This is a genomic window from Pseudomonas sp. MT92, assembly GCF_058792515.1.
Map to the genome: position 1 here is coordinate 1 of NZ_JBXAFA010000001.1, position 113,786 is coordinate 113,786.

The following is a 113,786-nucleotide window of genomic DNA, read 5'->3' on the forward strand; positions in this document are numbered from 1 at the left end:
TAGTCATAAACATAACCGTTTGCCTATCCCTTATCGTAAGGGGGAAACGGTGTCCTGTCTTTCATGGGGCTCGTTCAGTACCTGTGTTCGCCCCGCTTGGTAAACCTGCTATCTAGGATCTTTTGATCCGTTGACAGGCAATTTCCATTCATAACTGAGACTGACGGTGCAGAGTCATCGTCGATGTTCACTTCGACTGCGTGTGCATCGTTTAGTTGAGGGTGTTATAGAGTGGGTCTGAGGGGAACAGCAGGAGAGGCGACCAACAGTAGCTCATTGTCTTGGCGTGTTGCTGAGCGCGGAATGGACAGTATGTGTCCCGCTGCACGGCTATGACGCTAACCATGCAGGGGAAGGATTGAGGGGCCAGATTAGTTTCCGGGGTATTCAGCAATGACCTGGTCTGTGCCTGCTTTGGACAAGCCGATTACCTGGTAAGCATCATGTTCTCCGTTGACTTCCATGCCTGGAGATCCAGCCGGCATGCCAGGAACGGCGATCCCGAGAAGGTCGTCACGTTTGCTCATCGCAATGATTTGCTCGGCGGGCACGTGACCTTCAACAAACTTTCCATTGATCATTGCTGTGTGGCAGGACGAGAGTCGTGGAGCAACACCGAGATTCTGCTTGACCGCGCTCATGTTGGTTTCTACATGATCAATGACGGTGAAGCCATTGGCTTCAAGGTGCTGAATCCATTTCTTGCAGCATCCGCAGTTTGCATCTCGATGAACATCGATTGTCAGTGCCTGTGCTGCTTGAGCGGTGGAACCGATGAATAGCGCTGCGAACGTTGCGATACGCAGAAAGTGACTTGAGAGTCGGAAGTTATCTGTCATAAATTTTTCCTCTTGCCTTGGCTGTGTCGGGATACCCTCGGAGAAGCCAATCCCTCACTCGAGCGTTCAATCCCGCTGCTTCGGTTCAATCGAAGCGCTTACCCTAGAGTGGAGAAAGCGACTTCTCGGTTATTCAAAATTCGGTGTGGCGTTACTCAAGTCTCTCAGAACCACATCCGAATACCGGCTACGAATTTCGCCTCGTTAGTTTTTCCCCCTTCATCGCTGGCCAGGTCTGCTGTTTTTCCGTAGGAACGATTCCAGGAAACACCGAGATAGGGGGCGAATTGACGGACTATTTCATAGCGCAACCGCAAACCCACCTCGGTGTTGGCCAGTCCGGAGCCAATGCCGCGCTGAGGATCATTTTTTCCGTAAAAATTGGCTTCGGCCGTCGGCTGCAAGATCAGGCGATTGGTCAGCAGAATGTCGTAGTCGCCTTCCAATCGAGCAGCGGTTTGACCGTTCTCACCGATGTAGGCAGTCGCTTCGGCTTCAAAGTTATAGAGGGCCATGCCCTGAATACCGAGCGCTCCCCAAGTTTGTGGTGACCCGGGCTTGAAGTCTTGTCGTACGCCGGTGACGACATCCCACCATGGACCGATGGAGTGCCCCCAAAGTGCTGAGAGTTCAGCGTTTTCCGTTACGCCATTGGTACGTTCGCCTTCCGAGCGCAACCACAGTCGGTCAACGTCACCGCCGATCCATCCTTTTGCATCCCAGGCCAATGCACTACCGTTGTCAGCATCCTGGTACTCAAACTTATCCAGCAGCATGAAGGAGTTGAGTTTTTTATCGTGGACACCATGACCAGCAACATCTGGAAAGGCGGCTGCACGGTCAGCATCGGTAAGTACGGGAACTGGGGTTCGACTGGTAGTCGCCCCTCCATCCATACTTTCCATTCCGTCCATTTGCCCGTCATCCATACTCATCTTGCTGTGATCCATAGCCCCCATCTTGCTATGGTCCATCTTGGAGTGATCCATCTCTTCAGCGGCGTGAGCCATGACAAAGAAAGCAGGACTGGTAGAGACTGCCAGTGCCATCAACGTTGGGCGTAAAAACTTACTGGTCATGATCTCAATCTGCCTTTTTGGTTTTTTGGTCATGATCCATCGATTCATGGCTCATCTTGCTGTGGTCCATTGACCCGTGATCGGGCTTTGACTCGTTTGTCGCAGTTGCAGGTTTGCTCGTTGCTTTCGCAGGAGTAGCAGGTGAATGCTCACTACTATCTTCGACTGCCAGCGCCACGGACGAGAGTCCACCCATCAAGCTGACGGCAAAGAGGCAACCGACCAGCGATTTACGATTTAGGTATGTGCTCACAGATCGTCTCCTTTACTCATCAACCCGTACTTCACGGAACATGCCCATTTCCATATGGAAAAGCAGGTGGCAGTGATATGCCCAGCGACCTAAGGCATCAGCGGTGACTCGATAGCTGCGCTTGGTACCTGGTGGCATGTCGATTGTGTGCTTGCGCACCATGAACTTGCCGTTCTCATCCTCAAGGTCGCTCCACATGCCGTGAAGGTGGATGGGATGAGTCATCATGGTGTCGTTCACCAGGGTGATGCGAAGACGCTCCCCATACTTCAGACGAAGCGGCTCGGCGTCAGAAAATTTGATTCCGTTGAAGGACCACGAAAATTTCTCCATGTGACCGGTCAGATGAAGCTCAATGGTGCGATTGGGTTCGCGACCGTCAGGGTCTTGGAAAGTGCTTTTCAGATCTGAGTAGGTTAGCACTCGACGACCATTGTTCCGCAAACCGATGCCCGGATCGTTTAGCTTTGGCGTTGGGTTCATAGCTTGCATGTCAACCAAGGGGTTGTTGGTTTCGGACGCTGGGTGAGTCTGCATTTCGCCACCCATACTGCCCATCCCTGCCATCTTGCTGTGGTCCATGCCGGCCATGTTGGACATGTCGCCTTTGTCCATCCCTGCCATCTTGCTGTGGTCCATGCCGGCCATATTGGACATGTCATCTTTGTCCATTCCCGCCATCTTGCTGTGGTCCATATCGGCCATGTTAGTCATGTCACCGCTGTCCATGCCGGTCATCCCGGTCATCCCGGTCATGTCACTTTGGTCCATTCCGGCCATCTTGCTGTGGTCCATGCCAGCCATGCTGCCATGGTCCATGCCCGCCATACCGCCCATACCCATGTCATCCATGGTCAAAAGCGGCCGTGGATCGATCGCAGGTACCTGTGCCTTTAATCCTTCTCGAACTGCCAAGGTCCCACGTGCATAACCGGTTCTATCCATGGACTGGGCGAAGATTGTGTAAGCCTCTTCGCTGGAAGGTTCTACGATCACGTCATACGTTTCTGCCACGGCGATGCGGAATTCATCGACGCTGACTGGTTTGACATGTTGGCCGTCAGCCGCCACAACGGTCATTTTCAAACCAGGGATGCGGACGTCGAAATAGCTCATAGCTGAGCCGTTGATAAAGCGCAGGCGCAGCTTCTCGCCCGGCTTGAAAATACCGGTCCAGTTACCGTTCGGCGCCTGGCCATTCATGAGATAGGTGTAAGTATCCCCACTGACGTCTGCGAGATCAGTGGGGTTCATTTTCATTTCAGCCCACATCTTCCGATCGGCCACGGCAGCAGACCAACCTTGCTTGCTGACGTCGTCGATAAAGTCGCCCACGGTACGTTTGTGGTGGTTGTAGTAGTCCGATTGCTTCTTGAGCTTGGCCATGACGCGACTAGGATCTTCATCGGTCCAGTCAGTCAACATCACTACATAGTCGCGGTTGTATTGAAAAGGTTCAGGCTCTTTCGAGTCGATGACGATTGGACCGTAAACGCCTGCCTGCTCCTGCAAACCAGAGTGGCTGTGGTACCAATACGTACCGTTCTGATGCACCTTGAATTTGTACTCGTACATGCCATCGGGCGCAATGCCATGGAAACTCAAACCCGGTACACCATCCATGTTGGCGGGCAGAATGATCCCGTGCCAATGAATGGAGGTGTCTTGGTCTAGGCGATTTTTCACACGCAGTGTGACCGTCTCGCCTTCGCGCCAGCGCAGCAAAGGTCCGGGCAACGAACCATTGATGGTCAAGGCTGTGCGCGGCGAGCCAGTTATGTTTACAGGGGTTTCACCAATAAACAGATCAAATTCGTTACCGGTGAGAACGCTCGGCAGGCCAGGGCTGGTCACTGCCCATACAGGAGTGCGCCACAGACCAAGGCCGCCGAGAATGCCACCAGCGGCCAGGCCTTTAACGAATGTCCGCCTAGAGGTTTTGGAATGCATGCCGTTTATGTCCGATCAGTCAAAAGGGAAGCCGTGCGAAACAACCAATGAGTTGCACAAATAGGTGAAGGCACTCTTTCGGGGGGATATGAGCCCGAATGAGCTCGCTCGCCGTCACTAAAAACGAGTTCTTACGGCAAGCGAGCTCAGAAATTGCCACATTTGAACCACCACAGTGATTACATTTCTGTCAGCTTGGGAGCGCAGCAAGCTATTCAGCAATTCTTGTGGTCCATCGCTTTGGCTTGGCTTTCTGCGATGGGAGGTTGGGTGCTTTGCTTTTGGGCTACTTGATACGATTCCATTGAATTACTCCTAGCCGCTTCCATACGTGCGAACGACCGGTCACCACCGCCTTCAGCCATTGCCAAAGAAGAGACGGTCAGGGCTGCGATGACGAACAAAGTTTTGATGGGGTTCATTTGAATTTCCTCTGATGAGTATTGGTAATCCCCCGAATCCACATCAAGTGATGATTCTTAGGGGAGAGCTTATGGCTCAATAGGACTATAAGACTCATCCCCTGTCAGGAACCTTAGGTGAATATTACAGTTGTGTCAGGTTGCGATATTTCTCTTGAGGAGTACGCTAGTTAATCCGTAAGGTCTCGATCTTCCAACGTCACACCGCTATTGACTGAGTCTCTGTTTGAGATGCATAACTTTGTAAGTTTCTGTTAACTCCAAAGGTGAAACGTTTTTTAGTTTCTGCACTGGTACTGCATATGTGTGTTCGATGTTCTTGAAAAATAGTAGCGCTACTGAGGGTGATTGATTGTGAGTATTAGTTTTGAGAAAGCGCTTGGCTCCGCAGAAAGAGCGTTAATTTATCGTAGCCAAAGAGCTGAGATTCTGAGTAACAATATCGCAAACGCTGATACACCGAACTTCAAGGCCCGAGACTTAGATTTTTCTACTGTGCTTGCAAGCCAGACAAAAGCAACACCTGCTACTCCGTTTTCTTTGAAAACAACAAATGTAAAACACATTACCGAAAAAGAATCAGCAGGTGATATTTACGAAGGTGCTTTGCTTTACAGCACACCGGCTCAACCTGCCATTGATCAAAATACTGTCGATCAGCAGGTCGAAGTCGCAAAGTACGCAGAAAATGGAATACGTTTCGACGCCGCTTTTACTCGGTTGAATGGAGCGTTCAAAGGTTTGCTCAAAGCTCTGCGAGGTGATTAGTAGCGCAAGGGCTTGCGAGCGGTAATTGTGGCCGACGCGGCTGCTTCGGTACTCCTGAGGGTTCACCAAGGGGAGCCCCCTGCATACGGGGCTCTGACCATGGGAAGTGTCAGCATTCAAGCGTTGATCTGAGAAGGAAAACCTAACGCCTCGACAGTTTTACGAATCTGCTCTGGGCTTTCGCTGCTTTCAACACTCACCTTACCGGCTGACCGATCCACGGAAACCGTAGCTTCGTTGTCCAGTGACTGAATCGCTTTGGTGATTTTGCTGACGCAACTGCCGCAACCAATGCCTGATACATCTAAGACGAACATGGTTATTCCTCTCGTGCTGAGCGGTCTCTTTTCACCGCACCGACAGCATCAACGTTGACACGATGGCAAGGTCAACAGTTATCTGTTTCGGGTTGTGAGCGTCATTGAAGCTCAGTCAATTCGGGTATTCCTAAGTCTCAATGCATTGAAAACTACAGATGCAGAACTGACGCTCATGGCTATGGCAGCGATCATGGGCGACAGGAGATGTCCTGTCAGTGGATAGAGCAAGCCTGCGGCAAGAGGAATACCCATCGAGTTGTAAAGAAAGGCGAAACCCAAGTTTTGCCGCATGTTTTTTACTGTTGCGACCGAAAGAGCCCGTGCTCGTAAAATCCCCATCAGGTCGCCTTTTACCAGCGTGAGTTGCGCGCTATTCATCGCAACGTCAGTCCCTGTCCCCATGGCAATGCCCACATCTGCTCGCGCCAGGGCCGGAGCATCGTTGATACCGTCACCAGCCATGGCGACCTTCCGGCCGTATTGCTGGAGGTCTGCGACCAGACGTTCCTTGTCCTGAGGTTTCACTTCACCGTGGACTTCTTCAATCCCCATCTCCCTGGCGACAGCCCGGGCGGTGGTGAGCCCGTCGCCAGTAGCCATGATGATTTTGATGTCATCAGCCTTGAGCTTGGTGACTGCTTCTTTGGAGGTCGGTTTTATCGGGTCTGAGACCGCCAGTAACCCTGCCAATGCCCCGTCAACTGCGAGATAGATGATGCTGATGCCTTCAAGGCGCAACAACTCTGCACGCTTTTGTAGGGGCTTGGTGTTCACGCCTGCGGCTTCCATCAACGCGGTGTTCCCCAGCTGGATCTTCTTGCCATCAACGATGCCACTGACCCCGATACCTGAACCAGACTCAAAGGATTCTGGCTTGGTGAGCTTAATGTTCTTGGTTCGGGCATGATCGACGATTGCATGAGCCAAGGGATGTTCGCTGCCCTGATCAAGGCTGGCAGCCAGCTGAAGAACATCGGGGGGATTGAAACTGGGTGTGGCCTCCACACTGTGAAACACTGGCCTTCCTTCTGTCAGGGTGCCTGTTTTATCGACAATCAGCGTGTCGATCCTGCAAAGGTTTTCGATGGCACTGGCATCCCTGAACAGCACACCCATGCTGGCTGCTTTACCCGTCGAAACCATGATCGACATGGGCGTAGCAAGACCCAACGCACAGGGGCAAGCGATGATCAGCACGGCGACAGCGTTGATCAGACCAAACACCCAACTGGGCTCAGGGCCAAAAAGCCCCCAACCGACAAATGTCAGTATTGCAATCGCGATAACACCCATCACAAAGTAGCCGGCAATCGAGTCGGCCATTCGTTGCATTGGTGCTTTGGAGCGCTGAGCCCGAGCGACCATCTGTACGATCTGTGACAGCATGGTCTCGGCGCCGACCTTTTGCGCCTCCATTACCAAGCTCCCATGTGTATTCAGAGTGGCGCCGATCAGGCTATCACCAGCGCTCTTCATTACCGGCACTGGCTCGCCAGTGAGCATGGACTCATCCACCGCACTTTCACCCTCCAGTACTGAGCCATCAACGGGCACCTTTTCACCTGGCCTGACCCGCAGATGGTCTCCAAGGTGAACATGGGTGAGAGGAATGTCTTCCTCCTGTCCATCGGCATTGATCCGGCGTGCGGTCTTGGGCGATAAACCGAGAAGGGACTTAATGGCGGCGGAGGTTTGCGATCGGGCTTTGAGCTCAAGAATCTGCCCAAGCAAGGTGAGCGAGATGATGACCGCGGCGGCTTCGAAGTAGACGCCGATACGTCCATCTTGCATGAAGGTAGCGGGAAAGCTTTGGGGAAAGAGCGTTGCCATGACGCTGTAAAGGTAGGCTGCGGCGGTACCCAAACCAATCAAAGTCCACATGTTTGGACTGCGATTTCTTATAGAGGCTATGCCCCTTACAAAAAAGGGCCAACCTGCCCATAAGGTCACCGGTGTCGCCAGAGCGAACTCGATCCAGTTTTGGATCGAGCCATGGAGGAGTTGTAACGAGTGTCCCGCCATGGCGAGTACGGTCACTATCACGGTTAATGGCAGCGACCACCAAAAGCGGCGGGCGAAATCCCGGAGTTCAGGATTTTCTTCTTCATCGAGCGCGGGCATGACCGGCTCTAATGTCATGCCACATTTAGGGCAGTTGCCGGGTCCGGGTTGACGTATTTCCGGGTGCATCGGACAGGTAAACTCAGTGCCTGTTTGTACCGCAGGCACTGGAGTGGTGACGCGGGATTCGGCGCTCGAAACATTACCGCTGTAGCGTTCAGGATCAGCTCGAAACTTCTCCTGGCATTTCAGGCTACAAAATTGATACGTCTGTCCCTGATAAGACTCACCAAATTTACTTGGTGAAGTGACTGCCATTCCGCACACCGGGTCACGTAGATCATCGTCATTGAGCGGAGCAGCAGGGGCGTGACTGTGGTCGTGGTGGCTCGATATGGTAGGCATGGCTATTTCCCTTTTTCGTCCTTATGGGTTGCTGCCTGATCGCCATGGTTATGTCCGCCATGTCCATGTCCATGTCCAAAAAAATGCATCAATGGACAGATCAACAGAATCAGATAAGGCCAAAATGGATAAACGTGGCTGAAATGCTCCCGCAACACGTAGAAGGCACCAATCGCAATGAGCATGATCAGTACAACGCCTGTTTTGCGCCTCCAAAATGGTGCGGTGGTGTTTCCATCCGGATGCTGATGGTTATTCATGATCTAGACCCCACTGTGTAAGCGTTGCTGTGATCTCTGCGACAGAGCGTAGCCAACTCGTGCGTCGAAGCGGTGTTAGCAGCCAGCTTCGGCTTACTTCAGGTCAAACGGACCAACCATCCCTGACTGATAATGCCCCGGCACGTTGCAGGCAAACTGAAGGTCTGTGCTGTTGTTGAAGGTCCAGATCAGCTCTTGGGTTGTGCCAGGCTCAATCAGGACGCTGTTCGGGTCGTTGTGCTCCATTCCGACCATCTTCATTCCACCCATGCTGTGGCTCATACCGCTCATCGTTTTCCCGGTACCGGTGGGGTTAAGTGTCCCGTTCTGGAACATGCTTGCCATTTCTTTTTGGTGTGCTGCATGAGCAGCGGCTTTGCCGATGTTGAACTCGTGCAGCAGCGAACCCTCATTGCGAAGGACAAATCGAATAGTTTCACCAGGCTTTACGTCGATGCTTTCAGGTTTGAAGAAAATATCGCCCATCTCGACCTCCACCGTACGGGTAACCTCAGAGGCGACTCCAGGCTGGCCGATGTCCTCTTTCCCATGCCCTGCGCTGGCCATAGCCGTAGCACCGAAGAGTAGAGTGATTGCTGCGATGACTGGGGTAACGAGCTTAGCTTTCATAGTGACCTCGAGAGTAAGAGTGGGAACACTGGCTATGCTAAAGACACGGAGCTGCCAGTTAACTGACCTGAACACTACATATCTGTCAGTTTTCAAAAAAAACACGGCGTCCAAAGACGCCGTAGTCAACGGTACTGTTCAAAAAGCCCTTTGGAAGCCGGTTCTCACTGATGATTCTCTGAAAGCATCAATTTGTGCTCACGTTGCATTTGGCTCAAAACGTCGTCGGCAATTTTGTCGTGCTTTTCCATCCAGGCCAGGTGCTGTTGGGGTGACATTGAGGCGTCTGGATGATCTTTATGGAGTTGGCTCATGATGTCGCCGAGCATCTTCATATGCTCGGTCATGTGGACATGTCGCTGTCCTTCAGGGGCTTTTTCAGCTTGAACCAGTACTGCTTCAGCCTTGTCGCGCAGGCCTTCCATACGCTCTATCACGCGGTCTCCGCCACTTTCAGCCCATACAGAAGCTGAGACGAGTATTGAGCTCACAAAAAACAGCATTTTCAGGCGATTCATGGGGCAACTCCTTATGGAATTGTTTTCCGGCTCCCAAACGTTTCGTGCTGAAGAGTCGGTCGAGCACCAGGAAGTACTCATGCTTGAACCCTAGACAGCGCTCGCTGACATTTACCTGAAGCCAATATTACTTTTCTGTCAGTTGCTGGTTGGCTGGCGTGTTTCGTTGCAGACTGCGCTTCATCATTATCCGAGAGCCACCCTCATGAGACTTCTGGTTGCTGAAGACGAACCCAAAATAGGTATCTATTTGGAGCAAGGACTCACGGAGGCGGGGTTCAATGTGGATCGCTTTACCAATGGCAAAGTGGCGCTTCAGCACGCTTTGAGCGAGGCCTATGACCTGCTGATTCTCGACGTCATGATGCCTGGGCTGGATGGCTGGGAAGTACTTCAGAAGGTTCGTGCATCTGGGAAAGATGTTCCCGTGCTCTTCCTCACGGCGCGAGACCGCGTTGAAGATCGAGTGAAAGGACTTGAACTCGGGGCAGACGATTACCTGATTAAACCCTTCGCATTTTCTGAACTGTTGGCTCGCGTCAGAACGTTGCTGCGTCGGGGTAACGGCGCTCCCTCGCAAACCTATATGAAATTGGCTGATCTGGAGGTGGACCTGCTCAAGCGCCGAGCCATTCGTGGAGGTAAGCGCATAGACCTTACGGCCAAAGAGTTTGCGCTGCTTGAGCTGTTACTACGTCGTCGAGGGGAGGTGCTGCCAAAATCACTTATCGCCTCCCAGGTTTGGGACATGAACTTCGACAGCGATACCAATGTTATTGAGGTCGCGGTAAGGAGACTGAGAGCAAAAATCGATGATGATTTTGAGGTCAAGCTGATTCACACCTCGCGGGGTATGGGTTACATGCTCGACGCACCTGATTCGGAGTCGGAATGAACCGAATGTCCCTGACGACTCGCATGAGTCTGATGTTCATGCTCGCGGTAACGGCGGTGCTCACGGTAGCCGGACTCAGTTTCAATAACCTCAGCCGGCATCATTTCAAGATGCTGGATCAGCAGGCATTGAACGAAAAGCTCCATTCGACTCAAAGAATTCTGACGGGGTTGAACAGCATTGATCAATTCAGTGATGTTAAGCCTGAGCTGGAGGCGCTGCTGGGTGCTCACCGTGATTTGACTGCCCTAATAATCGGTGGTGACGGCAAGCTGCTGTTTGCTGATCCCGGTCCGGTAGATATTCCGAAGGAGTTCCGCACAACCACAAACAACAACGTCTGGGAGTGGCGGGAGCAAGGGCAGATGTTCCGTGGAGTGACGGCACAAGCCGTTGTGACGGGGCAAGACAAGCCGTTGACCGTCATGTTGATCTTTGACGTTACTCAGCATATGTCCTTTTTCGAGACGCTTGAACGATGGTTTTGGATAGGGTTGGTGATCAGCGCATTGGTCAGTGCTGCACTCGGCTGGATGGTAGCAAGCAGTGGCATGCGGCCCATTCGCCAGGTCACGCGGGTCGCTGCCTCAATGTCAGCAAAATCACTCAAAGAGCGCATCCCCTTAGCACCCGTTCCGAAAGAACTTCAGCAAATGGTGCTGTCGTTTAACGCAATGTTGTCCAGGCTCGACGATGCATTTGTCAGGTTATCGAACTTTTCCGCAGACATTGCCCACGAACTTCGGACCCCGGTGAGCAACTTGATGACCCACACCGAAGTGGTGCTTTCAAGAAAAAGGAATATTGAGGACTACGAAGACAACCTGTACTCCAATCTTGATGACTTGAAGCGTATGAGTCGGATGATTGATGACATGCTTTTTCTAGCGAAATCTGACAACGGTCTGATCACACACGAGAACAAACCAATAGACCTGGTGGAAGTCGTGGAAAAACTGCTTGAGTACTACCGCCTTTTGGCTGATGAGCGAGGGATTGAACTCAAGGTTTCAGGAAGGGGCAGCGTCCGAGGCGATGTCCTTATGCTCCACAGAGCCATTTCTAACCTGCTCTCTAACGCGCTTCGCTACACCTCTGAAGGGAAGACGATCAGTGTCGAAATCCTCCAGAAGGAGATGTCGGTATTGGTCGTCGTGGAGAACCACGGAGAACCCATTGCCCCCGAACACCTTGAAAAGCTTTTTGATCGTTTTTATCGCGTGGACCCAGCGCGCAGAGAAGGAAGTCCAAGCAACGCAGGGCTAGGTCTGTCGATAACCCGATCAATTATTGAAGCGCATGATGGCAAGATCTGGTGTACGTCATGTGACGGGAAAACGGCCTTTCATCTAGAGTTTCCTAGTGTTGACTTGAAGGTCAGCTGAACAACGGCGCATTTGCGATCAACGGCGATCTCTCAGCCTGCGCCCAGCGTCCACTCTCGTTATTTTTGAATGAGTGAAAACCTTAGTGTCGCGGGCACGCGGTCTCGTCTTTAAGTCTCGCTACGCCCGCCAATTTGAGGCCAAACACCGCGTCAAGCTGACTGAAATGTAATCGAACAGTTTGCGTTCGTGTGGCATCGTGTTCTTGCGCTGTGACGTTGGAGCCTAGTGAGTTTCTCGTGTTCAACCTGCCCTAGAACACGGAGGCTACTAGCTAATCATCAGTGGTTTTAACAAGAATCGAAAAGTAAAAACTAGATATTCCCAAACAAACCTCGAATCAACAGCTCTTGCTGTGAGGAGTCTTGCATGTCATTCCTTAAAACTACGACCGTAGCTGTTGCACTTACCGCTGGTTTGCTTCTGAGTGCAGTTGCTCAAGCACATCCAAAGCTCCTTTCGTCCACTCCGGCAGAAGGCTCGAATGCAGCGGCCCCTTCGAAAATTGAACTGCACTTTTCTGAGAATCTCACCACTCAGTTTTCCGGTGCAAAACTGATCATGACCGATATGCCTGGCATGCCGAACTCCCCAATGGGTGTTAAGGCTGCCGTCGCTGGTGGCGGTGATCCGAAAACGATGGTGATTACACCGGCAGCACCTTTGACCACCGGTACCTACAAAGTCGAATGGCGTGCTGTCTCCTCGGACACTCATCCGATCACCGGCAACTTCTCATTCAAAGTGAAATGATTGATGAGCGACTCAATAAATATTGTGGTTCGCTTTGCTCTTTATTTCGACCTGATGCTGTTATTCGGATTGGCAATTTTCGGCTTGTACAGCCTCAGGGGAAAAGAAAGAGTATCGGGCACGGTCTTGAATTTTGAGTCGCTTCTTTACGGTACTTCCGTTGCAGGTGTAGCTCTGTCCCTTGCCGCGATGTTGTTGCTTGCGAAAGCAATGAGCGGTGTGTCCGAGCTTATGGAGCTACAGCAACATATTTTTGAAATGGTCCTTATGGGGACCGACGTCGGGTTGACCTGGATGGTCCGAATAGCGGCCTTGGTGATGGCAATTATTGGCGTCGCGTTGAATAAGCGATTTCCGACACCCAGTCTCTGGATCGTCACTGTATGCGGAGCGATTGCGTTGGCGACGTTGGCATGGACAGGGCACGGTGCCATGGATGAAGGCAGTCGACGCTACTGGCATTTCATCGCCGACATTTTCCACCTATTAGCCGCCGGTGGCTGGTTGGGTGCTCTATTGGCATTCGCTCTACTGCTGCGGTTGAAATCGCTAAAGGGCGAACAAGAAGCTCGAATTCTTGCACGGGTGCTGACTGGCTTTGAGTCGGCCGGCGGAGTGATTGTTGCGATCATAAGCGTCACGGGCGTAGTAAATTACCTGTTTATCGTTGGCCCAAACCTCGATGAAGTGATGCTCAGTACTTATGGCCAGCTGCTGTTTTTGAAGATCCTGCTCTTTGCCGGGATGATCGTGTTAGCCACGCTGAACCGCTTTCACCTAAGTCCGGTATTGGAGCGGTCAGTTCGAAATGGAGAGTACTCTGCCGCGGTAAATGCCTTGCGTCGCAGCATGACACTCGAGTTTTTAATGGCAGTCATCATAATTTGTCTTGTCGCATGGTTAGGCACTTTAAGTCCGGAAATGGAAATGAGCGCCGAATAGAGGTTGGCCCGGGCATCGTAACGTCCAATATCAGCAGGTCATAAGCTTCGCTAAAGGCGTGCTGAAGGGCGTTGGTACCGGTAAACACCAGTTCGGGTGGTTGAGGTAACTCATCAGACGCTTACAGAATTGTAATTTTCGCTTCAGCTTTTTATCAGGGAGGTCATCTAGGGTGAAATCATGAGCACCGTGTTAGGGCTCATGTCGACAGCCAGAAGCAAACCCTATTCTAGGTTGTCGTTGAACATTTAGCCGTTTGAGAAGACTGTCTCATGAAGCTCATAAAGACTGCGATTGTGATCGGTTCGGTCCTTCTGTCGTCCATGGTGTGGGCTGAAGGCGGTGGAGACCGCGTTCTTGCACGTTTTGCCGCTCATCAGAATCAGGGCAAAAGCATGGTGCAGCAAGCTGTGAAAACGCAGCTAGCGCCTAATCTAAAGGGGATGATGGTTCATAAAGGCTTAAATCAGGCATGAACCGCTGTGTGGTATTGGAGCGCTTCTGAGCTGGCCTCGGGTCAGGCGTACTCTTAAAAACTGAGGGAGCTATACACTGTGATGGCTCAAAATCTGGATAAAACCTTGATCAAGCTGCTCATGGTGCTGCTGTTTGTCGTAGCGGCAGCACATGGTCAAGCGTTGATGTTTAAACCCGAGTCGTCAACTGCTCCTCTTAACTGCCCGGCAGCGCAGACTATGCTTGCTGAATCCAGCAGAGTGAATATCTGCCCTGACATGTCGAACCAAGTCACTTGCTCGATAAGTTGTTCCATTCCCTCAACGGGAGCAGTGACGTTTCTTGTTTCAATCTGGCACGCCTTAAAGTCATCTCCATACGACTGCTATACAACTTTACTCGGTCGCATGCCCGTTGCTCCAGATCCTTTTCCTCCTAAACATTCCAGCCTGTCCTAATCACGCCGAGGGCTAGCTCGCTTGTTCTTCAGCAGCTCCGTCAAAAGAACATGAAGACCGTCGCTCGGGGCTACTAACTAATATTTTTGTCGTCAACGGAAAAGGATTAGGTGGTTACCGTGAATAAATCATCCACTTTTTTGGGTGGGATGTTACTCGCACTCACTGCCCTTGCGATGCCTATCGTTAACGCTGCTGAAGAAGCCATTCTCTATAAAAACCCAAGTTGTACGTGCTGCGATAAATATGCGGACTATTTGCGTGAAGGTGGGTTCAAGGTGTCGATTGTCGCGGATTCTGCACAGCTTCAGCAGATCAACAAGGCCGCTGGTCTTCCCTACTCTTTGGCAGGCTGCCATGCCGTTGCCATTGATGGTTACGTTGTTAGCGGCCACGTCCCGCTAACAGCCGTCAATAAATTACTGGCAGAGCACCCTGCAATTCGCGGTATCACCTTGGCCGGGATGCCACCTGGATCGCCAGGCATGGACGGCACCCAGCAGAAGCCGTTCGAAATTTACGCCTTTGACGGAGATAAAAGCTGGCTCTACATGACCCAGTAGAAACGTCAGAGCGTTAGTTTTGTGGCTGAGGTATGTAAATAAATACTGAAAATTTTGAGGATTAACCATGACCAAGAATATAGCGCCATACGCAAGAGGTATGTTGCAACGTCACCCACTGCTCGCAGGGCTCACCGCTGCAATTGCGTTCACCTTGCTTTTTAACCTGAACACTCTGTTTGCATCAGTCACGGTACCTATTCTGCTTTCTATTCTGCCCTGCGTGCTAATGATCGGGCTCTGCATGAAAAGCATGGGCGGTAAAACTGCATGCGAGCAGAAGGCTTCGGATCAGCCATTGCTTACCCAGAGCCTGTCGAAAACCCAGGTCGTTGATCAGGAGAATTATCATGCGTAACTCTATTGCCTACACAGCCGTACTCGCCGCGATCCTAACTCTTGGAGTTATTTCCACGAGCTTTGCTGAACAGCCTCAGAGTACTACTAAGGACAGCTCTGACATGATGAAAGGAAAGGATATGCCGATGATGGAGGGCGGTAAAATGCCGATGATGGACATGATGCAGGAGATGTCAGCCATGATGAAGAACTGCAATACGATGATGGAAAGCATGAATAAGCACATGGGCAGTGAGCCTGCCCAAGGCAGCACTAAAGTGCAATAACAGCTTCTTTAGTCGCAGGTCTTGAGCCCTCTTAGACAGAGAGAAACCAAGTCTGAGTAGTGGTATCGCACTCAAGCGGTATCGCTACTCAGATGCTCCGATGTTTCTTCCAAGTGTCGGCGCTGAGTTCCGATCCGCTGTTGATCGAGATGGAGCCTAATCATGAATGACTTTTCCATGCACTATGGGCACTGGGGGTGGGTGCTGGTCATGGTGCTCATCGCCTCCTGGGTCCTCTACCGTTTTGTCGCTCCACGTAGTTGGCGCGACTGGATGGGCGCAGGTTTAGTGCAAGCGTTCATCATCGCGTTATACGCCGAGATGTATGGTTTCCCACTGACTATTTATCTGCTGACTGGTTTTCTGGGAATCGATCTCCCGCTGACCGGATTCTCGGGCCATCTCTGGGCAACGATGCTGGACTACGGTGCTACCGGGGCCATGCTGGAAATGATGTTGGGCGGCGTGTTTATCGTGATCGGCCTAGTGCTATTGATCCGGGGCTGGGTTCAGGTTTACCGCACAAGTCTGGAGGGGAAGCTGGCGACACAGGGTGTCTACGGTGTGGTCCGCCACCCGCAGTACACCGGGATCATGCTAGCGGTCTTCGGTCAGGTCATTCACTGGCCGACGGTGATCACGTTATTGTTGTTTCCCCTGATCGTCTTGGCTTATGTCCGTCTAGCGAAGCGGGAGGAGTCGGCCTTGACCGAACGTTTTGGCGAGGAGTATCAGACCTATCGGCAGCGGGTGCCCATGTTGTTCCCACGCTTGCGAAATTGGCGGGAGTTCATCCATTCACTGCTCTTTACTTATCAGCAATAGCCTAGTGTCCTCTGAGCCTGCGTGACGAACACGTCACCGCAAACGGGTCACAAGAATACTTGTTGACCGAAAAAAGGCGCCTAACTCAGGTGCCTGAAACCATCCTCCAAACCAAAGGAGCCAAACAGGAGGATGGTGGAGCAATCAATTCTTCATTACCCCGTAGGGCTGCAAGCCGTTCGCTGATCTGTGCGCCTATCAATGGTGGATGGCTGGTCCGGTATCAGCTTGTGAAGGTCGAACCAGCCATCCATGCCGTTGTTACTTCAGGGGCTTGATCGACACGATGGTGGCCGACATGCCCTCGGCACGAAACTCAAACGCTACTTGATCCCCAGCCTTCAGGCCTGCCAGTTGTTTGCTTGTTGCGGTGAATGCCATGGTCATGGCGGGCCACTGCACAGCCGGAACGGCGCCATGGGCGATAGTCACTGTATGTTTCGTGGTGTCGACAGCCTTGATCGTGCCCTCGGCTTTGGCCACTGGAGCCTGCTGGGTCTCCTGCGCCATCTGCATGCCCTTCATGGGCATAGAGTCCATTTTCATACCCGGCATGTCTTCTGCCTGAGCAGAAAGAGACAGTGCGACAACGGTGCTTGCAACGGCGATCAGGGTCAGTTTCATACGACTTTTCCTTGAGTGGTGGTGGGTACAACGGGGAGGTGCCGGCGACGCATCAAGCGGTAGGCTGCCGGAATGACGAACAGAGACAGTAAGGGCGCGGTGACCATGCCGCCGACCATGGGTGCGGCGATGCGACTCATCACTTCGCTACCGGTGCCGCTGCCCAAAAGGATGGGTAACAGACCCGCAATGATGACGGCCACGGTCATGGCTTTGGGTCGGACCCGTTGCACCGCACCTTCGCGAATAGCGGCGATCAGCCCGCGCTCAGTGCTGTCACCGGCGTCTTCACGTTCGGCCCAGGCATTCTTCAGGTAGAGCAGCATGATTACGCCAAACTCGGCAGAAACCCCCGCCAACGCGATAAAGCCGACACCGGTGGCCACCGACAGGTTGAATCCCAACAGATACAGAAACCATGCTCCACCTGTCAGTGCGAACGGCAGAGTGGCCATGATCAACAAGGCCTCGTCGAAGCGGGCGAACGTCAGGTAGAGCAGGACGAAAATGATCAGCAGCGTGGCCGGCACCACCAGCTTGAGCCGTGCATTGGCTCGCTCGAGAAATTCGAACTGCCCCGAGTAGCTCAGGCTCATGCCTGGCTGCAACTTCACCTGCTCACTGACGACCCGGCGCAGGTCGGCGACCACCGAGGCAATATCCCGGCCACGCACGTCGATATACACCCAGCCAGAAGGCCGGGCGTTCTCGCTCTTGAGCATTGGCGGGCCGTCGCTGACCTTGACCTTCGCCACAGTGCCGAGGGTGATCTGGCTCCCCAAAGGGGTGTAGATCGGCAGCTGCTCCAGGGCGCCGAGCGAGTCACGCCACTCACGGGGATAACGCACGTTGATCGGGAAGCGAGCGAGCCCTTCAATGGTCTCTCCGACGTTTTCACCACCGATAGCGCCGGCCACGATCGACTGCACATCGGCGATATTCAGCCCGTAGCGGGCCGCGGCCTTGCGATCGATATCCACATCGATGTAACGGCCGCCAGTCAGGCGCTCGGCCAGGGCCGAACTGACACCGGGCACATCCTTGGCCACGCGCTCGACTGCCTGGGTGGCCGTATCGATCTCCGTCAGGTTGTTGCCGGCAATTTTTACCCCTATCGGGCTCTTGATCCCGGTGGCCAGCATGTCGATGCGGTTGCGGATCGGTGGTATCCAGATATTGGTCAGCCCAGGCACGCGGACCACTCGATCCAGTTCCTCCACCAGTTTTTCCTGAGTCATTCCGGGGCGCCACTGCTCACGCGGCTTGAATTGAATGGTAGTCTCGAACATCTCCAGCGGTGCCGGGTCGGTGGCGGTTTCGGCGCGGCCCGCCTTACCGAAGACGTGTTCGACTTCGGGCACCGTCTTGATCAGGCGATCGGTCTGTTGCAGCAACTGCGCCGCTTTCTGCGCTGACAACCCCGGCAGAGCCGAAGGCATATAGAGCAGATCGCCCTCGTCCAGCGCAGGGAGGAACTCGCCACCCAAGCGAGAGATCGGCCATACCGCGCTGAGAAAGACCAACAGTGCGACCAGCATGGTGACTTTGGGCCGGCGCAGCACCGCGTCCAGGGCCGGCTGATAGAGCCTGATCAACCAGCGGTTCAGCGGGTTTTGTTCCTCTTTGGGGATCCGTCCACGAATCCAGTAGCCCATCAGCACCGGCACCAGAGTTACCGACAGTCCGGCCGCCGCCGCCATGGCATAGGTCTTGGTGAAGGCGAGGGGGCCAAACAGGCGGCCCTCTTGCGCTTCCAGGGTGAACACTGGAATGAACGACAGGGTGATGATCAACAGGCAGAAGAACAGCGCCGGCCCCACCTCGGCCGCCGCTTCGGTCATCACATGCCAGTGATGTTCACCCTTCAGCTCTTCCCCCGGGTGGGCCGCGTGCCAGGCCTCGACCTTCTTATGAGCGTTCTCGATCATCACCACGGCGGCATCGACCATGGCGCCGATGGCGATGGCAATCCCACCCAAGGACATGATGTTGGCGTTGATTCCCTGGTAGCGCATGACGATGAAGGCAATCAACACTCCCACCGGCAGCGAGATAATGGCCACCAGGGATGAGCGCAGGTGCCAGAGAAAAATCCCGCACACTAAAGCGACGACGATGAACTCTTCGATCAGTTTGTGACTGAGGTTTTCCACGGCGCGGTCGATCAGCTTGCTGCGGTCGTAGGTGGTGACGATTTCTACCCCGGCCGGCAGACTGCTTTTCAGTTCGTCGAGTTTGGTTTTGACCGCCGCAATGGTTTCGCGAGCGTTCTTGCCGCTGCGCAAAATCACCACGCCACCGACAGTCTCGCCTTCGCCGTCGAGTTCAGTAATGCCACGCCGCATTTCCGGTCCCAACTGAATCGTGGCGACATCGCCAAGGGTCACCGGCACACCACCCGAACCCAGCTTGAGCGGGATCGCCCGAAAGTCATTGAGCGTCTTCAAGTATCCGGAAGCACGCACGATGAACTCGGTCTCCGCCAGCTCCAGCACAGCACCACCGGTTTCCTGATTGGCCTTGCCGATAGCTTCGGTGACCTGCGCCTGAGTGATACCCAGGCTGGCCAGTTTGAGCGGATCGAGCTGCACCTGGTATTGCTTGACCATGCCGCCGACGGTGGCCACTTCCGCAACGCTCGGCAAAGTCTTGAGTTCGAATTTGAGAAACCAGTCCTGAAGTGCGCGCAGCTGCGCCAGATCGTGTCCACCGGTGCGATCCACCAGGGCGTACTGATAGATCCAGCCCACTCCAGTTGCATCCGGTCCCAACGCCGGCTTGGCGCTGGCAGGCAACCGACTTTGTATCTGACTCAGGTATTCCAGCACCCGCGAGCGAGCCCAATACAAGTCGGTACCGTTTTCAAACAGCACGTAAACGAAGCTGTCGCCGAAAAAGGAATAACCGCGCACGGTTTTGGCTCCCGGCACCGAGAGCATGGTGGTGGCTAACGGATAGGTCACCTGGTTCTCAACGATCTGCGGCGCTTGTCCCGGATAAGGGGTGCGGATGATCACCTGAACATCGGAGAGGTCCGGCAGTGCATCGATGGGCGTGCTCTGAACCGACCACACTCCCCATGCCGTAACGAACAGCGTGGCCAGCAGCACCAGGAATCGGTTGGCCACTGACCAGCGAATCAGGGCAGCAATCATGGCTGACTCCCCGATTTTTCCAGGCGTTCAACGCGCAAACCATCGTCGGTTTGACTGACTGATGCACGAACCTTGTCGCCAGCCTTGAGTCCTTGCATCAGAGCAGGGTCAGTCAATGGGAAGGTCATGGTCATGCCCGGCATGCCCAGCGTCTTGAACGGACCATGGGCGAGGGTCACGTCTTTGCTATTGATCTCGACGATCTGCCCGTCCGCCTCATGCAGGGCGCGTGTCGCGGCAGCAGGTGGCGGCATTTCCATCGTTCTCGCGACGATGCCCTTGAGGCTGGCCTCGGAGTCGAGCAGGAACTGTCCAGAGGAGACCACTTGCTGGCCTTCCTCCAGACCTTTCAACACCACTGTTTTGCCTTCGTTTTCCTGCCCGGGTTGCACCTCTACCGGTCGGTAGCGGCCCGCGTCTTCGACGAGCATCACCAGGACGCGTCGGCCGGTGCGAATGAGCGCCTCGCTCGGTACCCACAACACGCTTTGCTCAGTCGAACGATTCAGGCGCACCTGCGCCGTCAAACCGGGTCTGAGGCGCCCGTCAGGGTTGGGCAGTTCGACCCGCACGCGAACGGTGCGGCTGTCCACATTCGTTTCCGGCAGAATGGCGCTGACCGTGCCATTGAGCACGGTCCCCGGGAAGGCTGGCAGACGTGCTTCTACCGTTTGACCGACGACGATCGATCCAGTCTCCGACTCTGGAACGGCCACGGCCAGCCAGACGCTACTCAAACCATTGACTCGGGCCAGAGTCTCACCGGCTGCCACGGTCATACCCGCACGCACATTCAGTTCCTGTAGCACGCCGCCAATGGGGCTGGTGAGGGTCAGGTTCGGCTGGACCTTAGCGCTGCGTTCTACTTGGGTAATCAGCGCCGCCGGCATCCCCGTGAGGCGCAGCCGTTGGCGTGCTGCAGCCAACAAGTCAGCATCACCGTTACGCTTCAGTGCAAGGAATTCTTCCTGAGCAGCAGCCCATTCCGGTACCAGGATATCGGCCAATGGCGCATTGGCTTTGAGCACATCGCCTGGAGCATGGGCATAGACCCGCTCCACAAAACCCGCGGTACGCGCCTGGATCACGGCGACATCCCGCTCGTTGAACGCCAGCACGCCGACCACGTCCAGGCTGGAGGCCAGGACTCCACGGGTGACGGTGGCCAGACGCAAACCGAGATTCTGGGTCAGGCTTGGGTCGATACTCATGGCCGCATTGTCCGCCGCGGAATCAGCGTATCGGGGCACCAACTCCATATCCATGAAGGGTGATTTGCCCGGCTTATCGAATTTCTGTTGCGGCTGCATCGGGTCGTACCAATACAGTACTTTGCGTTCGTCTTGCGTTTTGGGACTCTGTTCGGCGAGTGCACCAGGCATTGCGATCATTCGCTGCTGAGCGAACCAGTAACCACCGCCAAGGCCTACGGCCACCGAGAAGCCTGCCAGCAAAGCCCCTTTCCAGATTCGAGTGCTCATTGGCTGGTTTCTCCGTAAGTGAAATACAGGCGGGCACTGGTCAGTGCCCGCTGTTCTTCGAAGTCAATTTGTTTGAGGCGGGCCTCGATGAGTTCACGTCGGGCAGCGATGACAGGCGCCAGGTCGCCTTTACCGGCGCGGTAGCTGGCCATGCTCAGCCCGACCTTTTCCTTGGCCAGGGGCACCAGACTGTCCTGGCTGCGTTGTACGGCGCGGTTCAGGCGCTGATAGTCGGCCAGATCCGCCTCCAGTTGCTCGGTATGCTCGCGTGTCTGGGCTTCACGCTCAGCCTCCAATTGGTTCAGTTCGGCGTGCTTGGCGGCGATCTTCGGATTTTGTCGGGAGCCGGGGAACAGTGGCAGGTCGAAGGTGAATTGCACGCTGACCATGTCGCCAAATTCCCGTCCGCGGCGCTGGTAATCAAGCTCCCAGCTCCAGTCGGACTGTTTTTCCGCTTCCGCTTCACTTATCTTGGCCTGCGCTTCGCGAGTCATCGGGGCGAACGCCGCCAGCGCGGGATGATGTTGCAGCTTATGGGAGTAACCCGAAGTATCGATGGGCCATTGCGGCAAACTGCCGGTTGGTTGGTCGTTGGCCGCGGGACCAATCCAGCGTTTGAGAGCGGCTCGGGCTTGTGCCCGCAGACGGACCAGGTCGTCCTGTTGTTCCGCCAACTGAGCCGCCTCCTGTTTCGGTGTGACAGCATCGGCAGGCTGAGCACGGCCGCCAGCGATCTGCGCCCGGACGGTATCGGTCAACAGACGATTTTCTTTATAAAAGTCCTGGAACAGCGCCTCTTTACGCTCGACGGAATAGCTGCTGATCCAGGCCAATGCGGTGGCCTGACGGACATTCAGTCTCTCCACACGGCCTTCAGCCGCAGCTCGATCGACCGCTGCTTCGGCGACCTCAATGCGTGCTTTGCGTTTGTCTCGGCTGGGCACTTCTTGCATGACCCCAACCATCTGCATGGTCATGAAGTCCTGCTCGAGTCTCCAGCGGTCGGGGCCGCCGATGGGAAAGTTTTGTACGCCAAGCAGTAGCTTTGGATCGGGTAGTTCGCCGGCCGGAATGGCAGCACTACTGGCGGCTTGCAGTTTGGCGGCTTGGGCGGTTAGTGACGGGGCGTTGTTTTCGGCCAGCCGTAAGGCTTCATCGAGTGTCAGCGGGGCGGCGACGCTCGGCAATGCCAACACGCTTGCCGCCAAGGCGGCCACGACGGGCCAGCCTGTGCAATAGCGTAGGGAGTTCATGCTCACGATTCCTGTGATGTTCCACTGCGCGCCTCTTAGACATGCACGCAGAAATACCATCCCGCGAAGGCAGGATGAAACTCAGTGTGGTACAGGAATCAGGCGCGGGGCGGACGCCATACCCCGGATGGGGTTTGAATGGGCGGGAAGTCGCTGAAAAGGGATAGCACCAGCGGACTGGACAAGCGAGTGACAGGCTTGATGATCGATACTTGCAGCATACCGCCAGTCTTGCATTCCTGACCAGGTTTGCAGGGCTTCCCGTGATCGGTGGGGCTTTTCATGTCATGGCAGCAGTCCGGTCCCATGTCATCCATCATCGCCATACCCGCCATTTTCATCGGGCAAGGCTCTGTCGGTGCCTGAATGCCCGCCATCCCGCTGAGGGGAAGCGCCAGGCTAATCAGGAAAATGAGGCAACACCGCAGGTAGCGTTTCATGCGGGGGAGTCTAGTTGCTGGTAGCGGACTGTACAATTACGAATCTGTCAGGACGAGCCCGTCGGATAGAATCTGAAGGTCAATAAGAACCTCCTCGTATAGAGACAAGGACTCGCTGAACAGCCAAGCCAATTTGCTGGGTATGGGAATGGTTACAGCTCACGGCCTATCGTTCGGGTCACGGTTGATTGGTTTTACCTCCTGTGTGTCATTGGTACTGGGCGGATCCTTGTGCATGTTGCGCATACAAAACACCATCGACAGCGGGCACAGCAGCACCAGAAAGATCAGCGCATTCGCCGCGATCCAGGCTTGAAAAGCGGGAAACAAGACATAGGTAGCCGCCAGGATAATGGCCGCACCGATGCCCAGCTGAACCATTGAGGGTTTATTACGAGTCATGATGCTCTCCTCTCGGGCAAGTCATGGGGGCGTTCATCCAGAACCAGCCCAGGTGGTTGCTCAGCGTCATCGCAATGCTCGGCCAGATACGACAGAGCCTCGCGCATGATCTGAAGCGTGGTAATACGCGCATTCAGCGCATCGATGTTGCTCAGCGCAATAGCCTGAACCTCGTCGTCAGAGCGATTGCGCTCCCGCCATAACGCCAATAAGGCACGAACCCGCTCGATCGATAATCCCAGATCTCGTGCATGGTGGATGAAGCGTAAAACGTGTACATCGCACTCGCAGTAGACGCGATAGCCAGACCGCGTGCGCTGTGACGGCGGGATCAGATTGATGCGCTCGTAGTGGCGGATCATCCGGGCGGACAAACCGCTGACACTTGCCGCCTCACCAATGTTCATAAGATCCTCCTGTTCGCTGAACCACCGAATCAGCCCTATTCTCGTTGTGCCGGCTGCCAACAGTTCCGTAACAAGGTGTAAGTAACCACTGAGACACTGGGACAACGCCCTTACCGCACCAGGACTGCCGGACCCAACACGCCCATTGCTGCTCGCGGAATACCGATCAGGTTGTAGACGAAGGCCCAGAGCGGACTCTTCAGAATCTGGCACATAAGTGCAACGGGACAGCATCAAGGCATCCGCCACCAGAGCCGGGTCGCCGCGCATACCCGCTACGCTGAGCCTCCATTGCAGGATAGGATTGGACGTGTCGGTAGCGGTATGGGGGAATAAGCTGACCATCACCAACCTCCTGAAGAGCCTCTCTCCCGTAAGGTTGGACCTTACTATTGGGGCAAGGTCAAGCAGCAACGCGATTGCTGGACGAGTCCTCGAAAAAAGGATTGAGGGTAGTCTGTTGACTTGGTAACTATCTCAATGCTGATAACGCATAAAAGTTTTTAATTCAATGACTTACAGAGTAAATACGCTGGTGTCCGCCTTGTCCTGGTATGTCTCCTATACTGACTCGCGCCGACCGGTTCAACGCAGACACTCGTACACCGTCAGAACAGCCGTCAGCGGGTTCTAACGGCTTCCTTACGATTCAACAGTAAGGAGAACGAAAATGGCAGTCCGCATTGGCGACGAAGCACCGGACTTCACCGCCGAAAGCACCGAAGGCCCGCTCCACTTCCATGAGTACTACTGCGGTTTTGAGACGCCAGCAGTCGAGGTTCGGACTAGGTTGGATGATGATTCCAGCCAATGGAAAGTCACCAGCTCGCGTTATGACTGATTTCCTTCCCTTCGGCGAGTATCTTTCTGCCTAGACCGATGGCTGTCGCAGACCCGTTTCCGTCCGATGTAGCACTTGAAAGTGAAAACGGCGGGCGTGCAGTCGAGCTTTTCGCTGGCATCTTTGCCAATGCGCCGGAGGGCGCAGCCGCTCGTCGCAATACCCAGCAAGAATTGCCTCTATGCACGGTTATCCAATGACGAGATCAGCTCTGCGCGCGAGCATAATGACGTGTCTTCTCTAATGACGAAATGAGAGCCGGACGATCATGAGTGAAAGCGAGCGTTGGATAGTCAAATGCCAGAATACTGAGGACGGTAGCGGCGATGTCATTGTTGATTTACCTCCAGAATTGCTTGTCAAAATGGGGGTAGGTGTTGGGGACGATCTGATGATTACGGTAGCGAATGGCACAATAGTGCTGGAGCCTACGCATGGCACAACATCAGTGCAGTCCGTGTTTGCTGGAGTCCTGCGTGATGATGCTTATCATGCCTACCGCATCCGGCTGGAGGCATCTCTTAATATCCCCTCAAACGCCTCTGATCAGGACATTCACGACATGATCGTAGCTGGCTTCTCGGCCAGCATGATCATGTCGCTTTGCGACGCTGGAACCTTAAGTCCGGAAGAGCGCGACAGAATCATTCCACTCAAAACGCTCAAAACAAAATTGGTCAGCAATCAGCTCTTAACGGTGGATGAGAGCGATCGACTGTTCCGCTTTGCACACATTACCGCCATGGCCGAGGTGATCTTCGGGGACGCAGGGAAGGCCAAACAATGGCTTTCCAAACCCAAATCCCGTTTTTCGGGTAAAAGTCCAACTGCCATGCTCACTACAACCCACGGCACACATCGGGTCGAAGAAATGCTGATTCAGGTAGCAGAGGGCATGTCATTTTGATCCAACCGCCGCTAAGTAGAACCATCACAAGCGGGTACGCGACCGCAACGGGCATTGTTGTCAAAATACTCATTCAGCTGGCGAGCTCCGTTAAGCCGTTTACCCCTGAATTCGCTGAGCCGTTGTTGTCAAAATATTTTGTTCGGCACCACTCTCGACTTTAAAAAGGCTCCTCCGGGTAGTGTCAAACTATGTTGTTATAGACTCACCCCGTTATTCGAATATCGCCATGGGTTGTGTCAAGTTATGTTGTCATCTGGGGAGCGCTCAAGGCTCTGTAAATGACTGATTTTATTGATGTTCGTGTGTCAAACTATGTTGTTTGGCACCATCCTTGGCTTTAGAGAATAGAAACTGTCGCGGGAGCTGGAGGGGTTATCCTCCAGCTCCCGCTGTTGCTTCAGGCCCGGATCCACACCTATCTTCCCGACACATCTCCCTATCCAGCCGTTAGATGCTGCCGCGAAAACAAAGTAGTGAATCTCTGCGCGCCTATGTAGAGCGGAATCTCCTGAAAAAAGTGCTATTGCGTAAAACAACAATGAACTCACAGGAGGGAAGGTCTGATTTTCGATTAAGCAGCTGTTTTTGAATTTCAGACACGAGGTCGTTAAAACGGCTGCTGACTTCAGACCTCCTTGGCATTACCTAAAGTTTGAACTGACGCACAATCTGCAACAACCGCTCAGCGTCTCCACCGCTCGCCCGGCCACGGCTGAGGGTGCTCTGCGCAAGTACAACGGTGGTGTTCGCGACTACCGAAACACTACTGATCCGCCGATTGATTTCATCGGTAACCATGGCCTGCTCTTTGGCAGCCTCAGCAATGTGCAGGCTCATATCGGACACTGAAGACACCAGTGCACTTATTCGCTGTAATGCTTCGCCAGCGCTAAGCGCCTGCTGCACTCCACGTTCAGCAAAGTCACGACTGTCGTCCATCACTTTAACCGCATGCTGTGAAGCATTTTGCAGCCGTTCGATCATATCGTTGATTTCTTGCGTAGATTTTTGCGTACGACTAGCCAACGTGCGGACTTCATCTGCCACTACCGCAAAACCACGACCTTGCTCACCGGCGCGAGCAGCTTCGATGGCGGCGTTAAGCGCCAGCAAGTTGGTTTGTTCGGCGATGGTGCGAATCACCTCCAGCACCCCACCGATTTCACGTGAATGGCCTTCCAGATCAGCGATCACTTGGGCAGCTTGACCCACTTCTTCTGCCAGGGAGCGAATATCAACGATGGTTTTATCGACGACGGCAATCGCCTCTTTTGCCTGTGTAGAGGCGTCACGCGTTTGAACAGAGCTGGCTTCGGCGTTGCTGGCCACCCCCTGCACGTTGGTAGCCATTTGATTGGCCGCCGCCGCCACTTGTTCAACTTCAATTTGCAAATCCGTAGCACTTTGCTGAGAGGCACCGGCATCACTTAGCAATTGTTCGGCCGATTGCTCTAGCCCCTTCGAAACATCCGCAACGGTCGAGATTTTGCTGCGCAAGCTGCCTAAAAATGTATTGAATAGCCCAACAACCTGACCTATTTCATCATCTCGCTTTGACTGGATGCTGCGGGTAAGGTCGCCGCTCCCGTCATTTAATGCGCTCAGTGACCTGCTCAGTTGCTGCATCGGCGGTAGCACTCGACTAGCAATCAGCCACAACACCCCGAGCATAATTAAAAGTACGGTTCCCCATGCGACGAGGCTGGTGACCTGGATTTTTGTGCGCTCGGCTTCACTGTCATCCAACTGCTGACGATACAACTTGTCCAATGGCTGACTAAAAGCAGCAAACTCGGAAATAACTTTCGCCGAACGCTGGTCAAAATCTTCCATAACTTTATCGCCGGCAGCTTTGTTACTGGCATAGGCCTGTACCATCAGCTTGCCGGTGCTGTTGAGTTGGTCCAGTGGCATGCGCAGGGCCTGAAGTCGGCTGGAAAGACTTGGAACGATTTTCTCTATCTCCTCCAAAAGCTGTAGCGAAGCTGCGTAATGCTGCTGCGCTTCCTCCATCGGCTCATGGTCTTGAGTAAGGCTTGCATCGGTATAGAACTGTTGAATTTGCGCGCTCTCGTAGCGCAATTTTTGAGTCGACTCAAGAGCGTTTCCCAGCCGCTCGATTTCGGATCCAATGGCATCTAGCACGTTAAATTGGGTTTGCATCAATGTAGTTAAACCCATTGCTATAACGATCAAACCAGCAGCACAGAAAGCCATCAAACGAGAAATACTGAATATCATAAGGTAGTCCGGTAAAAGGGAACGTAGATCAAAAAAATCGTGTGTTTTTAACGATTAACTGTAGAAACCACCGATTTTTCAAAGTCCTGTCTTGTTTGGTTGAAAGTAACTGATTTTTTGAGCAACAGATTTCCATTTTACTCTCTACGCACCACTACTTTACGGATTCAATAGTCGTAGTGGGGGTGGGGAAGCTCCAGGCAACTTGCTGCAATCGCGCGGCAAGTGGAAAATGTGATGGCGTTCGGCGCTATATCTGGCGAAACATCCGGGGCGCTCCCCCAAGATATGAGTTGGCCAATGTTCTCGGGGCTCGTTGTGACAAACTATGTTGTAAGCCACCACCCTCTGAAAAATCGCAGCCAATGGTTGCGATTTTTTTATCCGAATCCAGGACATGCTCATGGACCGCTTCCAGGAAATGCAAGTCTTCGCCGCAGTCGCACAAGATCAAGGGTTTTCGGCGGCCGCGCGGCGTCTGGGCATGTCGGCAGCCAGTGTCACGCGCGCGGTGGCGGCGTTGGAGAAGCGTATTGGTACGCAGCTGCTGACGCGCACGACACGCAGCGTTCATCTGAGTGAGGCGGGCCAGCGTTATCTTGAAGATTGTCGGAGAATTCTCGCCGAGGTGCAGGAAGCCGAGGACTCGGCGGCGGGCAGTCACGCCCAACCCCGTGGGCAACTGACGATTACCGCACCGGTATTGTTTGGTGAGCTATTTGTCACGCCATTGATGGTGGATTTTCTGACGCAATTCCCCGATGTCACGATCAATGCGTTGTTGGTGGATCGTATGGTCAGCGTGGTGGAGGAGGGCATCGATGTGGCCGTGCGAATCGGTGAGCTGCCCGACAGCAATCAGCATGCAATTCGGGTGGGGGAGGTGCGACGGGTGATTTGTGCGTCGCCACGGTTTCTTGCCACTTTCGGACGGCCAAATCACCCGCAAGACCTGGCCCAGGCACCGGTTATTGCGACGTCCTCGATCGGACAGTTAAGAAACTGGCCATTCCTCGTGGACGGCGACCCCCTGAGTGTCCGGCCTGAACCGCGGCTGGTGGTCACGGCGAATCAGGCGGCCATCGCCGCTGCCAGCCTCGGTCTGGGGTTCACACGAGTCCTGTCTTATCAGGTTGCGGGCAAAATAGCGGCTGGGGAGCTGGAAATCATCCTGGCCGACTTCGAAATGCCGCCATTGCCCATCCATGTGGTCTACCAGGGCGGACGTAACGCCCCGGCGCGGGTTCGCAGTTTTGTCGATTTTACGGTTAAGGCACTCCGGGAACATCCGGCCTTGCGCCGCTGATGCATTATTGCTGCAGGTGAAATAATGGATTCCACTTGCTGGTTATTCTGTTGCTTTCGGGACTGGTAGAAGATGGCTGCCATCGGTGCTGATCTTCCGAAGCGCCACTTACCCTGCGGAGTCGACCATGCAAGCCATCAAACTCTACAACTTTCCCCGTTCCGGCCACGCTCACCGTGTGGAGCTGATGCTTTCGCTGCTGCAATTGCCCACCGAGTTGATCTTCGTTGACCTGGCCAAGGGCGAACACAAGCAGCCGCAATACCTGGCACTCAACGCTTTCGGACAGGTGCCTGTACTGGATGACCAAGGCGTGGTGCTGGCGGATTCCAACGCGATCCTGGTTTATCTGGCACAGAAATACGGCAAGGGTCGTTGGCTGCCAACCGATCCGGTCGGTGCCGCCAAGGTGCAGCGTTGGTTGTCGGTGGCTGCCGGGCCGATTGCCTTTGGTCCAGCCAGGGCCAGGTTGATCACAGTGTTTGGTGCACCTTACAACGCTGAAGAAACGATCGCTTATGCCCATACCGTGCTGAAGGTCATCGATCACGAACTGGCCAACACGCCTTGGCTGGTGGGCGGCGAGCCGACCATTGCTGACGTCGCGGCCTACAGCTACATCGCCCATGCACCTGAAGGCAATGTCTCGCTGGACGACTACGCCAACATCCGCGCCTGGCTGGCACGGGTCGAAGCCTTGCCAGGATTTGTCGGCATGCCGCGCACCGTCGCCGGCCTGCAAAAAACCGCCTGATGCTTGTGGCCCGACGCTGTCGGGCCGTTCACGCTGCGCCGAGGGTGCAGGGGAGTAGCCGTAATGGACCGTTCACCGTGGCATGCTGGCGAGAAACAGATGCAGGCTCATGTCGGCGTCGTCGAGCGGATGGAGGTATTAGGTCGCAGGGTAATTCGCAGCGAGATGCCGGACCAGCACCGCACGTTCTATCGGCAACTGCCGTTCATGCTTTACGGCGCGGTGGATGCCGAGGGCAACCCGTGGGCCAGCGTGCTTGAAGGTGAGCCAGGCTTCGCCCATTCACCTGAACCAGGGCTGTTGCAATTCAGCAGTCTGCCGACTGCCGATGATCCGGCGCAATTGACTGACGGCGCTGCGATTGGCCTGCTGGGGATCGAACTTCACACCCGGCGTCGCAACCGTATCAATGGTCGTGTCGGTGCCATGTCGGCGAGCGGCTTTAGCGTGACGGTGCAGCAGTCCTACGGTAATTGCCCGCAATACATCCAACTGCGCCAGTTTCGTTCGGTGCCGCTGGAAGATCCGGCAACGCGACGCGCGCAGCATGACAGCGAGTTGGATGATGCGGCCAGGGCGATGATTGCCGAGGCAGATACCTTCTTTGTCGCCAGCTATGTGGACGTCGAGGGTGAGCGTTCGGTGGATGTCTCCCATCGCGGCGGTCAGTCCGGTTTTGTACAGGTTGAAGGTAATCGCCTGACCATCCCGGATTTCGCCGGCAATCTTTTTTTCAACACGCTGGGTAATCTTCTGGCCAATCCCAAGGCCGGTTTGTTGTTCATCGATTTCAACTCAGGTGACCTGCTGCAACTCAGCGGGCGCACCGAAATCATTCTTGAGGGCCCACAGGTCGAAGCCTTTCAAGGCGCCGAACGTTTATGGACGTTCCACGTGGAACATGTGGTGCGTCGGCCGGGAGCTTTGGCGTTGCGCTGGCGTTTCGACGGCGTCTCTCCCACCAGTTTGCTGACCGGCACTTGGGCGCAGGCCAAGGCTCGTCTGCAAGCGCAGGCCCTGGGCGATAGCTGGCGGCCGCTGCGGGTGGTGCGGATTGAACCGGAAAGCCACAACATTCGCTCGATCTATCTGGAACCCGCCGACGGTGCCGGGTTGCCATTGTTCCACGCCGGGCAGCATCTGCCTTTGCGGTTCAACATTGATGGCGAGGTGCATATCCGTACGTACAGCCTGTCGAGCGCACCGTCGGACGACTTTTTCCGCATCAGCGTCAAACGTGATGGACGTGTGTCTTCACACCTGCACGAACAGATCCAGGTCGGCGATCTGCTGGAGGCGCGTGCGCCTCAAGGGCATTTCACCGTGGCCCCTCATGAGCGCCGTCCGCTGGTGTTGATGGCCGCTGGCGTCGGCATTACGCCGCTTTTGTCGATGCTTCGAGAGGTGGTTTATCAAGGTTTGCGCACCCGCCGCATTCGGCCGACCCTGTTCCTGCAGAGTTCGCGTACGTTGGGCGATCAAGTGTTTCGTCGTGAACTGGATCGCTTGCTTGATGACGCTGGGGATGCCGTCAGGGTGGTGCGGCTGCTGAGTCAGCCAGAGCCTTCGGCGCGGGAAGGTGAAGATTTCGACCTGACCGGACGGATTGACGTCGCACTACTCAAGGACCTGCTTGAGGCCGATGACTACGATCAGCTGGATTTCGTCCTGTGTGGCCCTGGAAGTTTTACCCAAGCGATGTACGACGGACTACGCGAGCTGGACATCCGCGACGTAAGGATGCACGCCGAAACCTTCGGGCCCTCCACATTGCGTAGACAGCCAGACCCCGACGCCGTGGTTATCGAACAGCCGCCAGCCGCTACCACCTCGGTGCCGGTGGTGTTCCAGCGCTCCGCCAAAGAGGCGCGCTGGCAACCCGATGGCGGCAGTCTTCTGGAGCTGGCAGAGAGTCGCGGGTTGCGACCGGAATTCAGTTGCCGAGGGGGTTCCTGCGGGACCTGCAAGACTCGCCTGATCAGTGGCCAGGTGCATTATCCACAGCCGCCCGCCGAAGTGCCGGAGGAGGGACAGGTGCTGATTTGTTGTGCGATTCCGGCTCAGGGCGAGCAGCCTTTGGTGCTGGATATCTGAAGGATCGTCATACGCCATCATTGCCCGTGGATCGATGGCTCAGTAGGGTAGAGCGCAGAACGAAAGGGCCGTCACTGGCCCTTTCTGCATTTTCAGGGATGGGCGCTTTCATGGTTTTTCTGACTCGCTGGATCCTCCTGCTGACGTCGCTCGCCCTGTTCAGTGGTTGCGAACGGCAGGACGCTCCGCCACTCGATCAGCAGCTCTACGTCTGGCAACGACAATGGACATCCGACCACGACGTCGCACTGAGGGACAGCCGCACAGACTTTTCCACTTTACGGGTGCTGGCGCTACAAGCCTTTCCCCAGGCTGGCTGGAGTCGTGCACGAGTTGATCCTGCATTGCTCAAGCGAGACGGGCGGCCACTGATTGCGGTGATTCGCCTTGATGGTCAGCTCAAGTCGTTGGATCAGGATGAGGTGACGACACAAATTCAACAGGTGATCAGCGATTGGCAGGCACTGGGACTGAGCCTCTGCGGTGTGGAAATCGACCACGACGCCGGTAACGCTCGGCTACCGGCCTACCGCGAATTTCTTCAGCGGCTGCGCGCCCATCTGCCGGCCTCATTACCCCTGAGCATTACCGCGTTACCGGCGTGGCTCGACAGTCGCGAATTGCCTGCGTTGTTATCCACAGTCGATAGCAGCGTGCTGCAAGTGCATGCCGTCAGCGACCCGCGTCGTGGGTTGTTCGATCCGGTCCAGGCCCGGCAGTGGGCGAACGCCTGGAGCCGTATCACTTCGAAACCCTTCTATTTGGCGTTGCCGGCCTACGGCGTCGCGTTGTTGCCTGGTGGCGGCGGTGTGCCGATCGTGGAAAGTGAGATACGCATCGAACGTGAGGGCAAGCGCCAGGAGTTGCTGGCCGATCCCCAGCAACTCAGACAACTCAGCGCCGAGTTGCGCGCCGATCCACCGGCGCATCTGGCCGGACTGATCTGGTTTCGCCTGCCACTGGCCAACGACCGTCGAGCCTGGAGCCTGACGACCTTGCGTGCGGTGGTGCGCGGTGATGCCTTGAGCAGTCGGTTGGCGCTGAAACTCTCCGCTCAGGAAGGCCTCTATGACATCGGCATCAGTAACGAGGGCAACCTCGACAGCGCCTGGCCCGAACGTGTGACATTGGCGGCGCGAGGGTGTGAGGGGGCGGATGCGCTGGCCGGTTATGCGTTGCAACAAGGCCCGGATCTGCTTACCTTCACCCGCCTGCATGAAGGTCGAATAGCGGCTGGCGGACAGCGGGCCATGGGTTGGGCACGCTGCGCACATATTGATCAAGGAGGTTCGAATGTTTACCCGTAATTGGCCCCGCCATCTGCTTTGCCTGAGTCTCAGCCTGCCGCTGGGTTCGGCGTTGGCGTGCGGGCCGGATTTCCCCATGCGCCTGCTGGACAACCGTGGCCAGTCGCTGGCGGAACTGCCTGAGGGTAACTTCAATTTCGAGGTCAATCGCCTCGGGCATGCCATTGCCGGGCTGAAACACGTCACCCAAGCCGTCAACAGCATGGAAGCAACCGACTATGCAGAACAGCGCAGTCAGGCCGAGCAGGCAGGTTTGACGGCCGAGCAGCAGGCGCTGGTGCAACAGTTGCGTGGTTTGACCGATGCCCGGCGGGTTGAGGTTGAGGGTGAAAGTCTGCCGGCCGAGCTCAAGTTCTATCTGGCCGGTGCCGTGGCATTTGCTGGCGGTGACCATGGTCTGGCGGCGGAATATTTTCAGAAAGTACTGGCGCTGCCGGCCGATCAACGGCCGTTACGCAGCACCTGGGCCGCTTACTCGTTGGGACGGGCGTTGTTTGCCATGAGCTCGGAAGCGGGCGCCGGTCCCGATGTGCTGGCGCAGTCGCGCCAGGCGTTCGAACAAACCCGGCAACTGAGCATCGATGGCTTCAGCGATCCGCTGGAGCTGGGTGTGGCCAGTCTGGGTGAACAGGCCCGCGTTGCCCGGACGGAGGGCGACTGGAACAGCGCCATCGAGCTGTATGCCACGCAAAACCTCCAGGGCTCGGCGGTCGGCTACACCTCGCTGAAGCTGTTGATGGCTGATCTGTCAGCGATGCCGGACGATCAACTGGCCGAACTGCTCAAGGGCAAACCGGTGCAGCAACTGATCACGGCGTCCTTGATCAGTCGACTGGGTTGGTCGTTCGGTGATCAGCCGGCCAATGAACAGAAATTGATCAAACTCTTGCAGAGCAGTACGCGGGGCACACTCGATAACGCGGATCGTCTGGCGGCGGTCAATTATCAACAGGGTGACTACGCCAGTGCCAAGGCCTTCCTCGAACACGCCGGCGATGGCGGCCTGGCTTGGTGGCTGCGGGCCAAACTGGCGGTGCGCGAGGGTGATAAAAGCGCCGCGGCTGCCGCTTATGCGAAGGCCGCCCAGGCTTTCCCGCAGAATGAATCCTGGGGTGAGCGCAGAACGCCGGACTACGACTACGAAACGCTCCAGCCCAAGTGTCGGGTCGATGGCGAAAGCGCGATTCTGGCCTTGCAGCGCGGGGATTATCTGCAGGCTTTTGATCAGCTTTATAGAAGCAACGACATTTACTGGTTCGATGCGGCAACAGTCGCCGAGCGTGTGCTGACCGTCGACGAGCTCAAACATTACGTCGACACTCAGGTGCCGGCGCCACCACCCCTGACTCAGCAGGATCGCGATAACTATGTGCCGCTGCCGGTGGCCGCCAAGCTGCGCAACTTGCTCGGGCGGCGCTTGTTGCGTGAAGCACGTTACGACGAGGCACCGGCCTACTTCGACAGCCTGGATTTGCAGAAAAAGGCAACGTGGTATGGGCAGTTGCGCCACGACGCTGAATCAAAATGGTGGCCGAGCAAGCGTGCGTTTGCCTACTTCCACGCTGCAACGCTGGCCCGATTCAACGGAATGGAACTCCTGGGTTACGAGATGGCTCCGGACTACGCCACATTGGCTGGCAATTACAGTCTCGAAAGCAACGAACTCAAAGTCGGTCCATGGGTGGCTGAAGAGGAAATCGTTCGCCAGCGAGCCAGCGCTGCCCAACCCGATCAGCGTTACCACTACCGTTATGTCGCGAATGCATTGGCCAGCCGTGCCGCTGATTATTTGCCTCATACCAGTCAGGCTTTTGCGGCTGTGCTGTGTGAGGCGACGGGGTGGAACACCGGTCCGGATGAAAAACGCGCTTTCTATCAGCGCTATGTCAAAGAGGGGCCTTATGTGGATTGGGCAGTATTTTTCGGCGAACGCTGCCCTTATCCGGATTTCCAGAATGCTGACAAGCGTTATGTGACCCAAGCGGTGGCGCCCATCCGTGCAGCCCTTCGGCCCTACAAAAAGTGGCTGGAGATGGGGGGGGTCATGGTGTTAACAGCGATAGCCCTGCTGCTGGTCAACCGTCATAAGCGCAAGAAACGAGCTTAATTACGCCTGCTGAACAAAGGTCAGCCGCACGGCGAAACCAATCAACAGGCTGCCGAACAACCACTGTTGCAGGCGTTGGGCCGATGGACTGCGCTGCAACCATCGGCCAAGCGCCGCACCGAGCAGCGCATAAGCACTGTCGAACAGCAAACCGACGGCCACCAACACCACACCCAAGGTCGCGAATTGTGCGAGCACCGGGCCGGCGTGTGGATTGATGAACTGTGGCAACAGCACAGAGCAGAACAACAACGCCTTGGGGTTGAGCAGGTTCGTCAGCAAACCGCGCTGGATCGCCTGCGCCCAGTGCGGTTTCCCGGTGGTTTGATGGGCGCCATTGAGGTTCGGCAACAGGGTCGTGCGCAGGCACTGAACACCGATCCACAACAGGTACGCGGCGCCGGCCAGACGCACCACGTCGAAGGTCCAGGGCGCCGCCTTGAACAGCGCCGCCAAACCCAATGCCGCCAGCGCCACATGGCAGGCTCGGGCGATGGCCAGGCCCACCGCCGTGGCCAGCGCCGCGCCTTTGCCCTGGCGAGCACCGGTCTGCAACAGCAGGATCATGTCGGGGCCGGGCAATAAATACACCACCGCCAATGCCATTAAAAACAGCCAGAGACCCGCCATGTCGCACCCCATTCGTTGTCGATTCGGTAGGGTCAGTCTAGGGCGCAAGGGCGGGGCAGGTGGTTGCGTAGTTCGCTTCTAAAACGGCCAGCCTTGGCATAATCTGCCAGGCTATGACCTCTGTGCTATCGGGATCTGCCAAACCATGAAACTGGATGCCTACGACCGCAAGATTCTTGCCGCGCTGCAACGGGACGGACGCTTGAGTAATGTGCAGTTGGCTGACGAAATCGGACTGTCTGCGTCACCCTGTCTACGGCGGGTGCGGATGCTTGAAGAGGCCGGGGTGATTCGTGGCTACCAGGCCAATCTGGGCCGTGATGAAGTCGGGCTTGGCTTGACCGTGTTTGTCGGGGTCAAGGTCGAGCGCCACAACGACGAGCAGGCAGAAGCCTTCCGCCTGTCAGTGACGGCGTTGCCCGAAGTGATTTCGGCGTTTCTGGTGTCAGGAGAGTCAGATTTTCTTTTACAGGTGGTGGTGCCGGATTTGCGCGCCTATGACCGTTTTCTCACGGGATGCTTGTTGAAATTGCCGGGCGTGAGCGATATCCGCAGTAACTTTGCCATTCACACGGTGAAGACGCCGGGGGCGTTGCCCTTGGGGCATTTGCCGCTTTAGCTCAGGCGATCTTTTCGCGAGCGGGCTCGCTCCCACAGATGAACGCATTTCAAGTGGGCGCGAGCCTGTTCGCGAAAGCGATGGACTCGCCACAGAAAAATCAGGCGCCTTACATCTGCGTCGCCATCCCCTCCACATTCATCGCGGCCTGGCGCAACGCCTCGGAGCGAGTCGGGTGTGGGTGGCAGGTCAGGGCGATGTCTTCGGCGGACGCGCTGAACTCCATGGCCACGCAATACTCGCCAATCATTTCACTGACGCTCGGGCCCACCAGGTGCACGCCGAGGATTTCGTCCGTGCGCTCATCGGCCAGCACTTTGGCAAAGCCTTCGGTTTCGTGATTGATCTTCGCCCGGCTGTTGGCGGTAAAGGGGAATTTGCCGACTTTGAATGCGCGACCTTCGGCCTTCAGTTGTTCTTCGGTCTTGCCGACGCTGGCCAGTTCCGGTTTGGTATAGATCACGTTGGGGATCAAGTCGTAATTGACCTCGCCGGCCTTGCCAACGATCTGCTCGACGCAGGCCATGGCTTCGTCTTCGGCCTTGTGCGCGAGCATCGGGCCGGAGGTGACATCACCAATCACCCAGATGCCAGCGGCTTCCGTGCGGTGGCCCTTGTTGGCGAGCATGCCGCGTTTGTCAGTGGCGAGGCCGACGTTTTCCAGCCCCAGGCCCTGTGTGTAAGGTCGGCGTCCGATGGCCACCAGTACGTAATCGGCTTCAATCGACTCTGCGGTGCCGCCTGCGGCGGGCTCGACGCTGAGTTGGACGCCGGTGGCGGACGTTGTGGCGCGGGTCACTTTTGAACTCAACTTGAAGCTGATCCCTTGTTTGCTCAATGAGCGCTGCAGGGTTTTGCCCGCTTCGCCGTCCACGCCCGGGCAGATCCGGTCCAGGTATTCGACCACGGTCACCTGAGCTCCCAAACGCCGCCAGACCGAACCCAGCTCCAAACCAATCACCCCCGCGCCGATCACCACCAGGTGTTTCGGGACTTCGGTCAGTGACAGTGCGCCGGTTGAATCGAGGATGCGTTGGTTATCGATGTCCACGCCGGGCAGGGGAGTGGGCTCGGAACCGGTGGCGATAATGATGTCTTTGGCGCTCAGTTCGGTCTTGCCACCGGCACTGTCCGTCACCGTGACTTTGCCCGGCCCGTCGATATGGCCCCATCCCTTGATCCAGTCGACCTTGTTTTTGCGAAAAAGGAACTCGATGCCTTTGGTCAGCCCGGTCACGCTTTCGTCTTTCTGTTTCATCATTTGAGCCAGATTGAGCGTGGGTTTGACCTCAATCCCCAGGTTGGCGAATTCCGCGCCCATCGCCGCGTCGTAAAGTTCGGAGGCGTGCAGCAAGGCTTTGGATGGCATGCAGCCGACGTTCAGGCAGGTGCCGCCCAGCGTGGCGCGTCCTTCTACGCACGCGGCTTTCAAACCCAGTTGGCCCGCGCGGATCGCTGCGTTGTAGCCACCGGGGCCACCGCCAAGTATCACAACGTCATAACTGCTCATGGATTACTCCTGGAATGAAAGCGATTGGGGAAGGGGTAAACGTAGTCTTTGATAAAAAATTACGATCATAATATGAGCGTTTAAGTGCATTTCGGTCAAGGCTTCAGGCTAGCGACAGGTTGAGCCTTTTTAGATAGCGCACATATGTACGGAAATTTCACTGGTTGCGTTATATCGTAACTAAATGTGACGTTGAGCAATGTAAACACTGGGGTGGTATGCAAGTCGATCTCGATGAGGAAGGAGCGCAGGCAGCCGGATTGCCGCGCTTTCAGCAGGCCGTTTTTCAAGGGCGACGATTGCGTCTGCTCACCATCGGTCTGGGTGTGCTCGCGGCGATGGGTCTGGTGTTTGGTTTTTTTGTCGGGCTGTTTGCGCCGCAGTCCCTTTGGCCTGCCCTGTTGTTCAATCAGAGCGCTGCGTTGCTGGTGCTGGTTGCAGGCTTGCAATCCGCCGGGTGGGTGACGCAATGGCGCGCGCGGGCAATGAGTCCGCTGGCGCCGTTGATGGTCGCCCCGGCAGAGGCAGAAGCCCCGGCGGGCGGGTACGAGCAGCTTCGCGCGCGGATCCGTCAGCGATGGCTGAATCTGCTCGGGCAAATCGGTGCGCCAACACTGTGGTTGGGTGGTTGGGCGCTGCTGGCATTACTCAGCGTCGAGCAAGCCTGGAACCTTGATTTACCGCCCGCCGCTTTGGGCTTGTCGGCCACTGTCGGCGCTGCCATGGCGCTGTTGCTGGGCTTTGGCTTGCTGGTTCTTGAGCGTCAGCTGACGCAGGAAGGCAGCGCCCAATGGCCAGAAGCCGGCACGTTGGCACAGTTGATCCGGGTGGCAATCATCAGCCTGATACTCGGTGCGTCATGCCTGTTGTTTGGCAATGAAACCTCGGTCTGGCCGGTGCGTCTGGCTGTACTGATCGGCCTGTTGCCGGGACTCGTTGCATCCGAATTGTTGCTGCGTGCCGTGTTGTCATTGTTCAGCCCTCGTCGAGATCGACTCGAACCTGCTTTACTGGCGCGCAGTTTTATCGCCGACATGCTGCGCTGGCCGCCACAACCCTTGCTGGCCCTGCAGCACGAATTGCACAACCGCTTCGGCATCGACCTGCGACAGATCTGGGCCTTCACTTACATGCGTCGGGCGTTTTTGCCGGTGCTGGGCGTTGTCGCCCTTGTCGGATGGTCGCTGACCGGTATTCATGAAATACCGTTGCAAGGGCGGGGGATCTACGAGCGCTTTGGCCAACCAGTGGCGGTATTCGGTCCTGGATTACAGGCGGGTTTACCCTGGCCGTTGGGCAGGGTGGTGAGTGTCGAAAACGGTGTGGTTCATGAATTGGCCACCAGCGTGGGTGAAAAATCAGCACCCGTGCAGGCCGACCCCGCCGAAGGCCCGGCGCCGATAACGGCCAACCGGTTGTGGGACGCCAGCCATGTGAATGACAAATCCCAGGTGATTGCCAGCAGCCGTGCCGACAAACAGAGCTTCCAGATCGTCAACATGGACGTCCGGTTTGTCTATCGCATCGGTTTGGATGATAAGGCTGCGCTGGCGGCGACTTATAACAGCGCGGACGTGCCGACCCTGATCCGCAGCACCGCCAGCCGCATTCTGGTCCACGACTTCGCCTCGCGAACCCTTGACGGCTTACTCGGTGAGGACCGGGTCGGGCTCGCCGAAGAGATTGGTCGGGCCGTGCAGGCCGACCTGCAGAAGCTCGACAGTGGCGTTGAAATTCTCGCCACGGTGGTCGAGGCGATCCATCCACCGGCAGGGGCGGCCAATGCTTATCACGGCGTTCAAGCGGCGCAGATCGGCGCGCAGGCCCTGATCGCCCGTGAACGCGGCGCCGCCGCCAAAGCCACCAACCAGGCCCTGTTGCAGGCCAGCATTGCCCGCGATCAAGCCACGGCGAGTGCCGAGGAAATCAATGCGACGGCCAAGGCTGCCGACCTGAAATTTGCCGCCGAGAAAAAGGCTTATGCCAGTGCGGGCCAGGCCTTCGTGCTTGAGCAATACCTCAGTCAACTTTCCCAGGGCCTGGCCAATGCCAGGTTGCTGGTCCTCGATCATCGCCTGGGCGGCAGCAGAAATGCGCCGACCATCGACCTCCGTACGTTCACGTTGCCGGCTGACCCTGCGCCGTCGCGTCCATCCGCTCAGCCAGGAGCCGCCCATTGAGCCAGTCGCATACCCACGATCATGATGACCACAGTGGCCACGATCACGGCCATGGCGGGCATCACCACCACGGTCATCACCATCATCACCACGGCGATCCACAAGAGGCCGGTCCGTTCCCTTGGCGACGCATGGGGTGGGCCGCGTTGCTGGTGGCGGTTGCGGTAGCGGCCGCGAGCCTGGTGCAAGTGCGCTCGGGTGAAGCGACGGTGATTACCCGTTTCGGCAATCCGTCGCGGGTCTTGCTTGAACCCGGTCTGGGGTGGCGTTGGCCGGCGCCGTTCGAAGCGGCGATCCCGGTTGATTTGCGGTTGCGCACCACGTCCAGCGGTTTGCAGGATGTGGGCACGCGCGACGGTTTGCGCATCATCATCCAGGCGTATGTGGCCTGGCAGGTGCAGGGTGACCCTGACAATGTGCAGCGCTTTATGCGTGCTGTGCAAAATCAGCCGGACGAAGCGGCGCGGCAAATCCGCACCTTTGTCGGCTCGGCGCTGGAGACCACGGCCAGTAGTTTCGATCTCGCCAATCTGGTGAACACCGATGCCAGCCAAGTTCACATCGCTGATTTCGAAGCGCAGCTGCGTAAGCAAATCGATCAGCAGTTGCTGACCACCTATGGCGTGCGGGTACTGCAAGTGGGTATCGAACGCCTGACCTTGCCTTCAGTGACGCTGACGGCGACGGTTGATCGTATGCGCGCCGAGCGTGAAACCATCGCCACCGAACGCACGGCCATCGGCAAGCGCGAAGCGGCACAAATCCGCTCGGCGGCGGAACGTGATGCGCGGATCGTCCAGGCCGATGCGACGGTGAAAGCGGCGGACATCGAGGCGCAATCCCGGGTCGAGGCCGCGCAGATTTATGGCCGCGCGTATGCCGGTTCACCACAGCTCTACAACCTGCTGCGCTCGCTCGATACCTTGGGCACTGTAGTCACGCCGGGTACGAAACTGATTCTGCGCACTGATGCCGCGCCTTTCCGGGTGTTGGTTGATGGCCCGCCAACCCTCGATAACAAGTCCGGATCGCAGCCATGAGTTGGGTTCCACGTGGAACAAATGAGTTGAGCAGCCCCTGGATACAGGCCGGGCGCCTGGCATTTCTCGCGCTTTACGCGGTAACGGTCTTGGCTGCTTTGGCGTGGGCGTTCTCCAACGTGCGGCAAATAGACCCACAAAATCGTGCGGTGGTGTTGCACTTCGGTGCCCTGGATCGCATCCAGAATGCTGGTTTGCTATTGGCCTGGCCGCGACCGTTCGAGCAGGTGATTTTGCTACCGGCGGCGGACCGGGTGATCGAGCGTCGCGTGGAAAACCTGCTGCGCACCGACTCCGCCTTGCAGGCCGATCGCGTGGCCAGTTTCGCAACGCCGATCAGCGATGCGCTGGCAGGTTCCGGTTACCTGCTGACGGGGGATGCCGGTGTGGTGCAACTGGATGTTCGGGTGTTCTACAAGGTTACTGAGCCATATGCCTTCGTGCTTCAAGGCGAACATGTACTCCCGGCACTGGATCGAATGGTGACCCGTAGCGCGGTGGCACTGACCGCCGCACGTGACCTGGACACCATTCTGGTCGCCCGACCGGAACTGATCGGTGCCGATAATCAGGCAGCCGAAAGACGTGAGCGCCTGCGAGGTGATCTGGTGCAAGGCATCAATCAACGCTTGGCTCAATTGGCGGCGACGGGGCAGGGACTGGGGATCGAGGTGTCGCGGGTTGATGTGCAATCGAGTCTGCCAGACCCTGCGGTCACCGCCTTCAACGCGGTGTTGACGGCCAGCCAACAAGCCGACAAAGCCGTGGCCAACGCGCGCACGGAAGCGGAGAAGCTGACCCAGACTGCCAACGAACAAGCCGACCGCACACTGCAGGTCGCCCACGCTCAGGCCAGCGAACGGCTGGCGAAGGCCTCTGCGGATACGGCCACGGTGTTGAGCCTGACCCAGGCGCAACAACAGGGCACCGACCCGCAAATGTTGCTGCGTATCTACCGCGAGCGGATACCGAAGATTCTTGGCCAGGCTGGCTCGGTCACCACGGTTGATCCGAAAGACGATACCCGCCTGATCATTCAGGGAGCTGCACAATGACCGCTCAAACAGCTGCGCCGAGCATGTTGTCCTCGGCAGAACAACGCAGCGCTGCCCGTCAGTTGACGCTGGCCATGCTTGCACTCGGCTTGCTCGCGCTGGGCCTCTTGTGGCGCTGGTGGGCGCCGGATCAGATCGGTGTCAGCCAATTGCTCCTGGGTTTTGCTTCCGTATTGGTGGCCGTGCCGGTCATGCGGTCGGCCTGGTACAGCCTGCGGTATCCGAGTTTGCACGGGATTACCGATCAACTGATCGCCCTGGCCATGCTGGGGGCCTGGGCGACAGGCGATCTGCTGACGGCGGCGTTGTTGCCGATCATCATGATCTTCGGCCACGTGTTGGAAGAGCGCAGCGTCATTGGCTCGCAAGAAGCCATTCACGCCCTCGGCAAACTGACTCGCAGCCATGCACGCAAGGTCCAGGCGGATGGCTCCATCGTCGAGGTGGACAACGGTACGCTCAAGGCTGGCGATCGGGTGGAAGTTCGCGCCGGTGACCGGGTGCCGGCGGACGGTCGGGTGTTGTCCGGTCAGGCGAGTCTGGACACCGCGTCCATTACCGGCGAATCGGTGCCGATGGAGGCCGGCGTCGGCATGCCGGTGTTCGGTGGCGCGATTAATCTCGATGGCCTGCTGCGCATCGAAGTCACCCGAACCGGCCGCGAATCGACCCTCGGCAAAGTCATCGCACTGATGCAAAACGCCGAACGTTCCAAGCCGCCGATCACCCGGTTGCTGGAGCGTTACGCCGCAAGCTACATGGTGCTGGTATTGCTACTGGCCGCCGTGACCTGGTTCATCACCAACGATGCTCAAGCCATGCTTGCGGTGCTGGTGGCGGCTTGTCCTTGTGCGCTGGTGTTGTCCGCGCCAGCGACTGCGATTGCCGGGGTGGCGGTGGCGGCGCGGCACGGCATTCTGATTCGCAGCTCGGCTTTTCTTGAAGAGCTGGCAGACCTGACGTCGCTGGTGGTCGACAAGACCGGAACCCTGACCTTCGGCACCTTGCGCCTGCAAGCCATCGACAGCCCGCTGGAGGACCGCAGCCACGTCCTGAAACTCGCCGCCAGCCTCGGTTCCGCCAGCAGTCACCCGGTCAGTCGGGCGCTGGCCGGGCTGGTGACGCAGGATCATTTTTTGCTGTTGTCGAACATTCACGAGCGGCAGGGCTTGGGCGTGGTGGCCATGACGGAGCAAGGCGAAGCCGCATTGGGGCGACCGGAGTTGTTCGCTCAATTGGGCATCGCCACCTCAGATGTTCCAGACCACGACGGTCCGATTGCCGGGCTGGCGCTAAACGGTGAATTCCTTGCCTGGCTGTTGTTGGCCGACAGCGTTAAACCGGAAGCGAAATATGCCTTGAACGAGTTACGCGAGCTTGGATTGGGTCGGCAGCTGTTGCTGACCGGCGACCGACAAAGTGTCGCGCACTCGCTCGCTCGGGACGTTGGCATCAATGACGTCGAAGCGCAGGCCTTGCCCGAGGACAAGTTGAACCGCGTGCTCAAGGAGATCGGCAGCGGTTTCCGGCCGATGGTGGTGGGGGATGGAATCAACGATTCGCTGGCACTCAAGGCGGGCGTGGTCGGTGTTGCAATGGGCGCGGGCGGGGCGGATATCGCCTTGGCGTCGGCTGATGTCGTGCTGATCGGCAGCGACTTGCGCCGCCTCGGTACCTGCGTGCGCTTGAGTCGGCAATGCCGACAGACGTTGCAGGTCAATGTGATCATCGGCCTGGGGTGGACCCTGGCGATTGTGGCCTTTGCCGCGTTCGGCTGGCTCGGTGCGGCGGGCGCGATGATTGCGGCGGTCTTGCATAACCTCAGTACATTGTTGGTATTGGGTAACGCAGGGCGGCTGCTGCGCTTTCAAGAACCGCTGCTCAAGTTAAAGGATGAGGACTGAGTGCAATTCGGCAGCGGCTCTAGCGCGCGGGATGCCCGGTTGAAAGATTTCAGAACTGTGTGCGCCGTTCGCAGTCATTTAAGGTGAGGGCAAGGCAATTTGTGTATTCGCGGCAAGCGGGCGTTTTGCCGCGAATTATAGAAATTGGCTATTAGTTCGATAGCCAGCTATTTTTCCAAGATGGTCTACCCTCTGATCAGACGTCTGAAACAAGGGGGATTATCCATGCTCGCGCAACTTCCACCGGCCTTACAGAATCTGCAGTTACCGCTACGCCTGCGACTCTGGGACGGCCATGAATTCAATCTGGGGCCGACACCCAGCGTCACGATTGTGGTCAAGGACCCACAAATGGTTACCCAGTTCACCCGTCCCAGCCTGGACGCGCTAGGGGCAGCGTTTGTCGAAGGCAAACTGGAGCTGGAGGGTTCCATCAGCGACGTCATTCGCGTGTGTGATGAATGGAGTCAGGCGCTGCTAGCGGAGGACGATGGCAGTCAACCTGTACGTACCGTCCACGACAAGGAAACCGACGCCAAGGCGATTTCCTATCACTACGACCTTTCCAATGCGTTTTATCAGCTGTGGCTCGATAGCGACATGGCGTATTCCTGCGCTTATTTCGAGACCGGCAGCGAGACCCTTGAGCAAGCCCAACAAGCGAAATTCCGCCATCTGTGCCGCAAGTTGCGCCTGCAACCGGGCGACTATCTGCTCGATGTCGGCTGCGGTTGGGGCGGGTTGGCGCGGTATGCGGCCCGTGAATTCGGCGCGAAAGTGTTCGGCATTACGTTGAGCAAAGAGCAACTGGCCCTGGCCCGCGAGCGCGTTAAAGAGGAAGGGCTGGAGGACCTGGTCGAGCTGCAGTTGCTCGACTACCGCGATTTGCCGCAAGACGGTCGGTTCGACAAGGTGGTCAGCGTCGGAATGTTCGAACACGTCGGTCACGCCAACCTGGCCGAGTACTGCAAAACCTTATTCGGTGCGGTGAAGGAGGGGGGCCTGGTGATGAACCACGGGATCACGGCCAAGCACACCGATGGTCGTCCGGTGGGACGTGGCGCTGGGGATTTCATTGAGAAATACGTATTCCCCAACGGCGAGCTGCCACACCTGTCGATGATCTCTGCCGAGATCAGCGAGGCAGGGCTCGAGATTGTCGATGTCGAGAGCTTGCGTCTGCACTACGCACGCACCCTGGACCACTGGAGCGAACGCCTCGAAGATAACCTTGAAGCCGCCGCCAAAGAGGTGCCGGATCAAGCGCTGCGGATCTGGCGGTTGTACCTGGCAGGATGCGCCTACGCGTTCGCCAGGGGCTGGATCAACCTGCACCAGATCCTTGCGGTGAAGACCCACCCCGATGGCAGCCATGAACTGCCCTGGACCCGCGACGACATCTACACGCCTTAAAGAATCGGCGAAATAAGCCGGGCAACCCGCATGCCGACTTGTTGCAGGCGGTGGGTTTCCCGGCTTTCTTCTTTGGCGATTTCGTGCGCCTGGGCGAAGTCGTCGTTGAGCATGTGCTCCACCTCGGCAGCAAAGGCGCTATCGACCGTCAGCAACATCACTTCGAAGTTCAGCCGGAACGAACGGTTGTCCAGGTTGGCGCTGCCAATGGCGCTGATTTCACTGTCGATCAAGACCACCTTCTGATGCAGGAAACCGGGCTGGTAGCGGAACACGCGCACCCCGGCACGCACGGCTTCGAAGGCATACAGGCTGGAGGCTGCGTAGACGATTCGGTGATCGGGTCGTGACGGCAGCAGCAGCCGCACATCCACCCCGCGCAATACCGCCAGGCGCAAGGCAGCGAACACCGCTTCGTCCGGAATGAAATAGGGGCTGGTGATCCACACCCGCTCGGTCGCCGCATGGATGGCTTCGACGAAGAACAACGAACAGGTCTCGTAGGAATCCGCTGGCCCGCTGGCCAGCAATTGGCAGAGCACTCCGTCATCCGGGTACACATCCGGCAGAATCAGGGGCGGCAGTGCGCGCGCGGCCCAGAACCAGTCTTCGGCAAAGGACTCCTGCATGCACGCCACTACTGGGCCACGGACGCGCACATGGGTATCACGCCAAGGGGCCAGGGGCGGTTTCTCGCCCATGTATTCGTCGCCGACGTTGTGCCCGCCGACGAAGCCCAGCATTCCGTCAACGACGACGATCTTGCGGTGATTACGAAAGTTGACCTGAAAGCGGTTAAGCCAGCCGCTGCGGGTCGCGAAGGCCTTGACCTCGACGCCGCCCTCGCGCAACGACTGCACATAACTGTGGGGCAGGGAGTGACTGCCAATCCGGTCGTACAGCAAGTAAATCGCCACGCCTTCGGCGGCTTTGTGCAGCAGCAAATCTCGCAGACGCTGACCGAGGCGGTCGTCGTGGACGATGAAGAACTGGATCAGGACGGCTTCCTTTGCCTGGCTGATGGCGTCGAAAATCGAATCAAACGTGGCTCGACCGTTGATCAACAGTCGCACTTCGTTGTTGGCCAGGCACGGCATACGGCCCAATTTCGGCATGGCTCTTAATGAGGCGTATGCGGTGGAGGCGCGAGCCGTGAGCGCTTCTTCTACCCATGGCCGCCAATTGAGCTCGGAGATCGCCCTGCGCATTTCTTCGTTGGCCTGGCGCCGGGCCTTGATGTAAGCGTTGAACGTACTGCGGCCAAACACCAGATAAGGGATGAGCGTCAGGTAAGGTATAAAAACCAGGGACAGGGCCCAAGCGATCGATCCCTGGGCGGTGCGTACGGTCAGCACCGCGTGTATCGCCGTGATCATGCCCAGAAAGTGCAGCAGCGCAATCGTGTAGCCAAAAATATGGGGGCCAAAATAATCCATGGGGGGCAGCCTTGCTCCTGAAGATTCAATGCGTAACAGACCATGTTCCGGGCAGAATGTCGCTATTTAATTGACCCATGAACCGAAGCCCGTGGCTGACGTCTAACGGCCACTACTGATCAGGAGTTACACGATGAACGTTCGTCTGCTGGGTTTGGCCATGGCACTGGGTTTGGCACTTCCTGTGGCCGCTCAGGCGCAAATGCTTCAGCCAGGCTTGTGGGAATTGACCTCAAGCAATATGAAAGTCGATGACCAGAACCTGCCGGATCTGCAACTGATCCTCGGCCAGCTTCAAAGTCAGATGACCCCTGAACAGCGCGCGCAGCTGGAAAAGCAGGGCATCACCATGGGCGGTAAAGGAATCCGCGCGTGCTTGACCCCGGAGCAGGTCAAGACTGACAACATTCCACTGACGGACCCGCAATCGGGCTGCAAGCAGGAAATCACTGATCGCAGCGGCAACCAGTGGAAATTCCGCTTCAGTTGTCCTAAGGCGCAAGGTGCAGGTGTCGCCACGTTCCTCAGCGATCGTGAGTTCACAACCAAGGTTAACGGCACCTTCAATGCCACTGGTATTCAGCAGAAAGGCAGTCTCGATACCCGCGCCGTGTGGTTGGGGCAGGATTGCGGAACCGTGAAGCCCAGGGCTTAAAAGCTTCGCGGGCCAGCCTCGTTCCTGCAGAGGTCACCGACTGACAGGGAATGAGGCGGGTTCGCGAGGGTGCTGCGTTTACACGAGCTCATTTCCCGGTTGCTTCAACCATTCACACGCCGCCTCAACCTTCATCCTGCCGAAATCCTCACCGGTGCGACTGCGTACACTGACGAACCCACCCGCCTGCTCTTTCTCGCCAATCACGATCAGGTAGGGCACCGTTTGGCTGTGCTGGCGAATCTTGTAACCGACTTTTTCATGTCGCAGATCCGCTGCTGCGCGCACGCCAGTGCGGCGCAAGGTTTCGGTCACCGATTGTGCATAAGTCGCCTGACGTTCATCGATGCTCACGACCATCACATGGGGAGGCAGGCGCCACTGTTGCAGCTCCTGGTGGCTGGACCAACACGTACCGTAGATCCGTTGCTGCAAGGTCCCGCTGATGTGATCAAGGGCGAATGCTTGCAGGACCTTGGTGGTGGGCACGTGCGGGCCAGTCGTTAAATACTCGGAGTCACCCAGGCGGTAGACCGACAAGTGCTCAGGGTGCATAGAGGGAGAGGGCGTCTCACGGCGACGTATTGAGTGGTTGGTCGCGGCCAGTGACTGCATGCGCGCTTCGATCAGGGGCAAATCGGTCGAGGTCAGGGGGCGCTCGACAGCAAACTCGCAAAAGAATCCGTCACCCAGCACCGAGCCCGTGCGCATTTGCGCGTGGGAATGGAGTTGCTTGACCGCCATGGCCAGCATCAACGAGCAGGACCGTCGCAGGATTTCCAGCCCATCGGGCTCCCGCGGCGTCACAATGCTGACCCTGGCGTTCGCCTTGATCATGAATTCGCAGTCCACTAGCGCACCTTCCACCCGGCCTGCTACTGCCGCATTGGCCAGCCCTGGACCGATACTCGCGGCAACCTCATGGACTGAAAGCGGTTGATCGTATTCACGCAATGAACCATCGGGGAGGGTGATCTTGATCATGGTTATTGTTCTCAAATGCTTCGATCACACGCATGAACATTAGAGGTAAAGGTTATCGTTTGTCATTAAGACCTTCTTCCTATCCCGCCACTGCCCCCGACGGCCATGTTCAGAATTCGTTCTCCAGGGCCTTGTAGCCAGGCGCCAGAACGCGGTAGGTCACCGGATCATCGTTTTCTCAACGCGTTGTAGAGGGTATTGAGATTGTGTTCGAACAACCCGGCAAACGTACTGGCCGGTCCGCTCGACGCGAGCGCGTCGGAGTACAGGGTGCCGCCGATCTGCGCCCCGCTTTCGTCGGCGATCTGCTTGAGCAGGCGGGCGTCCTTGATGTTTTCCATGAACACCGCTTTGACCTTGGCCTGACGAATCTGGGTGATCAGCGCAGCGACTTCGCTGGCCGAAGGTTCGCGTTCGGTCGACAGGCCCTGAGGCGCCATGAAGTCGATTCCATACGCCTGGCCGAGATAGCCGAAAGCGTCATGGGACGTGACGATCTTGCGATTGCCCGGGGGAAGCGAGCCGAGCTTGGCCTTGGCTTCGGCCAGCAGTGCGTGGATCTGCTTCAGGTAGGTTTGGCTATTGCGTTGGTAGTCGGCTTTATTTGCGGGGTCGGCGGCGATCAGGGCTTTGGCGATGTTGTTGATGTACAACTCGGTGTTCGCCAGGTTGTGCCAGGCATGGGGGTCTGGAATAGATTCGCCGTCCTCCTCCAGTGAGCGCGGAATGACGCCGTGGCTGGCGCTGATCAACGGTGCTTTGGTTTCACTGCTGGCCACCAGGCGATCCAGCCACGGTTCGAAACCCAAGCCATTCTTGATGATGAGTTTGGCCTTCAACAGCGCTTTCGCGTCATCTGGCGTCGGTTCGTAAGTGTGGGCATCGGCGTCCGGGCCGACCATGTTGGTGATCTGGATATGCTCGCCACCGACCTGATGCGTCATGTCGGCGAGGAGGCTGAAACTGGTGACCACCTGAAGTTTTTCTGCAGCGGACAGCGACATTGACAGCATCAAACTGAACAGCACGAGTAAAGCGCGCATCGGGTAATACCTCATTGGGATGTGAGCAAAGGTGGGCGGCGCAGCAATCCGTGCACCGGTCCGAACACCACGGACACCAGATAGAAACCGCCGGCCACCAGCACGATGGCGGGACCGCTGGGTAGCGAGTCATGGAACGACAGCAGCAGACCGAGCCACACCGAGACGCTGCCGAGCAGCGCCGCAATGGCGATCAATACCGGCAGTCGACGGCTCCAAAAGCGCGCAGCGGCGGCGGGCAGCATCATCAAGCCAACCACCATCAAGGCCCCGATCGCCTGGAAACCAATAACCAGATTCAGCACCACGAGCGTCAGGAAGACGCCATGGACCAGTGGGCCGAGCCGGCTGACGATTTGCAGGAAAAGCGGGTCGAGGGTGTCCAGCACCAGCGGACGGTAGATCAACAGCAGGGTGATCAGGCTGACGCCGCAGACCCATAACATACCGGTCAATGTCGGAGCATCGACCGCCAGCGCGGAGCCGAACAGCAGGTGCAGCAAGTCCAGGCGTTTACCGGCCATCCCGAGGATCAGTACGCCGCTGGCCAGGGAGATCGGGTAGATAGCAGCGAGGCTGGCGTCTTCCCGCAGGCCGGTGCGACGGGTGACCCATGCGGCGAGACCCGCCATGCCAAGGCCTGCGGCGAGACCGCCGATGGTCAGTGCGCCGAGGCTCAAACCGGCGAGCCAGAAGCCCAGTGCTGCACCGGGCAAGATGCCATGGGCCACCGCATCACCCATCAGGCTCATGCGTCGCAAGATCAGAAATACGCCAAGCGGCGCTGTGCTGCACGCCAGCGTCAGGCCACCGAGCAACGCTCGGCGCATGAAGACGAACTCGTGAAAGGGTTGCCAAAAATCGACGGCAGCGAGCATCAGGCCACCTGCGTTTGCGGTTGTTGATGGATCAAGTCCACGCTCTGCCCGAGGACGCACCCACTGCTTTTGATCAGTAGGGTTTGGGGCATGTGTTGGCGAACGGCGGCCAGGTCGTGGCACACGACGACCAAGGTCCGGCCCTCGGCATGCCAGGCGTGAATGTGTTCCCAGAGCAGCGCCTGACCCGATTCATCGAGGGCCGCATGAGGTTCATCGAGCAACAACAAGGGCGCGTCCGAGAGGCTCAAACGGGCAAGCAGGGCACGCTGTAGTTCGCCGCCGGACAGCGCCATTAACGGGCGTTGTTCCAGGCCGTTCAGGTGCCAACTTTCAAGCACGGCTTCTAGGCGTTGCTTGCGTGTCTCTGGCGCGTGCTTGCTGCCCCAGAAACCAGCGGCCACCAAGTGCTGGAGGCTGATGGGAAATTGCCGGTCCAGATGTTGTTGCTGTGGTAGAAATGAAAGGGCGCCCCGACGTGTAACCCCTAGCACAACCTTGCCAGCCAGGGGCTTTTGCAGCCCCGCGATGACTTTCAACAGGCTGCTTTTACCTGAGCCGTTCGCCCCGATAATGGCGGTCAGGCTGCCCTTGGCTAATTCGAAATTGATCGGTGGCGTCAGCGGTTGTCCGGGCGGTCCCCATTGCAAGGCTTGGCAATGGATCATGCGGCCTCCCAATTCCAGCGACTGTCAGCCACGGCATCGTGGGCGTGCAGGCTTTCCGCGTGGACGACTCGAATGTGGAAGGCATTAATGCCCGGGGCGCGTTTCAGGGCCTGGTTCAAACGTCGCGCGGCGTCTTCACAGAACATCAAGTTCTGACCGTTGGCCAAGGCGAAGGCTTGCTCGTCTGCGCGCTTTACTGCGGTTTGCACGGCGGTACCGAGGGCCGCTTCGGCGTCGTTGATGATTGCAACCAGCGGCAGTTCATCCAGATAGTCATCCAGACGAAGACGCAATTGGGCACTGCTGCGTTGACTGTGCGGCGTCGCGACGATGCCGTTTGTTGACCCGAGCCACGCCAACACGTCGGCATGTTGCAGGGAGGTATTGGCGAAGTCAGTGATGAATTGTTGCTGAATCAATTGCCGGGCCAGTGCCGCTGAGCAGGGACAGGTTGAGGAGTACGGCAGGTCGATTTTTAGTTCCACGTGGAACATTGCGTTTTTCAAACGCGCTTCGATGGTCACTGGGTAGCTTTTCCAGCCGGCCAGCGGGCTAATCAATGCCGGTCTTTTTAGCAGTAAATCGGTGTGAATTTTTATCGATGCGCTGCTGGAAAGCCCTCGGTGGCTGTCGAGAAAACGCTGTAACACTCGCTGTAGAACAGCGGGCGAGAGCGTTTCCTGTTCCAGTTGTTCCAGCGCCAGATAAAGACGCGACATGTGGATGCCGCGTGCTTCTCCATCGTCAAGGCTCACTCCGGCATCAGCGGTTGCCACCAAGCGTTGGCCATCGAACAAAACAGGAAGAGCAATGCCGCACATGCCCACCCACTCCAGTGGCAGGGCTTGGCGTGCGGCCTGCGCGGCGATATCCGGCAGAGTCAGCGCATTCATGGGCAGGTCCATCGTGGGAGTTAATTTGACATGTTATATTATAACAATCAAATCGACGATGCCTTTTTCACGAGCGGGCTTTCACCCTGCACAGAGGCAAGCACAGCAGTCTCCGGACGTGCTGTCGCTCCTGGTGGAAACCGGCTTCATTTCCAATGCCTGCGATAGTCAGCGATGGGTCACGGCACGCCATCAGCAGGCAGTGGCTGACGGCTTGTTTGAAGGTTTGTAGCGCTACTTTCAGAAGAACCCGCCGGACCATAGCTTCATCGCCTGGCGGCAGGCGCAGAAAACGTCCCAAGCCTGGCTAGCAGCCAGCAACTCGGCTGCAGGTGAACCTGGCACTGCTACCGCCGGAGCTGGAAAACCGATTGATCGTGGTCCAGCCGACGCGCCGGTTATAGCCGACCCAGGTTTCACCGTCAGAGGCTATGCCAGTGAAAAACGTCAGTTGGCCGTAACGACTGTTGGTTTGTGCCCAGTAGCGTTTTCCGGCCGCTTCGAACCCGCGCAGATAAATCGTGCTGCCGACCGTGTTGACGCTGTAGGCATTGCCATCGGCGTCCACGCAAGCCAGCAAATTGGCGCTGCGGGTGCAGGTGGCCAACGTTGGAATTTGCCCCCATGTATCGACGGCGACCAACAATGCAGCGCTCATCAGCGCCAATTTCAGGGCATTAGGCATGGCGTTTCTCTTGGCTGGAAGGGGCTTAGGCATTCTGCCTTTTGTCATCGCGGGCAAAAAGGGAGTAGTTTGGTCGTTTGGTTATATTATAACATTTAGATAAGCCCGACGATTTGACCGGGCATTTCTTGTGAGGAGCACCTGATGCCCGATCGTCTTCCCGTCACCGTGTTGTCCGGTTTTCTGGGCGCCGGAAAAAGTACACTTCTTAATTACATACTACGTAATCGCGAAAACCTGCGGGTCGCTGTCATCGTCAACGACATGAGCGAAATCAACATCGACGGTAGCGAGGTGCAACGGGATGTGCGCCTCAATCGTGCTGAAGAAAAACTCGTGGAAATGAGCAACGGCTGCATTTGCTGCACGTTGCGCGAAGACTTGCTTGAGGAAGTGAGCAAACTCGCGATGGACGGTCGCTTTGATTACTTGTTGATCGAGTCCACCGGCATTTCCGAACCGCTTCCCGTCGCGGAAACTTTCACCTTTCGCGACGAAAGCGGCCAAAGCCTCAACGACATCGCCCGGCTCGACACCATGGTCACCGTGGTCGACGGCATGAACTTCCTGCTCGACTACCAGGCCGCCGACAGCCTCGACTCCCGTGGTGAAACCCTTGGCGAAGAGGATGAACGTTCAATCACCGACCTGTTGATCGAGCAGATCGAATTCGCCGACGTCATCCTGGTCAGCAAGATCGACCTGATCAGCAGCCGCGAACGGCAAGAGTTGATGGCAATCCTCGAGCGGCTCAACGCCCGCGCGGAAATTATCGCGATGGTCATGGGCGAAGTGCCGCTGAAAAAAATCCTCAACACCGGTCGATTCGACTTCGAAAAAGCCGCCGAGGCACCGGGCTGGTTGCAGGTGTTACGGGGTGAGCATGTGCCGGAAACCGAAGAATATGGCATCGCTTCTGCGGTTTATCGTGCGCGCCGACCCTTCCATCCGCAGCGATTCTTCAGCTTTATCGATCGTCCGTGGGTGAACGGCAAACTGCTGCGTTCCAAAGGTTTTTTCTGGCTGGCGAGCAAGCATAAGGATGCGGGCAGTTGGTCCCAGGCCGGGGGGCTGATGCGGCACGGGTTTGCCGGACGCTGGTGGCGTTTCGTGCCGAAAGACCAGTGGCCTCAAGAGGAAGAAAGCACGGCCGGCATCATGGCGCACTGGACTGCCGCCACGGGTGACTGTCGACAGGAGCTGGTGTTCATCGGCCAGAACATCGATTTCGCGCACCTCACCGACGAGCTCGATGGCTGCCTGCTGACCGAAGAAGAAATGGCGCTCGGTGTCGAGGGCTGGCAACGTCTGCCAGATCCATTCGGTCCCTGGCATGAAGAGGCGGCCTGATGTTGACGCTGACCCCTCTGGGCGCGGGCCCGGTCGCGACGCGCGCCCTGTATCAACATCAGGCTGCCACGCCAGAGTCCTTGACCCGCATCCTCGACGATGATGTGAACCTCGCTGTCTGGAATCGCCAGCTCCCGGCCCATATCGCGGATTTCTCAACCCTGCTGCTGTCCCTGAACGAGCCGCTGGCCGAGTCGTTGTCACTGGAAATGCCCGATGACGAAGCAGAGCCCGATCTCCACGGATTGGCCTCACGTTTCAGTGATGTTCAGGGCTACGAAGGCTTCATCGCCGACCTGTCGTGGCTGGTCCGTGCGTTCGCCTGTTTGCTCGGCGCCAGGCGCATCGGCCTGCGTCTACGGGTTTTGGACAAGGCCATGTGCCCGCGTTTTCACGTCGATCACGTACCGGTGCGGCTGATTACCACCTATGCCGGGATCGGCAGCCAGTGGCTGATGGAAGGCGCGATGGACCGCCGACAATTGGGCAAGCCTGACGCGGAACCTCAGGACAACTCGCTGATCGGGCAGATCGCCAGCGGCGACGTGGCGTTGCTCAAGGGGGAGAAATGGCACGGCAACGAAGGTTTCGGGTTGATTCACCGCTCGCCGCAACTCGCTGCTGGCGAGAGGCGTTTGATCCTCACCCTCGACTGGTTGAGCTAGCGGCTCAGGGTTTGAGCCAGGTGCCCTGGCTCTGGGCCTCGCAAAACGGCTTCAGATACGCCGCGTCGGTGGCCACGCCGTAATAGTGAATATCCTGCCGGTAAGGCATATTGGCGACTTGAGCGTTGCTGCAGACGCCGAACGCCCCGGCAGGGCATTGGTCGAGGTACTGGACCTCGACTTTCTGTCCGGCCAGATTCGGTTGGCAAAAGCCATCGGCGAACAGTTTTTCCGGGATGTTGCGGTTCTGCTGACAGACTTTCACGTCGAGCCTTTCAGCCTGACTGTGGACGATGCAGGCTTGAGCCAGCGCCTCGCCGCAAGTCAGCGTCAGGAGCAACGACAATCCCCTCAACCGCATCCTTACCCCCTCAGAAAACCTCGATCATGTTGCAGAACATTCCCACCCACGTCATCGCCGGGCCATTGGGTGCCGGCAAGACCAGTTTGATCAAGCACCTGCTGGCGCAGCGCCCGGCCGGAGAGCGCTGGGCGGTGTTGATCAACGAGTTCGGCCAGATCGGCCTCGACGCCGCGCTGCTGACACAGGACGCCGATGGTATCGCACTGGGTGAAGTCGCCGGGGGCTGTTTGTGTTGCGTCAATGGCGCGCCGTTTCAGATCGGGCTCGGCCGCTTGCTGCGCAAGGCGCGACCGGATCGGTTGTTCATCGAGCCGTCCGGGCTGGGGCATCCGGCGCAGTTGCTCAGGCAGTTGAGCGAGGCGCCGTGGGTCGGCGTGTTGGCGGTGCAGCCCTGTGTGATGGTGCTCGATGCCCAGGCTCTTGCCAGCGGCAAGGCGTTGCCCGAGTCGCAACAGGACGCGTTGGGTAGCGCCGGCTTGTTGCTGCTGAACAAGGCGGAAGGCCTGGATGCCAGTGATCGCCAGCGAATCGCTGCACAGTTGCCTGCTCGTTCATTGTATTGGACGCAGCAAGCGCTCTTGCCACTGAGCGAACTGCCGGGACTGGCGGCTCAGGGAGCGGCGGGTGTGGATAACTTTGTGATGCCCAGGGGGCTGGGGCAAATACCGGCAATCTGGAGCGATCCGGCGCTGCCGATTTGTTTGAGTCAGGAACAGGAGGGCGGCTGGAGCATCGGCTGGCGCTGGCATCCGAGCCAGACATTCGATGTGACGCTTGTTTCCCGGTGGCTGACCAGCCTGGACTGGCGACGGGCGAAGTTGGTTATCCACAGTGTCGAGGGGTGGGTCTCGGCAAATGCGCTGGACAATGCCGAATTGCAATGGCTGGCCACTGAGTGGCGGCAGGATTCGCGGATCGAGCTGATTTTCAGTGCGCCGCAGGATGTCGACTTACTGCAGCAAAGCCTCGCCGAGTGTCGGTTGAGCGGGAGTTAACTCGCCGCGCTCAAGGCCGCCATTTGCTGTGTTCTTGCCGCCAATGGCTCAGTTCGATCACTTCGGCACTGGGCCTCGCTACATCGACCACCGGTGGCGTGTCGTCGAACGGTGCCGGGTAGGGTGCCAATTCGATCTGCGCACTGTGGGCGCCGAACTGGGTGATGGTGCCGTTGTGGCGAGTTTCGCCCGTCACGGTGAATTCGAAGTTATACACACGGGCCAGGCGCCGACGACCACTGGCATCCTTGATGAAGCCTATTTTTTTCAACGCCACGTTGCCATCCAGCAACTCGATTCCGAGTTTGCCGCAATGCTGCTTGACCCGCTCCAGCGCTCGTTCGCGCAGGCCGTGGTTGTGCCAAAGCCAAGCGCCCGCCGTGGCGAACAACATCAGCACGAAAATATTTCCAAGGGTCAGCATCAACAGGGTGCTCCAACAAGATAGTGTCAGCTTAACTGCGTCGCCGGTCTGTCGTACAGGCTGCGTTTAGTCGCATACTGCGCGGCTCGAATTTCAATCGTTTTACGGATAACTCACCGCATGAAACGTACACCCCATCTGCTCGCTATCCAGTCCCACGTGGTGTTCGGCCACGCTGGCAACAGTGCCGCGGTTTTCCCGATGCAGCGGGTCGGGGTAAATGTATGGCCGCTCAATACCGTGCAGTTCTCCAACCACACTCAGTACGGCCAATGGACCGGCGAAGTGCTGGCGCCTCATCAGATCCCCGACCTGGTTGAAGGTATCGCGGCGATTGGCGAACTGGGCAATTGCGATGCGGTGTTGTCGGGCTATCTCGGCAGTGCGGCCCAAGGCCGGGCCATCCTCACGGGTGTGGCGCGGATCAAGTCGATGAATCCCAAGGCCTTGTACCTGTGTGACCCGGTGATGGGGCATCCGGAGAAAGGTTGCAGCGTGCCGGCGGAAGTCAGTGATTTCCTGCTGGAAGAGGCCGCCGCCGTGGCGGACTTCATGTGCCCGAATCAATTGGAGCTCGACAGCTTTTCGGGGCGCAAGCCGCAGTCGCTGTTCGATTGCCTGGCGATGGCGCGAGCGTTGCTGACGCGCGGTCCGAAGGCGGTGCTGGTCAAGCATCTGGACTATCCCGGCAAAACGCCGGACGTCTTCGAGATGCTCCTGGTGACCGCAGAAGGCAGCTGGCATTTGCAGCGTCCGCTGCTGGCGTTCCCGCGTCAGCCGGTGGGTGTTGGCGACCTGACCTCCGGGCTGTTCCTGGCTCGTGTACTGCTGGGTGACAGTCTGGTGGCCGCTTTCGAATTCGCCGCGTCGGCGGTGCATGAGGTGTTGCTGGAAACCCAGGCCTGCGCCAGTTATGAACTGGAGCTGGTGCGGGCGCAGGACCGGATTGCCCATCCACGGGTGCGGTTTGAAGCGACTTCGATCAGTTTGTAAGCCGATCGCGAAAAAAAGATCGCAGCCTGCGGCAGCTGCGATCTTTTGCCTTAAGCGTCGCCCTTGATTTCCTGATAACGCTTTTCCAGTTCCTGGCGAATCTGTCGGCGCTGTTGAGCCTGCATGTAGCGACGCTTGTCTTCACTGTTTTGCGGTTGCAGGGGCGGCACGGCTGCCGGTTTGCGCTGGTCATCCACCGCGACCATGGTGAAGAAGCAGCTGTTGGTGTGGCGCACCGAGCGCTCACGAATGTTTTCGGTCACTACCTTGATGCCCACCTCCATCGAAGTGTTGCCGGTGTAGTTGACCGAAGCGAGGAAGGTCACCAGTTCGCCGACATGAATCGGCTCACGGAAAATCACCTGGTCTACCGACAGGGTCACCACGTAGCGGCCGGCATAACGGCTGGCGCAAGCGTAGGCCACTTCATCGAGGTATTTGAGCAAGGTCCCGCCGTGAACATTGCCAGAGAAGTTGGCCATGTCAGGGGTCATCAATACCGTCATCGACAGCTGGGCGTTTCCGGGTTCCATAGCATTCTCACGGGTCAAGGCAAGGTCTGAGGGGACGCACCTCTGCGGGTGCCTGTACGGTTTTTTCAAACCAACGTTATCGGGACGCCGCAGCGTGCGCCGCCGTCACGCCGGATCGATCTGTTTCCTTATATTGCACTGCCTTTCTGCCGGAAGTCGCGGTGTTACCCTTCAAAAGCCCATATCCAGGGGCAATTCCTACGCGGAAAGCGGATTTATTACCCTGCTTGATCAGACTTTTCCTGCGTCCGATTGAGCGATGTCAGTCAAGGAGCCTCACACCATGCATGCCATCAGTTTCATTCAGGATTTGGCAGTCATCATGCTGGTCGCAGGTGTGGTAACCGTGCTTTTTCATCGGTTCAAGCAACCGGTGGTTCTGGGCTATATCGTCGCCGGCTTCATCATTGGCCCACACACCCCGCCGTTCGGCTTGATCCACGACGAAGAAACCATCAAGACCCTGGCCGAGCTGGGGGTGATTTTCCTGATGTTCTGCCTGGGTCTGGAGTTCAGTCTGCGCAAGTTGTTCAAGGTGGGCGCCACAGCGTTTATCGCGGCGTTCCTGGAAATCGTGCTGATGATCTGGATCGGTTACGAGATAGGCCGATGGTTCGACTGGAACACCATGGATTCGCTGTTCCTGGGCGCGATCCTGGCGATTTCCTCGACCACCATCATCGTCAAGGCGCTCAACGATCTGAAGATGAAGAACGAGCGCTTTGCGCAGCTGATTTTCGGGGTGTTGATCGTCGAGGACATTCTGGGCATCGGCATCATCGCTTTGCTATCGAGTATCGCGGTCAGCGGCACGGTCAGCTCCGGCGAAGTATTCTCCACGGTCGGCAAGCTCTCGCTGTTCATGATCGTCGCGCTGGTCATCGGCATTCTGTTGGTACCGCGATTGCTGGCCTATGTGGCCAGATTCGAGAGCAATGAAATGCTGCTGATCACGGTGCTGGGCCTGTGTTTTGGCTTCTGCCTGCTAGTGGTCAAACTTGAGTACAGCATGGTTCTGGGCGCGTTCCTGATCGGTGCAATCATGGCCGAGTCCCGGCAGTTGCTGAAGATCGAGCGCCTGATCGAACCGGTTCGCGATTTGTTCAGTGCGATTTTCTTCGTCGCCATCGGGTTGATGCTGGACCCGATGATCCTGCTGCAATATGCCTGGCCGATTGCGGTGATCACCGTCGCCGTGGTGCTCGGCAAGATGTTGTCCTGCGGCCTTGGCGCCTTTATCGCCGGCAATGACGGACGCACCTCACTGCGGGTTGGGATGGGGCTGTCGCAGATCGGCGAATTTTCTTTCATCATCGCTGCCCTGGGCATGACCCTGCAGGTCACCAGCAACTTCCTGTATCCGGTGGCGGTGGCGGTATCGGTGATTACCACGCTGCTGACACCCTATTTGATTCGCGCGGCCGATCCTTTGTCGATCAAGCTGGCCGCCGTGATGCCGCAGCGTCTGGGGCGAGTACTGGGGATGTATGGCGAATGGCTTCGCAGCATCCAGCCGCAAGGCGAGGGTGCGCTGCTGGCATCGATGATTCGACGAATTCTGCTGCAAGTTGGGGTCAATCTGGCATTGGTGATCGCGATCTTCTTCGCCGGCGCTTATTTCGCCGAGAAAGTGTCCGCCTATGTGCAAGATCTGATCAGCGATCCGAGCTGGCAGAAGGCGCTGATCTGGGGTGGAGCGCTGCTATTGTCGCTACCCTTCCTGATTGCCGCGTATCGCAAGCTCAAGGCACTGTCGATGTTGCTGGCGGAAATGGGCGTGAAGCCGGAGATGGCCGGGCGCCACACACAGCGAGTGCGTCGGGTGATTGCAGAAGTCATCCCGATCCTCTCGCTGTTGGTGATCTTCCTGCTGTTGGCAGCCTTGTCGGCCAGTATTCTGCCGACCAACAAGTTGCTGATGCTGATCGTCGTGGTCGCAGCCGCCGTGGCGGCGCTGCTGTGGCGCTGGTTTATCCGTGTCCACACCAGGATGCAAATTGCGTTGCTGGATACTCTGGACAATCACAAGGACTCATCCGGGCACTGACCCGTTGGGGGCGTCTGCGCACTCAGCTTTCCAGCCAGACGTCCCGCGCCCAGTGCCAAACCGATTCCCAGGTTTCTTCGGCGAGCAGCTCGTCTTCGGCCTGCCAAAGCGCCACGGTGCCATCCTCTTCGACCACGTAGTAGTCATCACCGTCCTGGCAGATTGGAATCATGCTGCGATCAACGCCAGCGTCCCAGGCGTTGGCGGCAACGTCCGGCAGGTAAGTATGGGATTGTGGGTCGGTGACGGTCACCGGCTCCAGGCTGCCGTAGACCACGTCGCTGACGGTCAGCAGAAACTCTCTGAAGACGAAGGGAATGTCGATGAACAGCTGTTCTTCGATCTCCACCAGCAGGTCTTCGTCCGGCAACTCCAAGGGGACCGGTACCGGTTCATTGGCTTCACGCAGCTGTTCGATGATTTCTTCCACGTCCGGGATCCTCTTGCTTGAATGGCGCGGTTTATATGGGGCGGTTTATACAGTAGCTCGCTATAGATGCAACCGTGAAATAGAAAACCCCGGACGAGTCCGGGGTTTTTTATTACTGCACGTAAGGCGCGTAGGTCAATCAGCCGTTCTGGCGGATACCGGCCACCAGCCAAGGCTGGTTTTCGCCCTGGGCACGTTCCATGTTCCAGCTTTCACTGAACACTTCGCCCTGGTCGAAACGCGAGGTTTTCGACACGCCGCTGAAGGTCAGGGTGGCGATGGTCTTGTCGGCGCGATCATCCACACCGTCCAGTTGTACAACGAGGTTATCGATGTAGGTGGACTGGAAGCCGTCGCCCAGATCGGCACGTTCGCGCTTGAGGAAATCCAGCATTTGCGGGGTCACGAACTCGGCGATCTTGTCCATTTCGTTGGCATCCCAGTGTTGTTGCAGGGACTGGAAATGGTTGCGGGCCGCTTCGATGAAGTTCTTTTCATTGAACCAGGCTGGCGCATTGATCACCGGACGTGCAGCAACCGGTGCGGCCGAACCGCCGAAGATCGAGCCGCCGGCAGGCTTCTGCTCGAACACTTCACGCTGCATGGGTGCGTAACCTGCCGGAGCCATGTGCTCCTGCTGCTTGCGACGACGAGCGGCAATAAAGCGGAAGATCAGGAAGGCGATGACCGCCATGATCAGGATGTCGAAGATCTGCATGCCCTGGAAGCCACCGCCCATGAACATGGACGCCAACAGGCCACCGGCGGCGATGCCGGCCAGAGGGCCGAGCCAGCGCGAAGCACCACCGGCCTTGGCTGCGGCACCCGCGGCACCTGCAGCGCCAGCGGTCGCAGCAGCGCCGCCCATGCCTGGAGAAGAAGGTGCCATCTGGCTGGTTTGGTGCGTCGGCGCCGCGCCGGCGCTTTTGCCACCACCGAAGCGCTTGGCGGCATTGACGTCGAGACTCATCGTCAGGCCAATGCACAGCGCCATGGCGATGCTAAGAAAACGTTTCATAAAGGGAATTCCCGTTTGTGGAGGGCACGCGCGCCATGTTGCACAGCTGAAGTGTCACTGGCTAGCGGCAGAGTGTTTCGGGCTTTTGCTTGACAGGTTTCATTCAGCTTTAGTCAATGCAATAAGGCCTGTTAACTTTGGTCTGTAAGATAAGTGGATAAGTTCTGTAGGGAAGATCTCTAGCGTCGCAGCGCCAGCATGACTACGCCGGCCGTGATCAGACCGATTCCGCTCCATTGGCGCAGGTCGAGTTTTTCACCCAGCAGGATCACGCCGAGCACCGCGACCAGCACCACGCTGAGTTTGTCCACCGGAGCGACCAGTGAGGCAGGGCCGACCTTGAGCGCGCGGAAGTAGCAAATCCACGATGCGCCAGTGGCCAGCCCCGACAGCAGCAGGAACAGATAGCTCTTGGGGGAAATCGATCCCAGTGACTGATATTGGCCCGTGGCGCACAAAATCAAGGCCAGGCTGACCAGGACCACGATGGTACGCAACAGGGTGGCAAAGTCGGAATTGACGTTTTCAATGCCGACTTTCGCGAAAATGGCCGTCATTGCCGCGAATGCCGCCGATAACAGGGCCCAGAACGTCCAGGAAGAAAAAAAGCCTGAGCCCATCTCATCGCACCTTGAATTCAAATGTCGGCCTGCAGAAAAGCTAGATCGCTTCCAGCTTCGCATACCCCAACATCAGCCACTTGCTGCCTTCGCTGAAGTTCACTTGCACGCGGGCCTGGGCCCCGGCGCCTTCGAAGTTGAGGATCACGCCATCGCCAAACACTGAGTGGCGTACGGTCTGGCCCAGGCTGAAGCCGGTCTGCGGGATCTCGCTGCCGCTGAACAGGTTGCTGCCACTCATCGACTGGTTGCCACCGAACGGGCGGCTGACGCTGTTGGAAAGTCGCACTTCCTGAATCAGGCCTTTCGGCACTTCGCGTACGAAACGCGAGACTTTGTTGTAGGTCTCGCTGCCGTAAAGACGTCGGGTTTCAGCATAGGTCATCACCAGGTTCTGCATGGCCCGGGTGATGCCGACATAGGCCAGGCGACGTTCCTCCTCAAGACGGCCGGGCTCTTCCAGACTCATCTTGTGCGGGAACAGGCCTTCTTCCATGCCCACCAGGAACACATAAGGGAATTCCAGGCCCTTGGCGCTGTGCAAGGTCATCAACTGAATGCTGTCTTCGTGCTCGTCGGCCTGGGTATCCCCGGCCTCCAGCGATGCGTGACCGAGGAACGCCGCCAGTGGCGTCAGGTCCTCGTCTTCTTCGCTGTTTTCGAAGTTGCGCGCGGCGCTGACCAGTTCCTCAAGGTTTTCCACCCGGGCCTGGCCTTTCTCGCCTTTTTCCGCTTCGTGATAGGCAATCAGCCCGGACTGCTCGATGACGGTCTGGGTCATCAGGTGCAGCGGCATCTCCATGCATTTGGCAGCGAGATTCTCGATCAGCTCGACAAACGCGCCCAGAGCGCTGGCCGCGCGACCGGTCAGGCCCTTGTTGGCCACGAGCTGACGCATGGCTTCCCACATCGACACATCGCTGTGGCGCGCGTGGTCGCGAATCGCTTCGACGGTTTTCTCGCCAATGCCACGGGCCGGGACGTTGATCACCCGTTCCAGTGCCGCATCGTTGCCTCGACCTTCAAGCAAGCGCAGGTAGGCCATGGCGTTCTTGATTTCCGCGCGTTCGAAGAAGCGCTGCCCACCATAGATGCGGTACGGGATGCGCTCACGCAGCAAGGCTTCTTCCAAAACGCGCGATTGGGCGTTGGAACGATACAAAATCGCGATATCGCTACGGGCCAGGCCGGTTTTCAGCGCGCTTTCGATGGTTTCGACAACGTAGCGAGCTTCGTCGTGTTCGTTGAACGCAGCGTACAGATTGATGGCTTCGCCTTCGCCGCCGTCAGTCCACAGCTCCTTGCCCAGGCGCCCGGTATTGTTGGCGATCAAGGCGTTGGCGGCCTTGAGAATCCCGGCGGTGGAGCGGTAGTTCTGCTCCAGGCGAATGGTTTGAGCGTCCGGGAAGTCTTCGGAGTACTGATAGATGTTCTCGATTTTCGCGCCACGCCAGCCGTAAATCGACTGGTCGTCGTCGCCAACCACCATCAGGCTGTCGCCACCCTTGGCCAGCAGACGCAACCAGGCGTACTGCACGGCGTTGGTGTCCTGGAACTCATCCACCAGAATGTGGCGGAAGCGCTTCTGATAATGCGCCAGCAGTCCCGGGTGATCGCGCCACAGGTCCAGTGCGCGCAACAGCAGTTCGGAAAAGTCGATGACACCCGCACGCAGGCACGCGGCCTCGTAGGCTTCATAGATGCTGCGCATGGTGGCCAGAAACAGATCGCCGCTGGCTTGAATGTGTTGCGGACGCAGACCTTCGTCTTTCTGCCCGTTGATGAACCATTGAGCCTGACGGGCCGGCCAGCGTTGTTCGTCCAGGCCGAGCTCGCGGATGACCCGCTTGACCAGTCGCTGCTGATCGTCGCTGTCGAGAATCTGGAAGGTCTGGCTCAGCCCGGCTTCCTGCCAGTGCGCCCGCAACAGGCGGTGCGCCAGGCCGTGGAAGGTGCCGACCCACATGCCGGCCGGGTTGATACCCATCAACTGTTCGATGCGATGACGCATCTCGGCAGCCGCCTTGTTGGTAAAGGTCACCGACAGAATGGAGTGGGGCGAAGCGTTTTCGACCTGGATCAACCAGGCGATACGGTGCACCAGCACTCGGGTTTTACCGGAACCAGCACCGGCCAGGACCAACTGACGACCCACGGGGGCTGCTACGGCCTGCCGTTGGGCATCGTTGAGAGAGTTCAGCAGAAGGGAGAGATCATCGCGCATCGGGGCATTCTAGGGGGCTGCGTCACACCGGGCAAACCCCGCTTTGTTTTAGCCGATGAAAGAGGCGCGCGGGACGACCGGTCAGTCATTGTCCGCAGGCGCTGGCCGGCCTTGCCCAGCGGCTTTTACTCCCGAGACGGGTGGTCGTACTTTTGACTGTTTTTTAACCTGTAGCTGTTTGGTCCGGGCATTTGCTTGTGTATGCTCCGTTCACGTTTCGGGCCTGTGCTCGTCATTATAAGAACAAGAATATTGCCTATGATCTTCAGCTCCCACCTGTCGGGCCCCACAGTGGAGCCTCGGGTTATCCGTAAACAATACGCCATGGAAATGGCGGTCGAACGCACGCGTCTGCTTTATCAGGGCTCTTTGCTGCCGACATTGTTCATGTTGATCAATGGTCTGGTCTGCGCCGGGTTGCTCTGGAGCCCGCAGCGGTACTTCCTGGTCAGTGTCTGGATGGTGTGGTTGCTGTCCCTGGTGGCCTTGCGCGTCATTCAGGTCGCCGCCTTCGATTCGGCGATTCCCAACCGTCAGGCGCATCCCGTCTGGCGACGCATGTTTTTGCTGGGCTCCGGTCTGACGGGCTTGACCCTCGCTGGCGCAGGCATCGCGCTGGTTCCCGCCGATAACTTCATCCAGCAGGCCTGGGTTTTCGGACTGATCGGCGCCGCGGCACTTTCAGCCAGTGTGGCCTATGCGGTCAGCCTGCCGGGGTTCCTGTCGTTCACTTTGCCCTGTTTGTTGCCGGCCATCGCCTATCTGTTCTGGGGAGGCGATGAGCAGGCGCAAGGCTGGGGCTGGTTCGGCCTGATTTTGTTGGGCGCCCTGAGCGTGGTGGCCTGGCAGGTCAACCGTCTGATCGATCGAGAGTTATTGCGACGTTTCCAGAATCAGGCGTTGATCGAACATTTGCAGCAGGCGCAAAACTGCAGCGACCAGCTCAATCAAAAGCTGGCCAGCGAAGTTGAGCAGCGCCGTCGCGCCGAAGGCGAACTGCGTGAAATTCAGGCCGGCCTGGAAAGCCGTGTTGCACAACGCAGCCTGGAGCTGGACGCCGCCAACCAGGCGCTGAGCAAGAGTGAGGCACGACTGGCGCTGGCATTGGAGGCCAGTGAGCTGGGTCTATGGGACTGGAACCTGCAAACCGATGAGGTTCATCACACCCTGATTCAGGAGTTGTTCGGCCTGGAGCCGGAATACGTGACGGCCATGCTGCGTCATCTCAAGCCGCGCCTGCATCCCGACGATCTTCCTGCGCTGAGAAAGGCGTTGGTCGAGCATTTGAAGGGGCGCACCGAGGATTACCAGATCGAATACCGTGTGCGTCATGCCGACGGCCACTGGGTGTGGATCGAAGATCGCGGGCGAGCGGTGGAGCGCGCTGAAAACGGCCGGGTGATCCGCATGGTCGGCACCCGCCGTGACATCAGCGCCAGCAAGGCGCTCGAAGAGCAACAGCGACTGGCGGCGACCGTGTTTGAGGCGGCCAGCGAAGGCATCGTGATTTTTGACCCCAATTACGCCCTGATCGCCATCAATCAGGCCTTCAGCCGCGTGACTGGCTATGAGATCGAAGACATGCTGGGGCGCAACGTCGTCGAGCTGCCCTGCAGTCGCGATGCGCGCCGACACTACGGAGCGATTCACCAGGCGCTGGAGCAATACGGCAGCTGGCAGGGTGAGCTGGTGGAAACCCGCAAGAACGGTGAGATGTACCCGCAATGGCTGCAATTGAACACTGTGCGCGATACTCGGGGAAAGGTCAGTCATATTGTCGGCTTCTTCTCCGATCTTTCGGCGCGGCGAGAATCCGAAGAGCGCATGCGCTATCTGACCCATTACGACGAACTGACGGGCCTGGCCAACCGGGCGATGTTCCGCGAACGGCTCAGCGAAGCGCATCAGCGCGTGCGCCAGGGCGGCTATCGCAGCCTGGCACTGCTGCATATCAATCTGGATCGCTTCAAACAGCTCAACGATAGTCTTGGTCACGAAGTCGCTGATCAGTTGCTGCAGAAAATGGCTCGGCGGTTGGTCAACGCGCTGCCCGAGGCGGACACCATTGCGCGTTTGTCGGGCGATGAGTTTGCTGTGTTATTCAATTCCTACGGCAACCTCTCGAGCCTGGCGCGGGTAGCGACGCGCTTGTCGAATAAGTTGCGTTTGCCGTTGACCATCGATGGCCATGAACTGGTGGTCAGCTCATCCATGGGCATCAGCCTGTTGCCGGACAACGCCCGGGAGATTTCCGCGTTGGTCAGCCAGTCGAACATGGCCATGCAACATGCCAAACATCTGGGCGGCAATAATTTCCAGTTTTACACCGACAGTCTGCAAGCCAGCACGCTGGAACGCTTGCAGCTGGAAAACCAGCTGCGCAAAGCCATCGATGAGAATCAGTTGATGGTGTTCTACCAGCCGAAGCTGTGTCTTGCCACGGGCAAGCTGAACGCTGCCGAGGCCTTGGTGCGCTGGGACCACCCGACCATGGGTCGCGTGCCGCCGGGAGACTTCATCGGCCTGGCGGAAGAAACCGGGCTGATCGGTCCAATCGGCGAGTTCGTGTTGCGTCAGGCCTGCTGGCAGGCCTGTGAGTGGCAGCGACAGGGGCTTGAGCCGATTCGGGTGTCGGTCAATCTGTCGGTGCATCAACTGCGTCAGGGCAAACTGGTCAGCCTGGTTCGGCAGGTGCTGGAAGAAACCGGTCTGGCGCCGCGTTACCTGGAGCTGGAGCTCACCGAAAGCCAGTTGCTGGACAGCGTCGAGCACATCATCGCGACTTTCCAGCAGTTACGTGATTTGGGCGTGAAGCTGGCGATCGATGATTTCGGTACCGGCTATTCGTCACTGAGCTATCTCAAGCGCATCCCGGTGGATTACGTGAAGATTGATCAGGCGTTCATTCGAGGTCTGGGGGAGGGCAGCGAAGACGCGGCGATTACCCGGGCGATCATCGCCATGGCTCACGGCTTGTCGTTGAAGGTAGTGGCGGAAGGGGTCGAGCGTCAGGAGCAACTTGAATTCCTCAAGCAAGAGCACTGCGACGAGGTGCAAGGGTATCTGATCAGCCGGCCCATCGAGGCGCAGGGCCTGGCGATCCTGTTGCGGGAGCAATTCGCCGGTTGAATGGCAAGACTTCCCGTCGGGCAGGTTTGAATGCCGACGGGAAATCGGGAATATGATGTTTTTTAGTGGGTCATCAGAACTTCATCGATATGGTGAATTAACTTGCCGTCGTGAAAGATACTGACGCCAGTGACATAGGATTCACCAGATACTTTATATTCGACAAGTTTGTCGGTCTCGACCTGTAAAGAAATCTGATTGGAAGTTTCAAGTTTCAACTCCAGGCTAAGGTCATAGGATTTGTCCTGTATCGGACTGAGTTCAAGCTTGGGTGTGATGCCCGTATGGGCAACGGTCACAGTGCCGAAGGTGCGGAAAGATTTGGCGCCAGGCATGCGATCGATTTGTGCGGTCCAGTTCTTGGTTTTAATGCTCATGATATAGAGTTCCTTTAATTAATTGTTGTTGCTTCCTGCGGCGTTAATATATCGAGCAAAGTTTGATTGCGGGTAATAAAATCAAGTTGTGTTTGTAAGGTTATGTATATTGTTTTTATTGTACTGGCGAGTCGGGATGAACCCTCACTTAGCCGGCTGAAGACCGTAGTGAGCGCGAAAAGGGGAGGCAAGGGGCTGCTTCAAGCATCAGGCAGGGCTGCTACATGAAGCGCAGGCACGTGAAATCGAGGGATCTGGTTACGCATTGAGCAGGCAAAAAGCCGTTTCATGTAGTATAACTACAAGCTTGCTACATCCCCCGGCGCTTGCCCATAACAAAGAGTCCACCCCTTTGAATCTGCTGCAACACATCGCCCAGTCTCGCCACCTGTTACGCAAGTCGGAGCTCAAGGTCGCCGACCACGTGCTGCTTGATCCTGCGGCCGTGATGCACAGTTCCATGGCTGATCTGGCCCATAGCGTGGGCATCAGCGAGCCGACCATCGTGCGCTTTTGCCGCGCCATCGGTTGCTCCGGGTTCCAGGACCTGAAGCTGAAGCTGGCCCAGAGCCTGGCGGCAGGCGCGAGCTTCGGGCAGTTCGCGATCCACGAAGACGATTCGGTCGCTGATTACAGCCTGAAGATTTTCGACACCACGTTGCACACCTTGATGGAGGTTCGCGAGAAGCTCGATCCCCTGGAGTTGCAGCGAGCCGTGACGCTGATGTCACAGGCTCAGCGCGTGGAATTCTATGGTTTCGGCGCATCGGGTGCGGTCGCGGCGGATGCCCAGCACAAGTTCTTCCGTTTGCTGCTCACGGCTGCGGCCTATTCCGACCCTCACATGCAGGCAATGTCGGCGGTGACCCTGAAACCGACCGACGTGGCGATCTGTATTTCCCAGTCTGGACGTTCCAAGGATTTGCTGATCACCGCCAACCTGGTGCGTGAAAGCGGTGCGTCATTGATCACGCTTTGCCCGAGTCAGACGCCGTTGGCCGAACTGTCGACCGTCAACCTGGCGATCGATGTGCATGAAGACACCGAAATCTACACACCGCTTACCTCGCGTATTGCTCACCTGGTGGTGATCGATGTCCTGGCGATGGGGGTGGCCATGGCCCGTGGTCCGAGCCTGGTCAATCACCTCAAGAGCGTCAAGCGCAGCCTTCGCGGCTTGCGGTTATCGCCCAAGTCGGTGAAAGCACTGGACGAATGATTTCAAGGTTGGCGTGGACGTTGTGGTGAGGGAGCAAGCTCCTTCACCACAGGTGCCGCGGCGACCAACAAATTTTCATCAGTCTGTAACTTCAGAGCCGCCAAAGCGTCATCCCGCGCGCCTATCTTGAAGCTCCCGTACTCGCCTTGGGAGACTCGAAATGGCCCTGCCTTACGAAGAACGCAACAGCGCTGTCAAAACCCGTCGCCAGCAAGAAGATCAACGCCGCATGGAATTTCGCCGCGCCATCGAAGATCGCTGTGAACGCCGTCAGCTTCTGGCCGAGATTGGTGATTTTCCTGAAGATCCGGAACTCAACTTTTGGCAGGCTGCATCGACAGCTTCCCGTCGAAACGCTCAACCAGCGCGCTGATCTGTACGCGTTCGCTGCGAATGAACGCAAGGAATGCGTGAGCCACCGGTGACAGCCGTTTAGCCTTGGCCTGCACCAGGCACCAGCTGCGATACAGCGGCAGCTCCTCGACCGGTAACTCGATCAATCCGCCGGTCGCCAGTTCAAGGTTCAGGGCGTGGCGCGTCAACAGCGCCACGCCCAGACCCGCCAATACGCATTCACGCTGGGCTTCGGCTGACGAGACTTCCTGGGTCTGGTTGAAGTGCACGCGCTTCTCTTTGAAATACTCTTCGCAAGCCAATCGCGTCCCGGAGCCGGACTCGCGCATCAGCAGTGTGTAGGGCTCAAGATCCTGCAATCGCAGCGGCCCCATGTGACACAGCGGATGATCCGGCGGCGCGACGGCGACGATGGGATTGTTGAGGAACGGCAAGAATTCCAGGCCCATGTCCTGCGGCACCATCGACATGATTACCAGGTCGTCGCGGTTGTCCGACAGGCGTCGAATCACCTGTCCGCGGTTGACCACCGTCAGTTGCAGGTTCACTTCCGGGTGCTGGCGCTTGAAGGCGGCAAACAGGTGCGGAACGAAATACTTGGCGCTGGATTCCACCGCCAGCTTCAATTGGCCCTGCAGCGAGCCCTGCATGTCCGAGAGCTGCATGTCGAGGTTTTCCAGGCGCCCGAAAATGTCCCGGCTGGCGCGTTGAAGGGCTTCCGCCGCTTCCGTCATGTAGAGTTTCTTGCCGACGTAGTCGAATAAAGGCTGGCCAATCAGTTCCTCAAGTTGCCGAATCTGTAGGCTAACGGCCGGTTGTGTGAGCGACATTTCGTCGGCTGCACGGCTGTAGGACCTCAGGTCACAAACTTCATTGAAAATCTGCAATTGACGCAATGTCATACGCATCAATGACTTACGCATTTTTTGCTCGCTCTCTTCGCCGGCAGATGTTTCAACTATAAGTCTTTACTTATGCATGACCCAATAATTATTCATTTTTGTTAATTCCTTGTGAGGGCTAGTGTGGGGTCGCGACCAGATTGAAACATTTGGTCACGCGTCGACCTGGTCTAGCAGGTCGTGGGTACCACCGGCTCATGGGAACCTCCAAGTGATAAAAAAGATCCTGATCGCCAACCGTGGTGAGATTGCCGTACGAATCGTGCGTGCTTGCGCCGAAATGGGCATTCGCTCGGTCGCGATCTATTCCGACGCCGACCGTCATGCCCTGCATGTGAAGCGTGCGGACGAAGCCCACAGCATTGGTGCCGAGCCGCTGGCCGGTTACCTGAACCCGCGCAAGTTGGTGAACCTGGCTGTGGAAACCGGTTGCGATGCGCTGCACCCCGGCTACGGATTCCTTTCGGAAAACGCCGAACTGGCGGACATCTGCGCCGAACGCGGGATCAAATTCATTGGTCCATCGGCTGAAGTCATTCGTCGCATGGGCGACAAGACCGAAGCTCGCCGCAGCATGATCAAGGCAGGCGTGCCGGTGACTCCAGGCACCGAAGGCAACGTGTCGGGCATCGAAGAGGCCCTGACCGAAGGCGATCGCATCGGTTACCCGGTGATGCTCAAGGCCACTTCCGGTGGTGGCGGTCGCGGCATTCGTCGTTGCAACAGCCGCGAAGAACTCGAACAAGCCTTCCCACGCGTCATTTCCGAAGCCACCAAGGCGTTCGGTTCCGCGGAAGTCTTTCTGGAAAAGTGCATCGTCAACCCGAAGCACATCGAAGCGCAGATCCTTGGCGACAGCTTTGGCAACGTGGTGCACCTGTTCGAGCGTGATTGCTCGATCCAGCGTCGCAACCAAAAGCTGATCGAGATCGCCCCGAGCCCGCAACTGACCCCTGAACAGCGCGCCTACATCGGCGACCTGTCGGTGCGTGCAGCCAAGGCTGTGGGTTACGAGAACGCCGGCACTGTGGAGTTCCTGCTCGCCGAGGGCGAGGTGTACTTCATGGAAATGAACACCCGGGTGCAGGTGGAACACACCATCACCGAAGAAATCACCGGCATCGACATTGTTCGCGAGCAGATCCGCATCGCCTCCGGGCTGCCGCTTTCGGTGAAGCAGGAAGACATCCAGCACCGTGGTTTCGCCCTGCAGTTCCGGATCAACGCCGAAGACCCCAAAAACAACTTCCTGCCGAGCTTCGGCAAGATCACTCGTTACTACGCTCCCGGCGGCCCGGGCGTGCGGACCGACACGGCGATCTACACCGGTTACACCATTCCGCCGTTCTACGATTCCATGTGCCTGAAACTGGTGGTGTGGGCGTTGACCTGGGAAGAAGCGCTGGACCGTGGCCTGCGCGCCCTCGACGACATGCGTCTGCAAGGGGTCAAGACCACCGCCGCGTACTACCAGGAAATCCTGCGTAACCCGGAATTCCGTAGCGGCCAGTTCAACACCAGCTTCGTTGAAAGCCACCCTGAACTGACCAACTACTCGATCAAGCGCAAACCCGAAGAGCTGGCCCTGGCCATCGCCGCCGCCATCGCCGCCCACGCAGGCCTGTGAGGAATAAAACAATGTCCAAGAAGATTCACGTAACCGACACCATCCTGCGCGACGCCCACCAATCGCTGCTCGCGACCCGCATGCGCACCGAAGACATGCTGCCGATCTGCGACAAGCTCGATAAAGTCGGCTACTGGTCGCTGGAGTGCTGGGGCGGCGCGACTTTCGACGCCTGCGTCCGCTTCCTGAAAGAAGACCCGTGGGAGCGTCTGCGTCAACTGCGCGCCGCGTTGCCTAACACCCGTCTGCAAATGCTCCTGCGCGGCCAGAACCTGTTGGGCTACCGCCACTACAGCGACGACGTGGTCAAGGCGTTCGTGGCCAAGGCAGCCGTGAATGGCATCGACGTATTCCGTATCTTCGACGCCATGAACGACGTGCGTAACCTGCGCGTGGCCATCGAAGCGGTAAAAGCCGCCGGCAAGCACGCCCAGGGCACCATCGCCTACACCACCAGCCCGGTGCACACCATCGACGCGTTTGTGGCGCAAGCCAAGCAAATGGAAGCCATGGGTTGCGACTCGGTGGCGATCAAGGACATGGCCGGCCTGCTGACGCCGTATGCCACTGGCGAATTGGTCAAGGCATTGAAATCCGAGCAGTCGCTGCCCGTCTTCATTCACTCCCACGACACCGCGGGTCTGGCCGCGATGTGCCAACTCAAGGCGATCGAAAACGGCGCCGACCACATCGACACCGCGATCTCCAGCTTCGCCTCTGGCACCAGCCACCCGGGCACCGAGTCGATGGTTGCCGCCCTGAAAGGCACCGAGTTCGACACCGGCCTGAATCTGGAACTGCTGCAAGAGATCGGCCTGTACTTCTACGCCGTGCGCAAGAAATACCACCAGTTCGAAAGCGAATTCACCGCCGTCGACACCCGTGTTCAAGTCAACCAGGTTCCGGGCGGGATGATTTCCAACCTGGCCAACCAGTTGAAAGAGCAGGGCGCATTGAACCGTATGGGCGAAGTGCTGGCTGAAATCCCGCGCGTTCGCGAAGACCTCGGCTTCCCGCCGCTGGTGACCCCGACCTCGCAGATCGTTGGCACCCAGGCATTTTTCAACGTGCTCGCCGGTGAGCGTTACAAGACCATCACCAACGAAGTGAAGCTCTATCTGCAAGGCGGTTACGGCAAGGCGCCGGGCACCGTGAACGAGCAACTGCGTCGCCAGGCCATCGGCAGCGAAGAAGTCATCGACGTTCGCCCGGCCGACCTGCTCAAGCCGGAAATGGCCAAGCTGCGTGCCGACATCGGTGCCCTGGCCAAGTCTGAAGAGGATGTGCTGACCTTCGCCATGTTCCCGGACATTGGCCGCAAGTTCCTTGAAGAGCGTGCCGCTGGCACCCTGACGCCGGAAGTGTTGTTGCCTATTCCAGAAGCCGGTGGCATGGCCTCGGCGGGCGGCGAAGGCGTACCGACCGAATTCGTCATCGACGTCCATGGCGAAACTTACCGCGTCGACATCACCGGCGTGGGCGTGAAGGCCGAAGGCAAGCGTCACTTCTACCTGTCCATCGATGGCATGCCGGAAGAAGTCGTGTTCGAGCCGCTCAACGAGTTCGTCAGCGGCGGCAGCAGCAAGCGCAAGCAAGCGACTGAGCCGGGCCACGTCAGCACCACCATGCCGGGCAACATCGTCGACGTATTGGTCAAGGAAGGCGACACCGTCAAGGCTGGCCAGGCTGTGCTGATCACCGAAGCGATGAAGATGGAAACCGAAGTCCAGGCCGCCATCGCCGGCAAGGTCACCGCCATTCACGTGGCCAAGGGTGACCGGGTGAATCCGGGCGAGATCCTGATCGAGATCGAAGGCTGATTTAACAGCCTCGATAAAACGCTTTAAACCTCGGGGGGGCATGTGCTCCCCTTTTTTTTTGCGTTGTTGGCCGAGTCGTATTTATGAAGTCACCACACTTCAAGTGAACTCATCGGTTATGCAAATACGCCTTCCCGTAGTGCCGCTCCATTCTTGCCTGAATCAACTCCAATCCAATCGACATCAGCCAGTAAATCACCGCCGCAGTCGTCAGCATCTCAATGTACCGATAGCTCGACCGCCCATAGGATTGCGCCAAAAACATCACTTCCCAAACCCCCATCACCGAGATCAGCGACGAGTCCTTGAGCATGGAGATGAACTGGTTGGTGGTCGGCGGGATGATGGTGCGCATGGCTTGGGGCAGGGTGACGCGCCAGAAAATCACGGTTTCGCGCATGCCCAGGGCCAGTGATGCTTCCCGTTGGCCATGGGGAACGCCGACGATGCCTGCGCGAAAAATTTCGCTCAGGTAGGCGCCGTAATTCAGCGACAGGGCGATGATCCCGGCTGCGATGGCGCCCGGTACGACGCCCAGTTGCGGCAGGCCGAGGTAGATCAACAGAATCTGTATCAGCAATGGCGTGCCGCGAAAGAACGAGGCGTAGAAACTGGCGATGCCGAACGCCACGGCGCTTTTCGACAGCCGCCCCAGGGCGGTGATGAAACCCAGCAGCGATGAGGCGACGATAGAGCACAGGCACAGAAACAGCGTCAGCGCCGCACCTTGCAGGAAGCCGTTGGGCGCCAGGTGCAGGCCGACGAGGTTGGGCAGTTTGTCGAGGATGATCGAGAACTTCAGGTCGAAGCTCAGGAAGAAACTGGTGAACAACCCGAGCATGGCCGCCCAGGTCAGGTACAGCCGCGTGCGGAAACTGAAGATCCGTTGCAGTCGTGACTCAGCCACCGGTTGCGGTGGCTGGGGAGGTTGCTGGAAAGAAGTCATTTACTGATATCGGCGCCGATCCATTTTTGCGAGAGCTTGCTCAATGTGCCGTCCTGTTTCAACTGGGCGAAGACTTCACGTACTTTGCTGTCCCACTGGGCGTCGCCCTTTTCAATGGCGACCGAGTTCGGCTCCGAGTACAGCGGGTCGCCGGCCAGTTTGAAGCGCTTGTCTTCGTTCAGGCGCGGTTGGGCGGTCACCAGGTTAGTGAGAATCGCGTCCAGTCGAACCCCGGCCCCCAGGCCCAGGTCCTGAAAGGCGACGTTGTCGGTGTCATACGGGGCGATCTGCACGTCTTCGAACGGGTACTGCAACTGCGTGTCTTCGGCGCCTTCGATCACCAGGTTTTTGTTCAGGTAGCTTTCGTAGCTGGAGGCGCTGGTGAGGCCAACTTTCTTGCCGCTCAGGTCCTTGGCATTGTGAATGCGTTCATCCTTGGCGTTTACCACGATCACCGCCGGCGAGGCGTAGTACTCGACCGGGAAGTCGAAGACCTCGGCGCGGGCCTTGCTCGGGGTCATGGAGCAGATGCAGATATCGTAACGACCACTCCAGCGGCCAGCGGCAATCACGTCCCAGGACGGGGTTTCGAGGCGCAGTTTCACACCCAGCTTCTCGGCCACGGCTTTAGCCACGTCGACGTCGAAACCGTCGAGTTGGTTCTGGTCGTTGAGGAACGAGAACGGTGGATAACTTTCCATCAACACGCCCACCAGCTCTTTCTTTTGTTCGATGCGATCCAGCGTGGCGCCGCCAAAGGCTTGGGTGGAGGCAGCCAGAATCGTCAGGCCCAGGGCCAGTAGCGGTTGGAATTTCACAGTCGATCCCTGATAAAAAAATGATTGTTATTAACCGATTGGTGCGTATTAAATAGTTATAACAACGACTCTGGTAGTGAGTTATTTTCATAAGCTTATGAGTGAATAGCATATGGGCGCAGCAAGCACAGTGATTCTGGATGGTGGCATGGGCCGCGAGTTGCAGCGCCGAGGGGCTCCATTCAGGCAGCCAGAATGGTCGGCGCTGGCCTTGAGCGAAGCACCGCAAGCGGTAGAGGCGGTGCACGCGGCTTATATCGAAAGCGGCGCGAATGTGATCACCAGCAACAGCTACGCGGTGGTGCCGTTCCATATCGGTGAAGAGCGTTTCGCCGCTGAAGGTCAGGCTCTCGCGGCGTTGGCCGGTGAGCTGGCGCGGCGAGCAGTCGATGCGGCGGGCAAACCGGTGCGCGTGGCAGGTTCATTGCCTCCGCTGTTTGGTTCTTATCGTCCGGACCTGTTCGACGCCAAACGTGTCACTGAATTGCTGACGCCACTGGTGAAGGGGCTCGCGCCGCATGTTGACCTATGGCTGGCGGAAACCCAGAGCTCGATCGTTGAGGCGCGAGCGATACACGCCGGTCTGCCGAAGGACGGCAAGCCGTTCTGGCTGTCGTTTACCTTGAAGGATGAAGACGTCGACGAAGTGCCGCGTTTGCGTTCTGGCGAGCCTGTGGCCGAGGCGGCGGCGGTGGCGGTTGAGCTGGGCGTCGAGACGTTGCTGTTCAACTGCAGCCAGCCGGAAGTGATCGGCGCGGCGATTGACGCGGCGCGGGAAGCGTTTGAACGGTTGGGGGTGAACATTCAAATCGGCGCGTACGCCAATGCCTTCCCGCCGCAACCGAAAGAGGCGACGGCTAACGATGGGCTGGACCCGTTGCGCGACGATCTCGATCCGCCAGGTTACCTGCAATGGGCGGCGGATTGGCGCAAGCGTGGGGCGAGCCATTTGGGCGGGTGCTGCGGGATCGGGCCGGAGCATATTGCGGTGCTTGCCCAGAAACTGGCGTGAAGCCATTCGCGGGCGGGCTCGTTCCCACAAGGTTTGGATTGGCCACGGTAATGTGACCATCGCAAGACCCTGCGGGAGCGAGGCTTGCCCGCGAAGGCGCCCGCCCAGGCGCTGAAGATCTACCCGCGGCACTCTGCGAGGGTTTTCACCTGCCCCGATTCCGTCTGGTTCTCATCGCTCAACCAGCGCTCGAACCCGGCTCCAATCGCCGGCCATTCCGAATCGAGGATCGAGTACCACGCGGTATCGCGGTTCTGTCCCTTGACCACCATGTGCTGGCGAAACACGCCTTCAAAACTGAATCCCAACCGCTCGGCCGCGTACTTGGAGCGGGCGTTGGCGTTGTTGCATTTCCATTCCAGGCGCCGGTAACCCAGGGCGAATGATTCCTTGGCCAACAGGTAAACCGCCTCGGTACTCTTTGGCGAGCGTTGCATTGGCGCGCCGAAGGTCACATGGCCGATTTCGATGCGACCCTGGGCCGGCACGATCGACATCAGGCTGAGAATGCCTTGAACCTCGCCTGTGGCTTTATCGATCACGCTGAAGAAGTACGGGTCGCTATTGGCCGCATGGTTGTTCAGCCAATCGTTGAACGCGCTGCGCTGGGGGAAGGGACCGTAAGGCAAGTAGTCCCAGAGTTTGGGGTCGGCGCCCGGGCCTTGCAGGGCTTCGAACAGACCGTCGCCGTGGCGCGCCGGGTCGAGTTTTTCCAGGCGGATGAAACGCCCTTCGATGAGTTGGACCGAGGGTGCCGGGACGCCTTTCCAGTCCGCGAGTGAAATCGACATGTTGTTCTCCTTGAACCTTAAATGGCTTTGCGAAACTGGATGAAACCGGGACGTTCGGCGATGCGCTCGTAGAGCTGGATCGCGGTGGCGTTGGTTTCGTGGGTCAGCCAATGCACCTTGCAGCAACCGTCGGCCTTGGCTGTGGTGTAGACGAATTCGATCAACTGGCGGCCCACGCCCGTGCCGCGGGTTTCTGGCACTACCAGCAAATCTTGCAGGTAGCAGGAATTTTCGATGCTCCAGTTTGAACGATGGTAGATGAAATGCACCATGCCCACGGCTTTGCCGTCGGCCCAGGCCAGAGCGGCGTGGGTCGGTTCGTTTGTGGCGAGGATGCGCTGCCAGGTGCTTTGGGTGACAGCATCCGGCAATTCGGTGTTGTAGAAGCGCAGGTAGGCTTGCCATAGAGGCAACCACGCGGCGTGGTCGTCGGCGGTGACTGGGCGAATGTCGATTTGACGCATGGCGAATTCCTTAGCGCATCAATTGGGCGAGGGTTTGGTCGTTGACTTCGGGGCTGGCGGCCAGGCCTTCACGTACGCCGGCGATGTCGGCGGCGCTGCGGTTCTGGCTGAGCTTGCGCTTGCCTTCCAGGCGGTCGATGGGAATGGCGAAACCGACGATGGCCTTGAGCATGCCGTCGATGTAATCGGCGGGGGCATCGGCCACGGACCACGGTTGAGTGCGGCCAGCTTCATGGCGGTCGGTGAGGGTGCTGACGATGTCCAGCAGCCGCCCGCCATCGCTGAAGGTTTCGGCTCGGCCATAGGCGTGTACGGCGACGTAGTTCCAGGTTGGCACGACTTTGCCGTGTTCGGCCTTGCTCGGGTAGAAGCCGGGGCTGACGTAGGCGTCGGCACCGGCAAAAATCAGCAAGGCTTCGGCACCGTCGCGCAGGTCTTTCCACTGCGGGTTGGCTTTGGCCAGATGCCCGTACAACGTGCCGTTCGAGCCTTGTTCGCAATGCAGCAGCACCGGCACATGACTGGCTTGCAGGCCGCCCTCGCCCTGGGTAACCAATATGGCGAGGCGGGTGGCGAGGATCAGTTCATGCAGTTGGGACAACTCGTCGATGGCAAAAGCGCGCGGCGTGTACATGGGGATATTTTCCTTGGCGAATGTTTGCATCCTAGGCAGGCTATTGGTCTGTTGTAAGAGCCATTAACGACCAATTTCATAGGTCCATTGCCATGACGGACGCGCCGCTTTCCTTGTCGTTCAATCCCGCTGGTATCGAACTCGACCGCCGCCAGGGGCTGAGCCGCCAGCTCTATCAGGCTTTGCGCCTTCGCGTCCTCGATGGGCGATTGGCCAGCGGTACGCGACTGCCGGCCAGTCGTGATCTGGCCGCAGCGTTGGCGATTTCCCGTAACAGCGTGGTGCGTGCCTACGATCAGCTCTATGCCGAAGGATTTATCGAAGGGCGCGTTGGTGATGGGACCTATGTGGCTCAGTTACCGCAAACCGCAATACCGGCAAAAAAACTATCCACAAAAGTATCCACAGGGTTGTCAACAGGCTTACCCACAGCCTTATCCACAAATTGGCTGGATTTGCCTGTGGTTTCATCCAGCAAAGTTATCCACAGCGATGCGTTGGAGCGCGTTGAAAAGAACCATCTGGCGATGCCGCCGAGTGGTCCGCCGCGAGCATTTCGGGTCGGTGTTCCGGCGTTCGATCTGTTTCCCTTTGAGGTCTGGGCCAAGCTGAATGCGGCTTTCTGGCGTAAACCCGATCTGCAGCAGTTGTGTTACGGCGACCCGGCAGGCGATGCCCGATTACGCGGGTTGATTGCGGCCTACTTGCGCAGTTCGCGAGGCATGCAGTGCACGGCTGAGCAAATAGTGATCACCAGTGGTGCGCAGCAGGGGATCAGCCTTTGTGCACAGTTGCTGGTGGAGCCGGGCGACGGCGTGGCGATTGAAAATCCGGGGTATCGCGCGGCGGGCCATGCGTTTGCCGTCGCCGGTGCGCGGTTGCACGGGGTCGCTGTGGACAGCGAGGGCATCGACTGCGACGAGCTGGCCATGCTCAGTGACTGCCGGCTGACCTACGTCACGCCCTCGCATCAGTACCCCACAGGGGTGGTCATGAGCCTGGCGCGTCGTCTGGAGTTGTTGGCCTGGGCCGAGCGCACGCAGGGCTGGATCGTCGAGGATGATTACGATGGCGAGTACCGCTACAGCGGTGCCCCGCTGGCACCCCTGGCGGCATTGGACCGGCAAGGCCGGGTGCTTTACGTCGGCACGTTCGGCAAGGTGGCGTTCCCTGCCTTGCGTCTGGGGTATCTGGTATTGCCGACAGGGCTGGTGGATGCGTTTTCCCAGCGCCGTGCCGTTGATGTTCGCCATTCCGAAGTCAGTACCCAGGCGGTGATGGCCGAGTTCATGGCGGCGGGGCACTTCCAGCGACATATCCGCCGCATGCGCCGAGCGGCGCTGAGCCGGCGCAACACGCTGCTCAATGGTTGGCCGCTGGACATGCCCGGCGTCGGCCCGTTACCCACGGTTGCCGCCGGGCTGCACATGACCGTGCCGGTCGAGAGTGTGGCGCGTGAGCAGGAACTGATCGAATGGGCACGTGGTGTCGATGTCGAGATCAATGGTCTGAGCAGTTATTGGCTGCCGGACTCCGCCACCCCGATCGATCAGCGTGCCGGGCTGGTGCTCGGCTTTGCTGCGGTGCCCGAGAAATCAATCGAAGCGGCGCTGGCGCGATTACGCACGGTGTGGCGTGCCGGCTGAAGAGGGCGGCCTGTCGGGCCGCCCACGCGCACGTCAAGGTTGCGTCTCGAGTTTGAAGAACGGGGACGGATCGCTGATGCGCCGCAGCACGTAGTCCAGTGGCGTCAGAGTGGTCAGTGCCTGGCGCCGTTCGGCCGAGAATTGCTGCAGGTGCGGTTCGGCGATTTTCAGGTGTGCGGCGGTGTATTGCTCCAGCGGCGCATCCACGGACGCATAGTGAAAATGCGCGAGCCACAGCGGCTTGTCGTGGCCGGCGATGTCCAGCACCTGGTACTCCTGAAAGTAGTCCCGGCGTTTTTTGGTCCTGATCCGGCCTTGGCCGTTCTTGACGATGCGCACCTGGTTGTTATCCAGCAGCCACTGCAAATACGCCTGTCGGGGATGCCGATCCTTGAGCAGGCTGGCGCGGATACTGACGCCCTGAGCACGTAACCGGACGGCTGCACTCTTGAGTTCGCCGCTCAGGTTGCCCACAGGAAGCCGCGCTCCGCCCGATGCGCGTATGCGCTCCAGTGCCTGCTCGACATTGATCGCTGCCTGCTCCAGTCGTTGAGCCTGATGATCGAAAAGATCCTGCATGTCCGCTGGAATACGATTGGGCTTGAAGGCATCTTTGCGGGTTCGATCAATGAACGCCTGTACGTCCTCATTCAGGGTCAAGGCATCGTCGACCGTGTCGACGTCATCCAGCACGGGCTGTAGACCGGGGGCCGGCCTGGTGGGAAGTACTTCCCTCAGGGGCAGTTCGTCCGCTGTGGAAGCCTTGGCGGGCGCAGAGTCACGTGGTCGAGTCTTGGTGACTTTGCCAATAGGGCGGGAGGGACCGGCAACAGCGGGTTTGGGCATCACCGGTGGATCGTTTTGTCTAACCTCGGGCAGTAGCGTATTCAGTTGCTTCTGGGCCAGTTGCTTGAACTCGCCGATCAATGCGCTGACCCGTTTAAGCTCGGACGCTTCCACCTTGTCGGGGTATTCGCCGGGCAGGTCTTCAAGACGCTGATTCACATCGGCGTAGACATCGATCAGCCGGCTCAGAGTGTCGATGCGATGTGCGATGGCTTCACCGCTGTCCTGCGTTCTGATCAAGGCGGCATGCTGGTGGGTGGCGGTTGCGGCCTCGATAATCAACGAGCCGACCGCTTCACGCGCCGGCTCGTCGTTCGCGGAGGCGGTACCGCGCACGCACAACTCGTGGGACATGCCGATTTCGTTGGACTTCAAGTCCCACTGATTAAAAGCGGGAAGCAGCTCTCGCAGGCTTTGCGCGGTGGTCATGCCCGCGTGACCAGCCGCCTCCAGGTTCTCAAGCGATGCCTGGGAAAGCTGCAGGCGGGCGATGATCTCCTGGCTCAATGCCAACGCCTGCCTGACTCCCTGAACATGTGTCTGCAATAAAGCGTTGGAGTCGATGACCGTGTCTTGCGCCAGCATTTCGGTGAGTTTGGCGTAGTCGTTGCGCTTGAATACGAGCCACAGGCAGATGTTCTTTTGCAGCACGATGGTCATGCGCTCTAGATTGTTGAGATAGCCTTCGGTTCCTCCTGTGAGACGCCATTGCTCGAGATTTTTCAATGCCTGATCGTATTCATCGATCAGCTTTTCCAGTCGAGCGAGGTAACGCTGTGTCGCCTGCTCATGCGCGAGCCCGGTTGCACCCAGCATTTCTGTATAGGCCTCCTTCAACTCGGCATTGTTGGCGACCTCCTGGCCTTTGAAAGTCTCCAGCGCGACGCCCAGTCGTTTCTTCTGCTGCTCCTTGGCTTTGCGTTGTGCTTTGAGCTGGCTTTGCAGACTGGTGCCCCCGGCGCCCCCGCGCAAGCGCAATCGGGTGTCGACAAACCACTGTCCTTGCGTGTTATGAATCAACAGCGGGCCGGTTTTCGAGGGGGTCTGCGGATCGACGATTTGCACCTGCTCGTTGTCGTTTTCCACGACACGGAACCAGCGCTCGCCAACCTGTGCGTAGGTGTTGCCGTCCAGGCGATACAAGGGCGCGGTATCGTGCGAGAGGGTTTCCAGCGACGGAGTCGTGAGATCGACAGTCGGCACTTTCAGGCCCTCCAGATACAGCGCCAATGCCGTGCCTGAGCGATGGGGCACTGAGCCGCCAGGCTCAAGTGACGAGTAATGGCTGGACGCAAGTTCGCCGGTCAAAGGTGTCGTCATTAACGTCACGGTGGGCTTGGCAAGTGCTGTCGATGGCGTGACGCCGACCTTGAGCTGCCTGTCGTGCTCGTCCCGTGGCCCTGCCTTAAGCCTGGCCCGGCGTCGAGTGGCGGCATGTTGCGCCAGGAGCATGCCCAGGTTCAGAAGCATATCGGCGATGGCGCTCCATTGAGCATGAGCATCACCGCGATTGTGCGCGTCCAGAACTTGCTCGATTTCGCTGATGCTTTGCCAGACCCAAACCGCAGCCCCTGCCGGGCCACTGAGAAAATTCGAGGCAATGTTGAACAGCGCCCAACCGCTGTCCCGAAGCAGGGCCCAGCGTCGTTGTGCATTGGATAACGATTGGCGGTCGGCGAGTTCGGCCATGGCCAGGGCATGGTTCTTGAACAGGGTGGGGAATACATCGCCGCTCAGTTCCGTTGAAGAAAGTTCGACGGGACCGGCCCAACCCGAGGATGTCCAGGGCTCGGAGAGCAGTTGTACGCTCAGCCACGGGTTGGGAAAGCCGATGGGGAACGTGTATTGGGCGTATTTGAAAGCGAGGGTGGAATCGGGCAGCCACGCCAGCACCGAGTCCCTCAACTCGCCTGGCTGGTGCAAGGCGTACAGCAGGTTTTGCGCTGACGGGAATTGCAGCAACGGTTGTTCGAACAGCGGGCGATAGAGCAGGCAAGGACCCTTCTCTGGCTGGCGCGCAGCGATGATGAACATATTGGCAACGGTGTCGCCGGCGGTTTCCCCGGCCCGGATGAAGGTCAGGGGACGAATGACCACCGGTTGAGCGTGACCAGGCGTCGGCTTGAGCCATTCGCGCACATAGCGACACCCCAATTCGTCTACGCCGCCAATGCGCCGGATCTTGCACTCCAGCGCAATCAGCGGCAGCAAAGCGCGCAACTGGCTGATGTAGAAGTGCTCCTGCAAGGGTGCCTGCACCGGATCGTCAATCAATTTGTCCTTGATCAGGCGCGGATACGCCTCGCCAATATCGACCTTGCTCGCGATCTTCGTCAGGTAGCCTTCATCCAGCCATTCGGGGACCGTTTGCGGCGGGTTGAATCGAAGCGTTGCCTGATACGGCGCGGAGTTTTGAACGGCGTATTCGCCGAGCGTTTCGGTATGAACATCGAGCGGGTTGGGCAGCGTCAAACCACCTGACTCGAAGCTGTTGGTGATGGTGATCTCGAGGCTATCGAGCGGCAGTCCGGTTGCGGATGGTTTGTCAGCCACGATCGCTTCGCGCATGCGCTGCTGGGCGAAGGTGGTCATGGGCGGAATCCGGAACAGTTGTTTGTCAGTCTGCCTGTACAGCTTGCCCAGCGCATTGATCGATTGGCTGTAGTGATCCAGGTCCGTCACCGAAGCACCAAAGAGCCAGTCGGGTATTGCGTCGGCCAGCTCGACGAGCGCGTTTTGCTCCTGGATATTGGCGTTTTCTACCTGAGGAGCCGAAGCCAAAGGGGTATCCAGTTCGGCGGCAAGGCCTTGAGCTGTAATCGCGGCAATGGAATCGAGTTGGTTGGCGATCAGGGCCCAGGCCATGTGGTCGAAAATATTGCCCTCCGGTTCAAACAGTTGCCATTGCAAATTTTGTCCGGGCGGCAGCTTATCGAGGCGGGCCGGCAACGAAGCACCTAACTGTTCCAGTGAATTGAAGGTTTCGTAGCCATATCCCACGGTGTACATCATGACCAGATCGCGCTCTTCATAGCGCCCTGTAATCACCGCGGCTCCCGCCAGTGTATGGTGTCGGGTGATGCCTTGTGCGTCGAGGGTGTCACAGTCGACGAGGCTGACCTGAATAGTCGAAAACGTCGGGTCATGAGCCAGGCGCGACTGTTTATCAGGGTGACGCGAGATGGCGCGAGCCACCCGACACTGATCCTTATCCCAACCGTTGACTCTTTGAACATTGAGGGCTTTGCGCAAGGCTGCGGACAGCTCCAGCCAGTGCGGTGCCAGCTGCCCCTTGAGGTTCCAATAGGCCAGTTGCTGTTCGCCATAGGCAACCAGGAGCAGGGGTGAATAGTCATTGAGCAACTCGGCGATGGCTTCGATATCGATATCCAGATGCACGACAGGCGTGGCCAAGGGATTCAATGTCAGGAAGTGCTCGCCTTCGAGATAGTTGGCGCTTGTTGAGGTAGCGAAGAGGTTTATCAACGTCTGGGTCAACGATTCAAACTGTGTGGGCCTCGCCTCGAGCACGCCGTCCAGGATTTGCCATTGAGGCGTGCCGATCATGGTTTGGTCGGGGTCGATATCGCGCTCGGGATACCGCGCCTTCAGCGCTTGGCGCAGTAGCAGGGCGGCGACCTCATCGACCGTGGGGCCTCTGCTGGTCTGGTGAATCACTTGGCTTTTTTTTAGCAGTGCGGGAGTTTCGGTATCTTCCGGGTGTTCAGTCATCGCCAACTTCCTTTTTGACGTTCGAGGCTTTTGAAAAGAACAGTGAATTGGCCAGCGGCGGGCTGATTTCGCTGCGATAGATGGCGATCAGCTGGCTGCTGGAAGCCGAATTCAGATCGAATGCCCCGGCCATCAGTCGTTGGTTACGCAGTTTCAGGTGGGCGGCAGTAAACGCTTCGGCGGGGCTATCGGGGCCGGCATAGTGGAAGTGGGCGTACCACAACGGTTGCCCGGTGCCTGCCTCGCGAATCTCGTATTCCTGCAGGTAATCCTTGCGCGGGCCTTTGAGTCGACGCCGTTCACCATTCGGCACGATATCGATTTCATTTTTGCCCGATAGCCATTCGACGCGAGCGGCCGTGGGCGGCTGTTGCTTGATCATCTCGACCCTGATTCGGTAGCCCTCGGCATAGAGTCGATCGCGCGCTGCGCTCAATTGCGTCACCAGCGCTGTCGTGGAGGTCGTGGTATTCGAACCGGTCGGGGTCTGTTCCAGTGTCCTGGCGCTTTTGTCGAGTTGCTCGGCTTTGTGCTGGAACAACTCCTCGATTTCCACCGGTATACGGCCAGGCTTTTTGGCGCTCGCTTCGGTTTGCCGAATGAAGGTTTCCACGCTCTCGAGCAACGTCTGGCCTTGAGCAATTTGCATCTGGAGGTCGGGCACCTGGAGGGTCGGATGCCGCTTGGGTTGCACGCGCTCGACCCACACGCCTGGTGTCTTCTCGTGGAAGGTGGCGATCACTTTGCCGGTCATGGGCGATTTCACATCCAGCAGGACCGGTTGTCCCGATGCCGAGGGACGAACTTCGCCAACGACCGTGCCCTTGAAGCGCGTTTTGACGACCCGTTTACGCGATGCCGGTGCGGGCCTTGAAGGGCCGGGACGGGGCTCCACCGGCAGTTGTTCGCGCAGCAGTTGCGCCAGATAGGCTTCGGTCTCTTGCTGGAATTCGCTGATCCGTTTATGTACGTGTTTGAACGGTTGCTCCAGAACCGCTTCCTTGTGGCTGAGGCTGAAGTCTTCGAAGGATTGGTCGATGGCGGCAAACTGTTCGAGCATCCCGTTGAGGCCTTCGATGCGGTCGCCCTCAGCCCATGTACTGTCTTTGAGCATCAACTCCTGCGACGTCTGGATAACCAGGTTGGTGGTATCGAGCAGGCGTTCGAATGCTCTTCGAGCATCAGTCAACCCAGCACTGTTTCCTTCTTTCACACAGACGTCGCGAGCCAGCGAAACCTGGAGTGCCTTGAGATCGTTAAGGCTGAAAGCAGGCAATTTTGCCCGATAGGTGCTGGCCACCTCGGCAGCACTTCTGCCGAGTCGACTCAACGCCTGGAACTGCGATTGTGCAAACTCGATTTTGCCGATCATGCCCTCGGTCAGGTCGGTCATTTTCTGGTAGGTGGCGCGATCGCCGGCACCCCCTGCCGTTTCTTCAGCTTCCAGCAGCGCCAGGGTTTCCCTCAGGGTTTGAGCGAACGTCGGACTGCGTTGGTCAAGCCACGTCTGGTTGAAGAACAGCTGAGTGCCGAGCATCTCGATCATGGATGCCCGGTAGTTGGGCACTGTTTCCAGCAGGTTCAGGGATTTCATCTGTTCGATGGGAGCGGCGTAGTCTTGGGTGCGTTGCTCGAGCTTTTCGAGGAATTGCGTTTGCGCGGTCAGCAGAGCCTCGTCGCCGACCGAATTTTTCATGGCCTTGTGGGCGTCCGTCAGCTCCTTGCGTGCCTGTTCGCGTCCGTCGCTAAACTCGGCCAATTGCCTCTTGAGTTCAGTGATGCGTGCACGGTTTTGTTGCTTCAGTGCCTTGCGTTGGCTCGACAGTCCGCCGCCCCGCAAGCGCAGGCGCGTGTCGACGAACCATTCGCCGCGGTTGTTGCGGATCAGTGCCGGACCGCTGCGCACAGGCTGCTCCCGTGAGTCGATGATCGACACGTCGCCCGTGTCCTCGACCGCGACCTCGAACCAGCGCTCGCCCACCGGTGCGTAACAGGCGTTGCCCTTTCGATAGAGGTGACGATACAGGTCGCTGTCGTTGACGGGCGCTGATAGCTCTTCGGGTGGCGTGATATTGAAGCGGTCCAGGGTTCTGGCAAGGTCCAGGGCCGTATCGGTCGCCACGGACTGGCGATGTTGTGCGGGAGGGTGTTCGCTGGGAATGTCGGGCAACTGCACGACGGACACAGGTTGCGGGGCCGGTTTTTCCGGGGGCTCGATCGCTGTTGCTATCGGCTTTTCCTGGGCTCTGCGCACAGGCGAATTACGCGTACTGGCGTGATGGGCAAGCACCATGGCCAGGGTCAGCAACAGATCGGTCATGGCGGATGTCTGTTGCTGATCGCCACTGTCGGCAGTGTCGAGGGTTTGCTGCAAGTCATCCAGCACTTGCCAGATCCACGCGGCCGTCCCGACGGTGCGACCGAGAAAGGGCAGTGCGGCATTGAGCAGCGTCCAGGCTACGCGTTTGAAAGTCTCCCAGCGATATTGCGCATTGGACAACGATTGCCGTTGTGCCATTTCAACCAGCGCATTGACGTTGGCCTTGTACAAGGTGGCCAGGTAAACGCCGCTGAGGACCCGCTGGCCAAGGGTGACCGGGCCGCTCATTTGCAGGGAGGTCAACGGGTCGGCCAGCTGTTGGGAAATGCTCCAGACCGAAGGTCGGTCGCCGGTGAACGCATAGTTGGCGTAGTTGGCGCGGGCGTCGTCCGGCAGCCAGGCGAGTACCGATTGGCGCAACATCGGCGAGTGTTTGATGGCGTAGATCAGGTTGGCCGGCGTCGGGTACTGGCTCAACGGTTGCTCAAGCATTGGCCGGTAAAGCAGGCATGGTCCCTTGTCCATCTGCCGGGGGCCGATCACGAACATGTTGGTCACTTCATCGGTGGCGCCCCCGACGCGCCAGCCAGGCGTGAAGGCCAGTGGGCGAATCACGATTTCCTGGCCATCCACCCAGCGATTGGCGTCAAGTACCTGGACCACGGCGGCGACATAGCGATAACCGGTTTCATCGATGCCGTTCTGCCTGCGAATCTTCAGCTGCAAGGCCAGCAGCGGCAACTCGACGCGCAAATGACTGGTGAACAGATTCTGCCGTCGCAGGCTGTCAACGGGATCGACGAGCAGCTTGCTTTTGATCAGCGCCGGGTAGTTCTGGCCGATGTCGATGCGAGTGATCAGCGCCTCCAGATAGCTCACCGTCATCCATTGCGGCAGCGCGGCGGCGCTGGAACTGCGCACGGATTTGTTGCCCTGGGGCAGGGCAATCAGGTTTTGCAGTGCCTGGTCGACCAGGCTCAGTGTCGTGCGCTCGGGCTCCACCAACGGCACAAAGCTGCCCCAGACCACCACGCTGTCGACCACGATCTCGATGTCCGCCAGGTTCAGTCCTGCCGCATCGGCATGATCTTTGAGCATGGCCTCGCGCAGTTGATCCAGCGCAAATTGGCGGATCGGCTTGAGCCCGTCCTGAAAGGACTTCCCGGCGTTCTGATTACGCACGGTCACCAGGTCCATCAGATGCCGACTGTAGGCGGTGAGATCAGTGGGAGAAGCATCGGCCATCCAGTCAGGCAGCGACTGCTCGACCTGATTGAATCGCGAGGATGACTGCTTGTCCGTCGGGTCCAGCTCACGGGTGGTGCGGCTGACGTGGGGCGCCAAGTCTGGATTGCTTGCAGCGGGTTCGTTGGCCAGCGCACCGATGGCGTCGGCTTGCAGGGCGATGAGGTTGCACGCCAGGCGGTCGAAATAATTGCCCTGGGGTTCGATCAGGCGCCAATGCAGGACGTTGCCCGGTGCTTGCCCATCGACGTCCGTCAGCAACGACGCGCCCAGTTCCTCCAGGGAGTCGAACGTCTGGAAGCCACGGGGGATGGTGTGAGTGATCACCAGGGTTCGAGTGCCCAGGGTTCCGACCAGGACTGCCATGTCAAGGATGTTGACGTGCGTCGAGGCAGCACCGCTCATGGCGTCCAGGTCGATCAGGCAGGCGCGTGACTGATAGGGGTCATTGGAACGGCGTGCGCTTTTTTCCGGGTAGGCGAACAGTTTGCCGGCCATGGCGTGTTGGTCGCTGTCCCAGTTCGGGTTGGCCTTGATGTTCCATAGATCGCGCAAGGATTTGGACAGCGCCTGCCAGCGCGGAGTCGATGCGCGGGTGTACTGGTTCCAGTAATCGACCTGCTGTTCTTGAAACGCGACAAACAGCAACGGCGCCAGCTCATTGAGCAAGCGCCCGATGAACTCAATGCTGACGGGCAGTTGTACTGGCGTCTGCTCCTGAGGCTGCAGCGTGAGGTAGTGTTCACCGTCGAGGTAGATCACTGGCGTGCCCGCTACACCATGGTGCACCAGCGTGTCGGTCAGCGATTTGAAGTGCCGTGGCCCGGGTTCGACGCGCCCATTGTGATAGGCCCAGGTTGGCATCACCACCATGGCCAGGCGCGGATCGATATGTAGATTCGGGTACAGCGCTTTCAGGGCAGGCTGCAGCGCGTGGGTGGCGACTTCCCTGATCGAGGGGCCGGTGACCAATTGGGTGAGCAGGGCATTCTGGTCGGAGGAAAGGCCGGGTAAAACGGGAGGGCTGGTGGCGTCGGTCATGGTCACATCCATTGTGTGGTTAGCGGGCACCGCAGAACATTTGGTGCGCGAAGCGTTGCAAGGTAGTGACGGGCCGATGGGCGATGGCGGTAAATAAATATCGCGGGCAAAAAAAGACCCGCGCATGCGCGGGTCCGGGGAAGCGGTTGAAGCGATTCGGGTCAGGTGCCTGACTTGATTTTGGTCCAGGCCCGGGTCCGCGCACGTTCGGCATCGCGAGGCAGCGGTTGCAGGGTATAGAGCGTGCCCATCGCCGTTTCGGTCGGGTACAGGTTCGGGTTATTGCGGATCGCCGGGTCGACCAGCTCGGTGGCGTCCTTGTTCGGATTCGGGTAGCCGACGAAGTCGCTGACCGGCGCAATCACCTGCGGTTGCAGCAGGTAGTTGATGAAGGTGTAGGCGTCTTCCGGGTTCTTCGCACCCTTCGGAATGGCGAGCATGTCGAACCAGATCGGCGCGCCTTCTTTTGGCAGCCGCATGTCGACGACGACACCATTCTTGGCTTCCTTGGCGCGGTTGGCGGCCTGGGAAAAACTGCCGGAATAGCCCACGGCGACGCAGATGTCACCGTTGGCGATATCAGCCATGTACTTCGATGAGTGGAAGTAGGTGATATACGGGCGAATCTTCATCAGCAGCGCTTCAGCCTTGTCGTAGTCCGCAGGCTTTTTGCTGTTGGGGTCCAGGCCGAGGTGTTGCAGGGCCAGGGGCAGTATCTCCGACGGCGAGTCGAGCAGGGCGACGCCGCACTGCTTGAGCTTGCTGATGTTCTCTTCCTTGAAGATCAGGTCCCAGCTGTCGACCGGCGCGTTATCACCCAGTACTGCCTTGACCTTGGCCGGGTTGAAGCCGATCAGGATGGTGCCGTACATGTAAGGCACCGCGAATTTGTTGCCCGGGTCGTTGGCTTCGATCAGCTTCATCAGCTTGGGATCGAGGTGGTTCCAGTTCGGCAGTTTGCTGCGGTCCAGCGGCTGGAACACGCCAGCCTCGATCTGCTTGGCGAGAAACACGTTGGACGGCACCACCACGTCGTAGCCGGAGTTGCCGGTCAGCAGCTTGGCTTCAAGGGCTTCGTTGGTGTCGAAGATGTCATAGACCAGTTTGGTCAGGGTGTTCTGCGCCTTGAAATCTTCCAGGGCTTTGGGGGTGATGTAGTCGAACCAGTTGTAGACGCGCAACGTTCGTTCTTCGGCGTGCACGGCGCCACTGAGCACCAGGGCACTCAGGGCCGGCACGATAAAACGCTTGAGCCTTTTCATTGTTTTAATTCCTCACTGAGCGCTTTCAAAACCTTCAAGGACGTTCACCGCGTTGATGCCGATTTCCTCGACCGCGTAACCGCCTTCCATCACGAACAGCGTTGGTTTGCCAAGGCCAGCGATGCGCTTGCCCATGGCCAGGTAATCCGGGCTGTCGAGCTTGAATTGCGAGATCGGATCGTCCTTGAACGTATCAACGCCCAGGGACACGACAATGATGTCCGCGCCGTAGCTTTCGATCTCTTTGCAGGCTTGTTCCAGCGCCGCGCTCCAGGTGTCCCAGCCGCTGCCGGCGGGCAACGGGTAGTTGAAATTGAAGCCCTCACCGGCGCCTTCACCCAACTCATCTTCATAACCGAGGAAGAACGGGAACTCGGCTTCCGGGTGGCCGTGGATCGAGGTGAACAGCACGTCGCTGCGTTCATAGAAAATCGACTGGGTGCCGTTGCCGTGGTGGTAGTCCACGTCGAGGATCGCGACCTTTTTGTGACCCTGGTCGAGGAAGGCCTGGGCGGCGATGGCTGCGTTGTTGAGGTAGCAATAACCCCCCATCAAGTCGCCGGCGGCGTGGTGTCCTGGTGGACGGCACAAGGCAAAGGCACTGCGCGCGCCAGCCTGGATTTCCGCCTGGGCGGTCAATGCCACTTGCGCTGCGCTGTACGCGGCCTGCCAGGTTCCGGCAGTGATCGGCGCACCGCCGTCGAAGCTGTAGTAACCGAGCTGGCCGTGCAGGCTGGTCGGTTTGATTTGGCGCAGGGTGCGGGCCGGCCAGGTGTAGGGCAGCAGGTCGCCGTCGGTGTTGAATTCGGTCCAGCGCGCCCAGGCGCCTTTGAAAAAGTCGAGGTAGTCGCGGCTGTGTATGCGCTCGATGGGGCCGAGGCCGAAATCCTTGGGCGCTTCTACCGGGCCGAGGTTCTGGTTTTGCACGCGGGCCAACACGTGGTCGGCGCGCGAAGGCATTTCGAAGCAGGGCTTGAGTTGCCCATCTATCAATTCACAACGGCCGTGGTGCAGATGGTGATCGTTCGAGTAGATCGTCAGCATTTCTTGTTCTCCGCAGGCTGATTCGGTTGAACACAGTCTTGCGGCATGGACGATTTTGGAAAACGGCAGGAAAGGCCAAAAGGGGATCGATATGGCCAAAAAATCTGACCGAAATTCGCCCCTTTTTAATGCGCCACGACCTGGCATGGCGCGTGGAATTCAGACGCTGGGGAAGCGGGCTTGCCCGCGCCCCCAGGGTTATCCATGTGGGCGGAACTGGCTTGGCGCTACACCACTCCAGCGCACGAAGGCATGGCGAAAGCTCGCGGTCTCGCTGAAACCCAGGGCCTCGGCAATCTGATAGATCGGCAACTGATCCTCGCACAGCATTTGCTTGGCCTGTTCGAAGCGCAATTCATCGAGCAATTCCTGATAGCTGCAGCCCAGGTCCTTGAGATGCCGACGCAGGGTTCTCGCCGAACAGTTCATCTGCTCCGCCAGGCCCTCCAGCCCAGGCGCCGCATTCAGTTGCGCACTCAGCAATTGGCGGATTCGTCCCAGCCACGCCTGGCGTCCGGTGAACTCGGTATTCTGCTTGCGGCAACGTTCGGCCATGGCTTGATGGGTAATCACATCGGCCAAGGGCAAGGGTTGATCGAGCCAGTGCTTGTCGAAGGCGAAAGCGTTGTCCCGTGCCCCGAAATGCAGCGGGCAGTTGAAATGTTCGGCATAGGTCGCTTCGTAGTCGGGTGCGGCATGTTCGAAGCGAGCGGCGAGCAGTGGCAGCGGATGACCGAGCAGGTCGTCGCAGATGACCTTCAGCGAGACCAGGCAGAACTCGGCGTTGAACACCGCCATCGCCGGGCTCTCGCGATAGTCGGCCGCGACGAACCAGACACGCTCGCCATCTTCCTCCAGGCTCAGTTCGAAAAGTGTTCCCAGCAGCGCCGGATAACGCATCGCCAGACGCAAAGCGTCACCGAAGGTGGCACTGGTGAGCAGTGCATAACCGAGAATGCCGTAGCAGGACACGTGCATCCGCCGGCCCAATTCCAGGCCGATGTCACGCTTGAGTGCGACAGCGTTGGCACAGACTTGCATCTCTTGATTGGTGGTGATGCGCGTGTCGGCGCGGTTCAGATCCGCCGCACTGATGCCGCTGCCGGCCAATAGCGCCTCACTGGACAAGCCTTCAGCCTTGAAGGTGTTGAGGATCAGCGAGACGGCATTGAGGGTCGTGAGATGAGAGTGGAGCATGGCGACTTCCAGTCTTGATTTGCTGGAATGGGAGCAAGTTGTGTGCCGGGCCCGGAGTCATGGGGGGCGGCACGCCCGGTGAAGCCAACGGTTACAGAAGCTATACGTGGATACCGCCATCCCGTGTCTGCAAGGTTATTACCTTGGTCATGACGGTCACACGCCCGAGCGTTGGCTGTCGTGACGACATTTCATGTACCCAAGGATGGACTTTAATCATGACCTCTTCAGACACGACCTCAACCGATACCCGCCTGCTGCGTCCCCTGCGGCCGGATGCTGAGGTGGCTTCACAGGCCTTGAGCGTTTTGCACCTGTTTGCCGATCGCCCCACCTTGCGAGAAACGGCCCGAAGGACCTTGCAACAAGTCCTGGATGACCTGTTTCCCAGTCTCGATATCAAGGTTGCAAGCGCTGCCGTACTCGAACCTCGGTGGAATGAAACCCCTGGAGGGTCAAGCTTCGCGGGTTATCTAAGCTACGGACTGACGGATCTGTTGCTCGAAAGTTACTGGAAGGGCAGTTGCAGGGTTTTCAGTGACAAGAGCTTTCTCTCACGCTACTCCAACGTAGAAACGCCTCCAGCCATTAACGTTGAATTGAGCGAAATCAGCGAGGTGCTCGATGAATGGGGGCCGCAGTTGCTGCAGCGCTATCAACAAGAGCTGGTCGACTTCTGGAGCCAATCGAGCGGGAACGACGCCGCTCTCTGGCAACGACTGCGCGATCTGTTCCGAGAGCAACTGCGGATAGCCTCCCAAGCACTTGCCGGTGAAGCACGGCTGGCGGTCCAGGGCGTGCTTGATTACCCCGATAACACCCAGCGCGAAAGGGTCCAGGGCGATGCGGCGACCCAGGCTGCCGTGACATTCGTGTATGAGGACGTCAGCACCGCCACCGCGGATGATGTGCTGGTCCTGTCGATGACCCGCAATGTGGGCGGGCGAACCATTGCACTACTGTTCACATTGTCCGGCGGAATCGAAGTATTCAGCTCCGAGGAAGCCATGACGCGATCCTGGTTTGGTGTGCGCCGTGCGGGACCCCTGTCGCTAAGAAACTACAGGCCTGAACATGACATTTTCGACGCGCTGACCCTGAGTCTTCTCGAGCGTCAGCTGCAGGTTATTGCGGCGATCAAGCCCGAAGTGTTCGCCGACTTGCCGACGCTCGAACGACGGCTGGAGCAGGTCAGTAGTCCCTCGACGTTACTGGGTGCCTTTCGTTCAGGTCATGAAACCCGGTTGTCGACCCTGGAAGACTTGTTGCCATCATGGCTGAAGCAAGCCAGTCCGGCGGATCGCGTTGCTTACAGCAAATTGCTGGCCTCGCTGGCGGACCAGAGTCGAACCGGTACTTCATTCCTGTCGGACATCGCGCCCATTCATGAGTATGCCGAGCAGGCATTGAAGGCGCTGATGGTCGCAGACGATCCGACCCGAAAGCTTATCAATGTGCGCGATATCGAGGTGACGCAGCGGCGGTTGGAGAACACGGCGTTCGAAATCATTGATCCGCCATTTCCCGAGCCTCGCTACCAGACAACCCGCTCGGCATTTTCGCAACTGGCCGTGAAAAATATCGGCGCGTTGCCTCTGGTTCCATCGCAGATCCATTATCGCAACGGCGAACCACCGGCGTGGCTGACCTATGACTATTTGAGGGACCTGACCACTCGCGCCGACATCGGCCAGCGTTATCCCGACCTGTTGCAGCGCAAATTGCTGGGCGACTCCGATGAGTCCCAAAAGCGACGAAAACAATTTCGCGCAAGCATGAGCATTCAACTGCCGTTGTTGGCACTGGAACTGAAAATCCGCAAGCGCTTGTCCGATCCGGCTTATCGACAGGTTGTCGCCGCCCTGCAAACGGCCGCGGTCGATCGTCAGGTCGAGGGACATGCCATGGTGGTCCGACCGCTGGGATTCCAGGCTGGAGCCGGCTCCAGAACGGACTACGTCTTGAACATGTTTGTGATCGGCCCGCAGGAGCTTGGACGCGGGCCACACATTCTCTACCGACCTGCTTCGGACGAACCAATGCTCGAGTTTGTCTCGTGGGCAGATTTGTTGAGCGCCATTCAGGAGGATGAGTCATTGCAGCGCAGCGTGCTTGCCGGGCTGGCACCCTCGATTCGCCACATTTATGCCAACGGCGGCTTCGTGGAGCCCCATGTCGGACGGGTCATTCTCGGTGAGTTCGACGTGCTCCAGTCGCAACGCGTCTCGCTCGCCAGCGCGGTCTCAGTGGACGTGTTCAGCGCGCTGTACCGGGCTTGCGCCCAGGCACTGATCGAGCAGGCCAAAGGTGATTCCGTATCGAACTCAGAGGCCCGCTGGGATCAACTCAAGGACTTCGGGTGGGTATTGTTCAACCTGTTACAACCATTGTTGGACGGCCCATTGGCTACTATCGGCCTTTTGGTCCAACTCACCAAAAGCATTGAAGGGCTTGTTCAACGCGAAAATGCCGAGCATCGATTGGAAGCAGCGGCAGATGTGTTGATGAACCTGGCCTTGATACTGGTGCACTCGGGTTCGCCCGTGCCTGCGATTGCGCGCACCGAAGCGTCTGGCGTTGTCGGCGAAACCGCGCTCGATCTGCGCATCCTGCTCGACAATAAAATTGACAGGCGGCCTGTCGGCCCTTTCGGGGGAGAGCCGAAGCTTTCTTTTGGCTGGAACAGTGCGCGAGGCCAGTTATCAGCTCCACAGCTGGCCAATCTCAAGTCTTTCAGGCTCTCGGCGCCGCTGCGCGGAGATTCGTTGGTCAAATCCGGCGAGTTTCGCGGGCTATATAAGCAAGGCGGCAACTTGTATGCCTGCGTCGAAGATGACTGGTTTCGGGTGTCGCCTACATTGGATGGGGTTGTGATCACCGATCCGAAGAGCGCGTCGCGCAGGGGCCCCTGGTTGAAAAGCGATGAGCAGGGTCGCTGGAGTTTCGATTTCCGCCTACGGCTGCTGGGAGGCATGCCGCTTAGTGTTCGGGCCACAAGGAAGCTTGGAAAACTGGAGAAAAATGCGCGAGATCTATTGGCCGGATACGACAGGCAGGTGGCTGAGGCCAGGCGCATGGCCAAATCCGATCGTCCGCCGGCCGATATAGAAAGTCTCATCATGAACCAGGCTGACCCGTTTGACGCTGCCGCCAACAACATCGAGGCGTTGACCTGGTCGGCGGGTGAAGTGTCATTAGAGCCAGTCGTCGTTCAATTGAGGAATACAGCCACGCGCCTTCGGAAGCTGGCACAGCAAACACGCATTGAAATGTACAAGTCGCGCAACCCGACCGCGGGGGCGGTGGAGTATCTGTTGGAGGCAGAAGAGATAAGCATCCGCAAGGTCGGCGGGCGAACCGACAGCTCTGGGGGTAAAGGCACTGATTTTTTGCAGGAATACGAGATCCGCGATACCGACAACAATGTGCTGTGGTATGCCCATTTTCACTACCCGACAAAAGAGGCTGCTCCAGATTCCTTTGCCAAGGCGCATTTGAAAACGGTCGCGCAGCGCCGACTGGGCCTGAATTTTCAGAAGGATCAACAGGCGGCTGGCCACGCAGTGACCAGCATATGGCGTGGCGACATTAGCCGAACGACGGCCAGGCAGGTGTTTTTCCATCAATAGACTGAAGTGACAGGGCAAGCCTTCCTGACGGCGACGGACAGGAAGGCTTGCTAAGTTGCAACCGGCCCTGTTTGCCTCAGACCAGCTCGCCACAGAGGTCGAGTTCTACAAGTTGTCGGACTTCGCTCGTTTCCAGCCCCGCCCCCAACAAGCCGTGTAATTTGCCGAATGCCGCTTCACGGGTCATGCCGCCGCCGGACAACACGCCGACCCCGCGCAAGCGACTGCCGGCCTCATATACATCCAGCTCGACGCCACCTTCATGGCACTGCGTAACCGCCACCACCACCACGCCTTTGTCCCGCGCTCGCCCCAGGCTGGCGAGGAACCCCGGATTGTCGCTGGGCCCGGTTCCACTGCCATAGCACTCCAGCACCAGGCCTTGAATGCCGCTGGCGAGCAAGCCGTCCAGTACCTCGGCGCCGATGCCGGGGAACAGTGGCAGTACCGCGACGTTCGCCAGTTGCCTGGGTTGGTTGTAGTTCAACTGCGGCGCAATCGAAGGCGCTTTCACGCCGCCGCCCTGACGTTCCAGGCGCTTGAAGGGATGGCGGCCGAAACTGCGTACTTTCGCGCAGCGGGTCGGTGCCAGCAGTTCGCCGTGGAAGTACAGGTGCACGCCCGGAGCCAGGCCTTGGCCCAACGCAACCAGCGCACCGCTGAGGTTTTCCCAGGCATCGCTATCAGTGACGCCGGCCGGCAGCATGGAGCCGGTGAAGCACACGCGGGCTTGCAGGCCGAGCAACTGGAAGCTCATCGCTGCCGCGCTGTAGGCCAGGGTGTCGGTGCCATGCAAGATCAGCACACTGTCGCAGCCTTGCACGTCAACGGCATCGACCACGGCTTCACGCAGTTGCTGCCAGTAGGCCGGGGTCATGTTGGCGCTGTCGATCAGCGGCGACATCTCGCGAAAGCGCCACGGCGGCACGACCAGTTCCGGTTGGCTGTGCAGGTACTCGCGCATGCGCGCTTCGAAACCGGAGGCCGGGGCCAGACCATGGGCGCTGGCTTGCATGCCGATGGTGCCGCCGGTGTAGAGCACCATGACGTGCTGGGCGGCAGGGTAGTTCGAGGAATTCATGGGGAGTCTCCGGAAGGAAGAGTGCCTGTGGAAGTGAGCTTGCTCGCTTCCACAGTTTTTCGAACTTTAACTGACGGGCGCGGAGTATGCGCCCGTCATCTACCCGTCAGCGTTGCGCTGCAGGTACGCCATGCGGTTCGGCTTGGGCCTTGGTGGCGGCTGGCGGATTGGCCGGCCACGCCTGGCGATCCAGGTCCAGGTCCGGGAACTTGGCGGAATCGAACACCGGCGTCTTGATCCCGGCGGCGCGCTGGTCGTCGTAGTCACGCAGGATGCGCATGCCGACCTTGAACAGCAGGAACAGCGCGATCAGGTTGACGAACGCGAGCAGGGTCATGGTGATGTCGGCGAAGGCGAACACGGTGCCGAGGTTCTCGATGGCGCCCCAGAAGATCAATACCAGCACCAACGCACGGTAGCCCATCAGCGCCTTGCGGTTTTCGCCGATCAGGAATCGCAGGTTGCTCTCGCCCAGGTAGTAGTTGTAGAGGATCGAGGTGAACACGAACAACGCCAGCGCCACGGAAATGAACATCCGGCCCCAGTCACCGACCACGGCGGCCAGGGAGTTTTGGGTCAGGGCGATGCCATCGCCTTCGAAGCCCGGGGTGTAGAAGCCCGAGAGCAGGATCAGCAGCGCGGTGCAGGTGCAGATCACGAAGGTGTCGAGGAACACGCTGAAGGCTTGCACCACACCTTGCGCTACCGGGTGCTCGACCGAAGCCACTGCGGCCACGTTGGGCGCGCTGCCCAGCCCCGCTTCGTTGGCGAACACGCCACGCTTCACGCCCATGACGATGGCGCTGCCGATCAGGCCGCCGAAGGCCTGGTCCAGACCAAAGGCGCTTTTGACGATGGTCATCAGCATGGCTGGAACGTGATCGAACTGCAGCACGATCACGTAGAGGGTCACGCCGATGTACACCAGGGTTTTCACCGGCACCAGCAGGTCGGCGACCTTGGCGATGCGCTTGATTCCGCCAATGAACACCAGGCCCAGCAGCACGGCCAGGCCGATGCCGGTGTAGGTCGTGTCCAGACCGAAGGCATTGTTCAGTGAGTGGGTCACGGCGTGGGCTTGGAGGCCGTTGAAGGCGAAGCCGAACGTCACCAGCAGCAGGAATGCCATGAGCATGCCGAGCCCGCGTTTTTGCAGGCCATGCTGGATGTAGTAGGACGGGCCGCCCCGGTAGGTGCCGTCGGCATCGGCGCGTTTGTAGAGCTGGCCAAGGGAGCATTCAAAGAAGCTGCTGGACATGCCGACCAGCGCGGTCACCCACATCCAGAACACCGCGCCTGGTCCGCCAAGGGTCACGGCGATGCCGACACCGGCGATGTTGCCTGCACCGACGCGGCCGGCAAGGCTGAGCATCAGGGCCTGGAACGAGCTGAGTTGCCCGGCGCTGCTTTTAAGGCTGTCGCGGAACACGGCGAACATGTGGAAGAAGTGACGCAATTGAACGAAACGCGAGCGGATCGTGAAATAGCTACCGAGCCCGACAATGAGCACGATCAGTACTTTCCCTGAGAGGAAGTCGTTAATGACTTCGAGCATGGATTTTTCCTCGCTGTTTTTTGTTTAGGCAAATGCTGGCCGGACGGACACATTGCGTTACACCCGTTGGCGCTCGGCACAACAGGCGGGTCGATGTTCGTCCCGGTTTCATATCGCGGGTTTGTTGTTAGGTCGGGTTTCGCAGGGGTTGAGGTTTTGCTTCTGTCGCGGATAAAAAAAGGGCCTGGAGAATGATCTCCAAGCCCTCAAAAGGTGAGAGGTGTCTAGTCCCTCGACCTGGTGAGCGGTGCTACAGGTAACGCGTCGGATCAGGCCTTAAGCGGAACCAGACGCGGAGCAATCATGTTTTCCGGGCGCAGGATGTCGGCGAGCATGGCGTCGTCGAGCAAGCCTTCTTCGCGCACCAGTTCCAGCACGCCGCGACCGCTTTCGAGTGCGATACGGGCGATGCGGGTGGCGTTTTCATAGCCGATGTACGGGTTCAGTGCGGTGACCAGGCCGATCGAGTGTTCGACCAGTTCACGGCAGCGCTCTTCGTTGGCGGTGATGCCGACGATGCAGTGCTCGCGCAGCATGTCCATGGCGCGTTGCAGCAGGCGGATCGAGTCGAAGATCTTGAACGCGATCAGCGGCTCCATCACGTTCAGTTGCAGCTGGCCGCCTTCGGCCGCGATGGTCAGCGCCAGGTCGTTACCGATGATCTGGAACGCGACCTGGTTAACGGCTTCCGGGATAACCGGGTTGACCTTGCCTGGCATGATCGAGCTGCCCGGCTGACGCGCTGGCAGGTTGATTTCGTTGATGCCGGTGCGTGGACCGCTGGACAGCAGGCGCAAGTCGTTGCAGATCTTCGACAGCTTGACCGCGGTACGCTTGAGCATGCCGGAGAACAGCACGAACGCGCCCATGTCGGAAGTGGCTTCGATCAGGTCGGCTGCCGGTACCAGCGGATGACCGCTGATGGTTGCCAGGCGCTGAACGGCCAGGTGCTGGTAGCGCGGGTCGGCGTTGATGCCGGTGCCGATCGCGGTGCCGCCCAGGTTCACTTCGGTCAGCAGTTCAGGTGCCAGCGTTTTCAGGCGTGCCAGGTCTTCGCCCAGGGTCGTGGCGAAAGCACGGAATTCCTGGCCGAGGGTCATCGGCACGGCGTCTTGCAGCTGGGTACGGCCCATCTTCAGGACGTGGTTGAATTCTGCACCTTTGGCGGCAAACGACTGAATCAGGCTGTCGAGGCTGGCCAGCAGCGCATCGTGACCCAACAGCAGACCCAGGCGGATAGCCGTCGGGTAAGCGTCGTTGGTCGACTGCGCCATGTTCACGTCGTTGTTCGGGTGCAGGTACTGATATTCGCCTTTCTGGTGACCCATGGCCTCCAGTGCGATGTTGGCGATCACTTCGTTGGCGTTCATGTTGGTCGAAGTGCCAGCGCCGCCTTGAATCATGTCTACCACGAACTCTTCGTGGAAATCGCCGCGGATCAAACGTGCACAGGCTTCGCTGATGGCCGCGTGCTTGGCTTCACTGAGGTGACCCAATTCACGGTTGGCGTCAGCGGCGGCTTGTTTGACCATGGCCAGGCCGACAACCAGCTTCGGGTAGTGCGAGATCGGAACGCCGGAGAGACGGAAGTTGTTCACCGCTCGCAGGGTCTGGATGCCGTAATACGCTTGAGCCGGTACTTCGAGTACGCCAAGCAGGTCTTTTTCTGTGCGGAAAGATGCAGCGGAGGACATGATAGAAATCATCTCGATATGGACCCGGTCTGTGCCGGAACACTGCAAATGCTAGGCTTGTGGAGAAATTTGGGCCAATGCTGTTAAACACTGGCCTATGCACATTCGGCATAATGCCTGTGTGACGCCGCGTGTGCGGCGAGCGTGCGACCTAAATTGGTGCGTGTCCGGGAGGACGTGATGAATCTGGAAAGCAAATGGCTGGAGGACTTCAGTGCTCTGGCTGCCACCCGCAGCTTCTCCCAGGCGGCGGAACGGCGTTTCGTGACCCAGCCGGCGTTCAGTCGGCGGATCCGCAGCCTGGAGGCCGCGCTGGGCCTGACGCTGGTCAACCGCTCGCGCACGCCGGTGGAACTGACGGCGGCGGGGCAGTTGTTCCTCGTCACCGCACGGACCGTGGTCGAGCAACTCGGTGAGGTGTTGCGTCATTTGCATCATCTGGAAGGCGGGCAGGGTGAAGTGATGCAGGTCGCTGCCGCTCACTCGCTGGCGCTGGGGTTCTTTCCGCGCTGGATCGCCCAACTGCGCAACGAAGGCCTGAACATCGCCACACGATTGGTGGCCACCAACGTTGGCGATGCGGTGCATGCCTTGCGGGAAGGTGGCTGCGACCTGATGCTCGCGTTCTACGACCCGGATGCGGCCATGCAGATGGACCCGGAAATCTTCCCTTCGCTACACCTGGGCCATACCGAGATGCTCCCGGTTTGCGCGGCGGATGCAGAGGGCAAGCCGCTGTTCGATCTGGAAGGTGAGGGCAGTGTGCCTTTGCTGGCCTACAGCGCCGGTGCGTTTCTCGGCCGCTCGGTGAACATGCTGTTACGTCAGCGAGCGTTGCGTTTCACCACCATCTACGAAACCGCCATGGCCGACAGCCTCAAAAGCATGGCGCTGGAGGGACTGGGCATCGCCTGGGTGCCGCAACTGAGTGTGCGCGCCGAACTGGCGCGCGGTGAACTGGTGGTCTGCGGCGGTCCGCAATGGCATGTGCCACTGGAAATTCGCCTGTATCGCTGCGCGCTGGTGCGCAAGGCGAATGTGCGGTTGTTGTGGCGCAAGCTGGAGGGTGGGGCGGCGAGTGGTAATAGCTGAGTCGTTAAATGTGGCCGCGTTGAAGCTGTCCATTTCGACTGGATTCAACTTCATGCCTTGCTATTCAGATACCTTTTTATGTTCTCCCGATTGGCCGGGCTGTAAGCATAACAAATTGATTTCATGGGGTCCCTTTCGGGCGTCATATAAGTTTCGCACCACCAGCCGTTGTACTGGACTTCCGAATTTTCATGTGTCGCACCCAGCAAGTGCCCAATTTCATGGCCCACCGTTATGTAGCTGGTCAGTGAGGCGATTGCAAAGTTCCCGGTTTGAAAGGGGGGGCGAATGAGTGCGACGCCAGCAGCTTGTTCATTTAGATAATCATGGGTAAGCAGAACTACCAAGGGCGGCTTTTCAAAGATGTGACCTTGCTCTTCCAGTTTTTTTATGTACCTGTAGCCATGGTTTTCCCATTTTGCTAGCGTTCTCAATGTATCGCTACCCCTGTAGTCAAAGTTGCTATAAGGGGCGCCTTTGCCAAAAATGACATGGAATTTTCGACCGGTGAAACTTTCCAGTTCCGTTATAAATGGACGAAAGTGATCATCGTAAATCGTTTTCCGTGCGGTGGCAGCTACATCGTCGTGAATGATGGCGATAATGATGATGGGTTTTTTATTTTGCTCAATGGTGTTCGTCATTATTAAGTCCTTTTAATAATAGGTTGTTTCGGCTGTGTGTTTGTTGATCGTGGAGTTGGTTAATTTATGTCTGTTACTCTGGGGTTGCGAATAAATCTATGTTTCTTTCAATTTCATAGTGTCTATTTTTTTGCAAATTAGTTGCTGCTGAAGTTGGTGTTTTTATCTATATGAGCCGTGCATCTGGAATAGCCGTGCCGGCTGACTTTAAAGTCAGTAAATATTCATGCCGCCTCAGATGACAGATGGTCGCAAGAGGGGCTGTTTATCTGGCGTATTGCGGTATACTGCGCGGCCTTCGGCCGGTTCGCCCGGCCATAATTCGTACAATCAAGCCACGCATTTTGCGTGGCTTGTTGTTTTTTGATGCGCCTGCGGGCGCCCAGAGAGAAGAGGCACGACGATGAGTGCATTGGTTGGCGTGATCATGGGCTCCAAGTCCGATTGGTCCACCCTTAGCCACACCGCCGATATGCTGGAAAAGCTCGGCATCCCCTACGAGGTGAAAGTGGTCTCTGCCCACCGCACCCCGGACCTGCTGTTCCAGTACGCTGAAGAAGCCGAGGCGCGTGGCATCGAGGTGATCATCGCCGGTGCCGGTGGCGCGGCCCACTTGCCTGGCATGTGTGCGGCCAAGACCCACCTGCCGGTGCTGGGCGTGCCGGTGCAGTCGTCGATGCTCTCGGGTGTCGATTCGCTGCTCTCTATTGTGCAGATGCCTGCGGGCATTCCGGTCGCCACCCTGGCCATCGGCAAGGCTGGCGCGATCAACGCCGCGCTGCTGTCGGCGAGTATCCTGGGCGCCAAGCACCCGCAGTTCCACGCGGTGTTGAAAACCTTCCGTGCTGAGCAGACAGACAGCGTCCTGGAAAATCCAGACCCACGCATCGCCTGAGGTTGTTGACGATGAAGATCGGTGTAATCGGTGGCGGCCAGTTGGGCCGCATGTTGGCGCTGGCGGGCACTCCGCTGGGCATGAACTTCGCTTTTCTGGACCCGGCGCCGGACGCCTGCGCTGCGGCATTGGGTGAACACCTGCGCGCCGACTACGGTGACCAGGATCACCTGCGTCAGTTGGCCGATGAAGTCGATCTGGTGACCTTTGAATTCGAGAGCGTCCCGGCCGAAACCGTGGCGTTCCTGTCGCAATTCGTTCCGGTTTATCCGAGTGCCGAAGCCTTGCGCATTGCCCGCGATCGCTGGTTCGAGAAGAGCATGTTCAAGGACCTGGGGATTCCAACCCCGGCGTTTGCCGACATTCAGTCGCAAGCCGATCTCGACGCCGCTGTGGTCTCCATCGGTCTGCCGGCCGTGCTCAAGACCCGCACCCTGGGTTATGACGGCAAGGGCCAGAAAGTCCTGCGCACCCCTGAAGATGTGGTCGGCACGTTTGCCGAGCTGGGCAACGTCGCCTGCCTGCTGGAAGGCTTCGTGCCGTTCACCGGTGAAGTCTCGTTGATCGCCGTGCGTGCCCGAGACGGTGAGACCCGCTTCTACCCGCTGGTGCACAACACCCACGACAGCGGCATCCTCAAGCTGTCCGTGGCCAGCACCGATCATCCGCTGCAAGCCCTGGCCGAAGACTATTCCAGCCGTGTGCTCAAGCAACTGGATTACGTGGGGGTGATGGCGTTCGAGTTCTTTGAAGTCGACGGTGGCCTCAAGGCCAACGAAATCGCCCCGCGCGTACACAACTCCGGGCACTGGACCACCGAAGGCGCCGAATGCAGCCAGTTCGAAAACCACCTGCGCGCCGTGGCCGGCCTGCCGTTGGGATCGACGGCCAAGGTCGGTGAGAGCGCCATGCTCAACTTCATCGGCAAGGTTCCCGAGACCGAGAAAGTCCTGGCCATCGCCGATTGCCATCTGCATCACTATGGCAAGGCCTTCAAGGTCGGGCGCAAGGTCGGTCACGCCAACCTGCGTTGTGCGGACCGCGAGACGCTGGCCGCGCAGATCCTCAAGGTCGAAGCGCTCATTGCCGAATAGTTTCATGTGGCAGCGGCGGAACCATTCAGCGGCCGCCGTTCTCTCATGGCAGGATGCCAAAGTCTGACTAGGCTTTGGCATAGCCACTTCATTCAGAGGGAAATGCCATGGGAATTATCGGAACCATCTTTATCGGCTTGATCGTCGGCCTGCTGGCGCGGTTCCTCAAACCGGGCGATGACAGCATGGGCTGGATCATGACCATCCTGCTCGGTATTGGCGGTTCGCTGGCAGCTACATATGGCGGCCAGGCATTGGGCATTTACCAGGCCGGGCAAGGTGCAGGTTTCATTGGTGCGCTGGTTGGCGCCATTGTGTTGCTGGTGGTCTACGGCCTGATCAAAAAGAACTGATTCGTGCGACGAAGTCCTCTCGGCCGCGCAACCCGAGAGGACTAAAATGCCCGGCGAATTACTGTCCTTCCTTTTACCGAGCACCTTCATGCGCCGTCTTTTGTTGACACTTCTTTTCCTGGGAACGGGCCTTGCCCACGCCGGCGAACTGCCGGAAACCGACTGGCTCGAACTGATGCCCAAGTCGGACCAGAAAGCCCTCGAGGCCATGCCTGAAATCGACCACAACTCCCCCGAGGCCAATGGCACCTTTACCGAAAAGGGTGGCATGAAGCAGAGCAAAGGCTTGCCGGCGGTGATGTATTCGACCAAAACCGTTGCGTCGATGAACGACAAGAACATTCGTATCGGTGGTTATCCGGTGCCGTTGGAGACCGACGCGAAAGGACGCAGCACGCTGTTTTTCCTGGTGCCGTACCCGGGTGCCTGCATCCACGTGCCGCCACCGCCACCGAATCAACTGGTGCTGGTGCGTTATCCGCAAGGTTTGAAACTCAACGACATCTACACACCGCTGTGGGTGACCGGCACGCTGAAGATCGAGAAGGTCAGCAATGACCTGGCCGATGCGGCTTATGCACTGGATGCGGCGAAGGTGCGTGTGGTGAAAGAGTCGGATCTGTAGCGGCAACACTAAACCACTGTGGGAGCGAGCTTGCTCGCTCCCACAGTGTTTTTGTAGTGCGGCTTAGAGCGGCTTGCTGGCGATGCTGACGCCCAGGGTATGGCTTGCACCCGGCGCCAGCGAAACCACATCACCCATCACATTCGCGGTCTCGATGCACAGCATGCGCTGCCAGCCATCGTTGGCCATGTCGCTGAACGCGGCGGCGCGCTCGATCCATGGGTTCCAGATCACTGCGGAGCGTGAACCACTGCTGGTCAGCGCAATGCGGCGCTCCCAGGCTGGATCGACGATGCTCAGCGTCGCCGGGGTATTCAGGTAGATGCGATCGGTCTCGCCGGTAAAGCGCAAGTCGCCGGACTGAGTGACGGTTTTCCAGTCGTCCAGCGTCTCGATGTAATCCAGGCCATCCAGCCCTTCGACATGCACGTTGCGCACATCGCTAACGGCGAAATAGCTGTGTAGCGCCTGGCTGATGGTGACGTTTTCAGCGCCCTGGTTGTGGCTGGTCAGGTGGATATGCAACTGTTCATCCAGACGAATGCTCAGCGTCAAGTCCACCTGATGCGGCCAGCCCGGCAGACCGCCTTCGGGGTAGGGCAGGAGGAATTCGACGTCCAGGCTTTCGCCCTCGGCCGCAATGCCACCCAGTTCCCAGTCCATCGCTCGCACCAGGCCGTGAGCTGCGGCCGGTTCGTGGCTGACGCGCATCGACTGAACGCTCTGTGGGTTGCGCGCCAGGTTGCCGAACCACGGCCAGCAAACCGGTACGCCGGCACGAATGCTCTTGCCCGTCTTGAACACCGCCTCGTCGTTGAGCCAGATCACCGGTGGCTGGCCGGCCAGTTGATAACTGAGGATCTGCGCACCTTGCTGGGCGACCAGCAATTCGGCCTGGCCGTGGCGGATGCGCCAGCAGTTCAGTTCATCCAGTTTCACGGCTTCAACGTTGGGCGTGTTCATGGGGCAGCTCTCGATCGGGAACAATGACGACTACAGACTGCAAAAAGATCGCCGGGTTTAACGAAGCATTTTATTAACGAGCTCTGGGCGGAACCGAACGGGTGCGGCCGCTGCCATCGATGGCGACGAACACGAACACCGCTTCAGTGACTTTACGCCATTCGCTGGACAGCGGATCGTCGCTCCAGACCTCGACCATCATCTTGATCGAGCTACGGCCGATTTCCAGTGCCTGCGTATAGAAGGAGAGCTGAGCGCCCACCGCCACCGGTACCAGGAACGCCATACGGTCGATCGCCACCGTGGCCACGCGCCCACCGGCAACCTTGCTGGCCATAGCGGTGCCAGCCAAGTCCATTTGCGAAACCAGCCAGCCGCCGAAAATATCGCCAAAGCCGTTGGTTTCGCGAGGAAGGGCGGTGATTTGCAGGGCCAGGTCGCCTTGCGGAATCGGATCTTCTTGTTCGAGCTCTATCATGCCGGGGGGCCTCTGACCCGTGACTCTTCGTTGGTATTGCTGGTGGTAGCCGTCTTCGCGAAAAACGATCCAAGCACCGAACATACTACGTTCGTCACGTTTTTCTTAAGGCGCCTAAAGGGAAACTCTGCGAAATCGCCTATGAACCTGACAGGCGTTTTCGCACAGCAACCCTTTCGAACTGCAGCGAGATTGCGAGTATATCGGTCGGTAGACTCCGAGACGACCGTCCGGTTCTCATTTTGACTGTCAAAAACGCGCCTCTATGTGCTTTTTCGAACAATTTGTTATGGTGCCGGTCCTGCCCGAGCCCTTGCCAGCGTTGTTGGGGCGGCAGATTTGACTATAAGAGAAGCCCTTGCCATGACCACAGCGCCCTCGAGTATCGCGCAGCCAAGCCAACCTGCACGTCCGCTGACCCGCAACGACTACAAGACCCTATCGCTGTCGGCCCTGGGCGGCGCGCTGGAATTCTACGACTTCATCATTTTCGTGTTCTTTGCCACGGTAGTGGGGAAACTGTTCTTCCCGGCGGACATGCCGGAGTGGCTGCGCTTGATGCAGACTTTCGGCATTTTTGCCGCCGGCTATCTGGCTCGACCACTGGGCGGCATCGTGATGGCGCACTTCGGCGATCTGTTGGGGCGCAAGAAGATGTTCACCCTGAGCATTTTCATGATGGCGGTGCCGACCCTGATCATGGGCCTGCTGCCGACCTATGCGCAGATCGGCATGTGGGCGCCTATCCTGTTGCTGCTGATGCGGGTGATCCAGGGCGCGGCCATCGGCGGCGAAGTGCCGGGCGCCTGGGTCTTCGTTTCCGAACACGTCCCGCAGCGGCACATTGGCTACGCCTGCGGCACCCTGACCAGCGGTCTGACGGCAGGCATCCTCCTGGGATCTCTGGTGGCGACGGCGATCAACAGCCTGTATACCCCGGTGGAAGTGGCGGATTACGCCTGGCGGATTCCATTCCTGCTCGGCGGTGTGTTTGGCCTGTTCTCGGTCTACCTGCGCCGCTGGTTGCACGAAACCCCGGTGTTCGCCGAACTGCAATTGCGCAAGGCCCTGGCCGAGGAAGTCCCGCTGCGTGCGGTGCTGCGTGACCATCGTGGCGCCATCGCCATTTCCATGCTGCTGACCTGGCTGCTGTCGGCCGGGATCGTGGTGTTGATTCTGATGACCCCGACCGTGTTGCAAACGGTCTATCACTTCTCGCCAACCACATCCCTGCAGGCCAACAGTGTGGCGATCGTGTTCCTGAGCATTGGCTGCATCGTTTCCGGCGCCCTGGCGGATCGCTTTGGCGCGGGTCGAGTATTCGTGTTCGGCTGCGCCGCCTTGCTGGCCAGCTCCTGGACCTTCTACCACAGCCTGGCCGACCATCCTGACTGGCTGTTCCCGTTGTATGCCCTGACCGGCCTGCTGGTCGGCACCATCGGTGCGGTGCCGTACGTCATGGTCAAGGCGTTCCCGCCTGTGGTGCGCTTTAGCGGCTTGTCCTTTTCCTACAACGTGGCCTACGCCATTTTCGGTGGCCTGACGCCAATGATCGTCAGTCTGTTGCTCAAGGAAAGCCCGATGGGGCCGGCCTATTATGTGGCGGTGCTGTGTGGCGTCGGGATTGTGGTGGGCGGTTATCTCTGGAAGGAAGGGCGCTGATCCCGCGGTCCTCTGTGGCTGTACCGGTCCTATCGCTAGCAGGCTAGCTCCCACATTGGATTGCATTTCAATGTGGGAGCTAGCCTGCTAGCGATTTGGGGCGCCCCGAATCACCCGGTAAAAACGCGATACTGGCCTTTCATCCAATTGTCATATTTCAGCCATAGAGTGTTCACACGGCCTGCTGATACTTGGCCCCGAATAACACACCCTATCTGCTAGGAGTAAGGCATGAAACTGAAGCGTTTGATGGCGGCAATGACTTTTGTCGCTGCTGGCGTTGCGACTGCCAACGCGGTTGCCGCTGTTGACCCGTCGATCCCGAGCTACACCAAGACCACTGGTGTGTCGGGCAACCTGTCCAGCGTCGGCTCCGATACCCTGGCCAACCTCATGACCCTGTGGGCTGAGAACTACAAAAAAGAATACCCGAACGTAAACATCCAGATTCAGGCCGCTGGCTCCGCCACCGCGCCACCTGCGCTGACTGAAGGCACCTCCAACCTGGGCCCGATGAGCCGCAAGATGAAGGACACCGAACTGGCTGCCTTCGAGCAGAAGTACGGCTACAAGCCAACCGCTATCCCGGTTGCCGTGGACGCCTTGGCGGTGTTCGTGCACAAGGACAACCCGATCCAGCACCTGACCATGGAACAAGTCGACGCGATCTTCTCGTCCACTCGTCTGTGCGGCGCCAAGACCGAAGTCAAAACCTGGGGTGACCTGGGCGTGACCGGCGACCTGGCCAACAAGCCGGTTCAACTGTTCGGTCGTAACTCGGTATCCGGCACCTACGGCTACTTCAAAGAAGAAGCCCTGTGCAAAGGCGACTACAAACCAAACGTCAACGAACAACCAGGTTCGGCTTCGGTCGTGCAGTCGATCAGCTCCTCGCTGAACGGCATCGGTTACTCGGGCATCGGTTACAAGACCGCCAGCGTGAAGACCGTGGCCCTGGCCAAGAAAGGCAGCACCGACTTCATTGAAGACAGCGAAGAAAACGCCCTGAACGGCAAATACCCGCTGTCCCGCTTCCTGTACGTATACGTCAACAAGGCCCCGAACAAGCCTCTGGCCCCGCTGGAAGCTGAATTCGTGAAGCTGGTTCTGTCGAAACAGGGTCAGGAAGTGGTCGTGAAAGACGGTTACATCCCACTGCCAGCCAAGGTTGCTGCAAAAGCACTGGCTGACCTGGGGCTGTCCGAAGGCGGCGCTGAAGTCGCAAAAAAGTAACAAATTGAGTCCGGTGTGAACTTCACCGGATTCACATGGGGGCGGCAGGAGCTGCCCTCATACACCTCTAATTCTCTATCCACTGCCAGCCACCGCTGGCGGCGGATTTGTTGCGTCACTGCATTGTCATCTTTCTGTCATACAGGATCGCTAGGGTGTGCGCATGAATGATCTGGCCAATTCCAACATGACTACAAATCCCCCCAAGCGAATTGATTTCAATACGCCTGAGCTGCAACGCAAGCGCCGCATTCGCGCGCTCAAAGATCGCCTGACCCGCTGGTACGTCCTTGTGGGTGGCCTGGCCGTGCTGGGTGCGATCACGTTGATCTTTTTCTTCCTTGCCTACGTCGTCGCGCCCCTGTTCCAGGGTGCCAGCCTGACCGCCAAGGACGCCATCACGCCTGCCTGGATGCAAGACGCCGGCAAGCCGCTGATGATCTCCCTGGAAGAGCAGAACCAAGTGGCCATGCGGGTTTCCGACAAAGGCCAGGCGCTGTTCTTCGATATCGACAGTGGCGCTGAACTCAAGCGCGTCGATTTGCCTGTTCCGGCCGGTGTCACCGTGACTTCCATTGGTGAAGACCAACCAGGGCACCCACTGGTGGCCGTGGGCCTGTCCAACGGTCAGGCGCTGGTGTTCCGTCACACCTATAAAGTCAGCTACCCGCAAGGCAAGAAAACCATTTCGCCAGCGGTCGAGTACCCGTACGGCGAAGCACCTATCGTGGTGAACGAGGCGGGTGGTGCGCTGGAGCACGTCAGCCTCAACGCCAACGATTCGACCCTGATGCTGGTTGGCGCCACCGGTTCGCAACTCAATGTGTTGTCGCTCACCAGCGAAGAAAACATGATGACCGGCGAAATCACCAACGAGCAGAAGCGTATCGATCTGCCGCAAATGACTGAGCCGGTGAAAAACATCTTCGTCGATCCGCGTCAGCAGTGGCTGTACGTGGTCAACGGGCGTGCCCAGGCCGACGTATTCAGCCTGCGCGACAAGAGTCTCAACGGTCGCTACAAACTGCTTGAAGACGGTGAAGCCCAAGTTACTGCCAGCACTCAGCTGGTTGGCGGTATCTCGCTGATCGTCGGCGACTCCAAGGGTGGCCTGGCTCAATGGTTCATGGCGCGCGATCAGGACGGTGAGCAACGCCTCAAGCAGATCCGCACCTTCCAGATGGGCACCACGCCAATCGTTGAAATCACGGCCGAAGAACGCCGCAAGGGCTTTATCGCCCTGGACGCCTCCGGCAAGCTCGGCGTATTCCACAGTACGGCCCACCGCACCTTGCTGGTGGATCAAGTGGTCGAAGGTCAGGGCATTTTCGGCCTGTCGCCACGGGCCAACCGCGTGATCGTGGAAGCCGGCGGCAAGCTGCAACCGTTACTGCTCGACAACCCGCACCCGGAAGTCTCGTGGAGCGCGCTGTGGAGCAAGGTCTGGTACGAGAACTACGACGAGCCTAAATACGTCTGGCAATCGACCGCCGCCAACACCGATTTCGAACCCAAGCTGAGCCTGTCGCCGCTGACCTTCGGTACCCTCAAGGCCGCGTTCTACGCGATGTTGCTGGCGGCTCCACTGGCCGTTGCCGCTGCGATCTACACCGCGTACTTCATGGCACCGGGTATGCGCCGCAAAGTCAAGCCGGTGATCGAACTGATGGAAGCGATGCCGACGGTGATCCTCGGTTTCTTCGCTGGTCTGTTCCTGGCGCCTTATGTAGAAGGGCACTTGCCGGGCATCTTCAGCCTGCTGATGCTCCTGCCGATCGGCATTCTGGTCGCCGGTTTCGTCTTCAGTCGCCTGCCTGAGTCCATTCGCCTGAAAGTGCCGGATGGCTGGGAAAGCGCGATCCTGATCCCGGTGATCCTCTTCGTTGGCTGGCTCTCGCTGTACATGAGCCCGTTCATGGAGAACTGGTTCTTCGGCGGCGACATGCGCATGTGGATCTCCCACGACCTGGGCATCACCTATGACCAGCGCAACGCACTGGTGGTCGGCCTGGCCATGGGCTTTGCGGTCATCCCGAACATCTACTCCATCGCCGAAGACGCCGTGTTCAGCGTACCGCGTGGCCTCACTCTCGGCTCCCTGGCCCTTGGTGCCACGCCGTGGCAGACCATGACGCGCGTGGTGATCCTCACCGCCAGCCCGGGCATCTTCTCGGCGCTGATGATCGGCATGGGCCGTGCGGTCGGTGAAACCATGATCGTGTTGATGGCCACCGGTAACACCCCGGTCATGGAAATGAACCTGTTCGAAGGCTTGCGCACCCTGGCCGCCAACGTCGCGGTGGAAATGCCCGAATCGGAAGTCGGTGGCAGCCACTACCGCGTGCTGTTCCTCTCGGCGCTGGTGTTGCTGTTGTTCACCTTCGTCATGAACACCCTCGCGGAACTGATTCGTCAGCGTCTGCGCAAGAAATACTCGTCGCTTTAAGAAAGGTAGAAGTCTGTGAAACAGAACTCCCTGAATGGATGGTTCAAGAGCGGCGCCCCCGGCGTCTGGATCAGCGGTGGCGCGGTGTCCATCGCGGTCATCATGACCATTGGCCTGCTGGCGGTGATCGCCGTGCGCGGCCTGGGTCACTTCTGGCCGGCGGATCTGATCCACGCCAACTACGACGTGCCGGGCCAGGCTAATCACCTGGTCATTGGCGAAGTGGTACAGAAGGAAGAAGTGCCCCGCGCACGTCTGAAGTCCGCTGGTTTGCCGGTGCCGGATCAAGGCCCGGAATTCATGACCCGCGAGCTGATCAAGGTCGGCAACCGCGACTTGAACGGCAACGACTTCACCTGGACCGTCGGCGAGTGGCTGACCAACCAGACGACGCCGCCGGAGCTGATGGCCATCGAGCGTCGTGAGTGGGGCAACTTCTACGGCTACCTGGTCAACGTCAAGCAGGACGGCAAGGTCATCGCTGAAGGCGAAGCCGCATGGCCTGAGCTGCAGGCCCGCGTGGATCGCGTCAACAAGCTGGCTGCGCAGCTCAAGAGCCTGGAAAAAACCGACATTGGCGCGATCAACGCCGGTCTCGAGCGCATCCGCTTGCACGGTCGCAAGCTGGAGCTGGAAGGCAAACTCGACCCTGCCGCGCAAGCGGACATGGAATCGGAGCGCGCTGAACTGAACGCTCGCTACCAAGACGTCGAAGCACGTTTGGCCGATCTGCACGCGCAGTTCAACCGCGACAGCCTCACGGCCCGCGATGCCAACGGTAAGGAAGTGGAAATCTGCATCGGCAAAGTGGTTCACGCCTATCAGCCGAACGCCATGAGCACCCTGACCAAGATCGGCTTCTACTTCAGCAAGGTCTGGGAATTCCTGAGCGACGACCCGCGTGAAGCGAACACCGAAGGCGGGATTTTC

98 protein-coding genes and 4 pseudogenes (1 of these 102 running past the window's edge) are annotated in these 113,786 nt (G+C 58.2%); 48 read left to right on the top strand and 54 right to left on the bottom strand.

Annotation, left to right across the window (positions count from 1 at the left end):
• Positions 1-371: 371 nt before the first annotated feature.
• From AC1Q6D_RS00005 to AC1Q6D_RS00025, 5 genes are all read right to left on the bottom strand, one after another.
• Positions 372-839, bottom strand: coding sequence for a DUF411 domain-containing protein (locus AC1Q6D_RS00005; RefSeq protein WP_047535419.1), 468 nt, complete (start codon positions 837-839; stop codon positions 372-374).
• A gap of 164 nt (positions 840-1,003) precedes the next feature.
• A complete protein-coding gene (locus AC1Q6D_RS00010; protein ID WP_047539167.1) occupies positions 1,004-1,951 on the bottom strand; it encodes a copper resistance protein B in 948 nt (315 codons plus the stop codon).
• Complete coding sequence (locus AC1Q6D_RS00015; protein WP_177329337.1) at positions 1,923-2,171, bottom strand: hypothetical protein; 249 nt, start codon at positions 2,169-2,171, stop codon at positions 1,923-1,925. The genes AC1Q6D_RS00010 and AC1Q6D_RS00015 overlap by 29 nt, the downstream gene beginning before the upstream one ends.
• Positions 2,172-2,183: 12 nt before the next feature.
• The gene (locus AC1Q6D_RS00020; protein ID WP_047535416.1) at positions 2,184-4,121 is read right to left on the bottom strand and encodes a copper resistance system multicopper oxidase; all 1,938 of its coding nucleotides are present in this window, start codon (positions 4,119-4,121) and stop codon (positions 2,184-2,186) included.
• A gap of 215 nt (positions 4,122-4,336) precedes the next feature.
• Positions 4,337-4,543 carry a co-regulatory protein PtrA N-terminal domain-containing protein gene (locus AC1Q6D_RS00025; RefSeq protein ID WP_047535413.1) on the bottom strand — a complete coding sequence of 69 codons (207 nt, stop codon included), beginning with the start codon at positions 4,541-4,543 and terminating at the stop codon, positions 4,337-4,339.
• A gap of 354 nt (positions 4,544-4,897) precedes the next feature.
• Here AC1Q6D_RS00025 and flgB point away from each other — a divergent pair, with 354 nt between their 5' ends.
• Positions 4,898-5,311, top strand: coding sequence for a flagellar basal body rod protein FlgB (gene flgB / locus AC1Q6D_RS00030; protein ID WP_081998022.1), 414 nt, complete (start codon positions 4,898-4,900; stop codon positions 5,309-5,311).
• 116 nt (positions 5,312-5,427) lie between these two features.
• On the opposite strand, the gene AC1Q6D_RS00035 is transcribed toward flgB, so the two are convergent.
• The 5 genes from AC1Q6D_RS00035 to AC1Q6D_RS00055 all read right to left on the bottom strand — a co-directional run bounded on the left by AC1Q6D_RS00035 (position 5,428) and on the right by AC1Q6D_RS00055 (position 9,505).
• Positions 5,428-5,628 (bottom strand): heavy-metal-associated domain-containing protein, encoded by a 201-nt coding sequence (locus tag AC1Q6D_RS00035; RefSeq protein ID WP_046056972.1) that lies wholly within the window; start codon positions 5,626-5,628, stop codon positions 5,428-5,430.
• Between the two features lie 111 nt (positions 5,629-5,739).
• Positions 5,740-8,097 (bottom strand): heavy metal translocating P-type ATPase, encoded by a 2,358-nt coding sequence (locus AC1Q6D_RS00040; protein ID WP_081997969.1) that lies wholly within the window; start codon positions 8,095-8,097, stop codon positions 5,740-5,742.
• Between the two features lie 2 nt (positions 8,098-8,099).
• Positions 8,100-8,357, bottom strand: coding sequence for a DUF2933 domain-containing protein (locus AC1Q6D_RS00045; protein WP_081997968.1), 258 nt, complete (start codon positions 8,355-8,357; stop codon positions 8,100-8,102).
• 93 nt (positions 8,358-8,450) lie between these two features.
• Positions 8,451-8,987 carry a cupredoxin domain-containing protein gene (locus tag AC1Q6D_RS00050; protein ID WP_047539163.1) on the bottom strand — a complete coding sequence of 179 codons (537 nt, stop codon included), beginning with the start codon at positions 8,985-8,987 and terminating at the stop codon, positions 8,451-8,453.
• Between the two features lie 164 nt (positions 8,988-9,151).
• Positions 9,152-9,505: a co-regulatory protein PtrA N-terminal domain-containing protein gene (locus AC1Q6D_RS00055; RefSeq protein ID WP_046056976.1), complete on the bottom strand. Its 354-nt coding sequence runs from the start codon at positions 9,503-9,505 to the stop codon at positions 9,152-9,154.
• A gap of 205 nt (positions 9,506-9,710) precedes the next feature.
• On the opposite strand from AC1Q6D_RS00055, the gene AC1Q6D_RS00060 reads away from it, so the two are divergent.
• The 4 genes from AC1Q6D_RS00060 to copD all read left to right on the top strand — a co-directional run bounded on the left by AC1Q6D_RS00060 (position 9,711) and on the right by copD (position 13,480).
• Complete coding sequence (locus AC1Q6D_RS00060) at positions 9,711-10,400, top strand: heavy metal response regulator transcription factor (protein WP_020795035.1); 690 nt, start codon at positions 9,711-9,713, stop codon at positions 10,398-10,400.
• Positions 10,397-11,785, top strand: a complete 1,389-nt coding sequence (locus AC1Q6D_RS00065) for a heavy metal sensor histidine kinase (RefSeq protein WP_047535400.1) — start codon at positions 10,397-10,399, stop codon at positions 11,783-11,785. The genes AC1Q6D_RS00060 and AC1Q6D_RS00065 overlap by 4 nt, the downstream gene beginning before the upstream one ends.
• A gap of 369 nt (positions 11,786-12,154) precedes the next feature.
• Complete coding sequence (gene copC, locus AC1Q6D_RS00070) at positions 12,155-12,538, top strand: copper homeostasis periplasmic binding protein CopC (protein ID WP_019821291.1); 384 nt, start codon at positions 12,155-12,157, stop codon at positions 12,536-12,538.
• 3 nt (positions 12,539-12,541) lie between these two features.
• Positions 12,542-13,480: a copper homeostasis membrane protein CopD gene (copD, locus tag AC1Q6D_RS00075; protein WP_047535395.1), complete on the top strand. Its 939-nt coding sequence runs from the start codon at positions 12,542-12,544 to the stop codon at positions 13,478-13,480.
• Positions 13,481-13,487: 7 nt separating this feature from the next.
• Here copD and AC1Q6D_RS00080 read toward each other — a convergent pair.
• Positions 13,488-13,568: pseudogene (locus AC1Q6D_RS00080) on the bottom strand (DNA-binding response regulator); the annotation flags it as partial.
• A gap of 184 nt (positions 13,569-13,752) precedes the next feature.
• Here AC1Q6D_RS00080 and AC1Q6D_RS00085 point away from each other — a divergent pair.
• The 6 genes from AC1Q6D_RS00085 (at position 13,753) to AC1Q6D_RS00110 (ending at position 16,408) form a co-directional block, all read left to right on the top strand.
• Positions 13,753-13,956 carry a co-regulatory protein PtrA N-terminal domain-containing protein gene (locus AC1Q6D_RS00085; RefSeq protein ID WP_047535392.1) on the top strand — a complete coding sequence of 68 codons (204 nt, stop codon included), beginning with the start codon at positions 13,753-13,755 and terminating at the stop codon, positions 13,954-13,956.
• 81 nt (positions 13,957-14,037) lie between these two features.
• Complete coding sequence (locus AC1Q6D_RS00090) at positions 14,038-14,394, top strand: hypothetical protein (protein ID WP_158249375.1); 357 nt, start codon at positions 14,038-14,040, stop codon at positions 14,392-14,394.
• A 119-nt stretch (positions 14,395-14,513) separates the two neighbouring features.
• Positions 14,514-14,957 (top strand): DUF411 domain-containing protein, encoded by a 444-nt coding sequence (locus AC1Q6D_RS00095; RefSeq protein WP_047539161.1) that lies wholly within the window; start codon positions 14,514-14,516, stop codon positions 14,955-14,957.
• Between the two features lie 67 nt (positions 14,958-15,024).
• Positions 15,025-15,315: a hypothetical protein gene (locus AC1Q6D_RS00100; protein ID WP_046056980.1), complete on the top strand. Its 291-nt coding sequence runs from the start codon at positions 15,025-15,027 to the stop codon at positions 15,313-15,315.
• Positions 15,308-15,583: a hypothetical protein gene (locus AC1Q6D_RS00105; RefSeq protein ID WP_047535389.1), complete on the top strand. Its 276-nt coding sequence runs from the start codon at positions 15,308-15,310 to the stop codon at positions 15,581-15,583. Before AC1Q6D_RS00100 ends, AC1Q6D_RS00105 begins: the two co-directional genes overlap by 8 nt.
• Before the next feature lie 162 nt (positions 15,584-15,745).
• The gene (locus tag AC1Q6D_RS00110; RefSeq protein ID WP_047535386.1) at positions 15,746-16,408 is read left to right on the top strand and encodes a methyltransferase family protein; all 663 of its coding nucleotides are present in this window, start codon (positions 15,746-15,748) and stop codon (positions 16,406-16,408) included.
• A 261-nt stretch (positions 16,409-16,669) separates the two neighbouring features.
• Here the strand turns inward: AC1Q6D_RS00110 and AC1Q6D_RS00115 are convergent, their stop codons facing one another.
• From AC1Q6D_RS00115 to AC1Q6D_RS00145, 7 genes are all read right to left on the bottom strand, one after another.
• Positions 16,670-17,032, bottom strand: a complete 363-nt coding sequence (locus tag AC1Q6D_RS00115; RefSeq protein WP_047535383.1) for a copper-binding protein — start codon at positions 17,030-17,032, stop codon at positions 16,670-16,672.
• Positions 17,029-20,187: an efflux RND transporter permease subunit gene (locus AC1Q6D_RS00120; RefSeq protein WP_047535381.1), complete on the bottom strand. Its 3,159-nt coding sequence runs from the start codon at positions 20,185-20,187 to the stop codon at positions 17,029-17,031. The genes AC1Q6D_RS00115 and AC1Q6D_RS00120 overlap by 4 nt, the downstream gene beginning before the upstream one ends.
• Positions 20,184-21,668, bottom strand: coding sequence for an efflux RND transporter periplasmic adaptor subunit (locus AC1Q6D_RS00125; protein ID WP_047535377.1), 1,485 nt, complete (start codon positions 21,666-21,668; stop codon positions 20,184-20,186). Before AC1Q6D_RS00125 ends, AC1Q6D_RS00120 begins: the two co-directional genes overlap by 4 nt.
• Positions 21,665-22,921 (bottom strand): TolC family protein, encoded by a 1,257-nt coding sequence (locus tag AC1Q6D_RS00130; RefSeq protein ID WP_047535374.1) that lies wholly within the window; start codon positions 22,919-22,921, stop codon positions 21,665-21,667. Before AC1Q6D_RS00130 ends, AC1Q6D_RS00125 begins: the two co-directional genes overlap by 4 nt.
• Positions 22,922-23,019: 98 nt before the next feature.
• On the bottom strand, positions 23,020-23,361 hold the full coding sequence (locus AC1Q6D_RS00135) for a hypothetical protein (RefSeq protein WP_046057058.1): 342 nt from the start codon (positions 23,359-23,361) through the stop codon (positions 23,020-23,022).
• A gap of 159 nt (positions 23,362-23,520) precedes the next feature.
• Positions 23,521-23,763, bottom strand: a complete 243-nt coding sequence (locus tag AC1Q6D_RS00140) for a DUF2933 domain-containing protein (RefSeq protein WP_046057057.1) — start codon at positions 23,761-23,763, stop codon at positions 23,521-23,523.
• Complete coding sequence (locus tag AC1Q6D_RS00145) at positions 23,760-24,170, bottom strand: MerR family transcriptional regulator (protein WP_047539157.1); 411 nt, start codon at positions 24,168-24,170, stop codon at positions 23,760-23,762. Before AC1Q6D_RS00145 ends, AC1Q6D_RS00140 begins: the two co-directional genes overlap by 4 nt.
• Positions 24,171-24,840: 670 nt before the next feature.
• Between AC1Q6D_RS00145 and AC1Q6D_RS00150 the strand changes: the two are divergent.
• Together AC1Q6D_RS00150 and AC1Q6D_RS00155 are read left to right on the top strand one after the other, a co-directional pair.
• Positions 24,841-24,918 (top strand): annotated as a pseudogene (locus tag AC1Q6D_RS00150) (peroxiredoxin); the annotation flags it as partial.
• Positions 24,919-25,279: 361 nt separating this feature from the next.
• Positions 25,280-25,918, top strand: a complete 639-nt coding sequence (locus AC1Q6D_RS00155; RefSeq protein ID WP_081997967.1) for an antitoxin Xre/MbcA/ParS toxin-binding domain-containing protein — start codon at positions 25,280-25,282, stop codon at positions 25,916-25,918.
• Positions 25,919-26,566: 648 nt separating this feature from the next.
• Here the strand turns inward: AC1Q6D_RS00155 and AC1Q6D_RS00160 are convergent.
• Together AC1Q6D_RS00160 and AC1Q6D_RS00165 are read right to left on the bottom strand one after the other, a co-directional pair.
• Positions 26,567-27,271 carry a methyl-accepting chemotaxis protein gene (locus tag AC1Q6D_RS00160; RefSeq protein WP_492618449.1) on the bottom strand — a complete coding sequence of 235 codons (705 nt, stop codon included), beginning with the start codon at positions 27,269-27,271 and terminating at the stop codon, positions 26,567-26,569.
• Positions 27,272-27,424: 153 nt separating this feature from the next.
• Positions 27,425-28,162: pseudogene (locus AC1Q6D_RS00165) on the bottom strand (HAMP domain-containing protein); the annotation flags it as partial.
• Between the two features lie 403 nt (positions 28,163-28,565).
• Here AC1Q6D_RS00165 and AC1Q6D_RS00170 point away from each other — a divergent pair.
• The 5 genes from AC1Q6D_RS00170 to AC1Q6D_RS00190 all read left to right on the top strand — a co-directional run bounded on the left by AC1Q6D_RS00170 (position 28,566) and on the right by AC1Q6D_RS00190 (position 35,730).
• Complete coding sequence (locus AC1Q6D_RS00170) at positions 28,566-29,468, top strand: LysR family transcriptional regulator (RefSeq protein WP_103403003.1); 903 nt, start codon at positions 28,566-28,568, stop codon at positions 29,466-29,468.
• A 127-nt stretch (positions 29,469-29,595) separates the two neighbouring features.
• Positions 29,596-30,222, top strand: a complete 627-nt coding sequence (locus AC1Q6D_RS00175) for a glutathione S-transferase family protein (RefSeq protein WP_103403002.1) — start codon at positions 29,596-29,598, stop codon at positions 30,220-30,222.
• A 63-nt stretch (positions 30,223-30,285) separates the two neighbouring features.
• Entirely contained in the window at positions 30,286-32,316 is a 2,031-nt protein-coding gene (locus AC1Q6D_RS00180; RefSeq protein ID WP_103403001.1) for a pyridoxamine 5'-phosphate oxidase family protein, read from the top strand.
• Positions 32,317-32,426: 110 nt separating this feature from the next.
• Positions 32,427-33,623, top strand: a complete 1,197-nt coding sequence (locus AC1Q6D_RS00185) for a DUF3142 domain-containing protein (protein ID WP_103403009.1) — start codon at positions 32,427-32,429, stop codon at positions 33,621-33,623.
• Positions 33,610-35,730 carry a hypothetical protein gene (locus tag AC1Q6D_RS00190; protein ID WP_103403000.1) on the top strand — a complete coding sequence of 707 codons (2,121 nt, stop codon included), beginning with the start codon at positions 33,610-33,612 and terminating at the stop codon, positions 35,728-35,730. The genes AC1Q6D_RS00185 and AC1Q6D_RS00190 overlap by 14 nt, the downstream gene beginning before the upstream one ends.
• Here AC1Q6D_RS00190 and AC1Q6D_RS00195 read toward each other — a convergent pair whose 3' ends face one another.
• Positions 35,731-36,360 (bottom strand): LysE family translocator, encoded by a 630-nt coding sequence (locus AC1Q6D_RS00195; protein WP_103402999.1) that lies wholly within the window; start codon positions 36,358-36,360, stop codon positions 35,731-35,733.
• 145 nt (positions 36,361-36,505) lie between these two features.
• On the opposite strand from AC1Q6D_RS00195, the gene AC1Q6D_RS00200 reads away from it, so the two are divergent.
• Positions 36,506-36,979, top strand: coding sequence for an Lrp/AsnC family transcriptional regulator (locus AC1Q6D_RS00200; RefSeq protein ID WP_103402998.1), 474 nt, complete (start codon positions 36,506-36,508; stop codon positions 36,977-36,979).
• Between the two features lie 109 nt (positions 36,980-37,088).
• Here the strand turns inward: AC1Q6D_RS00200 and lpdA are convergent, their stop codons facing one another.
• The gene (gene lpdA, locus AC1Q6D_RS00205) at positions 37,089-38,489 is read right to left on the bottom strand and encodes a dihydrolipoyl dehydrogenase (protein WP_103402997.1); all 1,401 of its coding nucleotides are present in this window, start codon (positions 38,487-38,489) and stop codon (positions 37,089-37,091) included.
• A gap of 218 nt (positions 38,490-38,707) precedes the next feature.
• On the opposite strand from lpdA, the gene hflK (AC1Q6D_RS00210) reads away from it, so the two are divergent.
• The 5 genes from hflK (AC1Q6D_RS00210) to cfaB all read left to right on the top strand — a co-directional run bounded on the left by hflK (AC1Q6D_RS00210) (position 38,708) and on the right by cfaB (position 46,081).
• A complete protein-coding gene (gene hflK / locus AC1Q6D_RS00210; protein ID WP_103402996.1) occupies positions 38,708-40,669 on the top strand; it encodes a protease modulator HflK in 1,962 nt (653 codons plus the stop codon).
• Positions 40,666-41,709, top strand: coding sequence for a protease modulator HflC (gene hflC, locus AC1Q6D_RS00215; RefSeq protein WP_047535344.1), 1,044 nt, complete (start codon positions 40,666-40,668; stop codon positions 41,707-41,709). Before hflK (AC1Q6D_RS00210) ends, hflC begins: the two co-directional genes overlap by 4 nt.
• Positions 41,706-42,764 (top strand): protease modulator HflK, encoded by a 1,059-nt coding sequence (hflK, locus tag AC1Q6D_RS00220; protein ID WP_103402995.1) that lies wholly within the window; start codon positions 41,706-41,708, stop codon positions 42,762-42,764. The genes hflC and hflK (AC1Q6D_RS00220) overlap by 4 nt, the downstream gene beginning before the upstream one ends.
• On the top strand, positions 42,761-44,668 hold the full coding sequence (locus tag AC1Q6D_RS00225; protein WP_103402994.1) for a cation-translocating P-type ATPase: 1,908 nt from the start codon (positions 42,761-42,763) through the stop codon (positions 44,666-44,668). Before hflK (AC1Q6D_RS00220) ends, AC1Q6D_RS00225 begins: the two co-directional genes overlap by 4 nt.
• Positions 44,669-44,893: 225 nt before the next feature.
• The gene (gene cfaB, locus AC1Q6D_RS00230) at positions 44,894-46,081 is read left to right on the top strand and encodes a C17 cyclopropane fatty acid synthase CfaB (RefSeq protein WP_103402993.1); all 1,188 of its coding nucleotides are present in this window, start codon (positions 44,894-44,896) and stop codon (positions 46,079-46,081) included.
• Here cfaB and cls read toward each other — a convergent pair.
• Positions 46,078-47,517, bottom strand: a complete 1,440-nt coding sequence (cls, locus tag AC1Q6D_RS00235; RefSeq protein WP_103402992.1) for a cardiolipin synthase — start codon at positions 47,515-47,517, stop codon at positions 46,078-46,080. The genes cfaB and cls overlap by 4 nt on opposite strands.
• Before the next feature lie 133 nt (positions 47,518-47,650).
• Between cls and AC1Q6D_RS00240 the strand changes: the two genes are divergently transcribed.
• Positions 47,651-48,172, top strand: a complete 522-nt coding sequence (locus tag AC1Q6D_RS00240; RefSeq protein WP_047535330.1) for a DUF3617 domain-containing protein — start codon at positions 47,651-47,653, stop codon at positions 48,170-48,172.
• A 78-nt stretch (positions 48,173-48,250) separates the two neighbouring features.
• Here the strand turns inward: AC1Q6D_RS00240 and AC1Q6D_RS00245 are convergent, their stop codons facing one another.
• The 5 genes from AC1Q6D_RS00245 to folE2 all read right to left on the bottom strand — a co-directional run bounded on the left by AC1Q6D_RS00245 (position 48,251) and on the right by folE2 (position 52,638).
• Positions 48,251-49,156, bottom strand: coding sequence for a His/Gly/Thr/Pro-type tRNA ligase C-terminal domain-containing protein (locus AC1Q6D_RS00245; protein WP_103402991.1), 906 nt, complete (start codon positions 49,154-49,156; stop codon positions 48,251-48,253).
• A gap of 167 nt (positions 49,157-49,323) precedes the next feature.
• Positions 49,324-50,199: a metal ABC transporter substrate-binding protein gene (locus AC1Q6D_RS00250; RefSeq protein ID WP_103402990.1), complete on the bottom strand. Its 876-nt coding sequence runs from the start codon at positions 50,197-50,199 to the stop codon at positions 49,324-49,326.
• A gap of 11 nt (positions 50,200-50,210) precedes the next feature.
• A complete protein-coding gene (locus AC1Q6D_RS00255; protein WP_103402989.1) occupies positions 50,211-51,077 on the bottom strand; it encodes a metal ABC transporter permease in 867 nt (288 codons plus the stop codon).
• Positions 51,077-51,745, bottom strand: coding sequence for a metal ABC transporter ATP-binding protein (locus AC1Q6D_RS00260; RefSeq protein WP_103402988.1), 669 nt, complete (start codon positions 51,743-51,745; stop codon positions 51,077-51,079). Before AC1Q6D_RS00260 ends, AC1Q6D_RS00255 begins: the two co-directional genes overlap by 1 nt.
• Positions 51,742-52,638, bottom strand: a complete 897-nt coding sequence (gene folE2, locus AC1Q6D_RS00265; protein ID WP_103402987.1) for a GTP cyclohydrolase FolE2 — start codon at positions 52,636-52,638, stop codon at positions 51,742-51,744. The genes AC1Q6D_RS00260 and folE2 overlap by 4 nt, the downstream gene beginning before the upstream one ends.
• A gap of 106 nt (positions 52,639-52,744) precedes the next feature.
• On the opposite strand from folE2, the pseudogene AC1Q6D_RS00270 reads away from it, so the two are divergent.
• A pseudogene (locus AC1Q6D_RS00270) lies at positions 52,745-52,942 on the top strand (N-acetylmuramoyl-L-alanine amidase); the annotation flags it as partial.
• Between the two features lie 3 nt (positions 52,943-52,945).
• On the opposite strand, the gene AC1Q6D_RS00275 reads toward AC1Q6D_RS00270, so the two are convergent.
• Positions 52,946-53,323, bottom strand: coding sequence for a glutamine synthetase (locus AC1Q6D_RS00275; RefSeq protein ID WP_103402986.1), 378 nt, complete (start codon positions 53,321-53,323; stop codon positions 52,946-52,948).
• Between the two features lie 144 nt (positions 53,324-53,467).
• Between AC1Q6D_RS00275 and zigA the strand changes: the two genes are divergently transcribed.
• Together zigA and AC1Q6D_RS00285 are read left to right on the top strand one after the other, a co-directional pair.
• Entirely contained in the window at positions 53,468-54,673 is a 1,206-nt protein-coding gene (zigA, locus tag AC1Q6D_RS00280; RefSeq protein WP_103402985.1) for a zinc metallochaperone GTPase ZigA, read from the top strand.
• Positions 54,673-55,338, top strand: coding sequence for a DUF1826 domain-containing protein (locus AC1Q6D_RS00285; protein ID WP_103402984.1), 666 nt, complete (start codon positions 54,673-54,675; stop codon positions 55,336-55,338). Before zigA ends, AC1Q6D_RS00285 begins: the two co-directional genes overlap by 1 nt.
• Positions 55,339-55,342: 4 nt before the next feature.
• Here AC1Q6D_RS00285 and AC1Q6D_RS00290 read toward each other — a convergent pair whose 3' ends face one another.
• On the bottom strand, positions 55,343-55,699 hold the full coding sequence (locus tag AC1Q6D_RS00290; RefSeq protein WP_103402983.1) for an NADH:ubiquinone oxidoreductase: 357 nt from the start codon (positions 55,697-55,699) through the stop codon (positions 55,343-55,345).
• 26 nt (positions 55,700-55,725) lie between these two features.
• Between AC1Q6D_RS00290 and AC1Q6D_RS00295 the strand changes: the two genes are divergently transcribed.
• Positions 55,726-56,697 (top strand): CobW family GTP-binding protein, encoded by a 972-nt coding sequence (locus AC1Q6D_RS00295; RefSeq protein ID WP_103402982.1) that lies wholly within the window; start codon positions 55,726-55,728, stop codon positions 56,695-56,697.
• A 10-nt stretch (positions 56,698-56,707) separates the two neighbouring features.
• Here AC1Q6D_RS00295 and AC1Q6D_RS00300 read toward each other — a convergent pair whose 3' ends face one another.
• Complete coding sequence (locus AC1Q6D_RS00300) at positions 56,708-57,121, bottom strand: DUF3301 domain-containing protein (protein WP_047535298.1); 414 nt, start codon at positions 57,119-57,121, stop codon at positions 56,708-56,710.
• Positions 57,122-57,241: 120 nt separating this feature from the next.
• Between AC1Q6D_RS00300 and pdxY the strand changes: the two genes are divergently transcribed.
• A complete protein-coding gene (gene pdxY, locus AC1Q6D_RS00305; protein WP_047535295.1) occupies positions 57,242-58,114 on the top strand; it encodes a pyridoxal kinase PdxY in 873 nt (290 codons plus the stop codon).
• A 50-nt stretch (positions 58,115-58,164) separates the two neighbouring features.
• On the opposite strand, the gene AC1Q6D_RS00310 is transcribed toward pdxY, so the two are convergent.
• The gene (locus tag AC1Q6D_RS00310; protein WP_003229693.1) at positions 58,165-58,647 is read right to left on the bottom strand and encodes an acyl-CoA thioesterase; all 483 of its coding nucleotides are present in this window, start codon (positions 58,645-58,647) and stop codon (positions 58,165-58,167) included.
• Between the two features lie 283 nt (positions 58,648-58,930).
• Between AC1Q6D_RS00310 and AC1Q6D_RS00315 the strand changes: the two genes are divergently transcribed.
• Positions 58,931-60,694, top strand: coding sequence for a cation:proton antiporter (locus AC1Q6D_RS00315; protein ID WP_047535289.1), 1,764 nt, complete (start codon positions 58,931-58,933; stop codon positions 60,692-60,694).
• A gap of 22 nt (positions 60,695-60,716) precedes the next feature.
• On the opposite strand, the gene AC1Q6D_RS00320 is transcribed toward AC1Q6D_RS00315, so the two are convergent.
• The 4 genes from AC1Q6D_RS00320 to uvrD all read right to left on the bottom strand — a co-directional run bounded on the left by AC1Q6D_RS00320 (position 60,717) and on the right by uvrD (position 64,986).
• Positions 60,717-61,124, bottom strand: coding sequence for an SMI1/KNR4 family protein (locus tag AC1Q6D_RS00320; RefSeq protein ID WP_047535286.1), 408 nt, complete (start codon positions 61,122-61,124; stop codon positions 60,717-60,719).
• Between the two features lie 139 nt (positions 61,125-61,263).
• Entirely contained in the window at positions 61,264-62,142 is an 879-nt protein-coding gene (locus AC1Q6D_RS00325) for a Tim44 domain-containing protein (RefSeq protein WP_103402981.1), read from the bottom strand.
• A gap of 179 nt (positions 62,143-62,321) precedes the next feature.
• Positions 62,322-62,762: an EamA family transporter gene (locus AC1Q6D_RS00330; protein ID WP_103402980.1), complete on the bottom strand. Its 441-nt coding sequence runs from the start codon at positions 62,760-62,762 to the stop codon at positions 62,322-62,324.
• 40 nt (positions 62,763-62,802) lie between these two features.
• Positions 62,803-64,986: a DNA helicase II gene (gene uvrD / locus AC1Q6D_RS00335; RefSeq protein ID WP_103402979.1), complete on the bottom strand. Its 2,184-nt coding sequence runs from the start codon at positions 64,984-64,986 to the stop codon at positions 62,803-62,805.
• A 258-nt stretch (positions 64,987-65,244) separates the two neighbouring features.
• On the opposite strand from uvrD, the gene AC1Q6D_RS00340 reads away from it, so the two are divergent.
• Positions 65,245-68,115, top strand: coding sequence for an EAL domain-containing protein (locus tag AC1Q6D_RS00340; protein WP_103402978.1), 2,871 nt, complete (start codon positions 65,245-65,247; stop codon positions 68,113-68,115).
• Between the two features lie 62 nt (positions 68,116-68,177).
• Here AC1Q6D_RS00340 and AC1Q6D_RS00345 read toward each other — a convergent pair whose 3' ends face one another.
• Positions 68,178-68,492 (bottom strand): hypothetical protein, encoded by a 315-nt coding sequence (locus tag AC1Q6D_RS00345; RefSeq protein ID WP_103402977.1) that lies wholly within the window; start codon positions 68,490-68,492, stop codon positions 68,178-68,180.
• Positions 68,493-68,844: 352 nt separating this feature from the next.
• Between AC1Q6D_RS00345 and hexR the strand changes: the two genes are divergently transcribed.
• Entirely contained in the window at positions 68,845-69,711 is an 867-nt protein-coding gene (hexR, locus tag AC1Q6D_RS00350; RefSeq protein ID WP_047535270.1) for a transcriptional regulator HexR, read from the top strand.
• 160 nt (positions 69,712-69,871) lie between these two features.
• Positions 69,872-70,084 carry a PA3496 family putative envelope integrity protein gene (locus AC1Q6D_RS00355; RefSeq protein WP_081997966.1) on the top strand — a complete coding sequence of 71 codons (213 nt, stop codon included), beginning with the start codon at positions 69,872-69,874 and terminating at the stop codon, positions 70,082-70,084.
• Here the strand turns inward: AC1Q6D_RS00355 and AC1Q6D_RS00360 are convergent.
• Positions 70,026-70,988, bottom strand: coding sequence for a LysR family transcriptional regulator (locus AC1Q6D_RS00360; RefSeq protein ID WP_047535268.1), 963 nt, complete (start codon positions 70,986-70,988; stop codon positions 70,026-70,028). The genes AC1Q6D_RS00355 and AC1Q6D_RS00360 overlap by 59 nt on opposite strands.
• Before the next feature lie 190 nt (positions 70,989-71,178).
• On the opposite strand from AC1Q6D_RS00360, the gene AC1Q6D_RS00365 reads away from it, so the two are divergent.
• On the top strand, positions 71,179-72,594 hold the full coding sequence (locus AC1Q6D_RS00365; RefSeq protein WP_103402976.1) for an acetyl-CoA carboxylase biotin carboxylase subunit: 1,416 nt from the start codon (positions 71,179-71,181) through the stop codon (positions 72,592-72,594).
• Between the two features lie 11 nt (positions 72,595-72,605).
• The gene (gene oadA / locus AC1Q6D_RS00370) at positions 72,606-74,414 is read left to right on the top strand and encodes a sodium-extruding oxaloacetate decarboxylase subunit alpha (protein ID WP_103402975.1); all 1,809 of its coding nucleotides are present in this window, start codon (positions 72,606-72,608) and stop codon (positions 74,412-74,414) included.
• 109 nt (positions 74,415-74,523) lie between these two features.
• On the opposite strand, the gene AC1Q6D_RS00375 is transcribed toward oadA, so the two are convergent.
• A complete protein-coding gene (locus tag AC1Q6D_RS00375) occupies positions 74,524-75,360 on the bottom strand; it encodes an amino acid ABC transporter permease (RefSeq protein ID WP_103402974.1) in 837 nt (278 codons plus the stop codon).
• Positions 75,357-76,178, bottom strand: coding sequence for an ABC transporter substrate-binding protein (locus AC1Q6D_RS00380; RefSeq protein ID WP_047535257.1), 822 nt, complete (start codon positions 76,176-76,178; stop codon positions 75,357-75,359). The genes AC1Q6D_RS00375 and AC1Q6D_RS00380 overlap by 4 nt, the downstream gene beginning before the upstream one ends.
• Before the next feature lie 112 nt (positions 76,179-76,290).
• Between AC1Q6D_RS00380 and AC1Q6D_RS00385 the strand changes: the two genes are divergently transcribed.
• Positions 76,291-77,190 carry a homocysteine S-methyltransferase family protein gene (locus tag AC1Q6D_RS00385; RefSeq protein ID WP_090466316.1) on the top strand — a complete coding sequence of 300 codons (900 nt, stop codon included), beginning with the start codon at positions 76,291-76,293 and terminating at the stop codon, positions 77,188-77,190.
• A 119-nt stretch (positions 77,191-77,309) separates the two neighbouring features.
• On the opposite strand, the gene AC1Q6D_RS00390 is transcribed toward AC1Q6D_RS00385, so the two are convergent.
• Genes AC1Q6D_RS00390 through AC1Q6D_RS00400 form a run of 3 tightly spaced genes read right to left on the bottom strand, consistent with a single transcriptional unit; the run spans position 77,310 to position 79,079 of the window.
• Entirely contained in the window at positions 77,310-77,981 is a 672-nt protein-coding gene (locus AC1Q6D_RS00390) for a GNAT family N-acetyltransferase (RefSeq protein ID WP_103402973.1), read from the bottom strand.
• Between the two features lie 17 nt (positions 77,982-77,998).
• On the bottom strand, positions 77,999-78,445 hold the full coding sequence (locus AC1Q6D_RS00395; protein ID WP_103402972.1) for a GNAT family N-acetyltransferase: 447 nt from the start codon (positions 78,443-78,445) through the stop codon (positions 77,999-78,001).
• A gap of 10 nt (positions 78,446-78,455) precedes the next feature.
• A complete protein-coding gene (locus tag AC1Q6D_RS00400; RefSeq protein WP_103402971.1) occupies positions 78,456-79,079 on the bottom strand; it encodes an FMN-binding negative transcriptional regulator in 624 nt (207 codons plus the stop codon).
• Between the two features lie 92 nt (positions 79,080-79,171).
• On the opposite strand from AC1Q6D_RS00400, the gene pdxR reads away from it, so the two are divergent.
• On the top strand, positions 79,172-80,725 hold the full coding sequence (pdxR, locus tag AC1Q6D_RS00405; RefSeq protein WP_103402970.1) for a MocR-like pyridoxine biosynthesis transcription factor PdxR: 1,554 nt from the start codon (positions 79,172-79,174) through the stop codon (positions 80,723-80,725).
• A gap of 33 nt (positions 80,726-80,758) precedes the next feature.
• Here the strand turns inward: pdxR and AC1Q6D_RS00410 are convergent, their stop codons facing one another.
• The 5 genes from AC1Q6D_RS00410 to AC1Q6D_RS00430 all read right to left on the bottom strand — a co-directional run bounded on the left by AC1Q6D_RS00410 (position 80,759) and on the right by AC1Q6D_RS00430 (position 93,412).
• A complete protein-coding gene (locus AC1Q6D_RS00410; RefSeq protein WP_103402969.1) occupies positions 80,759-85,303 on the bottom strand; it encodes a dermonecrotic toxin domain-containing protein in 4,545 nt (1,514 codons plus the stop codon).
• Positions 85,296-89,909 carry a dermonecrotic toxin domain-containing protein gene (locus AC1Q6D_RS00415; protein WP_103402968.1) on the bottom strand — a complete coding sequence of 1,538 codons (4,614 nt, stop codon included), beginning with the start codon at positions 89,907-89,909 and terminating at the stop codon, positions 85,296-85,298. Before AC1Q6D_RS00415 ends, AC1Q6D_RS00410 begins: the two co-directional genes overlap by 8 nt.
• Positions 89,910-90,070: 161 nt before the next feature.
• Positions 90,071-91,171 carry a polyamine ABC transporter substrate-binding protein gene (locus AC1Q6D_RS00420; protein WP_103402967.1) on the bottom strand — a complete coding sequence of 367 codons (1,101 nt, stop codon included), beginning with the start codon at positions 91,169-91,171 and terminating at the stop codon, positions 90,071-90,073.
• Between the two features lie 12 nt (positions 91,172-91,183).
• Positions 91,184-92,215, bottom strand: a complete 1,032-nt coding sequence (locus tag AC1Q6D_RS00425) for a histone deacetylase family protein (protein ID WP_103402966.1) — start codon at positions 92,213-92,215, stop codon at positions 91,184-91,186.
• 198 nt (positions 92,216-92,413) lie between these two features.
• Positions 92,414-93,412 (bottom strand): AraC family transcriptional regulator, encoded by a 999-nt coding sequence (locus AC1Q6D_RS00430; RefSeq protein ID WP_047535230.1) that lies wholly within the window; start codon positions 93,410-93,412, stop codon positions 92,414-92,416.
• A 218-nt stretch (positions 93,413-93,630) separates the two neighbouring features.
• Here AC1Q6D_RS00430 and AC1Q6D_RS00435 point away from each other — a divergent pair, with 218 nt between their 5' ends.
• Positions 93,631-97,041, top strand: a complete 3,411-nt coding sequence (locus AC1Q6D_RS00435; RefSeq protein ID WP_103402965.1) for a dermonecrotic toxin domain-containing protein — start codon at positions 93,631-93,633, stop codon at positions 97,039-97,041.
• A 76-nt stretch (positions 97,042-97,117) separates the two neighbouring features.
• On the opposite strand, the gene AC1Q6D_RS00440 is transcribed toward AC1Q6D_RS00435, so the two are convergent.
• The 3 genes from AC1Q6D_RS00440 to aspA form a co-directional block, all read right to left on the bottom strand.
• Positions 97,118-98,122, bottom strand: coding sequence for an asparaginase (locus AC1Q6D_RS00440; RefSeq protein ID WP_103402964.1), 1,005 nt, complete (start codon positions 98,120-98,122; stop codon positions 97,118-97,120).
• Positions 98,123-98,228: 106 nt separating this feature from the next.
• On the bottom strand, positions 98,229-99,677 hold the full coding sequence (locus AC1Q6D_RS00445; protein WP_047535227.1) for an alanine/glycine:cation symporter family protein: 1,449 nt from the start codon (positions 99,675-99,677) through the stop codon (positions 98,229-98,231).
• Between the two features lie 269 nt (positions 99,678-99,946).
• Positions 99,947-101,371, bottom strand: coding sequence for an aspartate ammonia-lyase (gene aspA / locus AC1Q6D_RS00450; RefSeq protein ID WP_047535225.1), 1,425 nt, complete (start codon positions 101,369-101,371; stop codon positions 99,947-99,949).
• A 180-nt stretch (positions 101,372-101,551) separates the two neighbouring features.
• Between aspA and AC1Q6D_RS00455 the strand changes: the two genes are divergently transcribed.
• Entirely contained in the window at positions 101,552-102,463 is a 912-nt protein-coding gene (locus tag AC1Q6D_RS00455) for a LysR substrate-binding domain-containing protein (RefSeq protein ID WP_103402963.1), read from the top strand.
• Between the two features lie 50 nt (positions 102,464-102,513).
• On the opposite strand, the gene AC1Q6D_RS00460 is transcribed toward AC1Q6D_RS00455, so the two are convergent.
• Entirely contained in the window at positions 102,514-103,107 is a 594-nt protein-coding gene (locus AC1Q6D_RS00460; RefSeq protein ID WP_103402962.1) for a zinc metalloprotease, read from the bottom strand.
• A gap of 403 nt (positions 103,108-103,510) precedes the next feature.
• Here AC1Q6D_RS00460 and purE point away from each other — a divergent pair, with 403 nt between their 5' ends.
• From purE to AC1Q6D_RS00480, 4 genes are all read left to right on the top strand, one after another.
• Positions 103,511-104,002 (top strand): 5-(carboxyamino)imidazole ribonucleotide mutase, encoded by a 492-nt coding sequence (gene purE, locus AC1Q6D_RS00465; RefSeq protein WP_017341565.1) that lies wholly within the window; start codon positions 103,511-103,513, stop codon positions 104,000-104,002.
• A gap of 11 nt (positions 104,003-104,013) precedes the next feature.
• Entirely contained in the window at positions 104,014-105,096 is a 1,083-nt protein-coding gene (locus AC1Q6D_RS00470; protein ID WP_103402961.1) for a 5-(carboxyamino)imidazole ribonucleotide synthase, read from the top strand.
• Positions 105,097-105,203: 107 nt separating this feature from the next.
• Positions 105,204-105,449, top strand: a complete 246-nt coding sequence (locus tag AC1Q6D_RS00475) for a GlsB/YeaQ/YmgE family stress response membrane protein (protein ID WP_103402960.1) — start codon at positions 105,204-105,206, stop codon at positions 105,447-105,449.
• Between the two features lie 88 nt (positions 105,450-105,537).
• Positions 105,538-106,074 carry a DUF3299 domain-containing protein gene (locus AC1Q6D_RS00480; protein ID WP_103403008.1) on the top strand — a complete coding sequence of 179 codons (537 nt, stop codon included), beginning with the start codon at positions 105,538-105,540 and terminating at the stop codon, positions 106,072-106,074.
• A gap of 63 nt (positions 106,075-106,137) precedes the next feature.
• Here AC1Q6D_RS00480 and AC1Q6D_RS00485 read toward each other — a convergent pair whose 3' ends face one another.
• Both AC1Q6D_RS00485 and AC1Q6D_RS00490 read right to left on the bottom strand, forming a co-directional pair.
• Positions 106,138-107,037, bottom strand: coding sequence for a D-hexose-6-phosphate mutarotase (locus tag AC1Q6D_RS00485; protein WP_103402959.1), 900 nt, complete (start codon positions 107,035-107,037; stop codon positions 106,138-106,140).
• Positions 107,038-107,110: 73 nt separating this feature from the next.
• On the bottom strand, positions 107,111-107,515 hold the full coding sequence (locus tag AC1Q6D_RS00490) for an acyl-CoA thioesterase (protein WP_047535207.1): 405 nt from the start codon (positions 107,513-107,515) through the stop codon (positions 107,111-107,113).
• 363 nt (positions 107,516-107,878) lie between these two features.
• Between AC1Q6D_RS00490 and AC1Q6D_RS00495 the strand changes: the two genes are divergently transcribed.
• The 4 genes from AC1Q6D_RS00495 to pstA all read left to right on the top strand — a co-directional run.
• Entirely contained in the window at positions 107,879-109,177 is a 1,299-nt protein-coding gene (locus AC1Q6D_RS00495) for an MFS transporter (protein WP_103402958.1), read from the top strand.
• Positions 109,178-109,408: 231 nt separating this feature from the next.
• On the top strand, positions 109,409-110,410 hold the full coding sequence (locus tag AC1Q6D_RS00500; RefSeq protein WP_090466337.1) for a phosphate ABC transporter substrate-binding protein PstS: 1,002 nt from the start codon (positions 109,409-109,411) through the stop codon (positions 110,408-110,410).
• 163 nt (positions 110,411-110,573) lie between these two features.
• Positions 110,574-112,856 (top strand): ABC transporter permease subunit, encoded by a 2,283-nt coding sequence (locus AC1Q6D_RS00505; protein WP_103402957.1) that lies wholly within the window; start codon positions 110,574-110,576, stop codon positions 112,854-112,856.
• Positions 112,857-112,871: 15 nt separating this feature from the next.
• Positions 112,872-113,786: the 5' portion of a phosphate ABC transporter permease PstA gene (pstA, locus tag AC1Q6D_RS00510; protein ID WP_103402956.1), read on the top strand. It continues 756 nt past the right edge of the window; 915 of the gene's 1,671 nt are visible here — the first part of the coding sequence; the start codon lies at positions 112,872-112,874; its stop codon lies off the right edge, out of view.

Excerpts from the sequence above, each read along its gene's own strand:
- AC1Q6D_RS00055 (WP_046056976.1), bottom strand. The coding sequence starts at position 9,505 with ATGAATCGCCTGAAAATGCTGTTTTTTGTGAGCTCAATACTCGTCTCA.
- AC1Q6D_RS00490 (WP_047535207.1), bottom strand. The coding sequence starts at position 107,515 with ATGATAGAGCTCGAACAAGAAGATCCGATTCCGCAAGGCGACCTGGCC.
- AC1Q6D_RS00410 (WP_103402969.1), bottom strand. The coding sequence starts at position 85,303 with ATGACTGAACACCCGGAAGATACCGAAACTCCCGCACTGCTAAAAAAA.
- AC1Q6D_RS00505 (WP_103402957.1), top strand. The coding sequence starts at position 110,574 with ATGAATGATCTGGCCAATTCCAACATGACTACAAATCCCCCCAAGCGA.
- AC1Q6D_RS00025 (WP_047535413.1), bottom strand. The coding sequence starts at position 4,543 with ATGAACCCCATCAAAACTTTGTTCGTCATCGCAGCCCTGACCGTCTCT.
- hflK (WP_103402996.1), top strand. The coding sequence starts at position 38,708 with ATGCAAGTCGATCTCGATGAGGAAGGAGCGCAGGCAGCCGGATTGCCG.
- zigA (WP_103402985.1), top strand. The coding sequence starts at position 53,468 with ATGCCCGATCGTCTTCCCGTCACCGTGTTGTCCGGTTTTCTGGGCGCC.
- AC1Q6D_RS00415 (WP_103402968.1), bottom strand. The coding sequence starts at position 89,909 with ATGACCGACGCCACCAGCCCTCCCGTTTTACCCGGCCTTTCCTCCGAC.
- AC1Q6D_RS00310 (WP_003229693.1), bottom strand. The coding sequence starts at position 58,647 with ATGGAACCCGGAAACGCCCAGCTGTCGATGACGGTATTGATGACCCCT.
- cfaB (WP_103402993.1), top strand. The coding sequence starts at position 44,894 with ATGCTCGCGCAACTTCCACCGGCCTTACAGAATCTGCAGTTACCGCTA.
- AC1Q6D_RS00445 (WP_047535227.1), bottom strand. The coding sequence starts at position 99,677 with ATGCTCGAAGTCATTAACGACTTCCTCTCAGGGAAAGTACTGATCGTG.
- AC1Q6D_RS00180 (WP_103403001.1), top strand. The coding sequence starts at position 30,286 with ATGGACCGTTCACCGTGGCATGCTGGCGAGAAACAGATGCAGGCTCAT.
- AC1Q6D_RS00035 (WP_046056972.1), bottom strand. The coding sequence starts at position 5,628 with ATGTTCGTCTTAGATGTATCAGGCATTGGTTGCGGCAGTTGCGTCAGC.
- AC1Q6D_RS00455 (WP_103402963.1), top strand. The coding sequence starts at position 101,552 with ATGAATCTGGAAAGCAAATGGCTGGAGGACTTCAGTGCTCTGGCTGCC.
- AC1Q6D_RS00355 (WP_081997966.1), top strand. The coding sequence starts at position 69,872 with ATGGCCCTGCCTTACGAAGAACGCAACAGCGCTGTCAAAACCCGTCGC.
- AC1Q6D_RS00130 (WP_047535374.1), bottom strand. The coding sequence starts at position 22,921 with ATGAACTCCCTACGCTATTGCACAGGCTGGCCCGTCGTGGCCGCCTTG.
- AC1Q6D_RS00315 (WP_047535289.1), top strand. The coding sequence starts at position 58,931 with ATGCATGCCATCAGTTTCATTCAGGATTTGGCAGTCATCATGCTGGTC.
- AC1Q6D_RS00340 (WP_103402978.1), top strand. The coding sequence starts at position 65,245 with ATGATCTTCAGCTCCCACCTGTCGGGCCCCACAGTGGAGCCTCGGGTT.
- AC1Q6D_RS00285 (WP_103402984.1), top strand. The coding sequence starts at position 54,673 with ATGTTGACGCTGACCCCTCTGGGCGCGGGCCCGGTCGCGACGCGCGCC.
- AC1Q6D_RS00395 (WP_103402972.1), bottom strand. The coding sequence starts at position 78,445 with ATGCGTCAAATCGACATTCGCCCAGTCACCGCCGACGACCACGCCGCG.
- AC1Q6D_RS00040 (WP_081997969.1), bottom strand. The coding sequence starts at position 8,097 with ATGCCTACCATATCGAGCCACCACGACCACAGTCACGCCCCTGCTGCT.
- AC1Q6D_RS00325 (WP_103402981.1), bottom strand. The coding sequence starts at position 62,142 with ATGAAACGTTTTCTTAGCATCGCCATGGCGCTGTGCATTGGCCTGACG.
- AC1Q6D_RS00440 (WP_103402964.1), bottom strand. The coding sequence starts at position 98,122 with ATGAATTCCTCGAACTACCCTGCCGCCCAGCACGTCATGGTGCTCTAC.
- AC1Q6D_RS00200 (WP_103402998.1), top strand. The coding sequence starts at position 36,506 with ATGAAACTGGATGCCTACGACCGCAAGATTCTTGCCGCGCTGCAACGG.
- AC1Q6D_RS00290 (WP_103402983.1), bottom strand. The coding sequence starts at position 55,699 with ATGCGGTTGAGGGGATTGTCGTTGCTCCTGACGCTGACTTGCGGCGAG.
- AC1Q6D_RS00475 (WP_103402960.1), top strand. The coding sequence starts at position 105,204 with ATGGGAATTATCGGAACCATCTTTATCGGCTTGATCGTCGGCCTGCTG.
- AC1Q6D_RS00375 (WP_103402974.1), bottom strand. The coding sequence starts at position 75,360 with ATGACTTCTTTCCAGCAACCTCCCCAGCCACCGCAACCGGTGGCTGAG.
- AC1Q6D_RS00245 (WP_103402991.1), bottom strand. The coding sequence starts at position 49,156 with ATGATCAAGATCACCCTCCCCGATGGTTCATTGCGTGAATACGATCAA.
- AC1Q6D_RS00275 (WP_103402986.1), bottom strand. The coding sequence starts at position 53,323 with ATGCCTAATGCCCTGAAATTGGCGCTGATGAGCGCTGCATTGTTGGTC.
- oadA (WP_103402975.1), top strand. The coding sequence starts at position 72,606 with ATGTCCAAGAAGATTCACGTAACCGACACCATCCTGCGCGACGCCCAC.
- AC1Q6D_RS00125 (WP_047535377.1), bottom strand. The coding sequence starts at position 21,668 with ATGAGCACTCGAATCTGGAAAGGGGCTTTGCTGGCAGGCTTCTCGGTG.
- AC1Q6D_RS00425 (WP_103402966.1), bottom strand. The coding sequence starts at position 92,215 with ATGCTGACGATCTACTCGAACGATCACCATCTGCACCACGGCCGTTGT.
- AC1Q6D_RS00470 (WP_103402961.1), top strand. The coding sequence starts at position 104,014 with ATGAAGATCGGTGTAATCGGTGGCGGCCAGTTGGGCCGCATGTTGGCG.
- AC1Q6D_RS00260 (WP_103402988.1), bottom strand. The coding sequence starts at position 51,745 with ATGATCCATTGCCAAGCCTTGCAATGGGGACCGCCCGGACAACCGCTG.
- pdxY (WP_047535295.1), top strand. The coding sequence starts at position 57,242 with ATGAAACGTACACCCCATCTGCTCGCTATCCAGTCCCACGTGGTGTTC.
- AC1Q6D_RS00240 (WP_047535330.1), top strand. The coding sequence starts at position 47,651 with ATGAACGTTCGTCTGCTGGGTTTGGCCATGGCACTGGGTTTGGCACTT.
- uvrD (WP_103402979.1), bottom strand. The coding sequence starts at position 64,986 with ATGCGCGATGATCTCTCCCTTCTGCTGAACTCTCTCAACGATGCCCAA.
- AC1Q6D_RS00170 (WP_103403003.1), top strand. The coding sequence starts at position 28,566 with ATGGACCGCTTCCAGGAAATGCAAGTCTTCGCCGCAGTCGCACAAGAT.
- AC1Q6D_RS00435 (WP_103402965.1), top strand. The coding sequence starts at position 93,631 with ATGACCTCTTCAGACACGACCTCAACCGATACCCGCCTGCTGCGTCCC.
- AC1Q6D_RS00480 (WP_103403008.1), top strand. The coding sequence starts at position 105,538 with ATGCGCCGTCTTTTGTTGACACTTCTTTTCCTGGGAACGGGCCTTGCC.
- AC1Q6D_RS00195 (WP_103402999.1), bottom strand. The coding sequence starts at position 36,360 with ATGGCGGGTCTCTGGCTGTTTTTAATGGCATTGGCGGTGGTGTATTTA.
- AC1Q6D_RS00135 (WP_046057058.1), bottom strand. The coding sequence starts at position 23,361 with ATGAAACGCTACCTGCGGTGTTGCCTCATTTTCCTGATTAGCCTGGCG.
- AC1Q6D_RS00500 (WP_090466337.1), top strand. The coding sequence starts at position 109,409 with ATGAAACTGAAGCGTTTGATGGCGGCAATGACTTTTGTCGCTGCTGGC.
- AC1Q6D_RS00420 (WP_103402967.1), bottom strand. The coding sequence starts at position 91,171 with ATGAAAAGGCTCAAGCGTTTTATCGTGCCGGCCCTGAGTGCCCTGGTG.
- AC1Q6D_RS00105 (WP_047535389.1), top strand. The coding sequence starts at position 15,308 with ATGCGTAACTCTATTGCCTACACAGCCGTACTCGCCGCGATCCTAACT.
- AC1Q6D_RS00090 (WP_158249375.1), top strand. The coding sequence starts at position 14,038 with ATGGCTCAAAATCTGGATAAAACCTTGATCAAGCTGCTCATGGTGCTG.
- AC1Q6D_RS00020 (WP_047535416.1), bottom strand. The coding sequence starts at position 4,121 with ATGCATTCCAAAACCTCTAGGCGGACATTCGTTAAAGGCCTGGCCGCT.
- AC1Q6D_RS00160 (WP_492618449.1), bottom strand. The coding sequence starts at position 27,271 with ATGGCTACCAACGTGCAGGGGGTGGCCAGCAACGCCGAAGCCAGCTCT.
- AC1Q6D_RS00065 (WP_047535400.1), top strand. The coding sequence starts at position 10,397 with ATGAACCGAATGTCCCTGACGACTCGCATGAGTCTGATGTTCATGCTC.
- copD (WP_047535395.1), top strand. The coding sequence starts at position 12,542 with ATGAGCGACTCAATAAATATTGTGGTTCGCTTTGCTCTTTATTTCGAC.
- AC1Q6D_RS00330 (WP_103402980.1), bottom strand. The coding sequence starts at position 62,762 with ATGGGCTCAGGCTTTTTTTCTTCCTGGACGTTCTGGGCCCTGTTATCG.
- purE (WP_017341565.1), top strand. The coding sequence starts at position 103,511 with ATGAGTGCATTGGTTGGCGTGATCATGGGCTCCAAGTCCGATTGGTCC.
- AC1Q6D_RS00190 (WP_103403000.1), top strand. The coding sequence starts at position 33,610 with ATGTTTACCCGTAATTGGCCCCGCCATCTGCTTTGCCTGAGTCTCAGC.
- AC1Q6D_RS00010 (WP_047539167.1), bottom strand. The coding sequence starts at position 1,951 with ATGACCAAAAAACCAAAAAGGCAGATTGAGATCATGACCAGTAAGTTT.
- AC1Q6D_RS00250 (WP_103402990.1), bottom strand. The coding sequence starts at position 50,199 with ATGCGCGCTTTACTCGTGCTGTTCAGTTTGATGCTGTCAATGTCGCTG.
- AC1Q6D_RS00120 (WP_047535381.1), bottom strand. The coding sequence starts at position 20,187 with ATGATTGCTGCCCTGATTCGCTGGTCAGTGGCCAACCGATTCCTGGTG.
- AC1Q6D_RS00460 (WP_103402962.1), bottom strand. The coding sequence starts at position 103,107 with ATGACGAACACCATTGAGCAAAATAAAAAACCCATCATCATTATCGCC.
- AC1Q6D_RS00185 (WP_103403009.1), top strand. The coding sequence starts at position 32,427 with ATGGTTTTTCTGACTCGCTGGATCCTCCTGCTGACGTCGCTCGCCCTG.
- AC1Q6D_RS00390 (WP_103402973.1), bottom strand. The coding sequence starts at position 77,981 with ATGTCGATTTCACTCGCGGACTGGAAAGGCGTCCCGGCACCCTCGGTC.
- AC1Q6D_RS00360 (WP_047535268.1), bottom strand. The coding sequence starts at position 70,988 with ATGCGTAAGTCATTGATGCGTATGACATTGCGTCAATTGCAGATTTTC.
- folE2 (WP_103402987.1), bottom strand. The coding sequence starts at position 52,638 with ATGAATGCGCTGACTCTGCCGGATATCGCCGCGCAGGCCGCACGCCAA.
- AC1Q6D_RS00495 (WP_103402958.1), top strand. The coding sequence starts at position 107,879 with ATGACCACAGCGCCCTCGAGTATCGCGCAGCCAAGCCAACCTGCACGT.
- hflK (WP_103402995.1), top strand. The coding sequence starts at position 41,706 with ATGAGTTGGGTTCCACGTGGAACAAATGAGTTGAGCAGCCCCTGGATA.
- AC1Q6D_RS00145 (WP_047539157.1), bottom strand. The coding sequence starts at position 24,170 with ATGAACATTGGTGAGGCGGCAAGTGTCAGCGGTTTGTCCGCCCGGATG.
- aspA (WP_047535225.1), bottom strand. The coding sequence starts at position 101,371 with ATGTCCTCCGCTGCATCTTTCCGCACAGAAAAAGACCTGCTTGGCGTA.
- AC1Q6D_RS00400 (WP_103402971.1), bottom strand. The coding sequence starts at position 79,079 with ATGTACACGCCGCGCGCTTTTGCCATCGACGAGTTGTCCCAACTGCAT.
- AC1Q6D_RS00300 (WP_047535298.1), bottom strand. The coding sequence starts at position 57,121 with ATGCTGACCCTTGGAAATATTTTCGTGCTGATGTTGTTCGCCACGGCG.
- AC1Q6D_RS00485 (WP_103402959.1), bottom strand. The coding sequence starts at position 107,037 with ATGAACACGCCCAACGTTGAAGCCGTGAAACTGGATGAACTGAACTGC.
- AC1Q6D_RS00155 (WP_081997967.1), top strand. The coding sequence starts at position 25,280 with ATGAGTGAAAGCGAGCGTTGGATAGTCAAATGCCAGAATACTGAGGAC.
- copC (WP_019821291.1), top strand. The coding sequence starts at position 12,155 with ATGTCATTCCTTAAAACTACGACCGTAGCTGTTGCACTTACCGCTGGT.
- lpdA (WP_103402997.1), bottom strand. The coding sequence starts at position 38,489 with ATGAGCAGTTATGACGTTGTGATACTTGGCGGTGGCCCCGGTGGCTAC.
- AC1Q6D_RS00085 (WP_047535392.1), top strand. The coding sequence starts at position 13,753 with ATGAAGCTCATAAAGACTGCGATTGTGATCGGTTCGGTCCTTCTGTCG.
- pdxR (WP_103402970.1), top strand. The coding sequence starts at position 79,172 with ATGACGGACGCGCCGCTTTCCTTGTCGTTCAATCCCGCTGGTATCGAA.
- AC1Q6D_RS00175 (WP_103403002.1), top strand. The coding sequence starts at position 29,596 with ATGCAAGCCATCAAACTCTACAACTTTCCCCGTTCCGGCCACGCTCAC.
- AC1Q6D_RS00345 (WP_103402977.1), bottom strand. The coding sequence starts at position 68,492 with ATGAGCATTAAAACCAAGAACTGGACCGCACAAATCGATCGCATGCCT.
- AC1Q6D_RS00255 (WP_103402989.1), bottom strand. The coding sequence starts at position 51,077 with ATGCTCGCTGCCGTCGATTTTTGGCAACCCTTTCACGAGTTCGTCTTC.
- AC1Q6D_RS00115 (WP_047535383.1), bottom strand. The coding sequence starts at position 17,032 with ATGAAACTGACCCTGATCGCCGTTGCAAGCACCGTTGTCGCACTGTCT.
- AC1Q6D_RS00225 (WP_103402994.1), top strand. The coding sequence starts at position 42,761 with ATGACCGCTCAAACAGCTGCGCCGAGCATGTTGTCCTCGGCAGAACAA.
- AC1Q6D_RS00430 (WP_047535230.1), bottom strand. The coding sequence starts at position 93,412 with ATGCTCCACTCTCATCTCACGACCCTCAATGCCGTCTCGCTGATCCTC.
- AC1Q6D_RS00045 (WP_081997968.1), bottom strand. The coding sequence starts at position 8,357 with ATGAATAACCATCAGCATCCGGATGGAAACACCACCGCACCATTTTGG.
- AC1Q6D_RS00100 (WP_046056980.1), top strand. The coding sequence starts at position 15,025 with ATGACCAAGAATATAGCGCCATACGCAAGAGGTATGTTGCAACGTCAC.
- AC1Q6D_RS00140 (WP_046057057.1), bottom strand. The coding sequence starts at position 23,763 with ATGACTCGTAATAAACCCTCAATGGTTCAGCTGGGCATCGGTGCGGCC.
- AC1Q6D_RS00050 (WP_047539163.1), bottom strand. The coding sequence starts at position 8,987 with ATGAAAGCTAAGCTCGTTACCCCAGTCATCGCAGCAATCACTCTACTC.
- AC1Q6D_RS00385 (WP_090466316.1), top strand. The coding sequence starts at position 76,291 with ATGGGCGCAGCAAGCACAGTGATTCTGGATGGTGGCATGGGCCGCGAG.
- cls (WP_103402992.1), bottom strand. The coding sequence starts at position 47,517 with ATGGATTATTTTGGCCCCCATATTTTTGGCTACACGATTGCGCTGCTG.
- AC1Q6D_RS00060 (WP_020795035.1), top strand. The coding sequence starts at position 9,711 with ATGAGACTTCTGGTTGCTGAAGACGAACCCAAAATAGGTATCTATTTG.
- AC1Q6D_RS00110 (WP_047535386.1), top strand. The coding sequence starts at position 15,746 with ATGAATGACTTTTCCATGCACTATGGGCACTGGGGGTGGGTGCTGGTC.
- AC1Q6D_RS00295 (WP_103402982.1), top strand. The coding sequence starts at position 55,726 with ATGTTGCAGAACATTCCCACCCACGTCATCGCCGGGCCATTGGGTGCC.
- AC1Q6D_RS00005 (WP_047535419.1), bottom strand. The coding sequence starts at position 839 with ATGACAGATAACTTCCGACTCTCAAGTCACTTTCTGCGTATCGCAACG.